This is a genomic window from Streptomyces sp. SudanB52_2052 (assembly GCF_964272415.1).
Taxonomy (GTDB): Bacteria; Actinomycetota; Actinomycetes; order Streptomycetales; family Streptomycetaceae; genus Streptomyces; species Streptomyces olindensis.
Map to the genome: position 1 here is coordinate 1,915,650 of NZ_OZ186796.1, position 112,224 is coordinate 2,027,873.

A 112,224-nucleotide genomic window follows, 5' to 3' on the forward strand; every position below is an offset into this window, starting at 1 on the left:
CCTGGTCCTGTGCGGCCGGCCACCGCTGGACCCCGGCGCCCCGGTGACGGTCATCGAGTACGACAACGAGGGCGGCGCCTACACGCTCGTCGCGCACGTCCTCGCCCAGGGCCACCGGCGGGTGCTGTTCCTCGGCGGCCGGGCGGACCACACCACGGCCCTGGGCCGCGAACGCGGCTACCTCGCGGCCCACCGGGCCCGCGGCCTCACCCCCGACCCGTCGCTCCTCCTGCACGGCGACTTCACGCGCGACGCGGGCCACCGCCTGATGCAGCAGGCCCTCAAGGACGGCCTGGAGTTCACGGCGGTGGTGGCCGCGACGGACATGGTCGCGGCGGGCGCCCTCACCGCCCTGCACGAGGCGGGCCTGACCGTGCCGGGCGACGTCTCGCTCGCCGGCTACGACGACATCCCCTTCGCCCGCGACCTGCACCCCGCCCTGACGACGGTCCACGTCCCCTACGAGGAACTGGGCCGCCTCGCCGTCCGCACGGCCCTGGAGCACACGCCGGGGGCGGCGGACGAGCATCTGCTGCTGGGCACGCATGTGGTGGTGCGGGACTCGGTGGGTCCGCCGCCGACCCACGAACGTCCGTAGGGTCAGGGGGAGGCATGAGCACCCTCGTGGCCCAGGCCATCGGCACCGGGCGGCTGGATCTGCTGCCGCTGCGCGTCGAGCATGCCGAGGAGATGGCCGCCGTGCTGTCCGATCCGGCCCTGCACACCTTCATCGGCGGCACTCCGGACACCCCGCAAGCCCTGCGCTCGCGCTACCGGCGGATGACCGAAGGTTCTCCCGATCCGGCCGTGTCCTGGCTGAACTGGGTGATCCGGCTCCGCGACGAAGCCTGCCTGACAGGCACCGTCCAGGCCACGGTCAGCCGCTCCGCCCACCACGCCATGGCCGAGATCGCCTGGGTGGTGGGGCCCCCGTGGCAGGGCAGAGGCATCGCCACCGAAGCGGCCCGAGGACTCGTCGACTGGCTCGGCCGGCAGGCGGTGCACACCGTCATCGCCCACATCCATCCCGAACACCGGGCATCCGCCGCCGTCGCCACCGCTGCCGGGCTGTCCCCCACCGACGCATGGCACGAAGGCGAGATCCGATGGCGCCGGAGCATCGGACGATGACGTCGGGATTCACGCGGTGGATCGAGGCTCAGGGATCCACGTCCTCGATCGAGCTGGGTCCCAGCTGGGACGCGGAGGTGAATTCCGGCAGCGTGGCGGGCTGGTCGAAGAGGAAGAAGCTCTGGTTCATGCCGAGGGTGAACTCCAGGTAGGCACCCGTGGTGGCGTCGAAGCCGTAGTAGGTGTTGCAGGTCCCGGCCCCGTTGCTGTAGGTGCCGTCCATTTCCGGGAGCGGGACGTTGACCATGCCGTTGCTGCTCGATTTCGTCTTCGACGGTGGTGTACCCAGCGAACAGTACGAGACGGGGAGGCCCTTCAGAACGAAGTAGCCGTACTCACCCTTGGCGTTCTGGAGGTAGACATAACTGAGTTTGCCCTTCGAGCTGGCCTTACCCCAGGTCTTGATCCACTGGTTGATGGTCTCTCGCGTCGTCGAGTACTCGGGGATCTCTATCGGCTGGTTCGCCACCAGTTTGTCGTAGCCCTTCTCCTTGGCCCTCGTCTCCGCCGCCTGTGAGGAGTCGTCTTCGCAGGCGGCGGCAGTGAAGCCGAGCACCAGAGCGGCGGCGACGGCAAGCGCGGTCCGGGTGAGGCGTTTCATGACCCTTCTCCTCTTCGTCACGGCGCACACGTGGTGGTCATGTCGTTCACGTCCAACCGCGGCGGCAGGTCCTTGTCCTTGAAGGCGCTCCGGTGCTCCTGTGCGGCTTTGGCGTTGTATTCGTTGACCGCTTCGATCCGGGACGACTTCAGGGCGGTGAGGGAGGTGCCGATCTGAGCCCGCCTGGATTCGGAGGCCGTCTTGTTCTCCTCTTCCAGAGTCCTGATGGTCCCTTCTTTGGACTGCACCGTGGAGCAGAGTCCGAAGAACTCCTCGTACGTGGCGATCCGGAACGCACCCGAACCCTCGGTGCGGTCGCGCTTGTCGACTTCGCCGCGGAACGGGGCGGTCAGCCAGCTGACGCCACCGACGACGAGAGTGATGATCAGGCCGACGGTGACCAGGGCGGCGATACCGCCGATGACCCAGATTCCCGCCCTGACCTCTTCCCGGGTCGTGCTCATGGCCCTTCCTTTCGCGTCCGTCACTCAGCGGCGGCCCGCACTTCACGCCGAAGACGGGCAGGACTGGATGGTGGACAGCTCACCCGGGCACGCTACAAAGCCGCCCTCGGGACCCCTCCCGAAAAGCGGCCTGCGTCGTCAGTGCCGGCGGAGTGCCCCGGAGCGGCGGAGTCTCCGTACGGCTGACCGCAGTTCCGTACTGCGGGTGGGCGAATCGTCGGCAGCCGCCGATGCGGGTGTGGCTTCCGGGGAGGTGACGGCGGCGTCGGTCGCCCAGAGGGCGAGTTCGCGGTCACGGGGGCCGTACGCCGTGTAGGCCAGGCCGTTCTCGGCGTCCGGTGCGCGGTCTCCGAAGACGCGCACGGGGTGGGCCGCGTCCCAGCGTTCCCAGCCCGGGTCGCCGTCCGTGGCGAAGCGCACCCAGGCGGCGTGCATCTCGTCGGCCAGCTCCTGCGGCGCGCCCTCCCCGGCGAGCTTCCGGGACTCCGGGACGTCCCCGGTGTCGAAGACGAAACCGAGTTCCAGCGCGTGGCAGGCGCCGAGGCCGGGGAGGTTGGAGGGCCAGGCGAACTCGTAGACGTACGACGGTTCCGTACGGGCGTCGGCCAGGTGGTGCAGGGGGATGCGGAGCAGGTGGTCGGTGACGAGCTGGCCGACGATCTCCGCCGTGCTCGCCTCGGGGTGCAGGGCGCGGTAGCCGCGCGGGACCTCGCTGCCGCAGTGGCAGCGGGCCATGGCACCGGCCAGGGCGACGGCTCCGAGGCGGTCCACGCGGTCCAGGAGACCGCCCGGGACCAGCCAGAGCCGGTACTCGTCGCGGGTCCAGCCCATCAGCAGTTCCACGCCCGGGGCGGCGCCCTCGACGAGGGCTTCCAGGGGGTCGCGCGGGACGACATCGCCGTCGACGACGATGCCGAAGGCGGGGCCGCCGACCACCGGGCTGCTGAGCCTGCCCACCTCGGCCTGGGTGTGCAGCAGCAGGTCGCGGTCGACGGCCGCGAAGGCCTCGGCGGTGGCGGGGATCTTCAGCCGGGAGGCCATACGGCGGACCATCCGCCGTACCTTGGCCCGCTCGGACGCCTCGGGCGGCCCGCTCTGCAGGACCGCCCGCCGGACCAGCCCCCGCGTCTGCGGCGCGGCGAGGAGGGCGCCGATGCTGATCGCCCCGGCGGACTGGCCGAAGAGGGTGATGCGGCCGGGGTCGCCGCCGAAGGCCTCGATGGCCTCGTGCACCCAGGTCAGGGCGGCGATCTGGTCACGCAGGCCGGGGTTCGGGGGTGTGTCCGGGAACAGTCCGTAGCCTTCGACTCCCAGCCGGTAGTTGACCGAGACGCAGACGACGCCGTCGCGGGCGAAGGTGTGGCCGTCGTAGACGGGGACGGCGGACGAGCCCCTGGTCAGGGCGCCGCCGTGCAGCCAGACGAGGACGGGGAGGCGGGCCGCGGGGTCCGGGTCGGGGGTCCAGACGTTGAGGTTGAGGCAGTCGTCGCCGGGCACGACCGGGTCGGACAGGTAGTGGGCGAAGGCGTCGGAGTACGGGGGCTTCGGCGGGGTGGGGCCGAAGGCGCCGGCGTCGAGGACGCCGTCCCAGGGTGGGAGGGATACGGGCGGGCGGAAGCGGCGGGGGCCGAAAGGGGGTGCCGCGTACGGGATGCCGCGGAAGACCGCGACCCCCCGCTCGTACCGGCCGCGTACGGCCCCGTACGGGCTCTTGACCACGGGATCCGTCTGGCCTGCCGTCATACCGCCCACCAGCCCTTCGCCGCGCTCGTGCACCGGAAACACCAGAGCATCACATCGCTCCTCGGTATTCCGGTGCACGGGCCGGCTTGACCGCTATTTGGCGGACTCTTGGGCTGCGGACACGCTATTTGGCGTACATCAGCGTGCCGAAGCCGAGCTGGTCGAAGCCGCCGCTGGTGGTGCCGTAGTCGCCTCCTCCGCCCTCGGGGGCGACGGAGAAGCACATCTGGGCGATGTACTTGTCGTCGAGGAGCAGACGCCGCCCGTAGTGGTAGTGGAGCATCGCCCAGACCGGGCGGACCTGGCCGCGGGAGACGGAGCTGATCGCGGTGTGCGACTGCTGGGAGCAGTTCTGGCCGCTGCCCCAGGTGTAGGTGGTGAAGGGCACGTTCATGTTCAGGTTGTACTTGGCGACGTACTGGGCGGCCTTCATGAAGCGGCGGCCGTCGTAGGAGTAGAGGTCGTCTCCCTGGTTCCAGGCCATCTCGCAGATCGCGCCCATCTGGCCCATGCCCATCATGGTGTGGCCCTGGTCGCGGCCGGACTCCTGCCACTGGCCGAGGTCGTAGCCCTCGACGCCCGGGTACAGGAACGGGACGGCGTGCTGGATGGAACCGTTTCCTGCGCCGGTCTTGAAGTAGTTCACCGCCTGGTCGTACTTGGCGCCGTCGTCGCACAGGATCCCGATGGCCATGATCGAGGCCATGTTGCACAGGTCCCAGTTGGCCCAGTAGTTGGTGATGCAGGCGTCGTTGTGGCCGGTGAGGAACTGGTTGTTCATCGGGTAGAACACGTTCAGCATCATCTGCTTGAACCTGTTCAGGTCGAAGCCGGCGTAGCCGCGCATGAGCTCGGCGGCGTTGGCGAACTGCCAGCCGTAGATCCCCGCGGCGAGGAACCGGTCGGCGTTGCCCTGGATGGACGTGAGCGTGTTCGCCCAGGCGTTGAGGATGCGCACGGCGCAGTCCCCGTTGGCGGCGGTGCCGGCGACCTGCCAGCGCAGGGCGTTCTGGTAGGCGGCGGCGATGTCGTTGTAGAGGAGCGTGTAGTTCTCGGGGTAGCCCGATCCGCGGTAGACGACGGACTGCGGCCTGGCGGTCCAGGTGGACTGTGAGTGGGAGTTGGCGGTCAGTCTGTTCCAGCCGGAGAGCCAGGGGTCGTCGCCCGCGGCGACCCTGACCTTGGCGCGGTTGATGTCGCCCCAGTTGTGGAGCATGCCGGGGTGGGTGAAGGTGGCGGGTGCGGCGTCGGCCGTGGTGGCGGTGGTGCCGAGGGCGAGGCCCGCGGTGAGGCCGCCGGCGGTCTTGAGCAGACCGCGGCGGCTCACGTGGCCGCCCTCGTGGTGCGTGTGGGGGGACGTGCGGCTCATGCTGTGTCTCCGATCCGTGGAGTACTACATGGGGGTGATGCTCACCTCGTCGAACTCGGTGGTGCTGTGGGTCAGGGGGCTGCGGGAGCAGACCACGAGGCCCACGTAGTAGGGGGCGTCACCGAAGCCGGGGATGTCTCCCGCGGCGAGGGGGGTCCAGGTGGCGCCGTCGTCGGTCGAGGCGGATGCGGTGAAGCGCGTCCCGGTGCGCTTCAGCCGCAGCAGGCAGCCGGCGGTGACCGCCGCGTTGCCCGTGAAGGTGGACCGTCCGGCGACGGTCGGGCGCAGCATCAGCTGGGCGCTGGTGCCGCCGGTGACGATCGCCCCGGCCGCCTGGTCGAACGGCGACAGGGACTTGGCCATGAGCAGGCCGACCCGGTCGCCGGCGGCTCCGGCGCGGGAGAGCAGGCGGGCGGTGACCTCGCAGTCACCGCTGACGGGCCGTCGGACGAACTGGCCCGTCATGCCCTGGTTGTTGACGGTGAGGTCGGTCCCGGCGCCCCGCACCACGAAGGTCCCGTCCTGGTGGGCGGTGCTGCCGGGGGTGCGGACGGCGACCACGCCGAGGGTGCCGTAGGCGCGGTCGTCGAGGACGACGTCGCCCAGGTCGCCGTAGGTCCAGGGCGCGGGCGGCGGGGTGCCGACCGTGAGGGTGAGGGTGGCGGTGGCGTCTCCGGCGGCGTTGCCCGCCGTGGTGGTGACCTCGAACTCGCCCGTCTCGGTGGGCGTTCCGGAGATCAGGCCGGTGCGCCGGTCGACGCGCAGGCCGTCGGGCAGCCCGTCCGCGGTGAACCGCACGGGTTCGTGCGTCGCCCGCAGGAGGTGCTTGAAGGGCACGCCTTTGTTGGCGAACGCCACGGTGGGGGAGGTGAGTTGTGGCTGCGACGGCATCGGCGTCGTCGCCGCGGCGGACGGCGACAGGGGGCCGCGTCCGGCGACGTTGGTCTTGGCGACGGCGTAGTGGTACGTCGTGCCGGGGGTGCCGGTGGCGTCGGCGTACCGGATGCGGGTGCCGAAGCCGACCGGGCCGACGCCGGTGGCGATGGTCTCGTACGGGCCGTCGGCGGCGGTGGCGCGCAGCACCTTGTAGCGGGCGGCGAGGTCCGGGTCGGTCCAGGCCAGTTCGACCGCGTCCGCTCCGGCGGCGGCCCGCAGGTCGCCGGTGGCGCGGGCGGGGCGCGGCACGGTCCAGATCTCGCCGGCGGTGCGGGAGACCACGCTGACGTTGTCGAAGGCGCCCGTGCCGGTCTCGGCGTACTCCTCGTCGACGCCGAGGCAGGAGGTGAGGGTGAGGCCGACGTACGCCGTGGCGCCGAGGTCGACGTCGGTGGAGCCGACCTCGGTCCAGCGGATGCCGTCCGGGGAGATGGCGCCGGTGCAGCGGTCGCCCCGGCGGGTCACGCGCACCCAGTACGGCATGCGCAGCCGGTAGCCGTCGCCCGCGCCCTCGACGTAGGGGGCCTTGAGCGGGGTCGCCGACTCGGGCAGCGCGCCGAGGGAGGAGATCGGGAAGGCGGCGCCGGTGGTGATCGCCTGTTGCTGGGAGGGCGGCACGGGTGTGCTGCCGGTCCCCCTGACCCGCTCCCCCGTCCTGGCCCGTACGGACCAGACACCGCTCCAGGTGTGCAGCGGCAGGCCCTGGATCAGCATGGCGGCGTGGGCGGCGTCCGCGTCCAGGCCGGCCCGTACGGTGACGCCGATCCTGGAGTACTGGGAGCTGAGCGGATACACGATCCGCGCGGTGATCGTGCCGTCGCCGCGCAGCGGCAGGTAGGCCAGGCGGTGGGTGTCGGCGGTGCCGGAGGCCTCCAGCAGGAACCGTTCGCCGTCGAAGACCGCCGAGCCGGGGATCCGGACGTCCCCGACGTCCCGCGTCGCCCAGGGCTCGGGCAGGCCGGGGACCGCCGCCGCCCACGGTGAAGGGGCGCTGCGGCCCCGGGAGTTGGCGGCGGTGACCCGGTAGTAGGCCGTCTTGCCGGGGTGGGCGTCGCGGTCGGTGTACGCCGGGTCGGCGAGACCGGTCGCGATCTCCTCGTACGGCCCGTCGGCGCCGGCGGCCCGCAGGACGGTGTACGACTCGGCCCACGCCGAGGGCAGCCAGGCCAGGGTGACGGACTTGTCGGTGCCGACCGCCGTGACACCGGCCGGGGGCGTGGGCACGGCCGGGGCGGGGGCCTTGGTGCCGGCGAAGGTGAGGGTGCCCCAGCTGGGCAGGTCGTCGTTGCTGCCCTCGACGACCCGGGTTCCGCCGGTGCCGCGGAAGACGGCTGCCTTGGTGTAGGGGGTGTCGAGTCCGCGGACGCCGGCGTAGTGCGCGTACGCCATCTCGTAGATGGGCGGCAGGTTGCCGCGCCCCACGGCCGAGACGGTCCTCTTGATGTACTTGCCGGTGCGGTCGAGGTCCGGGACGAAGGGGACGTCGCCGCCGAGGTTGTAGCGGGCGGCGTACTCGACGTTCTTCAGCAGCCGGTCGCCGTCGAAGGCGTACAGGTCGACGCCCTGGTTCCAGGCGACCTGCGCGGCGTCGGCGAGCAGGCCGACCGCGAGCTGTTCGTGGCCCTGGTCGCGGCCGGACTCCTGACCCTGGCCGGCGTCGGTGACGATGCGGTGGCGGACGCTGCCGTTGCCCGCGCCCGCGGCCGCGAAGCGGAGCGCGTCCTCGAAGAGGGTGGGCTCCTCGCAGAACACGCCGATGGCCAGGATCGACTGGACGGACGTCAGGTCCCAGTTGCCGTTGGCGTAGAGCATGTAGCCGGAGATGGCCGGGTACCAGACGCGCAGGAACGACTCCTCGCAGCGGGCGATGTCCTCCCTCGCCCAGCCGTCGTAGCCGCTGTGCCGGAGCAGTTCGGCGGCGTTGACGAACTTGAAGACCTGGAGTCCGGCGCCGAGCGGCCCGTCCGCTCCGGTGACGGTCTTCAGGGAGGCCGACCAGGCGTTGAGGATGTCCCGGGACTTGTCGGCGTACGCCCGCTCGCCCGTGACGCACCACATCAGCGCGGTCTGGTAGGCGGCGGCCGAGTCGGCGACGGCCTGGTTCTGGAAGTTGGTGGGGCCGCGACCCCAGGAGGTGATCTGGCCGGTGTTCTGGATGGCGTAGGTCGCCTTGGAGCGCGCGTGGGCGGCCAGGGCGAGGAAACCGTCGTGAACAGGCGATTCCTTCGCGGCGACGGCGGCCTTCATCCGGGCCAGGTCGTCGGCGCTGTGCAGCAGCCCGGGGTGGGTGAAGGCGCGCAGACCGGTGGGGTCCTGGGCGGCGGCCCGGGCGGTGCCGGACGCGAGCAGTCCGCTCGCGCCCGACACCATCAGCAGGGCGGCCGCGCCGCCGAGGAAGCCCCGGCGGCTCGGTGCGGGAGTCGTTCTCATGGGCGTTGCTCTCAGGGGGTCGGCGCTCATGACGCGGCGGCCGCCGCGGCCTCGGCGGTGGTGAGGAACTTCAGGTTCGTCACGTGCTCGTTGACGAACATGGGCACGCCGTCCGAGGCCAGATACCACCTCGGCTTGCCCGTGCTGTCGGCGATCACCCTGCCGTTGACGCGGAGGTTCTCGAAGGTGACGTCCTTGATCGCGTGCTCCGCGTCGAGGCCGGCGATGATCGAGAGGTCGGCGTTCTTGCCGTTGTAGGTGAGGTCCTTGATGTAGACGGACTCGATGCCGCGGCCTGCCGACGTGTTGTACTTCGGGTTGTACTCGACCCGCATGTGGATGAGCTGGCCCCAGCGGAAGTCCTCCACGCGGATGTCGTCGAACCTGACGTCCCGGACGAGGTTGCTGTCGCCGACCATGAAGGCGATGGCGCCCTGGTAGGTCACCTGCGGCTCGCGGTGGTCGAGGATGTCGATGTTCTCGTAACGCAGGTTCTCCAGCACCTCCGGGGTGTCGGAATTGCCGTGCACACCGATGTTGATCGGGTGGGCGACGTCGGCCCAGAGGGAGCAGTTCTTGACGGTGATGTTGCGGGTGTCGCCGTAGAAGTCCCAGCGGTGGGTGTAGAGAGCGACGGAGTCGTCGGAGGTGCGCAGGAAGCAGCCGTCGATCGTGACGTTCTCGGAGCAGTAGAGCTGGATGCCGTCACCCCAGCCCTGGTGGCTGAAGGCGCGCAGGTTCTTGATGGTGAGGTTCTGGGACTCGGCGACCCTGATGTTCTCGTAGCGGGGGTTGAGGATGGTGACGCCGTCGATGGTCACGTTCTCGCACTTGCGGATGAACATCGCGCCGACTGGGGAGTTGTAGAGCACGCCGCGGCCGGTCAGCCGGGAGTTCTCCACGTTCTCGAAGATCACGTTGGAGGTGAGGACGGCACCGGGCGCCAGATAGACGGTGGTGTTGCTGGGCACACGCAGCGTCCGGTCCGGGTGGGTGTGCAGGCCCGGCCCGAAGTACATGACGTGCTTGTCGCCCTCGGCGGGCGGGTTCTGCTCGATCGGGTTCGCGAACAGGTGCAGGCAGTCGAAGATCTTGTCGTCGATCTGGACGACGAGGTTGCGGGGCCGGTCCAGGGTGAAGCGCGCGGTGCTGCCGAGCACCTCGGGCTTGATGCCGTACGAGTCCGGGCGGATGCGGACCTTCTCACCGCCGCCCGGGTTGTACGTGACCTCGACCTCGACGGTGCCGGAGAAGTCGAAGGCGGCCCAGGAGGAGTTCTGGGCGCGGTTGCTGCCGGTGACGGGGTCGATCAGGGCGAGCTTGGCCAGGTGGACGCCGAGCTTCTGCCAGGTGCCGCCGAGCGGCCGGACCTTGACGGTGAAGGAGTTGTTGACAGGCACCTGCGGAAGGGGCGGGTGGACGACCACGCTGTCGCCGGTGGTGCCGGTCTCATCCGCCGCGGCGGCCTGCGCGGTGCCCGCGATGCTGCCGGCCAAGCCGGCGGCGGCGATGACACCGGCGGCCTGGAGGGTGGTTCTGCGTGACAGGGGCGTGTTCATGCGTAACTCCTTGCAAAAGGTTCGGTAAGAGGGGCTACTTCAGTCCGGTCGTGGACATCCCGGCGACGAAGCCGCGCTGGGCGATCAGGAAGATCAGCAGGATCGGCACGACGTACATCACGGAGGCGGCGGCCTGGAGGTTTGCGACGGGCGTGCCGGCCGAGGTGACGTACGTGGTCATCACGGCCACGGCGAGGGTGGACCTGTCGGTGGAGAGCAGCAGTTGGGGGGCGATGTAGTCGCCCCAGGACCAGGTGAAGGCGATGACGAAGCTCGCGGAGAGCACGGGCCAGGACTGCGGCAGGAAGATCCGCCAGAAGATCGTGCCGTAGCCGCAGCCGTCGACGATGGCGGCCTCCTCCAGCTCCCGGGGCAGCCCGGCGAAGAACTGCCGGAAGAGGAAGACCAGGTAGGGGGCGGCGGCCAGCCCCCACAGCACCCACGGCCAGTACGTGTCGACCATGCCGAGCTTGGCGAAGATCAGGTACGTCGGCAGCAGGGTGATCATCTGGGGCAGCATCATCGAGCCGATGAGGATGCCGAACAGCGTCTTCTTGCCGGGGGCGTCCAGCCGGGCGAAGCCGAAGCCGACCCAGGCCGAGCTGAGGGTGACGAGCGTGGCGTAGATGAGCGCGATGATCAGGGAGTTGCGGGCGTAGCCGAGGAAGTCGATCAGGTGGAAGGCGTCGGCGAAGTTGTGCCACTGGAAGTCGGTGGGCAGCCAGTGCACGGGCGAGGCGGCCAGTTCCGCCGGGGTCTTCAGGCCGCTGAGGACGAGCCAGCCGAAGGGGCCGACGAACAGCCCGGTGATGACGACGAGGACCGTGTAGAGGACCAGGCGGTGGACGCGGATCCGCACCCGGGGCGCGGAGTCGGGGAGCGGACTGGTGGCGGTCACTTCTTCGCCTCCGGGTCGACGTTGTAGAACACCACGCCGGACGTGAACCTGAAGATGAGCCCGGTGGCGATCAGGATCAGCACGAAGAGCACCCACAGCAGCGCGGAGGCGTAGCCGTAGCGGCCGAGCGCGAAGTACTGCGAGAACACGTGCATCATGTAGAGGTAGTTGGACTGCGGCAGCGCGGTGACGCCGGCCGTGGTGCCGTCGGGGGTGAGCAGCAGCGGCATGATGGTCTGCACGGACGCGATCACGCCGGTGACGGTCTGGAAGAGCAGCACCGGCGACAGCAGCGGCACGGTGATGCTGCGGAAGGTCCGCCAGGCGCTCGCCCCGTCGATCCGGGCGGCCTCGTGCAGCTCGCGGGGCACGTCCTGGAGCCCCGCCAGCGAGATGATCATGACGTTTCCGGCGGCCCACAGCACGCTCATCAGCAGCACGTAGCGGGCGTAGGGGTCGGCGAGCCAGCCGAGCGCGTCGAAGCCGAAGAGGGTGATGACGCCGTTGGCGGCACCGGAGTTCTGGTCGAAGAGCGCCTTGAAGGTGAGGCCGACGCCCACCGGCGGCACCACGGCCGGGAGATAGAGCAGCGTGCGGAACAGCCCGCGTGCCTTGACCGGCCGGTTGACCAGCACGGCGAGCGCGAGCCCGGCGACGATCGACAGCGGTACGGAGGTGAGGGCGAACAGGCCCGTGCGGCCCAGGGAGTTCCAGGTCTGCGGGTCGGCGAACAGCTCGGTGTAGTTGCCGAGGCCGACGTACCGCCAGTGCGGGGAGATGCCGTCGTACGTGGTGAAGCTCAGCCACAGCGCGTACGCCATCGGAACGACGGTCAGCAGCAGGAAACCGATGATCCAGGGCGAGGTGAACAGGTAGAAAGCGCGGTGCCTGCGCCCCGTCATGGAGATCCGGGGCCGCCGGTCCGGAGTGGCGCGCCCACTGCTCGCGGCCGGGCCGGTCCTGTCCGCGACGGATATCTGGTCGACCGTCATCCCACCTGCTCCTTACCGCGCTCGAGCTGCTCGTTCATCAGCGAGTTCAGGCGGCCCGCCAGCGTGTCGACGGACATCCGGCCGTTCATCGCGGCCGGGGCCTCCTGGTTGAACAGGGCGTAGAGCGAGTCCGCCGTCGCGTAGGGGGTGTAGGCGATCACCGAGAAGTGCTCCAGCTCGGCGTTCTGCACCTTCAGCACCCGCTTCTGGTAGTCCTCCTGGGCGGGCATCAGCGGGCGCAGCGACTTCAGGCTGGGGATGCCCCAGCCGCTGGAGGCGCGGGCCTTGGCGGGGCCCTCGCCGAAGAACCACTCGAAGACCCGCCAGGCGGCGTCCTTGTTCCGCGCCTTCTTCGGCATCCACAGGCCGGTGCCGGCCTGGCAGGGGCTGACCCGTCGGCCGCTCTCGAAGACCGGGGCCGGGGCGAGGCGGGCGTGCGGCGCCAGCTTCTTGTCGGCGTTGATCAGGCCGCCGAGCCAGTAGCCGGAGTTGGACATGGCCATGCGGTTGGCCTGGAAGGTGGGGCCGTCCCAGGTGTTGGGATCCGGCTGGACGATGCTCGGGCCGACCCTGCTGCGGCCGTACTCGATGTACCAGGCCAGGGCCTTGCGGGCTTCGGGGGTGGTGAAGTCGATGCGTGAGAAGTCGTCGTTGAAGAGGCTGCCGCCGGCGGCGGCCGTCAGGCTCGCCAGGAGGTTGGGGGTCGAGACGCCGTTGTAGCTGCCGCCGAAGACGGTCGTCTGGCCGTTCTTGCGCCGGGTGAGCCGCTTGGCGTTCTCCAGCCACTCCTCGTAGGTGACGGGCTCGGTCTCCGGCGGGTAGCCGACTCCGGCCTCGTCGAAGAGCGCGGTGTTGTACCAGAACATGGAGTCCTGGGAGAAGTCCTTGGCCATGCCGAAGCGGGGGCCCTCGCCCTGGGTGCGGCCGTCGTAGCGCCACAGGTCGTTGACCGGGTCGAGGTCGTCGGCCCTGAGGACCGTGCTCCGGGCGAAGTAGGGGTCGAGATCCTCCATCACGTCGCGCGCCGCGAAGTAGGGCGCGTCCGTGGCGCCGACGCCGCGGACCAGGTCGGGCGGGGCGCCGTTCGTCATCATGCCGATGAGCTTGGTGATGTCGTACCGCACCGTGACGATCTTGACGCCGATGTCCTTCTGGGCCTGCCGGACCAGTTCCGGGGAGAGGTCGTCGGGCTTGACCATCAACGTGACGGTCTCCCCGCCGCCGCTGACGCCGCTGGAGACCTGCATCGCGCAACCGCTCAGCGACGCCGCGCCCGTGGCGGCGCCGGCTGCCGAGAGGGCGAGGAATCGGCGGCGGCTCAGGGAAGCACCAGCACGTGGGTGCATGAACGCACCACCTCCTGCTCTGCTGTTCGAAATACCGGCTCCGTGCCGGAGCGCCGACCACAAGGCGGCTTGGCAACCGGTTGTTGTGCGTGGGGCAGAGCTTCTTCCGGTCAGCATGGCGCGTCAAGAGCCTCGGCGAACTTTCGAAAAGACTGTGCAACCTCGACGTCATGCGCCGGGTGTCCGGAAACGCCTGGTTTCGTCCGTCGCGATCAGGTCGCCGGAGTGGCAGCCGGACCGCCGCGAACAAGGGCGGAGCCCACGTCCGGTCGGCAACACATTTGGGAACCGGTTGCCGACCCGGCCATCCGGGCAGTGATACCCCGGAAAGGACACTCAGCGGGTCGACTCCGGACCGCCGAAACGTCAGTAATCGATTTCCAGAAACAGGACTGGCAGCGGCCTCAGTCTGCGTCCAGGCCTGCGGTGTCCTGGCGACCGGCCCATCACCCCCACCGCGCCACTCTGGCCCGCCTTCTCCCGCCACTGCCCGCTCCTTCCGAGGTCGTTGCCCCGATCCGGCGGCTTCGGCGACCTCCCCGGCCCTGGCGATTGACCGCCGCTTCCCGGCGGATCTACGGTAGAAGGCGCTTTCTGAAACAGTTTCCGTCCACAGCTCCAGGAGAGTCATGCCCAGCCCCCAGCTGCCGCGGGCCGTGTTCGCGATGGACCCGGTGCACCTCCCGCTGCTCTTTCCTCCGCCGCTGATGGAGCGGTTGAGGCGCACGGCCGACATCGACCCCGGGTTGGTGGTGCGGGACTTCGCCGATCCGGCCGCGGCCGCCACCCTGGCCTCCGCCGAGATGCTGATCACCGGCTGGGGCTGCCCCCATCTGGACGCCGGCGTCCTCGCGGCGGCCCCGAAGCTCGGCGCCGTCCTGCACGCGGCCGGGTCCGTCCGCTCCCTGGTCGGCGAGGCCCTGTGGGAACGCGGGGTCACCGTCTCCAGCGCGGTGACGGGCAACGCCCTGCCGGTCGCCGAGTACACGCTCGCGATGATCCTGCTGGTGGGCAAGGACACCTTCGACCACCGCGAGCGCTTCCGCCGCACCCACGCCTACCCGGGCCCCGCCGAGACCGCGGCGACCGGGAACCTCCGCCGCCGCGTCGGCGTCATCGGCGCCTCGCGCGTGGGCCGCAGGCTGCTGGAGCTGCTGCGGCCGTTCGACCTCACCGTCCTGCTGCACGACCCCTACGTCAGCCCCGCCGAAGCCGCCGCCCTCGGCGCCGAGTCGCTGTCGCTGGAGGACCTGCTCGGACACAGCGACATCGTGAGCCTGCACGCCCCCGACATCCCCGAGACCCACCACATGCTCGACCGCGACCGGCTCGCCCTGGTCCGGGACGGCGGCGTGCTCATCAACACCGCCCGCGGCGCGCTGGTCGACCACGAGGCGCTCACCGACGAGCTGGTCTCCGGCCGGCTCAGCGCGGTCCTCGACGTCACCGACCCGGAGCCGCTGCCCGCGGGATCGCCGCTCTACCACCTGCCCAACGTGTTCCTCACCCCGCACATCGCCGGGTCCCTCGGCAACGAACTGGAGCGGCTCGGCCGCATCGTCGTGGAGGAACTGGAGCGCCTGGTGGCGGGCCTGCAGCCGGAGCACGAGGTGCGGCACGCGGACCTCGCTCGGGTGGCGTGACCCGTCGGCGGGCGGGTCGTCCGGCCCGTCGGCATGCCCCGTCGGCCCCGGCGGCTGGCCGGCGCCTCGGACCGTTGTCCACAGGCCCTCCGGCCTGGAGTGACGATGGGATACGGTTTCCGCACCGGCGCGGGCGCGGCCCCAGCAGCCGGCGCCGCGGGACGGGGCACGTCCGGACCGCGGAGGACCGGTGCGCGACCGGACCGGACGACGCGGCCGAACCGGACTGCGGCGGACGGTTCGTGACCGGACCGGACGACGCGACAACCGGACGGCGCGACGGAACCGGACCGCGCATCGGGTCGGGCCGCGACGGCCGGACGCGAGGCCCGGACCGTGTCCGTCGGCAGTTCGTCGGCAGTTCGTCGACGGACCGCCGGCCGCAACGGACCGGGGGCCCGCCATCGGGCCGGACCGCCGGCGACCGGACCACGACGGGCCGGGCCACTACCGTGAAGGAGCCGCAAGGGTGAGTCAGCGCAAGGCGACGAACGACGCCGGCCGGGCGACCATCCGCGACGTCGCGGAGCGCGCGGGCGTCTCCGTGGCCAGCGTCTCGCGGGTGCTGTCCGGCAACTACCCGGTGTCGGAGGAGCTCCGCCGCCGGGTGATGAAGGTGGTCCGGGACCTGGACTACGTCACCAACGCCCATGCCCGTTCGCTGGCCGGCGGCGGCACACCGACGGTGGCGATCCTCATCAACAACATCACCGGCGCCGCGTTCGCGCACGTCGCGAAGGGCGTCGAGGGCGCCGCCACACTGCGCGGCTGGCTCTCCCTGGTCGGCACGACCGGCGACGACCCGGAGCGGGAGCTCGCCCTGGTCAACCTCATGCGCCAGCAGGGCGTGGCCGCGGTGATCCTGCTCGGCGGCGCCTACGACTACGACGAGTACCAGCTGCGCATGGCCCGCTTCGCCCGCTCCCTGGACGCGGCCGGCTCGCACCTGGTCCTGGTGGGCAGGCCGCCGCTGGAGGGCGACGTCCCGGCGACGACCGTGGACTACGACAACGAGGGCGGCGCCTACGCGATGGCCAGCCATCTGCTCTCGGCCGGCCACCGACGCGTCCTCGTCCTGCCCGGGCACGCCGAACTGACCACCGCGCAGGGCCGGTTGCGCGGCGCCCAGCGGGCCTTCGAGGCGTACGGGGTGCCGTTCGACCCGGGGCTGGTGCGGCACGGGCACTACGACTACGAGCACGGCTACGAGGCCGTCGAGACGGCGCTGCACGAGACGCCGGACTTCACGGCGGTGCTCGCCGGGACGGACGTCGTCGCCGCGGGCGCCATGCAGGCCCTGCGCGCGGCGGGCCTGCGGGTGCCGGAGGACGTCTCGATCGTCGGCTACGACGACATCCCGCTGGCCTCCCAGCTCACACCCCAACTGACCACGGTGCACGTGCCGTACGAGGAGATGGGCCGCGTGGCGCTGCGGGCGGTGGCCGACCGGCGCGAGGGCGGCGCGGGCCGCCGCAAGAGCGCGGACGGCGACCATCTGGTGCTGGGCACCCATGTCGTGGTCCGCAACTCGGTCCGACCACCGGCTCAGCGCGGATAACGCGTAGAGGTCGTTACGTAACCGGTTTCCGGGAACTTTGCCGCCTGTTCGAGGGCTCGCCGCCACGTCCGCCGACCTCCGCGCCGACGTCTTAGACACCGTCGTTGACCTGCACATATGGGCAGTCCGTCCGCTGACCCGTCGCGCCCTGAGCGGATAACCCGGCGGACAATCCGCCGAAACAAATTGCTGCGCACCTCTTGCTAAGAGCCGAGCTGCCCGCCTACCGTCCCAGCAACCGCTTACTACAGCTTCTGCTTCCGCTTGGCCGAACCCCCCGCAACCGCGAGCCGACGGTTTCCGGCCGCCGTTCCTGGCCAGCACCACCGAGCCGCCGCCGTCCTCTCGTTCTGAGAACGCCCTATTCCGAAGGATCACGGTCAGATGAACTTCACCAGCCCCCGGAGAAGGTTCGCCTCCGCCGCTGTCGCGGGTATCGCGCTGACAGGCCTGCTCTCCGCCTGCGGCGGATCCGACTCGGGTGACGACGCCGCCGCGAAGTCGGGCCCGGTCACCCTCCCCTTCTGGGGCTGGGCCAACGGCCAGGAGGCGGTCGTCAAGGCGTTCAACGCCTCGCACCAGGACGTCCAGCTGAAGTACACCAAGGTCACCGACCAGCTGACCATGCAGAAGCAGCTGACCAACGCGGTGAAGGCGGGCAACGCCCCCTGCCTGGTGCAGAACACCGCCGAGTACGTCACCAGCTGGGTCTCGCAGGGCGCGCTCGCCGACATCACGCGTTACGTCGAGGGCGAGAAGGACAAGTTCAACACCGGCTCCTGGGCGAGCGCGCAGGTGCAGGGGAAGATGTACGGCGTACCGACCAGCTCGGCACCCCAGTTCACGATCTACCGCACGGACATCTTCAAGAAGTACGGTCTGAAGCCCCCGGCCACCTGGGACGACTTCATCGCCGCGGGCAAGGAGCTGAAGAAGCACGGCATCAAGATCACCAACTACGCCGGTGAGGACCCGAGCACCCTGGAGGTGCTCGCCATGCAGGCCGGGGCGCACTGGTACGAGATCGACGGCGACGCCTGGAAGGTGAACTTCCAGGACGAGGGCACGCTGCAGGCCGCGAAGGTGATCCAGGAGATCATCGACAACGACCTGAACGCCAAGCTGTCCTTCGCCGACTACGCGGCCGTGCAGCGCAGCTTCGACACCGGCGCGACCGCGACCCGGCAGATCTCCACCTGGCAGATGGCCGGCATGGTGCAGAACTTCACCAAGTCCTTCGGCGACTGGGCCCTGGCCCCGTGGCCGACTTACAAGGGCGAGGCGCCCAAGACGCCGGCGGGCACCAACCTGACCGGCAGCGTGACCCTGGTGACCGAGCAGTGCAAGAACAAGGAGCAGGCGGCCCAGGCGGCGCTGTGGATGTCGACGAACCAGGACGCGGTCAAGACGATGGCGAGCCCGGAGACCGGCAACGGCGTGATGCCGGCGCTGAAGGACAGCGAATCGTACGTGGGTGAGTCGATCTCGCAGAAGCTGCTCGGCAAGAACTACGAGCCCGCGCAGAAGGTCGTGACCGACAGCCTGGGCACCGTCACCACCGACTGGACCTTCGGCCCCAACTGGACCGCGATGTTCACCGAGTTGCAGGCGGGCTGGGCCAAGGTCGTCAGCAAGGAGCAGAAGGTCACCGACCTGCTCGCGCACATGCAGGAGTGGACGGTCAAGGACCTGAAGTCCCGCGGTATCAGCGTCAAGGGCTGAGGCATTCGATGATTCGCTCCATGCGCTGGAAGGGTGCCGCGTTCACGGTGCCCTTCCAGCTCGGCTTCGTCTTTCTCTATCTGCTCCCCATCGGCTACGCCGTCTACGAGTCGCTGTACACGGAGAAGCAGTCCGGGCTGGGGCTCGGCGGTGCCACGACCGAGTTCGTCGGGCTCGACAACTACACCCAGGGGCTGACGGACTCTGCGTTCATGAACTCCATCCTGCGGGTGGTGCTCTTCGCCTGTGTCCAGATCCCGTTCATGCTGCTGATCAGCCTGGTGCTGGCACTTTTCCTGGACGCGCTGACCTCCCGGGCGGCGAGCCGGTTCCGGATCCTGCTGCTGGTGCCGTACATGATCCCCGGCGTGGTGGCGGCGATCGTGTGGGTGAACCTCTACAGCCCGGACGTCGGCCCGCTCACCCCGATCGGCGACGCGCTCGGCTTCGACTGGAACTTCTTCGCGCCGTCGATGGTGTGGCCGTCCATCGGCAACCTGCTGACCTGGCACGGCATCGGCTACAACATGGTGATCATCTACTCGGCGCTGCAGGGCGTGCCCCGCGAGCTGTTCGAGGCGGCCCGGCTGGACGGCGCGTCCGAGCTGCGGATCGCGCGCAGCATCAAGATCCCGTACGTGCGCGGGGCGCTGGTGCTGACGGGGCTGCTGTCGATCATCCAGATGCTGCAGATCTTCAACGAGCCGGCGCTGTTCCGGAACATCACCCCGCAGACGGTCAGTGACAGCTTCACCCCGATCATGATCATCTACAACCAGGCGTTCAACGCGGGCAACTACAACTACGCGGCCGCGCTGTCCGTGCTGCTGGCGTTGATCCTCGGCGTGGCCTCCTTCCTCTTCTACCGGCTCACCTCGAAGGAGGCCGACTGATGGTGCTGACCGAGCACACCACCGAGCGGCCCCCCGTCCGCAGCGTCCGGCGCCTGACCCACCCGGACGCGGCCTCCCGCGGGCGGGGCGGTCAGCGCTTCCTCCTCGTCGGGCTGGTCCTGGCCAGCGTCTACAGCCTGTTCCCGGTGTGGTGGCTGATCGTCGCCGCGACGAAGGACCGCACGGCGCTCTACCAGAGCAACGGCCTGTGGTTCTCCGGCTGGCACCTGTGGGACAACCTGGAGCAGGTCTTCACCTACCAGGACGGCATCTTCCTGCGGTGGACGGCCAACTCGTTCCTGTACGCGGGGGTCGGCTCGCTGGGCGGCACTTTGATCGCGCTCGCAACCGGTTACGGCCTGGCGCGCTTCGACTTCCCCGGCCGGAACGTCATCTTCGCGTGCGTCGTCGGCTCGTTCCTGATCCCGATCGCGCTGCTCACGCTGCCGCTGTACCTGCTGTTCTCCGCGCTCGGCATGGTCGACACCCCGTGGGCGATGCTGATCCCCTGCCTGATCAACCCGTTCAGCGTGTACCTGGCCAAGGTGTACACCGAGGCGACGATCCCCTACGAGCTGCTGGAGGCGGCCCGCATCGACGGCGCCGGCGAGCTGCGGATCTTCTTCAGCATCGTGCTGCGGATGATGACGACGGGCGGCGCGACGGTGTTCCTGCTGGCGTTCGTCAACACCTGGAACGCCTTCTTCCTGCCGCTGACCGTGCTGCGCGGCAAGGAGAACTGGACGCTCAACCTGGGCCTGTACAACTGGACCGGCACCCGCCTGGAGTCCGGCATCGACCTGACGGGCCTGGTGCTGACCGGCGCGCTGCTCTCCATCGTGCCGATGGCGATCATGATGGTCGCGATGCGCCGCTACTGGCGGACGGGTGTGACGCTCGGCGCCCTCAAGTGACCTCCCGGCCCGCCCAGTGACCTCCTGGCCCGCCCAGTGACCTTCTCGCCCGCCCAGTGACCTCCTTGCCCGCTCCGACTCCCGGGGGCCGCGGGTGATCCTGACTCCCCGCGGCCCCCGGGTGCCGTGCCCACCTCCCCTGGAGTCCTCGCGTGACCGTCCTGCGCAACCCCGTCCTCCGCGGCTTCGCCCCCGACCCTTCCCTGATCCGGGTCGGCGACTGGTACTACGTGGCGACCAGTTCCTTCGAGTGGTTCCCGACGATCCCGCTGCACCGCTCCCGGGACCTGGCCCACTGGGAGTACGCGGGGCACGTCCAGAGGGCCGTCCCCGGGAACTCGCTGGCCGGGGTGCCCGACTCGGGCGGCGTCTGGGCGCCGGCGCTGAGCTGGGACGGGGAGCGGTTCTGGGTGACGTACACCGTCGTGCGCTCGGTCGGCACGCCGTACTTCGACCTGGACACGTACGTCTCCACGGCCGACGCCGTCGGCGGCGAGTGGAGCGCGCCGCGCCGGGTCCCGAGCCACGGCTTCGACCCGGCCCTGTTCCACGAGGACGGGCGGCTGTGGCTGCTGAACCTGCAGAACGACCACCGGCCGGGCGGCGAGCGGTTCGCCGGGATCGTCGTCACCGAGCTGGACCGGGACACGCTGGAGCCGGTAGGGGACACGCGTCTGCTGCTCCAGCACGACCGGCTCGTCGAGGGGCCGAAGCTGCTGCGGCGCGAGGGCTGGTACTACCTGGTGCTCGCGGAGGGCGGCACGGGCTGGGAGCACGGGGTGCGGGTGGCCCGCGCCAAGGAGCTGACCGGGCCGTACGAACTCGACGCACTGCCGCTGCTGACGACCCGGGACGACCCGGGCCTGCCGCTGCAGAAGGCCGGGCACGGCGAGCTGGTCGAGACGCCGGACGGGCAGTGGCTGCTCGGCCATCTGACGGCCCGTCCGCTGCACACCGCGCGGGGCCGCCGCTGCACGCTCGGCCGGGAGACCGCGATCCAGGCCGTGACCTGGGACGCGGACGGCTGGCCCCGGCTGCGGCACGGGGGTTGGCATCCGGCCGTCGAGGTCGACGTACCGACGACTCCGCATCCCCTGCCGCCCGCGGACCGGCCGACGCGCCACCTGCCGCCCGGGGACCAGCCGACGCATCCCCTGCCGCCCGCGGACCGGCCGGCGCACCACCTGCCGCCCGCGGGCCGACCGGCGGGTCTGTCCTGGCCGTGGAGCACCCTGCGCGAGCCGCCGGACCCGTCCTGGGCCGACACGACGGTCCGCCCCGGCTGGATCCGGTTGCGCGGTCGGCACGGCCCTGAGTCCCGGTGGGCGGCGAGCCTGCTGGCCCAGCGCGTCACCGAGCACCGCGCGGAGGCCGAAGTGACCGTCGAGACGCGGCCGGTCACCTTCACGCAGGCCGCCGGTCTGGTGCTGTGGTACAACCCCGAGGCGTACCTGAGTCTGGACCTGACGTGGGCGGAGCCCTGGGGCGAGCCGCAGCGCGGCCAGCAGTGGCGGGGCCCGGCGGGCGGGGGCGGCCGTACGGTGCTCAGTCTCGTGGAGCGGGACGAGGAGGGACTGCGGCAGGTCGCGGTCGTGGACGTGGCGGCGGACGCGCCGGTGACGCTCGGAGTGACGGTCGAGGGCGCCGACGCCCGGTTCTGGTACCTGCGAGACGGGGCGCGCACGGCCGTCGGACCGGCGCTGGACTTCAGCCGGCTCTCCGACGACCACGGCTCCCGGCTGCGGTTCACCGGCGCCATGGCGGGCGTCCACGCGCGGGACCTCGTCGACGCGGCGTTCACGGCGGACTTCACGGGTTTCCGGCTGGTCTGCACACCCGACTGAGCCCGTTGTTCGGGGTTTCGAAAGTTTTGACCGGCGCGAACCCGTGAATTCATCTGTCTTCCCGCCGTCCTGCGCCCCACCTACAGTAGGAAGCGCTTTCTGTCCGGTCGGGTTTCACGCCGCCGCGGGAGGCGCTGGTCGAAACTTTCCACGGCCCTCGGGCGGGCCGGAGAGGTGGGTTCTTCGATGGTCCGTACGGCGAGTGCGAGCGTGGCGGCCGGTCCGACGCTGGCGGTCGTGGCCCGTGAGGCGGGGGTGTCGGTGCCGACCGCGTCGAAGGTGGTCAACGGCCGGGAGGACGTGGCGCCCGAGACGCGCCGCCGGGTCACCGAGGCGCTCGACCGGCTCGGTTACGTCCGCAGACCCCGCTTCGACGCGGCCAAGGCGCCCCGGCTGGTGGACCTGGTCGTGCACTCGCTGGAGAGCTCCTGGTCGGGCGCGGTGCTGCACGGCGTGGAGGAGGCGGCGCACGACGCGGGCCTGGAGGTCGTGGTGTCGGCGGCGCTGACCCGCTCCCGGGTGGGCCGCCCGGAGCGCGGCTGGCTGGACAAGCTGGTCGCGCGGGGGTCCTCCGGGGTGCTGTTCAACCTGGCCGAGCTGAGCGAGTCGCAGTACGCCTGGCTGGAGCAGCACCGCATCCCGTTCGTGATGATCGACCCCGTGCAGGAACCGCCGGAGGGCGTGGCGTCGGTGGGCGCGGCGAACTGGCAGGGCGGCCTGACGGCCACCGAGCATCTGCTGTCGCTGGGCCATGAGCGCGTCGCCGTCATCGCCGGCCCCCGGCGCACGATGTGCAGCAGCGCGCGGGTCGCCGGGTACCGCTCGGCGCTCGCGGCGGCCGGGATCCGCAACCGCGCCGAGTACGTCCGGCACGCGGGCTTCGACGAGAGCCTGGCCCACCGCCGCATGCTGGAGCTCCTCGACCTGCCCGAGCCGCCGACGGCCGTGTTCGTCTGCTCTGACCGGATGGCGCTGGGGGTGTACCAGGCCCTGGCCGAGCGGGGGTTGCGGGTGCCGGACGACCTGAGCGTGGTGGGCTTCGACGACCTCCCCGAGGCCCGCTGGGCCTCCCCCGGCCTGACCACCGTCCGCCAGCCGCTGTCCGAGATGGCCGCGACGGCCCTGCGGTCGCTGCTGCGCATGATGGACGGCCATCACCCGGAGAGCACGCGCACGGAGTTGTCGACGCGGCTGGTGGAACGGGCGAGCACGGCGCCGCCGCGCAGGTAGGACCGGGCCATGGGCCCGCGCGGGCGCGGACGGTCCGACGGCACGGTGAACCGGCGTCCCGCGGCCCGTCCGGCCCTCGACGCCCGTGGCCGTGTCGTGGCCTTCGACGGGGACCGGCTGGATTTCCAGGGCGAGGGCCGCTTCGGCAACCGGCAGGCGTTCGTCACACCCGTGCGCTGACGGGACCCGCGTCCGGAATGCGCGCACGGGGGCGGGACCCGCGTCCCGGAATGCGCGTACGGGGCGGGGAGTTGGCTGGAGTGTCCGGGTCGCCGCCGGTGGGGCGGCGACCGTCTTCCGTGAAAGGACTGCCCGGTCATGACGCGCGACCAGCGCACGATCACCAACCCGGCCACCCTGCACGACCCCACGCCGTTCGGCTACAGCCACGCCGTGTCGGCCCCTGGTGAAACCGTCCACATCGGCGGCCAGTACGCCTCCGACGCCACGGGCACGCCGGTGCCGGGCGACTTCGCCGCGCAGGTGGAACTCGCCTTCGACCGGCTGCGGTCGGCGCTGGAGGGCGTCGGGCTCGGCTACGAGCACGTCGTACGCCTCGGCACGTTCATCGTCGACCACGACCTCGACAAACTGCGGATCCTGGGCAAGGCCCTGCACGCCCGCTTCGGGGACCGCCTCCCGGCGCAGACCCTCAGCGGTGTCGCGTCCCTGGCCCTCCCGGGCATGCTGTTCGAGGTCGACGCGGTCGCGGTACGGCCTGCCGGTCCGGCCACGGCCTGAGGGCCGGCGGCCGGTGAGGGCGCGGCGGTCCCTCGGGCGGTGACCGGCGGTCGCTCGGAAGCGGCCTCACACCCCTGGTGCGCACCGCGCGCCCTCCGGCCCGGGGAACTGGCCGGAACGGGTCGGCGTCGAACGATGCGGCGGGGCGGGCCGGGGCCCAGGGGTGGGCAGTTGGGGGACGACCATGACACGCTGGCGGCCGCTTCCGGACATACTGCCGAGGGAGGCGCGGCACCTGGTCGAGCAGCTGCGGGCGCTGAAGGACCGCACGGGTCTGAGCCTGGCCGAGCTGGCGCGGCGGACGGCGTACAGCAAGTCGTCGTGGCAGCGGTACCTCAGCGGGGCCAAGCAGCCGCCGAGAGGGGCGGTGCAGGCGCTGTGCCGGGTGGCGGGGGCGGACCAGGCGCGGCTGCTGGCGCTGTGGGACATGGCCGACCAGACGTGGCCGCGCGGCCTGCCGGATCCGGCCGGGCAGGCGGTGGACGCCGCGGCCCGCCCCGCCGCCGAGTACCGGCGCTGGCGTGCGGCGGCGCTGGTCTCCTTCGCCGTCATCGCCGTGCTGCTGGCCGGGCTGCTGTGGGCGCTGCCCGCGAGGAGCGGGTGACCGCGACGGCCACCCGCTCCCGATGAACCTCGGCGTTCTCAGCCGACCGTGCGGTAGTGCGCGTACTTCCAGGGCCCGACGTACTTGAGCTTCACCTGGTACTTGCCGCTCACGCGCTTGAAGTTGACGTTCCGGGCGATGCCCTTGTACTGGACGATGTTGCCCGGGAGGAGCTGCAGCCGGGTCTGGGCGAAGTCCCAGCTCTCGCTGACGACGGTGCCGTCCGTCTCGGGCAGGTTGTGCCGGCTCTGCCACCACTGCGTGGCCGACTCCGTCTCCGGCCCGAACGACCCGTCGATCTGGCTCTTCTTGAAGGGCCGCCACTCCCCCTCGTCGTCCTCCCACAGGGCGCCGTCCGCCCACAGGACGGTCTCCCACAGGGCGATGGCGTTGCCCCGGGAGTACGCCTCCACGCCGAGGTTCTCCTCGTCCTCCCAGTCGTTGGCCACGGCACCGGTGCCGTCGATCCCGAAGTACGCGGGGGCGGCGTTCGCGGACGGTGCCAGGGCGATGCCGGTGCCCCCGGCCCCCAGCAGCGCGGCCGTCACCATCGCCATGGCCCGATTGCGCATGTTCATGCGGACTTCCTCTCCGAACCGCCGTCCCCCGCGGGTCGCCCCTGGGGCGGCTCGTCTCGTCTGGCTCGGCACAGCCTCACGGCCCGGCGGCGGCCACGGCGAGCCCTGCCGCCGTACACGGACCGCCCAGGGACGGCTCAGGCCCGGGCCACCGACGTCCCAGCCGCGGACGGGTCGCGCCGGGCCCGTGTGGGCCGGGGTGGGCCGGGAGGCCGTGCGCGTCCGCCGGCCGTCACGAGGTCCTGGGGCGGTAGTGCAGGGGCAGCGGGAGCGCGGCCGCCCAGAGGATGCCGCCCAGGAGGTGCGCCCGGAACGCCGGGTCCGCGTAGGCCTCGGGGGCGTGGCCGAGGGCCGTGTAGAAGACTCGGCCCTCGGCGTGGTCGCGGCACCAGACCAGGGGGTGGTCGGCGCCCATGCCGCCGCCCTCGTAGGAGGACTCGTCGGCGGTGGCCAGGACGCGGACCGTGCCACGCGGGTTGGTGCGGAAGTCGTACCACTCGTCGGTGAAGTCCCAGACGGCGGGCAGGTGCCGGGTCGCCGGATGGTCGTGGTCCTCGACGACGGCCCGGCCGGGCTGGTGGAGGGGGTGCCGGGCGAACCACGTGCCCAGCAACTCGCCGTAGTACGGCCATTCGTACTCCGTGCAGGCCGCCGCGTGCACGCCGACGAAGCCGCCGCCCGACTCCACGTACGCGGCGAGCCGCTCCCGGCCGGCCGGGGTGAGGACCTCGCCGCTGGTGGAGAGGAACACCACCGCCGCGTACCCGCCGAGGGGCTGCTCCAGGGCCGCCGGGTCCTCGGTGGCGTGGACGTCGAAGTCGCCGAGGGTGCGCAGGGCGGTGACGCCGGCCGGGATGGACTCGTGCCGGTAGCCGGTGGTGCGGGTGTAGACGAGCAGTCGTGGTGCCATGGCATCCGACCCTAGGAGACCGCGGGCCGCCCCGGAGGACCCTCCGGTGACCGAAAAATTTCGGTCACCGCCCCCTGGGGCGGCGCCTTGGAGACGGCGGCCTCCGGGTGAGGGTCAGCGCTGTTCCATCAGCCGCTTGAGCGCGGCGAGATCGGCGGACACCGCCTCCGCGTCACGGCGGAACTCCTCGTCGCTCATCCACGGCTGCCGGCGCAGCGTGAACACCACCTCGCAGCCGGAGCCGTCGGCGAGCACCCGCATCGGGTTGTGCACGGTCTGCCCCGAGGGCAGCGTGACGTCGTGGTCGAGCACGCCGAACTCGTTCCTGGGCGTGAACGTGATCTCGACCCTCCCCATCGGTGACTCCCCCACCCACCGGTCGCCCACCCGCTCGACGGAGCGGGCCAGCCCGGGAGCCCAGCCGGGGACGTTGACGGGGTCCGAGACGTGGTCGTACACCTCCTGGGCCGGGCGGTGGACGGAGATGGCCAGATGCCGTGAGGTCCGTGTCGTGGTCGTCATGGCGGCGACGCTACGAGGCGGGACGGGAGGCGGTCTTGAACGGATCGGACACCCGCGGCCGGTGTCCGATTCCTTCAAGACCGGCCCTCGGGGGCCTGCCTACGGTGGGCCCATGACCGCACGATTCGATGCCATCGGCCTGGTCGTCTCCGACATGGCCGCCTCCGTCGCCTTCTACCGCCGGCTCGGGTTCGCCTTCCCTGAGGGCGCCGAGCACCAGCCGCACACCGAGGCCGGACTGCCCGGCGGGCTGCGGCTGATGCTCGACACCGAGGAGACCGTCCGGTCCTTCCTGCCCGCGTGGCAGCCGCCCTCGGGCGGGGGCCGGACCTCGCTGGCCCTGCGCTGTGACGGGCCGGAGGAGGTGGACGCCCTGTACGAGGAACTGGTCGGCTCCGGTTGCCACGGCGAGCTCAAGCCCTGGGACGCCTTCTGGGGGCAGCGGTACGCCGTGGTGCTCGACCCGGACGGCAACGGGGTGGACCTGTTCGCGCCGCTAACCGCCGCGGCCGAGTAGCTCCCCCAGCGGCAGGCCCGCCAACTCCCGCACGTCGCGGGCGAGGTGGGCCTGGTCGGCGTAACCGGCCCGCGCGGCCGTGTCCGCGAAGGGCATGCCGTCGCGGGCCAGCGCGAGGGCGCGGCGCAGCCGCAGGATGCGGGCCAGGGTCTTGGGGCCGTAGCCGAAGGCGGCCAGCGCACGGCGGTGCAACTGGCGGGCGCCGAGGCCGAGTTCGTCGGCGGTCGCGGCGACGGGGCGGCCCGCGGCGAGGGCGCTGACGACCTGTCGCAGCAGCGGGTCGGGGGGCTCGGTACCGGCCGCCCGTCGCAGGGCCAGGTCCTCCAGGCCGTTCGCCGGGTCCGGGGCGGCGTTCACGCGGGCGGTCAGGCGCCGTACCTCCGCGGTCGGCCACAGGTCGGCGAGTTCGACCCGGCGGTCGCGCAGTTCGTGCGCCGGTACGCCGAGCAGCGCCGGCGCCGTGCCCGGGTAGAAGCGGACGCCGGACCAGGGGCCGTCCCCGCCGTCCGTCAGGTGGGCCCGCGTGTCGGGTCCGGCGACCAGCAGCCGCCCGTCGTGCCACAGCAGGTCCATGCAGCCGTCGGGCAGCACCCGCCCCACCCCGGACGGCTCCGGGGTGTTGGTCCACACCACCGCCCCGGCGAGCCGCGACGCCCGCTCCGCATACACAGGTGCCAGGCTACGCCGCCGGTGCGCGGACGCCCTCCTACGCCGTCCTCCCCCGGTACTCGACGGGGCTCACCCCGTAGACCCGCTTGAACGCCGTGGACAGGGCGAACGCGCTGCCGTAGCCCACTCTGCGGGCCACCGCTTCGAGGGTGTCGTCGGAGCCGCGCAGACGGTCGGCGGCGAGGGCGAGGCGCCAGCCGGTGAGGTACGTCATCGGGGGCTCGCCCACCAGGGCGGTGAAGCGGCGGGCCAGCGCGGCCCGGGACACCCCGGCCTTCGCGGCGAGCGCGGCGACCGTCCACGGGTGGGCCGGGTCGTCCTGGAGCAGGCGCAGGACGCCGCCCACGACCGGGTCGGCCTGTGCCCGGTACCAGGCCGGCGCCTCCGCCTCCGGGCGGGCGAACCAGGCCCGCAGCGCGGCGATGACCAGCAGGTCGAGCAGCCGGTCCAGGACGACCTCCTGGCCCGGCTCGTCCCGGACGATCTCCTCGGAGACGTACGGCGTGAGCGGGCAGTCCCACACCTCGGGGGTGAGCGTGAGCAGCGGCGGCAGGGCGTCCAGCAGCCGCCCGCCGATCTCGCCCCGCATCGGGTACGTGCCGATGAGCAGCACCGTCGCGCCGTCGGGCCGGTCGCCCCAGGTGCGCACGCCCAGGTCCATGGAGCCGTTCAGGGGCCGCCCGTCGGGGTAGCGGCACTCCTGGTCCGGCAGGATCAGCGCCTGCGGTGCCGTGCCGGGGGCGTCGGCGCAGGTGTACGGGTCGGGGCCGCGGGCGATCGCGAGGTCGCCGGCGCGCAGCCGCGTGGGTTCGCCCCTGTCGGGCAGGACCCAGGCGTCGCCGCGGACCACGAGCATCACGGTGAGCGGGGCCCGGTCCTCCACGCGGACCGCCCAGGGCGGATCGAAGCAGGCCCTGATCATGAACGCGCCGCGCGCGCGAGGGCCTTCCAGCAGGCCTGCGAGAGCGTCCATGGGGCCAGCGTAGACGCGGTCGTATGGGAATGAGCCGTTCGGCGATGGTTCCGTGCCGCGCACGGCAGTTGACTCGACGGCATGACGAACACGACAGAGAACACGACACGGAACACAGCACGGGGCACGACACCGGACACGCGGCGGATGACGGTCGTGGTGACGGGCGCCTCCGGCCGTACGGGCAGCCGGGTGGCGCGGGCCGCGGAGGCCGCCGGGCTCACGGTGCGGGCGGCGTCGCGGGCGACCGGTTTCGACTGGTGGGACGGCTCGACCTGGGCCGACACCCTGCGCGGCGCCGACGCTGCCTACCTGGCCCACCCCATGGACGTCGGCGCTCCGGGCGCCGCCGAGGTGATCGGCGCGGTCGCGCGGGAGGCGGTCGGGCTCGGCGTGCGGCGGCTGGTGCTGCTGTCCGCGCGGGGCGAGGACCAGGCCCTGGTCACCGAGGAGGCGCTGCACGCCTCGGGCGCCGACTGGACGGTCGTCCGGGCCGCCTGGTTCGCGCAGAACTTCAGCGAGGGACCGCTGGTGGCGGAGCTGCGGGAGCGCGGCGAGCTGGTGTTCCCGGCCGACGGGGTGCGCGAGCCGTTCCTCGACGTGCGGGACATCGCGGACGTGGTGGTGACCGCGCTGACGGCCGGCGACCGGTACGCGGGACGCACGCTCGCCCTCTCCGGGCCGCGGCTGCTGACCTTCGCGGAGGCCGTCGCGGAGATCGCCTCGGCGACGGGGCGCCCGCTGCGGTACCGGGCGGTGTCGACGCGGGACTACGGCGAGGCGCTGGCCGGTTTCGGGGTGCCCGGGGAGGAGGTCGCGGCCCTCACCGCGATCTTCGACACGCTCCTCGACGGCCGCAACGCGCACCTGTCCGACGGGGTGCGGGAGGTCCTGGGCCGTGCGCCCCGGGACTTCGGGGACTTCGTCCGGGAGGAGGCGGCGGCCGGCACCTGGACGGCGTGAGACCGGCGCCGGTCACTTCTCGGCGGGCGGCTGCCCCTCCCCGTTGCCGTGGCCGCTCTTCGCGTGGGTGGGCTTGGTGTGGGTGCGCAGCCGGGCCGTGACGTCCTCCGGGGGCAGGAAGCGGGACCAGCGTTCCGGGAACTCCGAGGGCATGTCGGGGTCGGCCTCGCCCCGGGCGGCGGCCCGGGCCACGTACTCAGCGACCTGCGCCTGCCGCAGCCGCTCGTTGGCCTCGCGGGCCGCGGCCGTGGCGGCGGCCGGCCACACCCGGTCGATGGCGGCGTTGACCGCGGCCCCCACGAGCACGGCGAACGCGGACACGCCGATCCACAGCAGCACGGCGACGGGCGCCGCGAGGGAGCCGTAGATCGTCGGGCCCTCGACCGTGCTGGTCAGGTAGATCCGCAGCAGGAAGCTGCCCAGCACCCACATGCCGAGGGCGACGAGCGCGCCGGGCACGTCCTCGATCCACGGGGAGCGGACGGGGACGGACACGTGGTAGAGCGTCGTCAGGAAGGCGATCGACAGGAGGATCACGACCGGCCAGTAGAGGACCTGCACGACGGTCGTCGACCAGGGCACGATCCGCACCACCGCGTCCGGCCCGGCCACCATCAGCGGCAGGGCGACGGAACCGATCAGCAGGGCGACGATGAACAGCAGGAAGGCCAGCAGACGGGTCTTGACGATGCCGCGGACGCCGTCGAGGCCGTACATCACGGTGATGGTGTCGATGAAGACGTTCACCGCGCGGGAGCCGGACCACAGGGCGAACAGGAAGCCGATGGAGATGACGTCGGGCCGGCCGCCCTTCATGACGTCGTGCAGGATCGGCTCGGCCATCTCCTTGACGCCCCGGTCGGACAGCACGGTGCGGGAGGCCTCCAGGATGTTGGTCTGGAGGCTCTGGATGGTGTCGGCGCCGGTCCAGGCGTCGACGTAGCCGAGCAGTCCGATCATGCTCAGCAGCAGCGGCGGCACCGACAGCAGCGTGAAGAACGCGGCCTCGGCGGCCAGGCCCAGGATGCGGTACTCGATGCAGGAGTTGACGGTGTCCTTGAGCAACAGCCAGGCGGTCCTGCGCTTGGAGACGTTCCGGTAGAGCGCACGCGCCCGGTGGAGGCGCCCGGAGGGTGTGTCGGGGGTTTCACTTGCTGGCTGCACCCCCTAACGGTATCCGTCGCGCCTGGCCCCACTCACCCACAGGCCGCCTCCGCGGCGCCCGGCCCGGTTCGCTGGTGACCGGGGGTGTACCGCGGGGTAGGTTCGCAGCATGGCTGGCAGCACCCACTCCGTGACGAACCAGGTCCCACCGCTGGTCGGGTACGACGTCTTCTCCGCCGACCGGGCCCTGGCCGCCGCGGTCGAACGGCACCTGGAGCCGGAGCTGCGCGAGGAGGTGCTCGGCGAGCTGTCGGCCCTCGGGCGGACCTCCGGCTCGGCCCAGGTGCAGGAGTGGGGGGCGCAGGCGAACGAGAACCCGCCCCGGCTGCGCACGCACGACCGGTACGGTCACCGCGTCGACGAGGTGGAGTTCCACCCGGCCTGGCACCGGCTGCTCGGCAAGGGCGTCTCGGCCGGTATGACCGCGGCCTGGGGAAGGCCCGCTGGGCATCTGCGGCGGGCCGCCGCCTTCGTGGTGTGGACGCAGGTCGAGGCCGGCAACGGCTGCCCGCTGTCGATGACGCACGCGGCGGTGCCCGCCCTGCGCGCGGAGGCCGACCTGGCCGCCGAGTGGGAGCCGCGGCTGACGTCCATGGTCTACGACCGTGAGCTGAGGCCCGCGCACCTCAAGGCCGGGGCGCTGTTCGGGATGGGCATGACGGAGAAGCAGGGAGGCAGCGACGTACGGGCGAACACCACGTCCGCGCGGCCCCTCGCCGAGGACGGGGCGTACGAGCTGACCGGGCACAAGTGGTTCTGCTCGGCGCCGATGTCCGACGGTTTCCTGGTGCTGGCGCAGGCCCCGGAAGGGCTGACCTGCTTCCTGGTGCCGCGGGTGCTCCCGGACGGCACGCGCAACGTGTTCCTGATCCAGCGGCTCAAGGACAAGCTCGGCAACCGGTCGAACGCCTCCGCCGAGGTGGAGTTCGACGGGACCTGGGCGCGCCGGGTCGGCGAGGAGGGGCGCGGGGTGCGCACCATCATCGAGATGGTCGCGGCGACCCGGCTGGACTGCGTGCTGGGCTCGGCGGGGCTGATGCGCCAGGCCGTGGCGCAGGCGGTACATCACTGCGCGTACCGCGAGGCCTTCGGCGGGAAGCTCGTCGACAAGCCGCTGATGCGCAACGTCCTCGCCGATCTGGCGCTGGAGTCGGAGGCGGCGACGACGCTGGCGCTGCGGCTCGCGGCGGCGTACGACGACGGCGGCGAGCAGGAGCGGGCGCTGCTGCGGATCGCGGTGCCGGCCGCCAAGTACTGGGTGACCAAGCGGTGTCCGGCGGTCGCGGTGGAGGCGGCGGAGTGCCTGGGCGGCAACGGGTACGTCGAGGAGTCGGGGATGCCCCGGCTGGTGCGCGAGTCGCCGCTGAACTCGATCTGGGAGGGCGCGGGCAACGTCCAGGCGCTCGACGTGCTGCGGGCGTTGCAGCGGGAGCCGGGGGCGCTGGACGCGTACCTGAGGGAGGTCGGGCAGGCGCGCGGCGCCGATCACCGGCTCGACGGTGCCATCAAGAACCTGCTGACCGAACTGGCCGATCTGGAGGGCGTGGAGGGCCGGGCGCGGCGGCTCGCGGAGCGGCTCGCGCTGGTGCTCCAGGGGTCGCTGCTCGTCAGGTTCGCGCCACCGCAGGTCGCCGACGCGTTCTGCGCGGCCCGGCTGGGCGGCGACGGGGGCGCGGTCTTCGGGACGCTGCCGCACACGCTGGACCTGGCGTCGGTGGTGGAGCGGGCCCGGCCGGTGTCCTGATCCGGGTACGCGGGAGCGGGGGTGGTGCTGCGCCGACACGGCACCACCCCCGCAGCACTGGCCCGTTCGAGCCACTGAACGCCGCTCGGGACGGCGCCGCTCAAGTTTCGGCCACAGCCGGGCCGTCCACCAGGGTTGCAGGGGGTTGCAACTTGCTGCCGACTGTGGGCGGACTGGGGCGCGCCCCACCGGGCAGGCGGCACTATGAGACACACAGTCAGAAACCAGTCGGGGGGCGCATGCGCATGGACGTCACGCACCTGGCCGCCGTGGACACCACGCGTGCGGCCCGGGTCCTCAGCGAGGTCCGTTCCGCCCGGCTCTCCGGGCAGCCCGCTCCGGTGCCGCCGCGCCCCGTGATCGAGCAGTCCTGGGAGCGCATGCTGCGCAGCGGCGTCGACCCGGACCACGACTTCCGGGCGGATCTGCTCTCCCGCGAGGAGGTGCAGCGGCGGCGCGAGACGTCGGCGCTGCGCCATGTGCTGCCGGTGCTGCGGGAGGGGCTGCTGGCGGCGGCGGACGTCGCCCACCACATCATGGTCGTGGCCGACGAGGAGGGCCGGGTGCTGTGGCGCGAGGGCAGCGCGCCGGTGCTGCGCAAGGCCGACGGGCTCGGGTTCGAACTCGGCGCGGACTGGCGTGAGGACGTCGTCGGCACGAACGGCGTGGGCACCCCCGCGGTGGTGCGCCGGCCCGTGCAGGTCTTCGCCTCCGAGCACTTCGTGCGCTCCCAGGCCGGCTGGACGTGCGCGGGCGCTCCCCTGACGGATCCGCGGGACGGGCGGCTGCTCGGCGTGGTCGACGTGAGCGGCCCGCTGGAGACGATGCATCCGGCCACGCTCGCCTGGGTCGACTCGGTCGCCAAGCTGGCCGAGGCCCGGCTGCGGGAGATGCACCTGGAGTCGCTGGAGCGGCTGCGCGCGGTGGCGGCGCCGGTGCTGGCCCGCCTCGGCGGGCGCGCCCTGGTCGTCGACCCGGTCGGCTGGACCGCCGCGGTCGCCGGGATGCCGTATGTGCGGCGCGTCGCCCTGCCGAAGTCGCCGTCGGCGGGCCTGAGATGGCTGCCGGGGCTCGGGCTGTGCTCGCTGGAGCCGCTGGCCGGGGGCTGGCTGGTGCGGGCCGCCGCCGACGAGCCCGCGCCGCGCCGGGCGACCAGGATCGTGCTGGACCTCAGACGGGCGCGCCGCTGGTCCGTGACGGTCTCCGGCGGGGCGGGTTCCTGGGCGCGGGAACTGAGCCCGCGGCACGCCGAGTTGCTGTACCTCCTCGCCCTCCACCCCACCGGGCGCAGCGCGGCGGGTCTGGCCGGGGACCTGTTCGGCGACCCCGCCCGCACGGTGACCGTGCGCGCCGAGATGTCACGGGTCCGGCGGTATCTGGGAGCGCTCTTGGAGCACCGGCCGTACCGGTTCGCCGAGGACGCGGAGGTCGAGGTGCTGCTCCCGGACGACCCGCGCGATCTGCTGCCCCACTCGACGGCACCGGCGGTGGCCCGGCAGCGCACGTCCGCACCGGCGCCCTGACCGCCCTCGGAGCCACTCCGCGGGGTGCGTCTTTCGCATATTTGCGGGGTCTTCGTCCGCCGCCCCGCCCACCTGCCGTAGCATCCCCCTACGGGCCACCCCACCTGCTCCTCCGTCAACGTACGGACCAACAGGCGCAGTTGACCCGCCTCGGGAGGACGGTATGAAGCATCGCGGCAGACACCGGCGGCGCAGGGCGCTGCGCGCGACCCTGGCCGGGACGGCCCTCGCGCTCACCGCCGCCGCCACTGCGATCAGCGCCTCGCAGGCCACCGTCGCCGACGCCGAGGGGGCGCTGCAGCCGATCGGCGTGTCCACCGCGGCCGGGCGGCTGCCGCTGGCCGAGCACCGGGTGCCCGAGCGGTGGCTGGACCGGCTGGCCTCGGAGATGGGCCGGCCCGTCGGCGTGGCCACGGTGCTGGACGACGCCGACCGCCCGCTGCGGAACGTGGCCGGCTGCTCGACCGCCGAGAAGCGCACCCTGCCGGTCGAACCGGCGGCCACGCGCGCGTACTGCTTCGACGCGGCCGACACCCGGGGCTGGCGGCCCGGCGCGGTCACCACCTCGGGCGACGCGGACGACGACGGCCGCTGGGGCGAGCACCGCGTGATCCTGTCCGGCTGGACCCGCGGCGGCGTCGGGGGCGGCTCGATGGACGGCCCGGCCCCCGAACAGGGCCTGGCCAAGGTCGCCTTCGTCGACGCGGACGACTCCGCCCGGCTCCGCTACGACTGGGCCCTGCTGGCCGTCCCGGTGGACGGCGGGCGGGACTACCGGGGGCTGGTGTCCCCGCTGTCCGGCATGGTCTGGTACCAGGACAAGCTGCTGGTGACGACCCGCGAGGACGACCGGGACGCGCTGTACGTGTACGACATGGACCGCATCCAGCGCGCCACCGTCGAGTCCGACGCGGTCGGCCGGGTGCGCGGCGGCTGGGCGGCGCACGGCTCCCGGTACGTGCTGCCCGCCGTGGGTTCCTACACCCTGCCCGGCGGCGCCGGCGTGCCCCGCCCGGCGGCCGTCTCCCTGGACCGCAGCACCTCCCCCGACAGCCTGGTCGCGAGCGAGTGGGTGCCCGCCGACGCCGACCGGCGCACCCGGCTGTGGCGCTACGCGCTGAGCCGGGACCCGGCGAGGTCCGGTCTGCTCGCCACCGGCTCCGGTGGGCGCGCGAATCCGGTCGAGGCGTACGAGACGGGGACGGCCGACGTCCGGGGCGTGCTGGCGTACCGCTCGGGCTGGTACCTCGACCGCGCCCCGGGCAGCCCGGACGGGCACGGGACGTTGTGGCGCCAGGACGCCGGGAGCGCGCGGGCGACGGAGTGCGGGACCGACGAGACCCGCCACTGCTGGAGCGGCGGGTCCGGTTCGCTGTCCCACGGGTCCGGTTCCCTGTCGTACTGGGAGGAGACCGGGGAGGTCTGGTCCCAGTCCGGGCGGATGCTGTTCGCGCTGCCGTTGGCCTCGATCGACAGGGCGCTGGGCTGACGGGCACCGGCCCGGAGCAGCCGATCGACAGAGGCGCCGGGCCGACCGACGGCGGTCCGGACCGACCGATCGACATGGCGCCCGGCCGACCGACAGCGCACCGGACCGACCGATCGACATGGCGCCCGGCCGACCGACAGCGCACCGGACCGACCGATCGACACGGCGCCCGGCCGACCGACAGCGCACCGGACCGACCGATCGACACGGCGCCCGGCCGACCGACAGCGCACCGGACCGACCGATCGACACGGCGCCCGGCCGACCGACAGCGCACCGGACCGACCGATCGACACGGCGCCGGGCCGGCCGGCGGCGGACCGGACCGATCGACAGACCGGCGGGCCGGATGATTGTCTGACCCGCATGACCACCATCGCCGTGACCACCTGGTCCCTGGAGCAGACCGCGCCGACCGACCTGCTGCCGGCCGCCGCGCCGGAAGGGGACGTCCGGATCGTCCGCTCCGAGGTGCCCTCGCCCGAGTTCAGCCGGTTCCTGTACGCGTCGGTGGGCGGCGACATCCGCTGGACGGACCGGCTCGCCTGGTCGTACACCCGCTGGCTGGAGCATCTGCAGCGGCCGGGTGTGGAGACGTGGGTGGCGTACGACCGGGGCACGCCCGCCGGGTACGTGGAGCTGGAGGCGCAGGACGACGCGGTCGTGGAGATCGTCTACTTCGGGCTGCTCCCCGCCTTCCGGGGCCGCCGCATCGGCGGGCACCTGCTGTCGTACGGCACGGCCCGGGCCTGGGACCTCGCCGACCGCTGGGCGGGACTGACCCCGACGAAGCGGGTCTGGCTGCACACGTGCAGCAAGGACGGCGAGCACGCGATGGACAACTACCAGCGCCGGGGCTTCAAGCTGTTCGACACCAAGGTCGAGGAGGAGCCGGAGGCCCCCGCTCCGGGGCCGTGGCCTGGGGCGTTCCCTGTCTGACCTGGCCGGACACCCCTGAGCGGGCCGATGTGACCAAGGACACCCTTGTCTTGCTCTGCGAGACAAGGGTGTCCGCATCTTGGACGAAGCTGGACTGTGTCCAGATCGCCGTGACACGCTTCCGTCATGTCTGGAACTGGAATCGCCTTGGTGAGTCGACGGCACGTCGACCTCGGCCGCATGTCCAGCGCCATCTGTCCGGCGCACTGAGAGCACTCAGCACGCGCCCGACATCCCCCTTTCTTCGTCTCGTTCCTGCGCAATGACGCGCACGTATGCCCATGCGCCCGCACGCGCAGGTCAGAGCCGCTTTCCCGCCTGTCCCGAAGGACGTATCAACCATGGCCGCCACCCCGCAGAAGCCTGCCGCCGCGACTCCCCGCCGCAAGGTGAGCCGTCACCGCGGTGAGGGCCAGTGGGCCGCGGGACACTTCACCCCGCTGAACGGCAACGAGCAGTTCAAGAAGGACGACGACGGTCTCAATGTGCGGACACGCATTGAGACGATCTACTCCAAGCGGGGCTTCGACTCGATCGACCCGAACGACCTGCGCGGCCGGATGCGCTGGTGGGGCCTGTACACCCAGCGCAAGCCCGGGATCGACGGCGGCAAGACGGCGATCCTGGAGCCGGAGGAGCTGGACGACGAGTACTTCATGCTGCGCGTCCGCATCGACGGCGGGGCCCTGACCACCCGGCAGCTGCGGGTCGTCGGCGAGATCTCGCAGGAGTTCGCGCGCGGCACGGCCGACATCACCGACCGGCAGAACGTCCAGTATCACTGGATCCGGATCGAGGACGTGCCCGAGATCTGGAACCGGCTGGAGGGCGTCGGCCTCTCCACCACCGAGGCCTGCGGTGACACGCCCCGTGTGGTCATCGGCTCGCCGGTCGCGGGCATCGCCGAGGACGAGATCGTCGACGGCACCCCCGCCATCGAGGAGATCAACCGGCGGTTCATCGGCAGCAAGGAGTTCTCCAACCTGCCGCGCAAGTTCAAGACGGCGATCTCCGGCTCCCCGCTCCTCGACGTCGCGCACGAGATCAACGACGTCGCCTTCGTGGGCGTCGTCCACCCCGAGCACGGCCCCGGCTTCGACCTGTGGGTCGGCGGCGGGCTGTCCACCAACCCGAAGATCGGCGTCCGGCTCGGCGCCTGGGTGCCGCTGGACGAGGTCCCGGACGTCTGGGCGGGCGTGATCGGCATCTTCCGCGACTACGGCTACCGGCGCCTGCGCACCCGCGCCCGCCTGAAGTTCCTGGTCGCCGACTGGGGCGCGGAGAAGTTCCGCCAGGTGCTGGAGGACGAGTACCTCAAGCGCAAGCTGGTCGACGGCCCCGCGCCCGCCCAGCCGCTCCAGCGCTGGCGCGACCACATCGGTGTCCACCGGCAGAAGGACGGCCGCTTCTACGTCGGGTTCGCCCCGCGCGTCGGCCGGGTGGACGGCACGACCCTGACGAAGATCGCCGACCTCGCCGAGGCGCACGGCTCGGGCCGCGTCCGGACCACCGTCGAGCAGAAGATGATCATCCTCGACGTCGAGGAGGCGCAGGTCGACTCCCTCGTCGAGTCCCTGGAGGCGCTGGACCTCACGGCCAAGCCCTCCCCGTTCCGGCGCGGCACCATGGCCTGCACCGGCATCGAGTACTGCAAGCTGGCCATCGTCGAGACCAAGGCGCGCGGCTCCCAGCTGATCGACGAGCTGGAGCGCCGCATCCCGGACTTCGACGAGCCGATCACCATCAACATCAACGGCTGCCCGAACGCCTGCGCCCGTATCCAGGTCGCGGACATCGGTCTCAAGGGCCAGCTGGTCCTGAACGACCAGGGCGAGCAGGTCGAGGGCTACCAGGTGCACCTCGGCGGCGCCCTCGGTCTGGAGGCCGGCTTCGGCCGCAAGGTGCGCGGCCTGAAGGTCACCTCGGACGAGCTGCCGGACTACGTCGAGCGCGTCCTGAAGCGTTTCCAGGCCGAGCGCGAGGACGGCGAGCGGTTCGCCACCTGGGCCGCCCGTGCCGACGAGGAGGCCCTGTCGTGAGCGAGCGAGCGGCCCCCTTCTACTGCCCCTACTGCGGCGACGAGGACCTGCGGCCCAGCGAGGAGGGGCACGGCGCGTGGGAATGCGCGGCGTGCAGTCGGGCCTTTCAGCTGAAGTTCCTGGGGCTGCTGGCCCAGGGAGTGAAGCGATCCGAGACCGGAGGGGCACAGATATGACGACGGTTCAGGAAGAGCGCACCACCGACGAACTGAAGGCGCTCGCCGAGCAGGCCGGCCGCGACCTGGAGGACGCCTCCGCGCTGGAGATCCTCCAGTGGGCCGCCGAGACGTTCGGCAAGCGCTTCTGCGTGACCTCCTCGATGGAGGACGCGGTCGTCGCCCATCTCGCCTCCCGGGCGATGCCCGGCGTCGACGTCGTCTTCCTCGACACCGGCTACCACTTCGAGGAGACCATCGGCACGCGTGACGCGGTGGACGCCGTGATGGACGTCAACGTCATCACGCTCACCCCGCGCCAGACGGTCGCCGAGCAGGACGCCGAGTACGGCCCGAAGCTGCACGACCGCAACCCCGACCTGTGCTGCAAGCTCCGCAAGGTCCAGCCGCTGGAGGAGGGCCTGAAGGACTACCAGGCCTGGGCGACCGGTCTGCGCCGCGACGAGTCCCCGACCCGGGCGAACACCCCGGTGGTCGGCTGGGACGAGAAGCGGCGGAAGGTCAAGATCTCGCCCATCGCCCGCTGGACCCAGGACGACGTGGACGCCTACGTCACCGAGCACGGCGTGCTGACGAACCCGCTGCTGATGGACGGCTACGCCTCCGTCGGCTGCGCCCCCTGCACCCGGCGGGTGCTGGAGGGCGAGGACGCGCGCGCCGGCCGCTGGGCGGGCCGCAGCAAGACCGAGTGCGGGCTGCACGGATGACGACGACTCAAACGCCCCAGACGATTCAGGAGACCGACGTGACGACCGGAGCCACCGTCTGGCTCACGGGTCTGCCGAGCGCCGGCAAGACCACCATCGCCCACGAGCTGGCCGGCCGACTCCGCGCCGAGGGCCACCGCGTCGAGGTGCTCGACGGCGACGAGATCCGCGAGTTCCTCTCGGCGGGCCTCGGCTTCAGCCGCGAGGACCGGCACACCAACGTGCAGCGCATCGGCTTCGTCGCCGAACTGCTCGCCCGCAACGGCGTGCTCGCCCTCGTCCCGGTCATCGCGCCCTACCAGGACAGCCGGGAGGCGGTGCGCAAGCGCCACCAGGCGAACGGCACGGCGTACGTCGAGGTGCACGTGGCGACCCCGGTCGAGGTGTGCAGCGAGCGGGACGTGAAGGGCCTCTACGCCAAGCAGGCCGCGGGCGAGCTCACGGGGCTCACCGGCGTCGACGACCCGTACGAGGAGCCCGCGTCGCCCGATCTGCGCATCGAGTCGCAGAACCAGACCGTGCAGGAGTCCGCGGCGTCGGTGTACGCCCTGCTCAGCGAAAGGGGACTGGCATGACGACGACCGTCGCTGCGGTCGAGGAGGGCACGGACAGCCCGTACGCCCTCTCCCACCTCGACGCCCTCGAGTCCGAGGCGGTGCACATCTTCCGCGAGGTGGCGGGCGAGTTCGAGCGGCCGGTGATCCTGTTCTCCGGCGGCAAGGACTCCATCGTCATGCTGCACCTGGCACTGAAGGCCTTCCGGCCGGCGTCGGTGCCGTTCTCCCTGCTGCACGTGGACACCGGGCACAACTTCCCCGAGGTCCTCGACTACCGGGACCGCACGGTCGCCCGGCACGGGCTGCGGCTGCACGTCGCCTCCGTGCAGGACTACATCGACCGCGGTGTGCTCAAGGAGCGCCCGGACGGCACCCGCAACCCGCTGCAGACGCTGCCGCTGACCGAGAAGATCCAGGCGGAGAAGTTCGACGCCGTCTTCGGCGGCGGGCGCCGCGACGAGGAGAAGGCCCGGGCCAAGGAGCGGGTGTTCTCCCTGCGCGACGAGTTCTCCCAGTGGGACCCGCGCCGCCAGCGCCCCGAGCTGTGGAACCTGTACAACGGCCGGCACGCGCCCGGCGAGCACGTGCGCGTGTTCCCGCTGTCCAACTGGACCGAGCTGGACGTGTGGCAGTACATCGCCCGCGAGGGCATCGAGCTGCCGGAGATCTACTACGCGCACGAGCGCGAGGTGTTCCGGCGCGGCGGCATGTGGCTCACCGCCGGTGAGTGGGGCGGGCCGAAGGACGGCGAGACCGTCGAGAAGCGGCTGGTGCGCTACCGCACCGTCGGTGACATGTCCTGCACCGGCGCGGTGGACTCCGACGCCGACACGATCGAGAAGGTGATCGTGGAGATCGCCGCCTCCCGCCTCACCGAGCGCGGCGCCACCCGCGCCGACGACAAGATGTCCGAGGCCGCGATGGAAGACCGCAAGCGCGAGGGGTACTTCTAGAGATGAGCACGATCACGACCGAGGAACTCTCGGCCACCACCCTGCTGCGGTTCGCCACCGCCGGTTCCGTCGACGACGGCAAGTCCACCCTGGTGGGCCGGCTGCTGCACGACTCCAAGTCGGTCCTCACCGACCAGCTGGAGGCCGTGGAGCGCGCCTCCGCGAGCCGGGGCCAGGAGGCGCCGGACCTCGCGCTGCTGACGGACGGCCTGCGCGCCGAGCGGGAGCAGGGCATCACCATCGACGTGGCGTACCGCTACTTCGCCACGCCCCGGCGGCGGTTCATCCTCGCCGACACCCCCGGACACGTGCAGTACACGCGGAACATGGTCACCGGCGCCTCCACCGCCGAGCTGACGGTGATCCTGGTCGACGCCCGCAACGGCGTCGTCGAGCAGACCCGCCGGCACGCCGCCATCGCCGCCCTGCTGCGCGTGCCGCACGTGGTCCTCGCGGTCAACAAGATGGACCTCGTCGGCTACGAGGAGAAGGTGTTCGCGGCCATCGCCGAGGAGTTCACGGCGTACGCGACCGAGCTGGGCGTCCCGGAGGTCACCGCGATCCCGATCTCGGCGCTGGTCGGCGACAACGTGGTGGACCCGTCCTCGCACATGGACTGGTACGGCGGCCCGACCGTGCTGGAGCACCTGGAGACGGTGCCGGTCAGCCACGACCTGAGCCACTGCCACGCCCGGCTGCCGGTGCAGTACGTGATCCGGCCGCAGAGCGCGGAGCACCCGGACTACCGGGGCTACGCCGGCCAGATCGCCGCCGGCTCCTTCCACGTGGGCGAGGAGGTCACGGTGCTGCCGTCCGGCCGCACCTCGAAGATCTCCGGCATCGACCTGCTGGGCGAGCCGGTCGACGTCGCCTGGACGACGCAGTCGGTCACCCTCCTGCTGGAGGACGACATCGACATCTCGCGCGGCGACCTGATCGTGCCGAGCAAGGACGCCCCGGCGACCACGCAGGACATCGAGGCGACGGTCTGCCACGTCGCGGACGCGCCGCTGACCGTCGGCCACCGGGTGCTGCTCAAGCACGGCACGCGCACGGTCAAGGCGATCGTCAAGGACATCCCGTCCCGGCTCACGCTCGACGACCTGTCCCTGCACCCGCACCCGGGACAGCTCGTCGCCAACGACATCGGCCGGGTGAAGGTCCGTACCGCCGAGCCGCTGCCGGTCGACTCCTACGCCGACTCGCGGCGCACCGGCTCGTTCATCCTGATCGACCCGAACGACGGCACCACCCTGACCGCGGGCATGGTCGGCGAGTCCTTCGCCGCCCCGGAGCCCGTCAAGGACGAGGCCGACGACGACGGGTGGGACTTCTGACATGAGTGCCCCCGACTTCTACTCCATGTTCGCGAAGGAGGGCGGCCGCGTCGGCAGCGGTGCGCTCGGCAGCGGGCAGGGCGGAGTGGCGCGATGTGTGCGCTGACGTACGCGCACTGCCCGCGCGCCCGCACCCCCCACCGCCGTAGACGAAAACCCGCCGACCACCCGGCCACGACCTGATCGGACCGTGACCGCCGGGCCTCCGAGAGGAACACCTCCCGTGCCTGCATCACCCGCCCTCCGCCGCGGCCTCGCGGTCCTGGCCGCGCTGCCCCTGCTCGCGCTGGCCGCCTGCGGCTACGGCTCCCAGGCCAAGGACGACGGCACCGCCGAGGTCGCCGCCGGGGCGAAGAAGATCCAGGGCCTCGACACCGTCAAGATCGGCTACTTCGGGAACCTCACCCACGGCACGGCGCTGGTGGGCATGGAGAAGGGCTTCTTCCAGAAGGCCCTGGGCGCCACCAAGGTCGAGCCGGCCGTCTTCAACGCCGGCCCCTCGGAGATCGAGGCGCTCAACTCCGGCTCCATCGACATCGGCTGGATCGGCCCGTCCCCGGCGATCAACGGCTACGTCAAGTCGGGCGGCAAGAACCTGCGCATCATCGGCGGTTCGGCCTCCGGCGGCGTGAAGCTCGTGGTCAACCCGGACAAGATCAGGTCCCTGAAGGACGTCAGGGGCAAGCGGATCGCGACCCCGCAGCTCGGCAACACGCAGGACGTGGCGTTCCTCAACTGGGCCGCGGAACAGGGCTGGAAGGTCGACCCGCAGAGCGGCAAGGGCGACGTCACGGTCGTCCGCAGCGACAACAAGGTCACCCCGGACGCCTTCAAGGCCGGGTCGATCGACGGCGCGTGGGTGCCGGAGCCGACCGCCTCGAAGCTGGTCGCCGAGGGCGGCAAGGTACTGCTCGACGAGTCGACGCTGTGGCCGGACAAGAAGTTCGTGATCACCAACGTCATCGTGCGGCAGGAGTTCCTGAAGAAGTACCCGAAGGTCGTCGAGGCCGTGCTGAAGGGCTCGGTCGAGACCAACAAGTGGATCAACGCCAACCCGGACGCGGCGAAGGAAGCGGCGAACAAGCTGCTGGAGCAGGAGACCGGCAAGGCGCTGCCCGCCGATGTGCTGGACCCGGCGTGGAAGTCGATCCGGTTCACCGACGACCCGCTGGCCTCCACCCTCAACACCGAGGCCGAGCACGCCGTGAAGGCCGGACTGCTGGAGCAGCCGGACCTGAAGGGCATCTACGACCTCGCCCCCCTGAACAAGGTCCTCAAGGCCGAGGGCGAGCCCACGGTCGACGACGCCGGTCTCGGCGCCCGGTAAGCCCGCATCCCGATCAGTTCCCAGGAGGTGACGACCATGGCCACGACCCTCGCCAAGGCCGCCGACGGCACCGAGGCGGCCACGCACGCCGCCCGGATCGAACACGTCTCGAAGTCGTTCGCGGGCCCCGCCGGGCAGCAGCTCGTTCTGGACGACATCACTCTCGATGTCGCGCCCGGCGAGTTCGTCACCCTGCTGGGTGCCTCGGGCTGCGGCAAGTCCACGCTGCTCAACCTGGTGGCGGGCCTGGACCGGCCGACCGCCGGCGAGATCACCACGGACGGCCGCCCGGCGCTGATGTTCCAGGAGCACGCCCTGTTCCCGTGGCTGACCGCGGGCAAGAACATCGAACTCGCCCTGAAGCTCAGGGGCGTGCCGAAGGCCGAGCGCCGCGGCCGGGCGGAGGAGCTGCTGGAGCTCGTCCGTCTGAAGGGCGCGTACGGCAAGCGGGTGCACGAGCTGTCCGGCGGTATGCGCCAGCGCGTCGCCCTGGCGCGGGCGCTCGCCCAGGAGAGCCGGCTGCTGCTGATGGACGAGCCGTTCGCGGCGCTCGACGCCATCACACGGGACGTGCTGCACGACGAGCTGACCCGCATCTGGCGCGAGACGCAGCTGTCCGTCCTGTTCGTCACGCACAACGTGCGCGAGGCGGTCCGGCTGGCGCAGCGCGTGGTGCTGCTGTCCTCCCGTCCGGGGCGCATCGCGCGCGAGTGGACCGTCGACATCCCGCATCCGCGCCGCATCGAGGACACCGCCGTCGCGGAACTGTCCGTCGCGATCACCGAAGAACTGCGTGGGGAGATCCGCCGTCATGGCCAGCACTGATTCGACGACCGTCGCCAAGGACGGCAGCGATCTCGCCGGACTGGAGGCGGGCCTCGACGCGCTGGAGACGCGGCAGACGAGCCGGACCCCGCTCCGGCAGACCTTCACCCAGAAGATCCTGCCGCCCGTCCTCGCCGTCGCGCTGGTGCTGGCGGTCTGGCAGGCGCTCGTCTCGTTCAAGGTCGTCGACGACCCGACCAAGCTGCCCGCGCCCTCCGCGGTGTGGGACGTCGTCCACACCGCGTGGCTCCAGGGCGAGCTGCTCGGCTACATCTGGACCAGCGTCTCGCGCGGCCTGCTCGGCTTCTGCTTCGCGCTGCTGATCGGCACGCCGCTGGGCCTGATCGTGGCCCGGGTGAAGTTCGTCCGCGCGGCGATCGGCCCGATCCTGTCGGGGCTGCAGTCGCTGCCGTCGGTCGCCTGGGTGCCGCCCGCGGTGATCTGGCTGGGCCTGAACAACTCGATGATGTACGCGGTGATCCTGCTCGGCGCGGTCCCGTCGATCGCCAACGGCCTGGTGTCGGGCGTCGACCAGGTGCCGCCGCTGTTCCTGCGCGCCGGCCGCACGCTGGGCGCCACGGGCCTGAAGGGCACCTGGCACATCGTGCTCCCCGCCGCGCTGCCCGGTTACGTGGCGGGCCTGAAGCAGGGCTGGGCCTTCTCCTGGCGCTCCCTGATGGCCGCCGAGATCATCGCGTCCTTCCCCGACCTCGGCGTCGGCCTCGGCCAGTTGCTGGAGAACGGCCGCAACGCCAGCGACATGGCGATGGTCTTCGAGGCGATCCTGCTGATCCTGATCGTCGGCATCGCGATCGACCTGCTGATCTTCAGCCCGCTGGAGCGGTGGGTGCTGCGCAGCCGCGGACTGCTGGTGAAGTGACCCATGACCGACAGGCCTGTCCTCCTCGTCATCGCCCACGGCAGCCGTGACCCGCGGCACGCCGCGACGGTGCACGCCCTGGTGCGCCGGGTGCGCGCGATGCGCCCCGGTCTCCGGGTGGAGACCGGCTTCCTGGACTTCAACGTGCCGTCCGTGCAGGGCGTGCTGGAGTCCCTGGCGGTGCAAGGCGTCCGTGACGTGGTCGCCCTCCCCCTCCTGCTCACCCGGGCGTTCCACGCGAAGCGGACATCCCGGCGGTCCTCGCGGACGCGCCCCCGCAGCTGAGGATCCGCCAGGCGGAGGTCCTGGGCCCGTCCCCGCTGCTGCTGGCGGCGCTGGAACGGCGCCTGTACGAGGCGGGCCTGACGCCCGCCGACAAGTCCTCGACCGGGGTCGTCCTGGCCTCGGCGGGGTCCACCGACCCGGAGGCGATCGCAGTGATCGCAGATATCGCGCGGGAGTGGCGGCACACCGGTTGGTGCGCCGTGCGACCTGCGTTCGCCTCCGCATCCCTTCCCCGCACGGAGGACGCCGTCCGTGAACTCCGCGCCCTCGGCTGCTCCCGCGTGGCCGTCGCGCCCTACGTCCTCGCCCCCGGCTTCCTCCCGGACCGCATCGCGCGGGGCGCGGCGGAGGCGGACGTCCTGGCGGATGTGCTGGGGGCGGCGCCGGAGGTGGCGCGGGTGCTGCTGGAGCGGTACGAGGCGGCCGGCGTACCGGCGTTGGCGGCCGTGAGCGCCTGACGCACGGCACCTTCGAACCCCGACGCGGTCACGCGGCCGGCTCCTCGTCCGGTTCCGGTTGGAGGGCGAAGGAGTACGGGGCCCAGGGGCCGGTGACCTTCACGCGGAGGCCGGGGACGCCCTGGGCTGCCGCGAGCAGGCCCGTGCGGAAGGCGTCCACGCGGTCCCTGGGGACCAGGTAGGCGTCGTTGCCGACGTTGGTGCCGGGGGCGGAGCCCGCCAGGCTGCCGCGTTCGGGGGTGTGGGCGACGCGGTCGACGGAGAGGGCGGCGGCGGTCTCGGTGAGGCGGGCGGCGGCCTGGGCGACCGTACGCCAGGCTTCCTCGTTCCGGCGTTGTCTGCGGCGGCGGATCGACAGGTAGGCGCGGCCCACACCAAGGCCGGTGGCCGGGTCCGGTGCGGTCTCTGTGCCGGGTGCGGGCGGGGTGATGTCCGGGGTGGCGTAGATCTTGACGCCGAGTTCCACATGGCCGGTGAGGCGGTCGAGCAGGGAGAGGAAGTACCCGCGCCGGGTGTCGAGGGCCCGGCGGGCGCTGATTTCGTCGGGGTAGACGGTGGCGAGGCGCAGGGGCAGGACGGCGGCGCCGGAGGCGACCAGCGCGGCCACCACGGCGTGGTGGGAGCGGACCGTGGACTCCAGCCAGTCGAGGTCGTGGAGGTGGGCCTCGAGGGGCGCCTCGTCGTAGTCGGCGGCCGGGACGTGGCCGACGGCGAAGGCGAGTGGCGATGTGGTCGTGGCCGGGTCCACCAGGTGGACGGGCTCTCCGGCGATCCCGCGCAGGGACGCCACCGCCGCGTCGGCCTCGGGGGTGCGGCGCAGGACGGCGTAGGCGTAGACGAGGTCGACCGTCACGGTGCGATTCCTCTCGCGAGACTGCGTTCTCGTGCCGTCCGTAGGTACGGGGACGGTGACCGGAGCGTTCAGGGAGGGGTTGACCTTGCCCCTGGGGCAGGGGCGAGCGTCTCGCCCATGGACGACGACCGGTATCTGAGGCAGACGCCGTACAGCGATCCCGGCCGCCTCGACACGAGGGGGCTGCCCCGCGAGCCGCGCCGGCTGGCGGCGATGGTGCGGGGCCTGATCATCCACCGCGGGGAGGGCGGACTCCTGGGATACACCATCCCCGAGGAGCGGCTGCACCATGACGCCGAGTCCCGCTACGTCACGGAGATCCTGCGGATCCTGCGGGAGCGCGGGGACGGCCCGCTGACCGAAGAGCGGGCGCCCGAGGGGCGGTTCGTGGGGACGTGCCGGGACTTCTCGCTGCTGCTGTGCTCGCTGCTGCGGGCCACGGGGACGCCCGCGCGGCTGCGCTGCGGTTTCGCCACGTACCTGGCCGACGGCTGGTACGAGGACCACTGGGTCACCGAGTACCGCGCCTGCGACGGGAGGTGGCGGCTGGCCGACGCGCAGGTCCACGCGGGGTACGACGTGCCGTTCGACCCGATGGACGTGGAGCGGGACGCCTTCCTGGTGGCCGGTGACGCCTGGCGGGCGTGCCGTGCGGGGCGGGCGGATCCCATGGACTTCGGACTGAGCGGCGTCGACCGGTTGAGGGGGCTGTGGTTCGTGTGGGGCAACGTGGTGCGCGACCTGGCCGCCGTGAACGGCGTCGAGCTGCTGCCGTGGGACGGCTGGGGCCCCGAGTTCCTCGGCCGGGCGCCCCTCACCGCGGACGACCTCCGGGCGGCGGACGCCGTCGCCGCGTCCGGTCCGCGGCGGCTCACGGGGCACGCGCGCCTGTCCGTGCCGGCCGAGATCACCTCGTACTCGCCGTACCTCGGGGACCGGGTGGTCAGGCTGCGGGCGCCGTCATCTCCGCCAGCTTGACCACCGTGTTCCAGTTGCGGGTCGTGGCGATCACGCCCTTGGTGACGCGCGGCTTGGACAGTTGCTCGGCCAGCTTGGAGCGGCCGAGGCCGTTCGGGGCGTACAGGTACAGGGCGCGGTCGCCGAGGCGGAACTCCTCGGGCAGAAAGGCCGCCTGGTCGATCGCCGCGAAGCGTTCGGGGGTGACGGGCGCGGAGAGGTAGGTGACGTGGAGTTGCCTGGGTTCCAGGTCGGCGGCCGGGAACGGGCACGCTTCGACGATCGACTCCAGGTAGGCGTGGTCGCGCACGATCACGTCGACGCCGAAGCCGAAGTGCTGCTCGACGGCGTGCGTGATCTCGGCGGCCAGGGACTCCTCGTCGCCGTGGTCCGAGGAGAAGACGGCCTGCCCGCTCTGGAGGTAGGTGCGTACGTCGCCGTAGCGGAGGTCCGTCAGGAGCGTGCGCAGAGCGGCCATGGGGACCTTTCTGCTGCCGCCCACGTTGATCCCGCGCAGCAGGGCCGCGTATGTGGTCGTCATCCGCTCACCCTAAGGCGGCCGTCGTGCCCCGTGGGGGTGGGCACGACGGCCGTGGGCGGGTGCCCGGGCCCGTAAATTACTCACCGGTCACCGCGGGGCACAACCGTCTGCCCAGGATCCACACACCGGGGGCACTCCCGCCGCGTGAAAGGGCCCGTTGGTTGCCGGGGCAACCAACGGGCCCTTTCACGCACGGTCCCGGTCGTTCACCCGGCGGGCCGGCGCACGTGCAGCACGTCCTCGTCACAGCGCAGGATCTCCAGCTCCCGGTCGGGGGCGGCGCCTTCGAAGGTGAGCGCCAGGTGACGGTCCGACACGAGGCGCCAGCGGCCGGGCACGGCGTCGGGGGCGTCACCGCGTCCGATCGGATGGTCGACGAAGGTGCCGTCCGGCCGGAACTCCATGCCGCGGCGCCCGCGCGCCGGCGGGAACGGGAAGCCGTCCGGCCGGTACACGCGCACGTCCTCGTGGTCCTCCTCGTAGGAGTGGATCCATTCGCGGAACAGATCCGGCGGGGGCTCTCGCATGACCCGGCACCTCACTCGCCAAACCAGCCAAATTGCCGGTCTTGTACCAGCATGACTAGGATTATCAGTGTATGGGTTCGGAGGGAACGGGCAACCGGCCACTCCGCCCGGCGTCGCCCGGCCCTCGTGGCGCGTCTCATGACGCGCAGTTCCGCAGCCGCGTCGCGCGGCACTCCCCAGCTCCCCCGAGGGGCCGTCATGTCCGATGCGCAGTCCTATCTCCGCGCCACCTCCGCCGACTACAGCCGCTGGTGCGGCGCCATGGAAGTCGACCGCAGACTCCTCACCCTGAACCCCGAGTACGCCGAGAACCGGGCCCAGATCGAGAACACCGCCTTCGCCTACGAGCAACTGGAGCACGTCACCGGACGGCAGAGCCTCGTCGACATCCCCGTCGTCGTGCACGTCGTGCACAACACCCCCGAGCAGAACGTGAGCGCGGCCCAGATCCACAGTCAGATCGAGGTGCTCAACCAGGACTTCCGGGCGAACAATCCGGACGTCAACAAGGTGCCCGGGGTCTGGCAGGAGCTGGTGGCCGACGCGCGCCTGCAGTTCCACCTCGCCCGCACCGACCCGCTGGGACGCCCCACGGACGGCATCACGCGCACCGAGACCTCGGTGACCGAATGGGGCACGGACGACCTCGTCAAGTTCAGCCTGAGCGGCGGCCACGACGCCTGGCCCGCCGACACCTACCTGAACATCTGGGTCTGCCGGCTGCGCCGGGGGCTGCTGGGCTACGCCCAGTTCCCGGGCGGCGCCGCCTCCACGGACGGAGTGGTCGTCACCCCGACCGCCTTCGGCACCACCGGAACCGCCGCCGCGCCGTTCGACGGCGGTCGCACGACCGTGCACGAGGTCGGGCACTGGCTGAACCTGCGGCACATCTGGGGCGACGACCAGGAGGGGTGCAGCGGCAGCGACTTCGTGGCGGACACCCCCAACCAGGCGGGGCCGAACCTCGGTTCACCCGACTTCCCCCACGTGACGTGCGGCAACGGGCCGAACGGCGACATGTTCATGAACTACATGGACTACACCGACGACGCCGCGATGTTCATGTTCACCAAGGGCCAGTCGGCGCGCATGGACGCCACGCTCGACAACGCCCGTCTGACCCTGACCCGCCAGGCCGTCGCGGTGTGACGACGGCCCGGCGCGGGGACCGCTAAGAGAGCCTGTCGGCCTCGCCCCGGCGGGCGGGGAGTTCGGCCTCGATGAGGTCGGCCGCGCGCCGGGTGCCGCCCTCCTCGGCCATCTCCGCCTGGATCTCCTTCAGGCGGCGGGCCACCTCCGGGTCTCCGACGAGGGCGAGAGCCGCCTCGCGCAGGGCCTCGGCGGTCGCCTCCCGCGTGGAAAGCACCCGGGCGACACCGAGGCCCTGGAGCATGTCCGCGTTGCCGAACTGGTCGGCGGCCTGCGGTACGGCGATCATCGGCGTGGCCGTGGCCAGGCCCTCCTGGCTGCCGCCCGCGCCGGCGTGCGTGACGAACAGGTCGGCCTGTTTCAGGACGGCCTGCTGCGGCACCCAGGAGCGCACGTCGACATGGGCCGGGACGTCGCCGAGTTCGGCCGGGTCGACGTGCTTGCCGACCGAGAGCACCAGGTGCCAGCCGGGCAGGTCGCCGAAGGCCCTGACGCACTCCCGGTAGAAGCCGGGCTGCTTGGTGAAGGCGGACCCGAGCGAGACGAGCGCGACCTTCTCGGCACCGGCCGGCCGCCGCCAGTCGCCCTCGGCGGCGCGGTCGCCCTGGCAGGTGCCGACGAAGGAGTACACGCCATCGTCGACCCGGTCCGCGTTGGGCTGGAGCGCCCTGGGGATCAGGACGATGGAGCGGTCGGGCCGGCCCCCGAACGCGTCGGGGTGCAGGGTGATCCCGTTCTCCTCCAGCCAGGCGTGGAAGCGGGCGTAGTAGGCGCGGCCGCGCTCGGTCTTCCTCGGCTCCTCCCACAGGGGCTCGGCGACCTCCTCCTCGTACCCCTCCCAGGCGACCATGGCCGGTGAGAGGGAGATCGCGGGCACGCCCCAGCGGTGGGCGAGGACACGGCCCGGGTAGGAGGCGATGTCGTGCAGCACGAGGTCCGGCTCGTCGCCCTGGTACGCCTCGATGAGCTGCGGGAGGGCCTGGATCGCGTCGTCGAGGAACGGCTCCACGTTGTCCAGCAGCGTGCTCCCCCACGCCTCCGGGTCGTCGTCGGGCGAGGGCAGCGTCGAGGTCCAGGGCTTCGCCTCCGCCCCGGTCTCCGCCACCTTGTCGACGAAGACCGGCGGGATCGCGTAGGTCACCCGGTGACCACGGGCGACGAGCTCGCGGATCACCTCGAGGCTCGGGTTCACATGGCCGTGGGCGGCGATGGAGAACATGGCGATGTGCGCGCGACTGGTCATACGCAGACCCTACGCGAGACGAGACGTCTCGTGCAACTTGTGTGGGCCCTACGAGGTCAGCGCCTCGTGCAGCCGCAGCCACTGCCCCGGGGCCACCTCGCCGACCAGCACACCCGGGTCCAGGCGCGCGGCCCGGAACGCGGCGTCCACCCGCCGCCTCGGATGAGCCCTGCGCAGCGACGCGTTCAGCGAACCGCCGACCCCGCTGAAGCCCAGCTCGACCAGATGCCGCCAGCTCCGGTACGCCGAGGCGTCCAGCAGCGGCGTCCGGCGCCGTTCTATGCGCAGCACCCCGGCGTCCACGCGCGGCACGGGCCGGAAGCCGCGCCGCCCGACCCGGCCGAGCAGCCGCCACTCGTAGCGGGGCCAGCTGCGGACCGTCAGCAGGGTCCAGCCGCCGAAGTCCCCGGTGCGTTTGCGGGCGTACTCGAGCTGGGTGAGGAGGGTGGCGTCGGTGAGGGCGGGCGCCCGCAGGCACCAGTCCACGACGGCCGCGGTCCGGGAGAAGGGCACGTTCCCGGCGACCGAGAAGGGCACGCGCGGCGGGCGCGCCGCCAGGAAGTCCCCGGCGATGACGCGGACCTGGGGCGCGCCGGAGAAGCGGGCGCGCAGGACGGGGACGAGCCGCGGGTCGATCTCGTAGGCGCGCAGCTCCCGACAGCGCGGGGCCAGCGGCGCGGTCAACGCGCCCTTGCCCGCGCCGACTTCGAGCATCAGGGGCACCGGCCCGGCCTGCGGGACGGCGAGCCGGGCGAAACGTTCGGCGAGGGCGCGGTCGGCGAGGAAGTTCTGCGAGAGCGCGCGGGAGGTAGGGGTGGGGCGGGCCATGGCCTGCGGTCCTTTGTCTTCCGTGAGGTGGAGAAGGGCAGCCGAGGGCCCTGACCGGAAGACAGAGGGGAAGACGAGGTGAGACGCCGGGCTCGAGGCTCAGCGGGCGTGGCACCCCGGGCCGGTCAGGGCTCCGGGGCCGCGGCGCGTCCTTGCGGCGCGCGGGCAGCCCCGGACGTGACCGGAGATGTAGATCGCGTTGATACCCACGGGCAGCACGCTAGGCGCCGCCCTCGACGCCGGGCAACGGGTTTTCGCGGGGTCAGCGCTGGTAGCGGGCGAGGACCAGGTTGCCGTCCTCCTCCAGCCGTTCGCGCAGGTCCCGCAGACCGATGGCTCCGCTGTAGTACTCCTGGAGGGCGGGCGTCGCCACTTTGTCCTTCCACTCGGGGTAGCCCCGGACCGTCTGGGCGGGCGCCGGTCGCAGATGCTCCGCGAGGGCGGTGCCGGTCGCCCAGCCGTGCCGCGCGGTGTGCAGGGCGGGGTCCTTCAGCGCCTGGGTTCCGGTGGGCAGCATCCAGTCGCCGAGGGCGAGTCGGACCATGTTCGATGGTCTGAGGAGGAAGTCGATGAAGGCCGCGGCCTCCTTCTTGTGCGGGCTGTCCTCGGCGATGGAGAGGGTCTGCGGGCTGACGCCCTGCGCCGGGCCGCCGGAACCCGCCGGGGCGGGCAGCACCTGCCACTCGAAGCCCTTCGGGGCCTGCTGCACGATCTGCTGGCGGTAGGAGAAGCCGAGCGGGACCATCGCGTATCTGCCGCCGAAGAACCCGGGCAGGGTGTCGGAGCCGCCGCTGCCCAGGGTGGTGGGCGCGGCGCTGCGGTCGGTGCCCACCTGGTCGTGGATGGTGCGCGGCACCACCTGGTCGGCCGCCTCGAACCGGACCGTCACCTTGCCGTCCGCGCCGCGGTGGAAGAGCCGCCCGCCCGCCGACAGGGAGAGGTTGAGGGTGGCGGAGACCGGTTCCTTCAGGGGCCAGGCGACGCCGTACTTCCCCGGGCCGCTGAGGCGTTCGGTGATCCGGCGGAACTCGCTCCAGCTCCAGGGCCGGTCCGGTGTCGGGATCCGTACGCCGGACTCCCGGAGCCATCGCGCGTTGGCGATCAGCACGCGCGGCTCCTGGAGGAACGGCACGCCGTGGACGCCGTCCCCGAAGGTGGTCGTCTCCCAACTGCGCCGCGGGATGTCCGCCTTGAGGCGAGCGGGCAGCAGGTCGGTGAGATCGGCGAGGTAGCCGCCGTAGGCGAAGTCCGCGAGGTCGTCGGAGGCGTCGTGGATGATGTCGGGTGCCTCGCCGCCCTCGAAGGCGGTGAGGAGCTGGTCGTGGACGCTGTCCCAGCTGCCCTGGACGTACTCGACGCGGACGTCCGGGTGGGTGGCGTTCCACTCCGCCACCAGTTCCCTGGTGACCGCGACGGACTCCTCCTGCCAGGCCAGGGACTGGAAGCGCAGGGTGACCGGGCCGTCGTCGCGGCTGCCGCCGGAGGAGCAGCCGGCGAGGAGGAGCAGGAGGACCAGGGCCAGCAGACGGGCGCGCATCAGCTCTTCACCGCCCCGGTGAGCATGCCGCCCGTGATGCGCCGCTGGATGAGCGCGAAGACGACCAGCGAGGGCAGGGTGGCGAGGAACGCGGCCGCCGCGAGGGGGCCGAGGTCGGCGACGCCCTCGGCGCCGATGAAGTGGGTGAGCACCACGGGAAGGGTCTGTTTCTCCGGTGTCTTGAGCAGCACGAGCGCGAAGAAGAACTCGTTCCACGCGGTGATGAAGGCGAACAGCCCGGTCGCCACGATGCCCGGCGCGAGCAGCGGCGCGGTCACCGACACCAGCGTCCGCACCCGGCCGGCCCCGTCGACCGCGGCGGCTTCCTCGAGCTCGCGCGGCACGGCCCGTACGTACCCGGCGAGCATCCACAGCGCGAACGGCAGGGCCCACACCACGTACACCAGGACCAGCCCCGGCAAAGAGTTGATCATCCTGAGGTTCTTCAGCACGAGGAACATTGGGATGATCAGCAGCACGAACGGGAACGCCTGGCTGACCACTACCCAGCCCGTCACCGCCTTGGCGAGCCGGGTGCGGCGGCGGGCGACGACGTAGGCCATCGGCGTCGCGACGAGCACGGCGATCAGGGCCGCCGCGAGCGCGGCCAGCAGGGAGTTGAGGGCCGCGTGCAGCAGCGGCTGCTCGTCGAAGGCCTGCCGGAAGTTGGCGAGGGTGGGGTCCTCGGGGATCCACGTCGGATGCAGGCTGCCCAGCTCGCGCGGCGGCTTGAACGCGGTGGAGACCAGCCAGAGGAACGGGAAGGCGAGGAAGACGAGATAGGCGAGCAGCGCGGTGTACTGGCCGACGCGGGCCGGGGTGCTGGTCCTCACGCGTCGTCACCTCCCTTCAGGCGGCCGGCGAGGAAGACGGCCAGGGCGATCGAGATCACGGCCACCATCACGCAGCCCATCGCCGCCGCGTAGCCGAACTGCCCGTAGCGGAAGGCCTCTTCGTAGGCGAAGAGCATGGGCAGGCGCGTCCGGCCGCCGGGGCCGCCGTTGGTGAGCACGTAGACCAGGGCGAAGGAGTTGAAGTTCCAGATGAGGTTGAGCGCGGTGATGGCGAGGGCGATGGGTCTCAGGGCGGGCCAGGTGACCGTGCGGAAGCGGCGCCAGGCGCCCGCGCCGTCGACCGCGGCGGCCTCGTGGAGTTCGCGCGGGGTGTTCTGCAGCCCGGCGAGCAGCGCGACCGTCGTCTGGGGCATGCCCGCCCAGACGCCGACGAGGATCACGGCGGGCAGTGCGGTCGCCAGCCCGCTGAGCCAGTCCCGGCCGCTGCCCAGGCCCAGGTCGCGGAGGGTCTCGTTGAGGATGCCCGCGTCGGGGTTGTAGACGAGCCGCCACATGATGCCGACGACGACCTCGGGCATGGCCCACGGGATGATCGCCAGGGCGCGGGCCGCCCAGCGCAGCCGCAGGTCCTGGTTGAGCAGCAGGGCGAGGCCGAGGGCGAGCAGGAACTGCGGCACGGTCACGCCGACCGCCCACACCAGCCCGACCCGGAACGACTCCCAGAACAGCGTGTCGTGCAGCAGGTCCCGGAAGTTGAGGCCGCCGATCCACCGGGTGGGCTCGGTGCGGCCCGACTGGGCGTCGGTGAAGGCCAGCAGGATGCCGTAGAGCAGCGGGCCGACGCTGAGCACGAGGATGGGGATCAGGGCGGGCAGCACCAGGAACCAGGCGCCGTGGTCGAGGGCCTGCCGGGGCCGGTCCCTGTCGGGTTTGCGTCCCGCCGGTTTCCTCGGTGGCGGAGCCTCGGTCACCAATGTCACGGAATCAGCCCCTTTGCGCGGTCGGCCGGCCACGTCATGCTCGTGAAGGGGGTGTGCCTCGTCAAGGCACCGCGCACGCGCCGCGACCTGTGCCGATGCGACACTGACCGGCGGATGGCCGGAACACGACGGCACGGGCCGGGGAGGACGGAGGCGGACGATGGACGAGGCACGGGCGCGGGACGTACTGGCGGCGGCGGGGGTACTGCCCGGTGCCGCCCGCGAGGCACGGCTGCTCGCCCTGGGCGAGAACGCGGTGTTCGCCGCCGGTGGCCTGGTCGTGAAGGTGGGCCGCGACGCCGAACTCCTCGACCGGGCGCGGCGCGAGCTGGACATCGCGGGCTGGCTCGCCGAGGCCGGGGTGCCGGCGGTGCGGGCGGCCGAGGGCGAGGCACGGCTGGTGGACGGGCATCCCGTGACGGTGTGGCACCGGCTGCCCGATGCCGTACGGCCCGCCGAGCCGCGGGATTTGGCCGAACTGCTACGGGTCGTGCACGCCACTCCTCTTCCCCCCTTCGAACTGCCGCCCCGCGATCTGCTGGGCGGTGTGGAGCGCTGGCTGCGGCTCGCGGGCGACGCGATCGATCCCGCGGACGCGGCGTATCTGCGCGCGCGGCGGGACGGGTTCGCCGCGCAGGCCGCCGCGCTGACACCACATCTGCCGCCGGGGCCGATCCATGGCGACGCGCTGCCGCGCAATGTGCACGTCGGGCCGGACGGGCCGGTGCTGGTCGATTTGGAGACCGTCTCCTCGGACCTGCGTGAGCACGATCTGGTGGTGATGGCCCTCTCCCACGACCGGTACGGGCTCCCGGACGAGGCGTACGCGTCCTTCACCGAGACCTACGGGTGGGACGTACGGGTGTGGGAGGGGTGCTCGGTGCTGCGCGGGGCGCGGGAGACGGCCAGCTGTGCCTGGGTGGCCCAGCACGCGCCGGGCAACCCGAAGGCGCTGGCCGAGTTCGAGCGGCGGGTGACGTCCTTGCGGGACGGGGACGAGTCGGTGCGCTGGTATCCGTTCTGAGGGCCGGAAAGCCCCTCTCAGACCGGCTCGTCGGCCCACTCGCGCAGCGGCCAGGCCCCGTCGACCAGGGCCGTCGCGTCGCCCTTGCCGCGCAGGAAGCTCTGGAAGTCCGCCGCCCACTGCGCGTACCACTCGATCTGGCGGCGGTGCAGGGCCGCCGGGCCGAGGGAGGCGATCTTGGGGTGGCGGTCGGCTATCGCGGAGGCCAGGCGGGCCGCCGCGAGGGCGTCGGCCATGGCGTCGTGGGCGGACTCCAGGACCACGCCGTACTCCGCGCAGACCGCTTCGAGGTTGCGTTTGCCGCGGCGGTAGCGGTCGACCCAGCGGTCGATGGTGTACGGGTCGATGACCGGGGCCGGGTCCACGCCGCCCAGGCGGTCGCGCAGGGACGGCAGGCCGTACCTGCGCAACTCGGCGGAGAGGAGGGTGAGGTCGAAGGCCGCGTTGTAGGCGACGACCGGTACGCCCGTCTTCCAGTAGGAGGTGAGGACGTCGGCGAGGGCGTCCGCCACGTGGTCGGCCGGCCTGCCCTCGGCCGTCGCCCGCTCGTTGCTGATGCCGTGCACCGCCACCGCGTCCTCGGGGATCGGCACCCCGGGGTCGGCCAGCCACTCCCGGCGCCCTATCGGCCTGCCGTCCCTGACCTCGATCACGGCGCCCGTGACGATGCGCGCCTCGCGCGGATCGGTGCCCGTCGTCTCCAGGTCGAAGCCGATCAGCAGCTCCCGGTGCCAGCCCATGGGCGGGCCCCCCTTCTTGTGGTGCGTTCCCCCAGTGGTCTCCACCCTCGCATGCACCACTGACAATCAGAGGATCGCGTTCCGCTCAGCCGCGACAACGGCCGCGGAAGCACCGGATGACCGGGCACAGTTCACGACACCGGCCGCGAATCCGCCCACATCACCTCGAACTCCTCGCGATAGGTGGGAAAGAGTCCGCTTTCATCGACCTCGCCCGACTTGACCACCTTGCCGCCGTTGCGCAGCACGAACACCGGCGCCTCCATCCCGCGCGTCCGGCGCAGGTAGTTCTGCACGACCGCGATGCCGTCCGCCCCGTCACCGTCGACCAGATAGGCCGTGAAGCGGGGGGTCTCGTCGAAGACCTGGATCTCGAAGGCGCCCGGGTCGCGCAGCCGGGCCCGCACCCGGCGCATGTGCAGGATGTTCATCTCGACGGCGCGGCTGAGCTCGCCGCGCTTGATGCCCAACTCCCGCTCGCGCCGTTTGACCGCGCTGGAAGCCGGGTTGAGGAACAGCAGCCGCACCCGGCAGCCCGACTCGGCCAGCCGCACCAGGCGGCGGCCGGAGAAGTTCTGCACGAGCAGGTTGAGGCCGATGCCGATGGCGTCGAGGCGCCGGGCGCCGCCGAAGATGTCCTCGGCCGGGAACTGCCGCATCAGCCGCACCCGGTCCGGGTGGACGGCGACCACGTCGGCGTACCGGTCGCCCACCAGGTCCTCGACCGCGTCGACGGGCAGCCGTCGCGCGGACGGTACGTCACCGCCCGCGCCGAGCATCTCCAGCAGCCGGGCCGAGGCCCGCTCGGCCTGGTTCAGCACGGCCTCGGACAGGGCCCGGTTGCGGGAGACCACGTTCCGGGTGACCTCCAGCTCGTCCAAGGCGAGTTCGACGTCGCGGCGGTCGTCGAAGTAGGGCTCGAAGCAGGGCCAGTGCTGCACCATCAGCTCGCGCAGCTGCGGCAGGGTGAGGAAGGACAGGACGTTGTCGTCGGCCGGGTCGAGCAGATAACCCTTGCGGCGGCTGACCTCGCGGACCGCGACCGCGCGCTGCACCCACTCCTGCCCGGCGGGTCCGGCGGCGGCCACCACCCAGTCGTCGCCGTGGACGGGTTCGTAGACGGGGCGCAGTACGGCCGCCACGACCGCGCGCAGCCGCTGCTCGACGAGGTTCAGCCAGATGTAGGCCCGGCCGGCCCGCTGGGCGCGGGTGCGCACCTCGCGCCAGGCGTCGGCGTCCCAGTCCAGTTCCGGACCGATCGAGCCCGACGCGTCCATCGGCCGTGCCAGGGACACGGCACGGTCGGGACGTCTGTGGAGTTCCCCTCGTGACCCTCGTCACCAGGGGGCAGCTCCAGCCCTCCCGAGCCCACCCGCGCACCGCCTTCCGCTCCCCTGAGCACTCCCCTTGTCAACGATCAAGGAAGGGTACTCCGGGAGCGGTCGGCGGTGCAGCCGGATGGGCAGGGTCAATCTCAACGGCGCGGCTGCCAGTGCCCGTTCTGCCAGCCGAGCTCGGCCGGAGTGAGCGGATTCATAGCGGTGACGTCGCGCGGGGCGATGGAGAATCCCTGCCAGTGCACGGGCATGGGCTGCTGGTCCTCGTCCCGGGCTATGTGATGGAAGCCGATGTTCATCCAGACCACGGGGTGCTTGAGGGTCTGTCCGTTCACCCACCTGTCGACGGAGGTGCCGGCTCCGCGCCCGCAGTCGCCGGGGTTGTTGCTGGCGAACAGCTCGCACTTGTCGTACTGGGTGAAGTACAGGTCGTGCTTGGTGTAGCCGCGGCCCGGGTACTTGGTGGACGGCCCGGGGACGATCTCGTAGGAGCGGGCGTGCCCGTCCTTGTTCTTGCCGGCCGCGCTGACCACGCGCCACCAGCGGTAGTTCCGGCTGTCCCCGGCGAGCTCCTTGGTGATCTTGGTGCGGGTGGTCTTCGTGGTGGGGGCCCGCTGCCCCCGGGTGGGCGCGGTGACGGTGGAGTCGTACTGCTCGACGCTGTTCCTCGTGGAGCCGTCCAGAGCGAAGTCGAGCCGCCAGAAGGCGTTGTGGCTGTGGCTGGTGGCCTTGGCCTTCGCCCCCTTGCCGATCGGCCAGCCGCGGCCGTCACCGGCGTCGTAGTCGTCCCAGGACAGGCTGCCGGTGGCGCCGACGTTCATGGTGATGGTGCCGTCGTCCTGGAAGCGCCACTCGGTCATGTACTCGTACCAGCCGACCTGGTTCACGGTGTAGACGAGGAGGTCCTTGCCGGCGGCCTGGTAGACCTTGTTCGCGGTGTCGCCCTGCATGCGGTAGGCGTGGCCGCGGGAACGAGTGGTGGTGCACAGGCCCTTGATGGTCGGGGTCTCGTTGACGGAGTCGGGGACCTTGACCGTCTTGATGGTGCCGCCGGGGCACTCGCCGGGTGCCAGGTTCATCAGGCCCTGGGCGAAGTCGAAGCCGGTGAGGTCGTCGTACTCGACGGTGCCGTCGTCGTAGGGGACGTGGATCTGGCCGAGCCGGGCGCTGTTGAGGATCTTGATCTGCCTGGGTTCGCCCTTGGGCCGGTAGGAGATGTCCTCCAGGACGAGGCCGGCCTTGCCGTCGTAGCGCCAGCACATCCGCCAGGTCGTGCCGGTGGAGAGCTTCTGTTCGATGCGGTGGGCGGCGCCGCAGTAGGGCGTGGCCGCCGCGGGGGCGGTTTGCGGCCGGGCGGTGGCCGGACCGGCGCCGGCCGTGGCGCCGGCGGCGAGCGCGGCCACGGTCAGGGCCACGGCCGCCCGGGTGCGGGTCGTGCTGGTGCTGTTCACGCGCATGACGAGGTGACTCCCTGACAGGAGGAGCGAGCGAGGTGGACGGGTGAGCGAAGGAGGGATGTCAGTCGAGGCGGGCGACCTTGCGGGCGCTCAGATCGATCACCAGCGACCTCGCGTCGACCCACGGCCCGTTCTTGATCTTCGGGAACAGCCGCACGCAGCGGTGCTCGCCGCAGCGGTCGAGCGCGGCGGGTTGGGCGCCCGGCGCGGCCCGGTAGACGGCGCCGCTGAGCCGCAGCTGGTCCGGGGAGGTGAGGTCCTCGCCGGTGGCGTCCCGGTAGTCGGCCTTCAGGCCCGTGCCCAGCGGGTCGGCGATCAGGAGTGCGGCCGCCTCGGCCTTCTCGGCACGACTGAGGGGCGGCTGGACACCGCGCTGGGTGCCGGTCCGCACCACCTCGCCGGTGTCGAGGTCGACGGTCCGGGTGACGAGGGTGTCGTCCCGGTAGTCGTAGAACGTCACGTCGGCGCGCCGGGGCGCGTCCGGGTCGCCGACCTCGTCGGACTCCGGTTCGGCGAGGTCGACGCCGAGGCGCTGCGGGCCGCGTTCCCCGTCGACGCTCTCGCCGCTCCGGAAGAGCTGGGGGCTGAGGGCGATCCTCTCGGCCCGCGCCAGCTCGTCGTCGGTGAGCGGGTCACGGCCCTCGCCCTTCTCCCCCTCGGCCGGTGCCTGCTCGACGACTCCCGGCGCCACGGCCCGGCCCGGCGCCGCCGCCCCGCCGGGCGCGTCCTCCTGTCGGACGGACCGCGCCGCCCCGGTCCCCGTGTCGTCCGCGCCCGCCGTGCCAGGCAGGGTGATCCCGACCATCACGGCGGTCCCGGCCAACGCGATGGCCGTACCGGCCACCACCTTGCCCAGGTGGCGGTGCACTATGTTGCGCACATCTTCCCCCTACTCCCCCAACAGCCCCGGGAGTACGTGTTTGCCCCACAGGTTCGGCATACCGCGTATGCACTGGTCACTCGGTAAGAGGGAGATAAGTCATAGGAGGTTCCCTCACTTTCGGGGAGACTCGGGGCCCAGGCGTCCCCACCGGCGCCGCACACCTGAAAGAGTCGTATCCATGCAGGTCTGGCCTGGAGAGGCGTATCCACTCGGCGCCACGTACGACGGCGCCGGCACAAACTTCGCGGTCTTCACGGAGGCCGCGGACCGAGTAGAGCTGTGTCTGCTGCACGACGACGGCTCGGAGACGGCGATCGAGCTCCGGGAGAGCGACGCGTTCGTGCGGCACGCGTACGTGCCGGGCATCATGCCGGGGCAGCGCTACGGGTTCCGGGTGCACGGCCCGTACGCCCCGGAGCGGGGGCTGCGCTGCAACTCGGCGAAGCTGCTGCTCGACCCGTACGCGCGTGCGATCAGCGGCTCGATCAACTGGGGCGAGGAGGTCTACGGCTACCACTTCGACGATCCCGGCCGGCGCAACGATCTCGACTCGGCGCCGCACACGATGACCTCGGTCGTGGTCAACCCCTACTTCGACTGGGGCGACGACCGGCGCCCGCGCACCGAGTACCACCACACGGTGATCTACGAGGCCCACGTCAAGGGCCTCACGATGCGCCACCCGGGGCTGCCGGAGGAGCTGCGCGGCACCTACGCGGCCCTCGCGCACCCGGCGATCATCGAGCACCTCACCGAGCTCGGGGTCACCGCCCTGGAGCTGATGCCCGTCCACCAGTTCGTGAACGATCACCGCCTGGTCGACATGGGCCTGAACAACTACTGGGGCTACAACACGATCGGCTTCTTCGCCCCGCACAACGCCTACGCGTCCTGGGGCGACCGGGGCCAGCAGGTGCTGGAGTTCAAGTCGGCGGTGAAGGCGCTGCACGAGGCCGGGATCGAGGTGATCCTCGACGTGGTCTACAACCACACGGCCGAGGGCAACCACCTGGGCCCGACGCTGTCCTTCAAGGGCCTGGACAACCCGCGCTACTACCGGCTGACCGACGACCCCCGCTACTACATGGACACGACAGGGACCGGGAACTCCCTGCTCATGCGCTCCCCGCACGTGCTCCAGCTGATCATGGACTCGCTGCGGTACTGGGTCACGGACATGCACGTGGACGGCTTCCGCTTCGACCTGGCGGCGACGCTGGCCCGGCAGTTCCACGAGGTGGACCGGCTGTCGTCGTTCTTCGACCTGGTGCAGCAGGACCCGGTGGTCTCCCAGGTGAAGCTGATCGCCGAGCCGTGGGACGTGGGCGAGGGCGGCTACCAGGTGGGGAACTTCCCGCCGCTGTGGACGGAGTGGAACGGCAAGTACCGGGACACCGTGCGGGACCTGTGGCGGGGCGAGCAGCGCACCCTCGCGGAGTTCGCCTCGCGGCTGACCGGCTCCTCCGACCTGTACCAGGACGACGGGCGCCGCCCGCTGGCCTCCATCAACTTCGTGACCTGCCACGACGGCTTCACGCTGCACGACCTGGTGGCCTACAACGACAAGCACAACGAGGCCAACGGCGAGGACAACCGGGACGGCGAGAGCCACAACCGGTCCTGGAACTGCGGGGTCGAGGGCGACACCGACGACCCGGACGTGCTGCGGCTGCGGGCCCGGCAGATGCGGAACTTCATCGCGACGCTGATGCTGTCCCAGGGCGTGCCCATGATCAGCCACGGCGACGAGTTCGCCCGCACCCAGCGCGGCAACAACAACGCCTACTGCCAGGACAACGAACTGGCCTGGGTGGAGTGGCCGGAGGACGGCGAGGACGGCGGGGACTCCGAGGGGGGCCTGAGCGGGGAGCTGCTGGCCTTCACGCGCGCGATGGTGTGGCTGCGCAGGAACCACCCCGTCTTCCGCAGGCGGCGCTTCTTCCACGGGCGCCCCGTGGAGGGCACCCACGACGACCTGTCCGACATCGCCTGGTTCACCCCGGAGGGCCGGGAGATGACCCAGCGGGACTGGGACTCGGCGCAGGCCTCGGCGCTGACGGTGTTCCTCAACGGCAACGCGATCTCCGAGCCGGACGCGCGCGGGGAGCGCATCACCGACGACTCGTTCCTGCTGATGTTCAACGCCTCGCCCAAGCCGCTGGAGTTCGTGGTGCCGGTCGACCACGGGCGGCAGTGGGAGGTCGTGGTCGACACGGCGCTCCCGGAGGGCGTGCCGACGGACACCGGCCCGAAGGTGCAGGCCGGGGACCGGCTCACCCTGACGGACCGGAGCCTGACGGTGCTCCAGCGGCCCGTGTAGCCACCCGGCGGTCCGTAGGGGGTGTCCGCCCAGGGGCCGTGCCGCCGCCGCGTCGTCCGGAAAGAGCCACTCGTCCGGGCGACGCGCGGCGCACCTGGCGCGGGGGATGACACGAACGGCGGCGGGGCGGGTACGTACGTCTCCATGACACCTGAGCGACCTGACCCGGTGGTGCCCACGGCCACGTACCGGCTGCAGCTGCAGCCCGAGTTCCCGTTCGGAGCAGCCGCGGCCGTCGTGCCGTACCTGGCCTCGCTCGGCGTCTCGCACCTGCACCTGTCCCCCGTCCTGGAGGCCGTGCCGGGCTCGACGCACGGCTACGACGTCGTCGACCACGCGCGCGTGCGCGAGGAGCTGGGCGGCGAGGAGGGGCTGCGGGCGCTGGCGCGCACCGCGCGCGAGCACGGGCTCGGCCTGGTGGTGGACATCGTCCCGAACCACATGGCCATGGCCCCGCGCCACAACCGCGCCCTGTGGGAGGTGCTGCGCGAGGGGTCGAAGTCGCCGTACGCGCGCTGGTTCGACATCGACTGGGAGGCCCAGGACGGCCAGCTGCTGCTGCCGGTCCTGGGCGGGCCGCTGGGCGACGTGCTCGACGAGCTGCGCGTCGACGGTGACGTGCTGCGCTACCACGACCACGTCTTCCCGCTGCGCGAGGGCACCGAGGACCTGCCGCTGCCGCATCTGCTGGACGCGCAGTGGTACCGGCCCGTGTGGTGGCGGCTGGCCCGCACCGAGCTCAACTACCGGCGCTTCTTCAGCATCTCCGAGCTCATCGGGGTGCGGGTGGAGGACCCCCAGGTCTTCGAGGCCACCCACGACAAGATCCTCCAGCTGCTGCACGAGGGCGTGATCGACGGGCTGCGCATCGACCACCCGGACGGGCTCGCCGACCCCGACGGCTACCTCACGCGGCTGCACGAGGCGACGGGCGGCCGCTGGACGGTCGTGGAGAAGATCCTGGCCGACGGCGAGCACCTGCCGGCCTCCTGGCCCGTCGCGGGCACCACCGGCTACGACGCCCTGCGGCACGTGGACGGGGTCTTCACCGACCCGGCCGGGTTCGGGGAGCTGCTGGGCCAGTACCGGCGCTTCGCGGCCCCCCAGACGGACCGGGGCGGGCAGTGGGAGGCGACGGTGCGGCGGGCGGCGTACAAGGTCCTCACGCACGAGCTGGCGACCGAGACGGACCGCCTGGTGCGGGTGGCGGCCCGGTTGTGCGCGGCCTCGCCGGAGCCGGCGCTGCGCGACCGGGCGCCCTGGGCGCTGCGCACCGCGCTCCAGGAGCTGCTGGTGCGCATGGAGGTCTACCGGCCCTACGAGTCCGTCGACGCGGCGGCCGTGGTCACCGAGGAGGCCGCGGCCGAGGCCCGGCTCGCCTTCGCGGTGCCGGAGGAGGCCGGCGCGGTGGACGTCGTACGGGACCTGGTGCTGGGGCGGTACGGCGACGGGCCCGCGCAGGTGGAGTTCCGGACGCGGTTCGCGCAGACGTCGTCGGCGCTGCGGGCAAAGTCCGTGGAGGACACGGCGTTCTACCGCTATGTGCCGCTGCTGTCGGCCACCGAGGTGGGCGGCAACCCGGGGAGTCCCGCCCTGTCGCCGGAGGAGTTCCACGCGTACTGCGCGCGCGTGCAGCGCGACTGGCCGGTGTCCGGGACGGTGGCCTCGACGCACGACACCAAGCGCAGTGCGGACGTCCGGGCGGCGCTGCACGTGCTGGCGGAGTGCCCGGACCGCTGGGCGGACGTGCTCACCGAGGTGACGCGCACCGGCGAGGGCGTGCCGGACGCGCAACTCGCGTGGGCGGCCTGGCAGACGGTGTTCGGGCTCGGCCCGGCGTCCGGGGCGCCCGAGCGGGTGCAGGGGGCGCTGCTGAAGCACGTGCGCGAGGCGGGCCTGTACACGAGCTGGACCGAGCAGGAGCCGCCGTACGAGGAGGCGGTGGCGCGGTTCGTGGCGGCCGGGCCGTGCGGGGCGCCCGGTGAGCGGATCGCCGCCTTCCGGGACTCGCTGGAGCCGTACGTCCGGGCCAACGTGCTGGGCACGGCCCTGGTCCAGCTGACGATGCCGGGCGTCCCGGACGTCTACCAGGGGACGGAGGCCGAGTACCGGGCGCTGGTCGACCCGGACAACCGGCGGGCGGTCGGCTTCCCGCCCGAGGAGTCCGGGGGCGGCTCCGGGGACAAGGTGGCGGTGACGCGGGCGGCGCTGGGGCTGCGGGCACGACGGCCCGAGGCCTTCGGCGACACCGCGACCTACACGGCGCTGCCGGCGGAGGGTGCGGCGGCCCGGCACTGCCTGGCGTTCGCCCGGTCCGGGGAGGTGGTGACGGCCGTGACACGCCTGTCGCTGCGGCTCGCCGCGGCGGGGGGCTGGCGGGACACCCGGCTGCCGCTGCCGCCGGGGCGGTGGGCCGACGTGCTGGAGCCGGGCCGGGAGTTCACGGGGCACGCGCGCGTGGCGGAGCTGTTCGCGACCCTCCCCGTGGCACTGCTGGAGAAGGTGGGCGACTGAACTCAGGCGACCGCCGCCGGGCCGTCCTGGGAGCAGTCCTCGTACGCCCTCAGAGGGAGGGCCGGACGCGGCCACGCCGACCGCAGCAGGTCCACGAACGCCTCCGCCGCGCCCGTCGGGGGGACGCGCGAGAAGACCGTCAGCGTGCGCCGCCACCCCGGGTCGGGGGTGAGCACGACGCACCCCTCGCCGACCGCCTCCCGGACGAGGGGCGCGGGCGCGGCACAGACGCCGACGCCCGCCGCGGCCATCCGTACCGCCGTCGAGGTGTGCTCGGTGAACACGGCGGTGCGCGGGGTGAAACCGGCGCGGCCGCACGCCCAGTCGAGGAAACGCTCGCCGTGGACGACGGGCTCCATGGCGCAGCGCACCCAGGGACGGTCGGCCAGCTCCGGCAGCGTCACCGTCGTACGGCCCGCGAAGCGGTCGTCGAAGGGCACCACGAGGACGATGTCCTCCTCGCCGACCTGCACGACGGTGCCCGGCCAGTCGGCGGGTGCCGGGCCGACGGCGAGGTCGGCGGTGCCGCGCTCGACCTGCTCCTGAAGCGCCTGCGAGGTGGAGTACTCGTGGAGGTGCAGCAGCACGCGCGGGTGGGCGGCGCGCCAGCGGGCGAAGACGTCCGGGAGGACGCCGACCGCCACGGAGTGCACGGCGGCGACATGGAGTTCGCCGCCCTCCGCACCGGCGGCGGCCCGGGCCGCGCGGCGGGCCTGGGCGGCGCTGCGCACGGCCAGCTCGGCGTGCGGCCGGAACGCGCGTCCCATGGGGGTCAGGCGCACGCCGCGCGGCAGGCGCTCCAGGAGCGCGCCGCCCACCGACCGCTCCAGGGCCTTGATCTGGTGGGACAGCGCGGGCTGCGAGACGTGCAGGACCTGCGCCGCGCGGGTGAAGGACGCCTCCTCCAGGACCGTCAGGAAGTACTCCATCTGCCGCAGGCTCAACGCCCCTCCCCCATAAACGTCCTGCATCGGTTCCACAAGAACATTGCCTTGGACTCATGGCAAGGGCCGGGCGGAGGCTGAGGGCATGGACTCACCCGACGTCATCGTCATCGGCGGCGGCACCGGCGGCTACAGCACCGCCCTGCGCGCCGCGGCCCTCGGCCTGCGGGTCGTGCTCGTCGAGCGCGACAAGATCGGCGGGACGTGTCTGCACCGCGGCTGCATCCCCAGCAAGGCGATGCTGCACGCGGCCGGGCTCGTCGACTCCATCGCCGAGGCGCGCGAACGCTGGGGTGTGAAGGCGACACTGGACGCCGTGGACTGGCCGGCGCTGGTGGCCACCCGCGACGACATCGTGGCCCGCAACCACCGGGGGGTGGAGGCGCATCTCGCGCACGCGGGCGTGCGGGTGATCGCGGGGAGTGCCCGGCTGACGGGCCCGCGGTCCGTGCGCGTGGAGGGCGTGCACGGCGAACCCGGCGTGCGGGAGTTCGCCGCGCGCCGCGGGCTGGTGCTCGCAACGGGCTCACGACCGCGCACGCTCCCGGGGCTCCGCCCGGACGGCCGGCGCGTGGTGACGAGCGACGACGCCCTCTTCGCGCCCGGGCTCCCGGCGTCCGTGCTGGTGCTCGGCGGGGGCGCGATCGGCGTGGAGTACGCCTCCTTCCACCGCTCCCTGGGCGCCGAGGTCACCCTCGTGGAGGCCGCGGACCGGATCGTGCCGCTGGAGGACGTCGAGGTGAGCCGTCATCTGGCCCGCGGTCTGAAGAAGCGCGGCGTCGACGTCCGGGCCGGCGCGCGGCTGCTGGACGCCGAGGTCCTCGACGACGGGGTGCGCGCACGCGTGCGCACGGCCCGCGGCGAGACGCTCACGGTCGTGGCCGAGCGGCTGCTGGTGGCGGTCGGGCGGGCCCCGGTCACCGACGGCCTGGACGTGACCGCCGCGGGTCTCGCCACGGACGAGCGCGGTTACGTCGTGCCGGTCGACTGGGACCGGCTGGAGACGGCCGTGCCCGGGATCCACGTCGTGGGCGACCTGCTGCCGCCGCCGTCGCTCGGACTGGCCCACGCCTCGTTCGCGGAAGGGCTGCTGGTGGCCGAGACGCTGGCCGGTGTGCCCTCCGCGCCGGTGGACTACGCGGCGGTGCCCCGCGTCACGTACTCCTCGCCGCAGACCGCGGCCGTGGGGCTGACCGAGGCCGAGGCACGCGCGCGTGGGCACGAGGTGGTGACCAACAGCATGCCGCTGACCGCCGTGGCGAAGGGCATGGTGCACGGGCGGGGCGGCATGGTGAAGGTCGTGGCCGAGGCCGGCGGCGGACGCGTGCTGGGCGTGCACCTGGTGGGCCCGCACGTGTCGGAGATGATCGCCGAGAGCCAGCTGGTCGTCGGCTGGGACGCCGAGCCGTCCGACGTGGCCCGGCACGTCCACCCGCACCCCACCCTGTCCGAGGCGGTCGGCGAGGCGTTCCTGACCCTGGCGGGACGGGGGCTGCACCAGCAGTAGGCACGTCGTACCGGTCGCGTCGTACCGGTGACGGAGCCCGCGTCGCCCGGGCCCGTGCTTCCGGGCGCCCCCTGGAGCCTCCCCCATCGCGCCCTTGACACCGCACCATGGCCATGGGGTACTGCGATTGCGAACTCGGGCGGATGTGACGGGGGTGAGTGTCCTGCCGGAGCTGCGCTACCCGACGGTGACCGAACTGGTCTCAGCTGCCCGGGCGTTGGCCGCCCACCGCCCCGGTGTGTCCACCCTGCGGCAGGTGGGTTCCTCGCGGGCGGGCAGACCTTTGCACCTGCTGTCCGTGGGCCGGGCCCGCCGCGCCGTGCTCGTGGTCGCCGGAGCCCACGCCAACGAGCCGACCGGCTCCTGCACGTTGCTCGCGCTCGCCCGGCGGGTTCTGGAGCAGCGGGAGCTGCGTGACGGCATCTCCTGGCACTTCCTGCTGTGCGCGGACCCCGACGGGGCGAGCCTGCACGTGACGCCGGCGCCGCGCAGCCTCTTCGACTACCACCTCGGCTTCTTCCGCCCCGCCGGCCCCGAGCAGCCGGAGTGGGCCCCGTCCCTGCTGCCGCCGGACCGGCTGCCGCCCGAGACCAGGGCCCTGACGGGCGTCATCGACGAGCTGCGCCCCTACCTCCAGGTGACCCTGCACGGCACGGATCTGGGCGGCAGCTGGGTGCAGTTGACGAAGGACGTGCCCGGGCTCGCCGAGCCGTTCGCCAAGTCCGCGGCCGAGCTGCACATCCCGGTGGAGACCGGCGCGTCGGACGCCGCGGGCTGGCCCGCGTCCGGGCCCGGCGTGCACGTGATGCCGGCCCCGGAGGCCGGACCGGCGTACCCGAGCCTGCCGGACGACGCGCGGCACAGCACCTGGTACCACGCCCACCGGTACGGCGGGCTGACCGCGGTGGTCGAGGTGCCGATGTGGGCGAGCGACCTCGTGGACGACCCGGCCCCGCACCCTGCCCCGGCGGCGGCGATCGGCCGGCTCGCGCGCCGGCTGCAGCGCGACGCGCTGGAGGTGACGCGCGTGCTCGACGGGGCGCTGCCCCGGCTGGCGGACCTGGACGGGCCGTTGCTGCGGGCCGCCCGGTGGGGGCTGGAGCTGGTGCCGGGATTGGCCGCCGACCTGGTCCACACCCCGCCCGCCGACCGCACCCGGGCGTACGTGGGCAGTGTGGACGCGTTCGCGCGGCGGGTGCCGCTGCGGGCGGCGGCCATGCTGCGGCGGGTGCTGCGCGGGACCGACGACCGGGCGGCGGGACAGCTGGAGGAACTCGTCGCGACCTGGAGCGATGCTTTCGCGGAACGTTTCCGCGCCCGCTGGGTGCCGTTGCAGCACCAGGTCGAGCACCAGTCCCGCACGGTGGTCGCGGCGGCGCTGCACGCGCGCGAGGAAGCCGACTAGACAGACCCTGTCAGGGCGTCAGTCCGGCCGCGTCGGCACCGCCGCCCCGGACGGCCACTCCGGGCTCCGCCGGGCCGGAGCCCGCGCGCGGGTGCCGCCCGGCCAGCTCGAACGCGCAGAGCACCACGCGCGCCTGGTACTCCGCCTGGCGGGCCACCGGGATCCAACGGGCCCCGCAGCCGTCGCGGTAGTCGGCGCACCACTCGTCGATCAGCAGGTCCAGCTCCGGCAGGGCCCCGGCCGGGTCGCGGCCGGCGGCCCGCACGAGCTGGTGCAGCAGTCCCGCGGTGCGCAGCACCAGCCGTCGCCCGGAGATGCGCAGCGCGGCCAGGTGGGCGCTGCTCAGGGGCGGGAGGGGATGGGCCGTCCCGTCGCCGGTGTCCGGGTCCCAGGCGTCGGCAAGGCCGGGGCAGACCAGTAAATAGTCGTCGACCGGGGCGAGCAGCCGCGCCGCGTCGGGTACGCCGGCGAGGTGCGGCCGGACCCGGGCCAACACCTGCCGCAGGAGGGCCGTGTCGTGGCGCAGGGCGCGGCTGACGGCCCGCAGCGCCCCGTCCCGGTCCGTGGGCGGGGAGCCGTCCGACACGGCCGCCACGCCCCACATGGGCGCCTCGACGACCGCGGTGACGGTGCCGTGCCGGTGCGGGTGGAACCACGTCGACTCGACGGCGGCCTCGGTGATGGCCGCGGCCAGGTCGGCCCGGCGCGGCGGCGGAATCCGGTAGACGGCGGGTCCGAGGCCGGGCCAGTACAGGGCGTCGTAGGCGCCGAGTTCGCGGGGGATGGCGAGCCGGGCGGCGATGTGGGCGAGGCGCCGGTCGAGGCCGGGCAGGTCGTGGGTGAGCTCGACGAAGCCGCCGCCGACGTCGACGCCGTGCAGGGAGCACTGGAGGAAGGGCCGCAGTTCATCCTGGACGTCGAGGAGGGCGCGGGTCTCCGGCAGGGCGGCCGCGGCCGCGCCGTCGGGCAGCCACTCGGGCTGTTCCAGGAAGCCGGGCCGGAAGAAGTTCCGGAAGTACCGGCCGAGGGTGTAGGGGCCGGTCAGCCAGCCCTCGTTGCGGCGCGACCCGTCCGGGTCGAGGCACAGCAGCAGGTTCCAGGTGGCGTCGGCGCCCTCGGTGAGCCGCGGGTCGGCCAGGGCCCGCTCGGCCAGGCGCAGCACGGTGGCACCGCCCACCGGCTCGTTGGCGTGGGGGCCGGCGACGACGAGGGCCTGGCGGCTGCCGTGGCCGACGGAGAGCAGCCACATCGGCGTGCCCGCGCGGGAGGTGCCGACCCGGCGCAGCCGGGCGTCCCGGGGACGGCGGGCGACGAGGGCGGCGGCCCGGGCGTCCAGTTCGTCGACGGTCGGGTAGCGCAGGAGGGGCGGCAGGGCACACCTCCCCCATGCGATGCCGTCGGTTCACCAGGTGTAGATGGCGTACGCACAGTCAGTCACGACTTCAGGGGTACGTCAACACCATGGAGGGCAAAGCCATTTGAGCCACGCCCCGGTCATCGACAACTGGTAATCCCCAGGCCAGAGCTGAGGCCGGGCTCGGTTTCCGGTCAGCCGACGGACAGCCGGAAGGTCATCCGGCCGACAGCCGGAACGTCAGCCCGCCGACAGCCGGAACGTGATCCGCCCGAAGCCCACCTGGTCGCCCTCGCGGACGACCGCGGCGCCGACGACACGCCGTCCGTTGACCGTCGTGCCGTTGGTGGAGCCGAGGTCCCGCAGGACCCACATGCCGCCCTGGTGGCGCAGTTCGGCGTGGACACGGGAGACCGTCTCGTGGTTCAGGCGCAGTCCGCTGGCGGGGTCGCGGCCTATGCGCAGCGGATGGCCGTGCGCCGGGTGGGGCAGCAGCAGCTTGGGCAGCTTCTCGGCCTGCCAGGCCCTGCGCAGCCGTACGGTGAACCCGGAGACCGCCTCGACGGTGCCGAACACCATGCGGGAGAGCCGGCTCTCCGTGGGCAGGTCGGCGGTGAGCACCGCCAGCTCGTCCGGGCGGCGGGCGGCGAGCGCCAGTTCCATGCGGCGGACGAACGTGTCGTGGGACAGGCGGCCCACGGCGACGCCGTCACGGAGCACCTTCAGCGCCCTGTCGCGCTCCGCGTCGGAGAGCCGCGCGGGGTACGTGTTGAACTCGAAGGACGACGTCACGCTCGTGATTGTCGGGCAGCGCGGCCGGGCTGTCCAGGAAACGGGAAAACGCCCGCCACGCGCGCGTACCCGGTGAGACCCGCCGCAAAAGGGTGGATGCACCGGCGGATTGATCTCGTTTGACGCACCATGGACGGGCTACATCACGGTGAGCAGACGAAGGGGAACCGTCCGTGCAGTTCGAGGTGTGGGCACCGCAGGCCGGCCGAGTGACGCTCCAGTGCGACGGCGTCACGCGCGCGTTGGAGCGCGATCCGGAACGGGTGGGGTGGTGGCGGGGCGAGGCCGAGGCGCGCGACGGGTCCCGGTACGGCTTCGCGCTCGACGACGGTCCCGTGCTGCCCGATCCGCGCTCGCGCCGGCAGCCGGACGGTCCGGACGGGCTGAGCGCGGTCGTCGACCACGAGCGGTACGCGTGGCGGGCGGATTGGCGGGGCCGGCCGCTGGCCGGGGCGGTGCTGTACGAGCTGCACGTGGGGACGTACACGTCCGAGGGCACCCTGGACGCGGCGGCCGAGCGGCTCGGCCATCTCGCCGAACTGGGCGTGACGCACGTGGAGCTGATGCCGCTGTGCCCCTTCCCGGGCACGCACGGCTGGGGCTACGAGGGCGTCTCCCTGTGGGCGGTGCACGAGCCGTACGGCGGGCCGGAGGCGCTGAAACGCTTCGCCGACCGGGCCCACGAACTCGGCCTGGGCGTGGTGCTCGACGTGGTGCACAACCACTTCGGCCCGTCCGGCAACTACCTGCCCCTCTTCGGCCCGTACCTCACCGACACGCACCACACGCCCTGGGGCGCCGCGGTCAACCTGGACGCGCCCGGCTCGGACGAGGTGCGCGCATACCTGATCGGCAGCGCCCTGGCGTGGCTGCGGGACTACCGGCTCGACGGGCTGCGCCTGGACGCCGTGCACGCGCTGGCGGACACGCGCGCGTGCCACTTCCTGGAAGAGTTGTCGGCGGCCGTGGACGCCCTGGCCGCGGAGGTGGACCGGCCGCTGTTCCTGGTCGCCGAGTCGGACCTGAACGACCCGCGGCTCATCACCGCCCGCGCCGACGGGGGCCTCGGGCTGCACGCGCAGTGGAACGACGACTTCCACCATGCTCTGCACACCACGCTGACGGGCGAGTCGCAGGGCTACTACGCCGACTTCGCGCGCGCTCCCCTCGCCGGGCTCGCCAAGACCCTGACGGGCGGCTACTTCCACGACGGCTCGTACTCGAGCTTCCGTCAACGGCACCACGGACGCCCGCTGGACCGCACGCGCGTGGCCGGGCACCGGCTGCTCGGCTACAGCCAGACCCACGACCAGGTCGGCAACCGCGCCCAGGGAGACCGGCTTTCGGCCCTGGTCTCCCCGGGGCTGCTCGCCTGCGCGGCCACGCTGGTCCTGACGGCGCCGTTCACGCCGATGCTGTTCATGGGCGAGGAGTGGGCGGCGGGCACGCCCTGGCAGTTCTTCACCGACCACACCGACCCGGAGCTGGCGGACGCCGTACGGCGGGGCAGGCGGCGGGAGTTCGCCGCGCACGGCTGGAAGGAGGAGGACGTGCCCGACCCGCAGGACCCGGCGACCCGGGACCGCTCCTGCCTCGACTGGTCCGAGCCGGAACGCGAGCCCCACGCGCGCGTGCTGGCCTGGTACCGGCGGCTCCTCGCCCTGCGCCACGAACAGGCCGACCTGACGGATCCGGACCTCGCCGACACCAAGGTGGCCTACGACGAGGAGCACCGTTGGATCGCCTTCCGGCGCGGGGACGTCCTGGTGGCGGTGAACCTGGCCCCGGAGCCGGCCGCGCTGTCGCTCGGCGTGCCCCACGCGCGCGTACTGGCCGCGTGGGAGCCCGTCGAGACCCCCGGGGACGACGGGGTGCTGCACCTGCCCGGGGAGTCGGGCGTGGTGCTGATCCAGGACTGAGCGGTCAGCCGAGCTTCCCTTCCCGCGCCTCGATCACGGGCGTGAGAAGCCCGGGCCTCGCGAGGAACGCGGCCGCGGCGGGGCGCTTCAGGGGCGGAGGACAGTCGCACGGCATCCCGCCGCCCGGCCCGCTACAGGGCGTCGTCGGTGTCCCTCAGGTCCGTCACCCGTTCCAGCAGGATCGGCTCCCAGGCGCGGCGCAGCCGGGTCCTCCGCAGGGTGGCGTCCTTGCCGGTGGCGAGGGCATCGGCGAGGTGGACGACGGTGTCGCAGCGGGCGAGCCACAGGCCGCGCAGGCAGGGGCGGGCGCCGTAGCCGGCGAGGGTGGCGGCGCGTACGGCGGCGGGTGAGCCGACGGCGAGGGCGAGGCCCGCGATGTCCTCGGCCGGGTCACCGACGACCGCGCCCGCCCAGCCCAGGACGCCGCGTACCCGCCCGTCGGCGCTGACGACGAGGTGCCCGCCGGTGAGGGCGTGGTGGGTGAGGACCGCCGAGCCGGCCTGGGCAGCGAGCTGGGCCGCGCCGGGCGGGGTGAGCTGGTTCAGGCGGACGGGGTCGAACTCGTCGGCCTCGGCGAGGCGTTCGGCGGCGCGTACGGCGGCCCGGCGCAGCGCCTCCAGGGACCGCGGCGCGACGCGGGGCACGCCGAGGGTCTCGGCCTGCCGGACCGGTACCTCGCGCAGTCCCGTGAGCAGTCCGGCGAGGTCGGCCTCGCCGAGGGCGGACACGTCGTGCTCCTCGCCCGAGCCGCCCGGCACCTTGGTGTCCAGCGTGTAGCTCAGCCCGGCCGCCCACTCGCCGTGGGCCACGCTGGCCGGCACCGCCACCGGGACGTGCGGGCGGACGAGGTCGCGCAGGCGCAGTTCGCGGCGCTGGCGTGCGGTGGCCTCGCGGTCGGGGGCGAGGCGCAGCACGTGGCGGGTGCCGACCCACCAGGTGGCGGGTTCGGTGCCCTCGGTGGCGGGCCGGACGTCGGGGCCGCTGTTCTTCGCGGTCGCCCGGCCGCCCGCGCCGCCCTCGTTGTTCCTGCCGTCCTTGCCGTCCGTTCCGTCCGTGCCGTCTTTCAGCAGGGAACGGACCAGTCGGCGGACGGTGTCCTCGGTGGGTGTGGGTGCCTGGGTCATGGTCGCGCCGTTGCCGTTCGGGAGGCGTGGTGGGGACATCGGTGGCGTCACTCCACTATGACCAGCTCGCGGGTGGTGGTGTTCAGGCGTCGCCCGCCGTCCTCGGTGACGGTCACGATGTCCTCGATGCGCACGCCGAACCGGCCGGGCAGGTAGATGCCGGGTTCCACGGAGAAGCACATGCCGGGCACGAGGGGCCGTTCCTCGCCCTCGATCATGTACGGCGGCTCGTGGGTGGTGACGCCGATGCCGTGCCCGGTGCGGTGGATGAAGTACTCGCCGTACCCGACGTCCGCGATGACCGCGCGGGCGGCCCGGTCGACGTCCTGGCAGGCGGCGCCCGGCCGCACGGCGCGGAAACCGGCCTCCTGGGCGGCGCGCACGACGTCGTGGACGCGGCGTTCCTCGTCAGTGGGTTCGCCGACGTGGACCGTGCGGGAGGTGTCGGAGCCGTAGCCGTCCTTCAGGCCGCCGAAGTCGAGGACGACCATGTCGCCGCGCTCGATGACGCGGTCGCCGGCCTCGTGGTGCGGGTCGGCGCCGTGCGGTCCCGAGGCGACGATGGTGAAGTCGACCTGTTCGTGGCCGTGCCGGCGCAGCAGCCGGTCGAGGTCCGCGGCCACGTCGGACTCCCGACGGCCGGCGAAGGGGACGTTCCGGATCTCCTCGAAGGTGGCGTCGGCGGCGGCTCCCGCGGCCGTCATGAGCTCCAGCTCGGCCGCGTCCTTCACGGCGCGCAGCATGGGCAGGGCCTCGGTGAGCGAGGCGTAGGAACTGCCGGGCAGGGCCTGTCGCAGAGCCAGCAGGTGCAGGGCCCAGGCGTTGTCGCTGATGCCGAACCGGCCCCGGGCGTCGAGGAGCGCGGCGGTCGCGGCGTAGGGATCCTTGCCGTCGGTCCAGTCGCGCAGGGTCAGCGCGGGCGCCCCGGCCGCCTGCCGCGCGTCCGGGGCCTCCAGGGCGGGGACGACGAGGACGGGGTCCTGCCCGGCGGCGAGGACCAGCAGAGTGAGCCGCTCGGTGACCGCCGGGGGCGTGTAGCCGGTGAGCCACACCAGGTCGGGGCCCGGGGCCACGAGCAGGCCCGCGAGACCGGCCTCGGCGGCCGCCCGCGCCGCACGCTCCATGCGGGCCCGGTAGACGTCTGCGGTGAAGGACGCGGCCGTGCTCGAGGTCATCCGGGCCTCCCAGGACGGACGAAGGGGCTACGGGCAGCATCCTGCCCGGACGGAGGGGGCGGCGCGAGCCGTCTGCGGGCATCACCCGCGCGTCTCCGCGGGCGGCGGAGGATTGCCCCCACACAAAGGCTAATGCTTAGATTCCCGTTATCCATTAGATCCTCGACCGAGGGAGCGTCGGGCCGTGCTCGTACTCGCACACATCAGCGATCTGCATCTGGACGGGAGCGCGCGGGCGACGCAGCGCGCCGAGCGGGTGCGCGACCGGCTGTGGGAGCTGCCGGGGCAGGTGGACGCGCTGCTGGTGACGGGCGACATCGCGGACCACGGCACGGAACCGGAGTACGAGGAGGCCGCCCGCATCCTGGGGCTGCGCGAGGGCGACGCCCCGTTCCCGGTGCTGACCTGCCCGGGCAACCACGACAGCCGCGCCCCCTACCGCAAGGGACTGCTGGGGCTGCCGGGAGCCGAGGGGCCGGTCAACAGGGTGCAGATCTTCGACGACGGTGCCGTGCTGATGTGCGACTCCAGCGTCCCGGGCAGCGACGACGGGGAGCTGGACGAGGAGACGTACGACTGGATCGAGGCGACCCTCGACGAACTCGACGGCAGCCTTCCGGCCCTGCTCGCCTTCCACCATCCGCCGCTGGCGCTGCACCACCCGCTGCCCGACTCCTGCCGACTGCGGGATCCCGGCCGGCTGGCCGGCCTGCTGGACCGCCGGCCCGAGATCGCCGGGCTGGTCACCGGCCACGCGCACTCCCCCGCCGCCACCTCGTTCGCGGGCCGGCCGCTGGTCGTCGGGCCCGGTGTGACCTGGACGCTGCGGCTGCCCTGGGAGGGCGAGCGGGTCGCGGACCGGGACGCGCCGCCCGGGTTCGCCTTCCACGTCCTGGACGACGCCGGGCGGCTCACCAGCCACTTCCGCGTGGTCACGTGACGACGGCGGGGACGACCGTCAGCTGCTGGTAGCCGCCGCTGCGGTGGCGCACCGTCAGTTTGACCTCGCGGCCGGGACGCGCGTCGGCGACGGCGCGCACCAGGTCCGCGGCCGTGTCGATCCGGGTCGTGCCGAAGGCGAGGAGGATGTCGCCGCGCACCAGGCCCGCCTGCTGTGCCGGGCCGGGGACGTGCAGCCCGACGACCAGGGCCCCGGGCTTGCGGGCGTCCATGACCTGCACGCCGAGGGTCACGGCGGCGGGCGCGGACGGCACGGCGGACGGTGAGGGTCCGGCGGGCGACGGCGTGGTGCGCGCTCGCGGGTCGAGGACCCCGCCCGGGCCGATCACCGTGGCGCCCATCGCGCCGAGGCCGACCCCGGACAGCACCAGGACCGCGCCGACGAACCCGGCGAGCAGCACGTTGAGAAGCCGCCGCCCGCGCCGCCGGGCGGCGTGCGGTCGCGGTCGTACGGGGCGGGTCGTCGTCGGCGCCGCCCCGTCGGGCTCCTGGCCCGGCATCGGCTTGGGTCGCAGCGCGGTCTGTTCCATGGCTCGCCTCCAGGTCGTGCACGATCGCCTCCGTCGGATGCGGAACGATCACGGCTGGTGCTCTACCCGGCCCGTCGGCGCCCGATGAGCCACGAACGAGTGAGACTGACCTGGGGCGGATGCCGATGCGGGGGCCCGGAAGACAGGCGTGGCTCGTACCGCACCCGGCGCCACGGGTGCGGTACGAGCGTCCTGCTCGGAAGGGCCGGTCCGCCGGTCAGCCCGGGTGGCCCTCCCCGTGCCCGCCGTGGGCCCCTCCGTGGTCGAACTTCAGCACCTGGGCGGGCATCACGACGAAGGGCCGCATCATGCCCATGTCCTCGTGCTCCAGCAGGTGGCAGTGGTACATGAACCGGCCGTGCGCGCCGTCGAACTTCCCCATGACGCGCAGCATCTGGTTCCCGGGCACCCGGAAGACGTCCTTCCAGCCGAGCTCGTTGGGCGCGAGGGGCAGGGGTGTGCCGGCGTCGTACCGGATCGGCGTGCGCGTGCCGCCCACCTCCGGGTCGAAGCCCGACACGTCGTACGCGTCGCGGCCGAGGAGCTGGAAGTCGGCCAGGTGGATGTGCATGGGGTGGACGATGGGCGCGAGGTTGAGGAAGCTCCACTGCTCGTGGCTGCCCTCGGCGAGGGTGTAGCCGAGGGCGTCGTTGAACGTCCGTGCCGTGCGCCGGTAGGTGCGGGTCTTGTCGTCCGGGCCGGTGATCTGGATGATCCCGTCCGTCGGCACCTGGATGTCGCCCGGGTGCTTGACCTCCGTCATCTCCCACATCTCCGGGTGCCCGCCGGCGCCCTTGGTGGTGGGCGGGGTGAGGACGACCAGGCGGTGGCCGTGCCCGATGTCATGGCTGAGGCGGCGGAAGGAGCCGGACAGCACCGTGGGCAGCTCGAAGGTGTCCGGCTCGCACAACTCGCCGATCCGGAACTCCATGACGGCCGGATACGGCACGTCGCCCTGCGGGTCCGGCACGCCCGGCGGCTGGTTGCGGCCCTTGTTGACCAGGCGCAGCGTCCGGCCCGCCAGGCCCCGGAAGTCGGCCAGCAGGTCGAAGCGTTCGGCCGGGGCCGCGGTCAGGGTCGGCAGCGCCGCGTCGAAGTCGAGCGGGACGGGGCGTGGCAGCAGCCCGCCGTCGCTGCCGATCTGGTGGAGGACGCCCGGGACCGGGGTGTTCTCCTCGTCGACGAGGACGAGGTCGTAGATGCGCGCGTTGGAGGCGTTGACCAGCCGGAACCGGTACCAGCCGGCGTCGATGTCGGCGTACGGCCAGATGCGGCCGTTGACCGTGGTGTACGGGCCGGTGAACGGAAGGGAGACCGGCTTGCCCGTCTCCGGGTTCCGGTCCTGGACGATGACCGTCTTGTGCAGCAGCCGGCCGTTGAGGCGGCCGTCCTCGTCGGTGTCGAGGTTGCGGTCGGCGAGCAGCAGCGGGATCTCCCGCTCCCCGGACGGGAGGTGGAGGGCGTCCTCCTCCTCGTCGCGCACGAGGTAGGTGCCGTACAGGCCCGCCATCACGTTCCACCGCGTGATGTTCATGGCGTGGTCGTGGTACCACCACTGCACCGCCTGGTGGTCGTTCGGGTACTCGGAGAGCTGGGCGTCGCCGAAGGCGACCGCGTTGTCGGCCCAGCCGTCGTTGCCGCCGCCCGTCTGCGCGCCGTGCAGGTGGGTGACGGACCATGCGGGCAGGGCGGCGACGTCCTTGTTCGGTTCGACTCCGTCGCGCCCGGGCTCGGTACTGGACTGCGGGCGGCCGTCCCGGCGCAGCTTCACCTCGACGGAGGTGACCGGGTACTCGCTGTCCTTCGGGATGCGGTTGGTCCACGCGATGCGCACGCGCTGCCCGCGCCGGACCTCGATGGTCGGGCCCGGCACCTGGCCTTCGTAGCCCCACATCAGGGTCGGCGGGAGCTGCGGGTGCAGGCGCACCCAGGCCGGGCGCAGGGCGATCTCGGTTTCGCGCAGGACGTCGCCGGAGGCGGGGCGCAGGACGGGCGGGACGGGCAGCGGCGCGACGTACGGCGTCAGTTCGGCCGGTGCGGGTGCCTGTGCTCGCGGCTCCGTGAGATCGGCGGGCCTTTCGATGATGTCGGTCACAGTGGTTCCCCCGTGTGGTGCGGTGTCTTCTTCCTCACCCTGGAAGACCCCCGGCTCGCCGCCGGGGGTTCCGTCCTGTCCCGTTCCGGGATGATCTGGCTGGATAGTGCCGTCTCAGCCGAGCGCGGGAACGGGGACGGCCGGCGGGCGGTCGGGGAGGAAGCCGTGGGCGCGCCGGGACAGCCACGCGTCCTTGTAGCGGTCCACCTCGCGGTGCCAGTTCAGGATGCCGGACAGCCAGTTCCGCAGGTCCGCCACGTAGGTCCCCATGGCGGCGCGCGCCTCCTGCGTGAGCTGGAAGTCGTCGTACAGGATGGGCAGTTCGTGCTCGACGACGTGCTCGAACTGCCGCATGCGCTGGCTCATCAGGTCGTGCACGATGCCGAGGCCGGTCGGGTAGTCGCAGCCGAAGAAGTTCTGCACGACGAGGATCGCGTTGTGGATCTCGCCCTCGAACTCGATCTCCTTCTGGTACGAGAAGACGTCGTTGAGCAGGCAGGCGAAGTCCATCGCGGCGTTCTCCAGCGACCGGACCGGGCCGCTGCGGTAGACCTCCGGCGGGATGGCCGGGCCGTGGCCCAGCCGGCACAGACTCAGAGTGAGGTCGGAGCCGAAGGTGGCCCGGCGCATCTCCAGGTAGTCGACCGGATCGGGGATGCGGTTCTGGAGCTGGTTGGACAGCTCCCACACCCAGCTCTCGGTCATGACGTTGATGGCGTCCTTGAGGGTGCGCCGCGCCGCGGGTGTCATCTCCGCGGTGGTCCGCGCCCACAGGTCGATCAGGGCGCGCTCCATGGCGTTGACCGGGACCGGCGGTTCGCCGCCGTCGACCGGCATGCAGTCGGACAGGCGGGCGGTCGTCAGCCGGGCGGCGGCCAGGTCGCGGCGGTGGCCGTAGACCAGCGGGTAGTAGTCGTCACCGTAGGTGCCCCAGGCGAGCCACTGGGAGCTGAGGTCGAGGGCCTCGGGGGTGGCGTCCGGGTCGAGGCCCGCCGCACAGAGCGGGAGGTCGTAGGCCCGGAGCTTGTCCGCGTCCCAGACGCCCTCGGCGAGGATGCCCGTCCGGGTCACCCAGTCGGTGAGGTTGCGGCGGGAGGTGTCGAGGTGCGGGCTGAGCTCCAGCGGGAACGGCATGCGGATGTCGGGGATCCGCGCAGGTCCGACCTTCTGGTACGGCACGTGTGTGTAGGAGCGCAACCGCTCGGCGCCGACCGAGGCGAGCAGGGCGCGGACGTCGGTGCCGGAGGTGCCCAGGCCGGTGAAGCCCGGCCAGGGGTTGCCCCCGCGCGCGGCGTTCTCGTTCATGTAGCGGCTGGAGCGCAGATGCCACTCGTGGCCGCCGGACTGCCAGTCCTGCAGTCCCTTGGTGTACGCCGCCACGGCCGCGACCTCGTCCGGCCGCAGTCCCTTCTCCAGGGCGAGCGCGGGCACCTCGGTGAACGCCGTGTGCTCGAACTGGTGGAGGCGGGAGGTGAGGACGTCGTTGACGATGTCGGCGGCCTCCTGGGTCGTGCAGCCGAAGAAGGTCTCCACGACGAGCACGCCGTTGCTGTTCTCGCCCTCCTCCTCGACCTCGCGCTGGTAGGAGAACAGGTCGTTGCGCAGGTGCACGGCGTCGGAGAACGTCTCCATCAGCACCCTGAGCGGCCTGGATCCGGCGACGGAGGCGGGGACTTCGGCCGTCGCGTACTCCACGAGCCCCGCGGACCAGGGGGCGCCGCCGACCTTGCGGCGCATCTCGATGTACTCGACGGGGTTGGCGATCCGCCCCTCGTTGATGTTGGACAGCTCCCACATCGACTCGTTCAGCAGGTGCTCGGTGGCCACGGCGAAGCGGCGGCGCCAGCCCTCGGACATCGAGGGCACCGTACGCGCCCACAGGTCGGCGAGGCCCGCCTCGACCGGGTTCTCCGGCTCCGGCACGGGGGTCGCGAGGTCCAGCGGCATGAACAGAGTCAGCCGGTCCAGGTGGGCCTTGCCGGCGGCGCGGTCCCGGCTGCGCTTGTACATCTCCAGGAAGTGGTCGTCGAAGAAGAAGACCCACACGTACCAGTCGGTGATGAGGGAGAGGGCGGGACCGTCGCAGTCGGGGTGGGTGTAGGCGCAGAGCAGGCCGTAGTCGTGCGCGTCGAGGTCGGCCTGCTCCCAGACGCCGGATCCCTCCAGCATGCCCATCTCGCGCGCCCACTCCGTCGAGTGCGCCCGGGCCTCGTCGACATGGGGGTTCAGCCGCGCGGGGTGCGGCATGTAGAAGTGCGGGAGTTCGAACGGCTGCGTCATGGCCGGGGCCCTACCCGGCGCCCCGCGTGGCCATCCACGACCCAGGACATGATCACACCATCGCGTGAATCGAGGGTGAAGTCGGGAGTTCTGCCGGGACCTTGTGGCGTTCATCTCTACGCGCGCAGACTTACGCCCACGCCTTGGCAGCTCCTGTCCCTCTCGTTCACCGGAGTCCACCATGAAGCAGCACTCCCGAGCCCTGCCGCGCCGGGTCGCGCTCACCTCGCTCGCGGGGGCGGCGCTGGCCGGTGCGACCGCTCTGAACGCCTCGGCGGCCGAACGGCACGGGCGCACCGTGCGGTTCGCCACGTTCAACGCGTCCCTGAACCGCTCCACCCAGGGCGCCCTGCTGCGGGACCTGTCCACGCCGGACGACGCGCAGGCGCGCAACGCCGCCGAGACGATCCAGCGGGTCGACCCGGACGTGCTGCTGATCAACGAGTTCGACCACGACGACCAGGGCGCGGCGGTCCGTCTGTTCCTGCGGAACTACCTCGCCGTCGGGCACAACGGGGCGCGTCCGGTGCGCTATCCGTACCGCTTCACCGCCCCGGTGAACACGGGCGTCGCCACGGGCGTGGACCTCGACGGCAGGAACGGGGCCGTGACGACGCCCGGTTCGGACGCCTACGGGCAGGACGCCTTCGGGTACGGCTGGTTCCCCGGCCAGTACGGCATGGTCGTGCTGTCGAAGCACCCGATCGACACGCGCGCGGTGCGCACCTTCCAGCACTTCCTGTGGAAGGACATGCCGGGCAACGTCATGCCCGAGGGCTACTACAGCGACGAGGCCCGGGCGATCCTGCGGCTGTCGTCCAAGAGCCACTGGGACGTGCCGGTGCGGATCGGCCGTGAGACGGTGCACTTCCTGGTGTCGCACCCGACCCCGCCCACGTTCGACGGCCCCGAGGACCGCAACGGCCGCCGCAACCACGACGAGATCCGCCTGTGGGCCGACTACATCGGCGGACGGCGGCGCGGCGCCTACCTGTACGACGACCGTGGCCGGCGCGGCGGGCTGCGGCCCGGGGCGCGGTTCGTGATCGCGGGCGACCTGAACGCCGATCCGCACGACGGCGACAGCTACGACCACGCCGTGCGGCAGCTGCTGGAGCACCCTGCGGTGCACCCCGCCGCCACACCCCCGGCGAGCGCGGGCGGCGTGGCGGCGGCCGAGCTCCAGGGCGGCGCGAACACCTCGCACCGAGGCGACCCGGCGTACGACACCGCCGACTTCGGCGACACGGCCCCCGGCAACCTGCGCGTCGACCACGTCATCCCGTCCCGGGGGCTGATACCGGGCGCGAACGGCGTGTTCTGGCCGGCGCCGGGCGATCCGCTGTACCGGCTGGTCGGCGACGGCAGGACGGTTCCTACGTCGGACCACCGCCTGGTGTGGCAGGACGTGCGGGTGGTCTGACCTAGGGTGTGCCCCCCTAGGGCGTCCGCACCTGGATCAGCGCGTGGGTGCCGCTGGTGCGCCAGCGCTGGTCCTCGGCCGCGACCAGTTCCGCCTCGGTACGGCGGTCGAGGCCGGTGATCACGTCGGACTTCAGGGTGCGCAGGGCGGCGACCGGGCCGGGGAAGTACGCGGTGACGTCCGGGAAGGGCGTGGTCGGGGCCCAGAGCCGGTCGCCCACCAGGCGGCGGTAGTTGAGGTCGCCCTTGACGATCGTGAGCGTGGCCGAGGCGAACTCGTCGCGCAGATCGCGGGGCATGTCCGCGTACGGCAGCGGGGCGGCGGAGAAGGGGTGGGCGCGCAGGGTGAGGCGGCCGTCGGCGAAGGCGGACCACAGCTGCCGCCCGTACGCGGCGGCCGCTCCCCCGGCGCCGGTCAGCCGGCGCAGCGCGTCGACGACGTCGGCGGTCGTGGCGTCGGAGACGTAGTAGGGGTAGGGCTTGACGTGCAGGACGGCCTGTCCGATGCGGCCGCTGGCCAGGAGGTGGGCGATGAGGAGCAGATCGGGGACGAGTTCGCGGCCGGCGTTGTCCGCGACGAGGCACAGCGTGCCCGGGCTTCGACCCGTGGTGTCGAGGAGTGACCAGAGCCGGTCGCCGTCGTCGGCCACCAGGCCGGGGGCGGCGTCCGCGTCCCGGGCGCCTTCGGCGGAGAGCCGGAAGCCGAGGTCGGCGCGGTTGCCCCAGAGGGAGCCGTGCAGCAGGGCCTGTTCCTGTTCGGCGGCGGGCCGGCCGGCGAGGTCGTCGAGCGCGGCCAGTTCCTCGTCGGTCTCGGCGGAGTCGAGTTCGGCCAGCTTGAAGGGGCGGAAGGGGTCGATGCCCTGCCAGGGGCCGGGGCCGAAGTAGCCGACGGCCTGGAGCAGTCGGCGGTAGAACCAGCTCTCGGCCCACAGCCACGGCACGTCGAACCAGGACCGGCCGGTGTGGGCGCGCAGTCCCCAGGTCTCCCAGTGGTCCCGGTCGTGCGCGTCGGCGGGGAGCGGTTCGATCTCGCCCTTGGTGCAGTTCGCCAGCAGCTCGTCGAGCGCGCGGTGCTGTCCGGGTTCGTACGGGAAGGCCTCACGGACCTGCCGGATGATCGCGGGGTGCCGCTCGGCCAGCACGCTGTGGGGGAAGGAGCCCGGCCGGTTGCCGAGGAGCACGGGCGCGGAGGGGGTGTCGGGCATGTGCCTCACCGTAACGCGCGCTCGCAGCGGCACCGTGAGCCCGTCACGGCACCGTGAGCCCGTCACGGCACCTGGAGTCCGGTGCGGCACCGCGCGCCCGGCGCGGCACCGCGCGTGCCCCGCACGGCATCGCGCGCCGCGTCCCTCGCACCGGCCGCCGCCGAGCCCTCGGCGCCTGCCCGCGGTCACACCGGCGCGATCTCCCGCTCCAGGCGGGCGGCCAGGCTGAGGTAGCGGGCGCGGCGGGTCACCGGGACCAGGCCGCGGATGAGTATGTTCCACATCTCGGCCGTCCGGCGGGGCTGGCGCGCGACCGGCTCGCGGGAGCGTCCGACGACGCGGGTGCCGACGAAGAAACAGACCAGGGAGTGGGCCACGACGTCGATGTCGATGTCCGGGTGGACGTCGGACTCCTTGACCGCGCCGACGAGCCGGGCCGTGACGATGTCCAGCCACTCCGTGAACGGATGGCTCAGCGGCGGCCGGGGCCGGATACCGCCGGTGGCGAGCCGCAGGCCGGCCCGCAGCACCGGGTCCTCGACGGACATGCGGGTGATGCCGAACGTGAGGCGCATCAGCGCCTCCAGGGACGTGTGGCCGCGGTTGTCCGTCTCCGTCGCCAGCCGGCGGGCGGTGTGCGACTGGAGTTCGAGGATCGCGTGGGCGAGGTCCTCCTTCGCCGCGAAGTGGAAGTAGAGGGCGCCCTTGGTGACTTGGGCGTGCTCCACGATGTCGCTGAGACTGGTCGATTCGTAGCCGCGACGGTCGAACAGGTCAGCGGCGGCCGTGATGATCGTCGAGCGGGTCTGCTCGGCTCGCAACTGCCTCGCCATCGACTGAACTCTCCCGGGACGGAAATGAACGGGTCATGCCGTTTGTTTTTACCCCCCGTACACGATAACTCACCCTGAGACGGCGCTCACCACACCAGTGTGCCGGAGTGCGGGTGCACATCCGGCAAAACAAGCGCAACTGGTGAAAGAAAACAGCGCGTTCGGTATCTAACTGTGGGGGTTGTGCGGGCAGACGTAAAGGCGGGCCGGCCGGTGCCCCATCCGCACCGGCCGGCCCGCCCGTTCGCGGCCTGCCTCGTTCAGCGTTCCCGAGAGAGGATCAGAAGGCCCGGAAGGCTCAGAAGGTGAGCTTCCAGCTGTTGAGCGTGCCCGTGTCCTGCGCCGCGGTGTCCTGGACGCGCAGCTTCCAGGTGCCGTTGGCGACCTCGCTGGAGGCGTTCACGGTGTAGGTGGTGTTCACGTTGTCGGCGGAGTCCGACGCGGCGGACTTCAGGCGGTACGTCGAACCGTCCGGCGCGACCAGGTCGATGACGAGGTCGCCGCGGTAGGTGTGGGTGATGTCCACGCCGACCTGGAGGGCCGAAGGGGCGTTGCCGGTGCGGCCGGTGACGCTGATCGGCGACTCGATCGCGGAGCCGTTGTCCGGGATGGCCACGGCGGTGGTGCTGGAGAACGTCGCGCCGGTCGGCGTACCGCCCTTGACGGCCTGGACCGTCTTGGCGGCGTCCGCGAGGCCGGCGCCGCAACCGCCGGAGCAGGTGCCGGGCAGCGGACGGGCGTTGGCCTTGATGGCCGACTCGATCTGCGCCGGGGTGAGGGCCGAGTTGGCCGACTTCATCAGGGCGGCGAGGCCCGCGACGTGCGGGGTGGCCATGCTGGTGCCCTGGTAGTAGGCGTAGTTCTCGCTCGACGGCGTCTTGGTGCCGGAGTTCAGCGTGGACAGGATGCCGTTGGCGGTGGAGGTGCGCGTCTCACCGCCGGGGGCGGAGATGTCGACGATCGAGCCGTAGTTGGAGTACGAGGCCCGGCTGCCGGCGCGGTTGGTCGCGGCGACGGTGATGACGTTGCTGCAGTTCGCCGGGGAGGAGCTGGAGGCGTTCGTGTTCTCGTTGCCGGCCGCGACGACGACCGAGGTGCCGCGGTTCACGGCGCCGTTGATGGCGCTCTGGGTGGCGGTGGAGCAGGCGCCGCCCCCGCCGAGGCTCATGTTGATGACCTTGGCGACGTTGGTGTTGGCGGGCACGCCGGAGACGGTGCCGCCGGACGCCCAGGTGATGGCGTCGATGATGTCGGAGTCGTAGCCGCCGCACTTGCCGAGGACGCGGATCGGGGAGATCTTCGCGCCGTAGGCGATGCCGGCGACGCCCTTGCCGTTGTGGGTGGCGGCGGCGATCGTGCCGGCGACGTGCGTGCCGTGCCAGGAGGAGTTGGACGCCGGGATGCCCGCGCCGCACTCATTGGCGTTGTACCAGTCGCCCGGGTCGGCCGGGTTGCTGTCGCGGCCGTTGCCGTCGACGGAGACGGCCGTGTCGGAGATGAAGTCGTAGCCGCCGACGATGTTCGCGGCCAGGTCGGAGTGGGCGACGTAGCCGGTGTCGATGACGGCGACGGTGACGCCGGTGCCGGTGGTGGTGTCCCAGGCGGCCGGGACGTTCATGCCCGCGGTGGACTCGAACAGGTCCCACTGCTTGCTGTACTCGGTGTCGTTCGGGGTGACGGCCGTCGGCTTGTTCAGGCGGTCCGGAACGACGTAGGCGACCTGCGGGTCGGCCTGGTACGCGGCGACCACATCGGCGACGGACGCCCGGCTGGGGTCGGCGCCCAGGTCGACGAGGGCGGCACCGGTGCCGAGGCGGCGCTGGAAGTCGACGTCCTCGCCGGTCTTCTCGGCCTTGGACGCGGCGTCGGCGGCGGCGGCCTTGTTGGACTTGGCTTCGGTGGCGCCCGACTTGTAGCCGACGATGAGCCGCTCGGCCGTGGTGCCGGGGGCGGCCTCGGTCTGCGCGGCCGGGACGGCGGCGGGGCTGGGCGCGGACTCCTGGGCGACGGCGACCGAGGCGGGGGCGGCGGTCAGCAGGGCGACGGAGACGGCGGCGACGGATATCAGCTTCCGTCTGAGCTCTGGGGAGGTACGCACGGTCGTTGCCTTTCGTGGCCGGACTCCGGGCTGGGCGGAGCGGCGGTGGAGTCGCTTCGTCGTCGAAGCGGAGGGGGGTGGTTCGAAAAGCGAAGAGCGACGCGATGGCCGGCCAGGCGCGAGTGGGGAGCGGACCGTTCGGGGTTACCTGTGGGTCAGCTGTGCTCGAACGATAGGCAAAGGGAAGGTCATCGGGATACGGGGGAAACCCTCGATCCGGCCGGATCCGCACCCTCTGTGGCGGGCCGTCGAGCGTGAATGGCCCCTTTTCGAACGGCTCGTGGCGAGGTGAACGCGCCGGGCCGGTTTCCCGTACTGCATGACCGACTGCTCACATCCCGGCCGAGGAGACACAGAGGCATGCCTCGTACGACCGCACACCGCACCGCGCTGGCGGCCGCCCTGGTGACTCCGCTGCTGCTGCCGCTGTGGGCGGCGGGCCCGGCGCGGGCGCACGGCGCGCCGACGGATCCGGTGAGCCGGGTGGTGGCCTGCTCCCCCAAGGGCGGTGACCGCGCCGGCTCGGCCGCGTGCCGCGCGGCCGTGGCCGCGAACGGCGCGCCCTTCACGGCGTGGGACAACCTGCGGGTGGCGAACGTGGACGGCCGGGACCGGCAGACGATCCCCGACGGCCGGTTGTGCAGCGGCGGCCTGCCCGCCTACCGGGGCCTCGACCTGGCCCGCGCCGACTGGCCGGCGACCGAGGTGGCGCCCGGCGCGAGACTGACCCTGCGGTACGTCTCGACGATCCCGCACACGGGCACGTTCCGGATGTACCTGACGAAGCCGGGTTATGAACCGGCCGGGCCGCTGACCTGGGCCGATCTGCCCGAGGAGCCGTTCGCGGAGGTGACGGACCCGGCCCTGACGGACGGCGCGTACCGCATGGAGGCGACCCTGCCGTCCGACCGCACAGGGCGGCACGTGCTGTACACGGTGTGGCAGAACAGCAGTACGCCGGACACCTATTACTCGTGCTCGGACGTGGTCTTCCCGGACCGGGAGGCCGAGAAGACCACGGAGAAGACAGAGAAGGCAGAGGAGTTGGAGAAAACAGAGGAGCCGGAGAGGGCAGCGGAGACGGAGAAGTCGGAGGGGACGGAAGACACGAAGGGCGCGGTCGCCCTTCCGTCGCCGCCGGCCTCCGCGCCCGGTCGCCCGGCCTCCGGCCCGTCCACGCCCATGCTGGCGGGCGGCGCCGCTGCGGTGCTGGTGCTCACCGGCGGCGCCGCCCTGGCCGTCCGTCTGCGACGGCGCTGAACCAGCGCGTGGGTGCGGTCAGTTGACGGTGACGGTGAGGCCGCCCTTCGTCACCGGGGCGTACGTGGCGGTGAAGAAGGCGTTGCTGAAGCACAGCGACGAACCGGACACCTTGGTGAACTGCTGGTTGGTGAAGGAGATGCTGTTGTCGGCGTTGTTCGCCGTGCCGGTGAGGCCGGGGGCCTGGTAGACGCAGGTGATCGTGCCGAGCAGGGTGCGCAGCTTGACCGTGGACTGGACGGTGGAACCGGGGGCCGGGGTCACGGAGACGGTGCCGTCGGAGGACACGCTCGTGGTGTAGGGCAGGTTGTCGACGGTGATGCCGCTGACGCCGAGGACCCCCACGACGTTGGTGGTGCAGCCGGTGGTGTCGAAGCTGTGCGAGGTGAGGGACTCGGTGGCGGTGCCGGGCGCGGCCGGGTTGTCGGTGACGGTGGCGGCGAACGCCGACTTGGTGCAGGAGATGCCGCTGGTGCCGGTCGCGCTGGAGTAGAAGGTGGCGGCGGTGCCGCTCGCCAGGGACGCGTCGAGGACGTCGCCGACCGCGACGGCGGCGCCGTCGGCGGTGGTCAGGACGGGGGTGTCGGCCGCCGAGGCGGGGGCGGCGAGCCCCAGGGCGGCGACGGCGGTGAGGGCGAGGAGGGTGCGCGTGCGCATGCGGGTGTACCTCTTCTCTGAAGCGGGGGGTGAGGGTGGCGGACGCGCGTCGGCGTCCACCGTGGCCGGCCCGTCCCGCCTTCTCCGTACGGGACGGGCCGGCAACGGCGGGCCGGTGACCGGCCGGAGGCGGACACGGGGACAGGCCTCCGGCCGGGCCGGGCGGGGGGTGGCCGGCGGCACGACTGCCGTGCCGTGGGATTCGGACGCGGGCGGTGGAAAGCCCGTGCGGACGCATCGGATGGAGAGAAGCCCGTGCGGGACGGGCGGTCCGGGACACGCGGACGGCGCCGCGCGGCGGATCCGGCGCCACGGATCCGGTGGGACGAGGAGAGTTGTAGACCTCGGCATCCGTCAACGTCAAGGTTCCGCAAGGGAGTTGTGCGGGCGGTGAGCCTTTCCGGGTGGCGGAGGCTCACATGCGGCGCACAACCGACACTCTTTGTTCACACTTCTCTTGACCCTTCATGTAACCCCCGGTAACTTCCAGAACGGCTGCCGCTGCGTCACGAGAAAACCCTTGCAACCGCCGGGAGTTGCGGGGCGACGTACGCACGCGGTCGATGTCCGCGCCAGGGCAACGTGCCACCCCGATCCGCACTCATATGCACCTGGAGCAGACATGACCTCCTCCGCCGAGCACACCCCCGAAAGACCGGAAGGCCCCGCCGCCACGGACGTCGGCGACGTCCCCGCGCGGCGCGGGCGGGTCCGGGCGCGCCGGGCCGCGGTGATGGCGGTGCCGGCCGCCGCGGTCGCCGCGGGCCTCGCGATCCTCACCGCCGAGGGGGCGCTGGGCGTGCAGTTCGCCATCTCGGGCATGCCGTTCACGGTCACCGCGACCGAGCTGAACGGCACCGGGTTCGCGCAGTTCGGCGCCCTGGACGAGATGGCCGAGGGCAGCCCCAACGCGGGCGACACCGGCGGTCAGGTGCTGGTCGTCACGTCCGTGATCAAGAACGCGACGCTCACCAAGCTGTGCCAGAGCGTGGACCTGGGCGGCACGAATCTGGTCATCCGGGCGGGAGAGGGCTCGCAGAAGGTCACCGCCAGCGATCTGACGACCGACTCGACCCAGCTGTCCGGCGACGCGGCGTTCAACAACATCGAGATCGGCAACGACGCGAGCACTCTCGACAAGGCCGGGCCGCTGGGCCGCGGCCCGAAGGGCGTCTTCAGCCAGCAGTCCGACACCGTGCACATCGCCAATCTGCGGCAGACCAACTACGCCACGACCGCTGGTGTGTTCAAGCTGCCCGGGCTGAAACTGGGCTTCAGCGGGTCGGGTTGCTGATGCCCGGCCGCCCACGCGGGAACCTCCGGCCCGCCTTCCGGCGGTGGCGGGCCGGCCGGCCGTTCTGGGGCGGGCTGCTGCTCGCCCTGGGCGGCGCCGAGATCCTGCTCACCCTGAAGGCGTCCCTGGACGTCATCCTGCACGTCGGCATGCAGGGGCTGGCCGGCTATCTGCTCCCCGCCGTGATGCTGCTGTGCGGGCTGCTGGTCCTCTTCAACCCCACCCAGCGCCTGTTCTACTCGGTCATCGGGGTGCTGGTCTCCCTGGGCACCTGGCTGACGTCCAACCTGGGCGGCTTCTTCGTCGGCCTGCTCCTGGGCGTGGTCGGCAGCTGCCTCGCCTTCGGCTGGCTCCCGGACCAGGAACCGCGCGTCAGCCGCCGCCGGCGCCGGAAGGCGGCCCGGGCGGCGAAGACCGCGATCCCGGCACAGCCCTAGTCGGCATCCACGGGCGCCGCGGTCCGGGCCTGGGCCTGTGTCCCGGGTGCCGCGTCCGCGGCGCTCTCCTCCTTCAGCGCCTTGGCCTCGCTCTTGAGGATCCGCATCGAGCGGCCGAGCGAACGTGCCGTGTCCGGCAGTTTCTTCGAGCCGAACAGGACGATCACGACGATCGCCACGATCAGCAGGTGCCAGGGCTCCAGTCCGTTGCGCAGCACGTCATGCTCTCCCTCGCCTCGACAGTTGCTACATTGCGCAACTGTACAACCCCCGGGTGAAAGGCGAGCAGACGCCGATGACGGTGACCAGCAACCGCAGGACACAGCCGCCGCGGCACCGGAGCGGGGGTGCGGGCCGGGGCAGCCGGGCCGCACCCCGCGACCGCGGGCGCCGGCGCGGTCGCCGCCGCGGCGTGCGCACCGCGCTGCTGGTCTGCCTGGCGCTGCTGGTGCTCCTCGCGGGCGGCGCCGGCTGGCTGTACCTGAAACTGGACGGCGACATCAGCACGTTCGACTCCGGCGGCCTGTCCGACGACCGCCCCGAGGCCGGCTCGTCGACCGGCGAGAACGTCCTGGTGATCGGCTCCGACACCCGCACCGGCGGCAACGAGGCCCTCGGCGGTGGCGACAAGGACGACGTCGGCCGCTCCGACACGGCGTTCCTGCTCCACGTCTACGCGGACCACCGACACGCCATCGCCGTTTCCATCCCCCGCGACACCCTGGTCACCATCCCGCCCTGCCGGCTGCCCGACGGCAGTTGGACGAAGGCCCAGCCGGACACCATGTTCAACGCCGCGTACTCGGTCGGCCAGACCGCCAAGGGCAACCCCGCCTGCACCCAGAACACGGTCGAGCAGCTCACCGGGCTGCGCGTCGACCACACCGTGGTCGTCGACTTCAAGGGCTTCGCCCGGCTGACGGACGTGGTGGGCGGCGTGAAGGTGTGTCTGCCGCAGGACGTCTACGAGAACGATCTCAACCCGCACCTCACGGCTCCGGGCAAGCTGCTGTTCCACAAGGGCGAGCAGACGGTGTCGGGCCAGAAGGCCCTGGACTACGTGCGGATCCGGCACGGCATCGGCGACGGGTCCGACATCGGCCGGATCAAGCGCCAGCAGGCGTTCGTGGCGAGCCTGTTGAAGGAGGTGAAGAGCAAGGGCCTCACCCCGACGAACCTGCTGCCGCTGGCCGAGGCCGCCACGCAGTCGCTCACCGTCGACCCCGGCCTCGGCTCCGCCGACAAGCTGATCTCCTTCGCGATGTCCCTGAAGGACATCGACCTGCACAACACCGAGTTCGTCACCGTGCCCTGGCGCTACGAGGGGTCCCGGGTGGCGCTCGTGCAGCCGGACGCCGACGCGCTGTGGGCGGCGCTCCGGGCCGACCGCACGATCGACGGCAAGGACGCCGGCGGGAGGAAGACCGACGAGAAGAAGAGCGGCGAGAAGAAAACCGGAGCGTCTAATTCCGGCACGCCTTCCGCCTCTCCCGCGCCGGTCTCCGGTGACGGCATCGACGTCGCCGTCTACAACGGCACGTCGGTCCCGGGCCTGGCCGCCCGGGCCGCCGCCGCCCTCACCGCGGACGGCTTCACCGTCACGGGGACGGCGACGGCGTCCGCCCAGGACCACACCACCACGCTGGTCGAGTACGGCCCCGGCCTGGAGGACGAGGCCCGGACCGTGGCCCGGGCCTTCCCCGGCGCCGAGCTCCAGTCGGTGACCGGCAGCGGCGTCAGTGTCGTCCTGGGACAGGCGTACGCCGACACATCGGCCGGCGCGTCGGCCTCCCCGGCCCCGACCGCCGTGCCGTCCCGGGTCGCCGACGGAGCCCGTTCCGCGGCCGACAACCCCTGCTCGAACCTCACCTACGGCTGACGTGCCGGTACCCGGCCCGGGCCGCGGCCAGGGCCAGGGCGTACAGCCCCGGGACCAGCGCCAGCAGCAGGTAGTACGCGGGAGGCAGGGCCGTCATGCCGAGGGCACCGCCGAGGGGGCTCGGCGGGAGCAGCAGTCCGACGGCGGCGAGTCCGGCCGCCGCCAGGGCGACCGGGCCCGGCGCGCGGCCACCCCCGGCGGGCCGGCCGGTGCGCAGCAGCAGCATCACCACGGCCTGGGTGAGCAGGTTCTCGGTGAACCACGCGGAGTGGAACACGGCCTCGTCGAGGGCGTCGGGGCCGTGCAGCGCGAGGGCGAGGACGGCGAAGGTGGCGAGGTCGGCGACCGCGTTGAGCACGCCGAAGGCGATGACGAACCGGAGGAAGGAGCGCGGCCGCAGCCCGGCCGGGCCGCGCAGCGCCGCCGCGCCGGGTCGGTCGTGGGCGAAGGCGAGCTGGGCCGCGTCGAAGCACAGGTTCTGCGCGAGGACCTGGGCCGGGAGCATCGGCAGGAAGGGCAGGAGCAGGCCCGCGGCGAGCATGGCGACGACGTTGCCCAGGTTCGAGGAGAGCGTGACGCGCAGGTAGGAGGCGATGTTGCCGCTCGCGTGCCGGCCGGAGGTGATGGCGTGGCCGATGGCCGTGAGGTCCTTCTCGGCGAGCACGACGTCGGCGCTGTCCCGGGCCACGCCGACGGCGGAGCGGGGCGCTATGCCCACGTCGGCCGTGCGCAGCGCGGCCACGTCGTTCACGCCGTCGCCGAGGAAGCCGACGGTGTGCCCGGCGGCGCGCAGGGCGGCGACGACGCGGGCCTTGTCCTCCGGGGTGCAGCGGGCGACGACGGTCGCCGCGCCGGCGTCGTCCGGTTGTCCGGCGGTCCGTACCTCGCCCGGGTCCAGGCCCAGTTCCCGGCAGGCCCGGGCCGCCGTGGCCGGGTGGTCGCCGGTGAGGACCTTCACGGTGACGCCGCGGTCGGCCAGGCCGCGCAGGGCCTCGGCGGCGGTCGGGGCGAGGGCGTCCCGGAAGGTCACCAGCCCCTGGAAGTCGAGGCCCCGGGGATCGGTCGGCGCACCCGGGCCGGCGGGGCGGTCGGCGGTGGCGACGGCGAGCACCCGCAGCCCGGCGTCCGCCTCCCGGGCGGCGAGCGACAGCAGCCGGTCGTGCTCGCCGGGCGGCGTCGCGCAGCGCTCCAGGACGGCCTCGACGGCGCCGGTGACGACGACGGTGTGCCGCCCGAGCTCGCCTCGGACCACCGCCGTGGCGATCCGCCGTACGGGGTCGAAGGGCACGGCGTCCACGCCGTCGTACTCCTCGCCCACCGGCCCGGCCGCCTCCAGCAGGGCCTCGTCGAGGGCGTCCGGGGTCGGCAGTTCGGCGAGCTGGAGGGTCCACCAGGCGCCGACGGCGGCCCGGCGCAGCACCTCCGGGTCGTCCCGGCCGGCCGGGTCGAGGGACCGTTCGACGACCGGCCGGTCCTGGGTGAGGGTGCCGGTCTTGTCGACGCACAGCACGTCGACGGCGCCCAGGTCGTGCAACGCGGGCAGCCGCTTGACGATCACGCCCTGGGTGCGGGCGAGGGAGGCGGCGCCCCGGGCCAGACAGGTCGTGACGATCACGGGGAGCATCTCGGGCGTCAGCCCGACGGCGACCGCGACGGCGAAGGGCAGGGTCTCCAGGCCGCGGTCGCGCAGCGTGGCGTTGGCCATGAGCACCAGCGGCGGCGTCAGCAGCATGAACCGGATCAGCACCCAGGAGATCCCGTGCACCGACCGGTCGAAGGCGCCGCCCTCCCGGCGGGCGTCCGGCACCCGGTGGGCGGCGGCGAAGCGGGTTGCGGCGCCGGTCGCGACCACGACGGCGGTCGCGCTGCCCGAGGCGACGGTGCTGCCCTGGAAGCAGAGGTGGGACTCGTCGGCGGCGCCGGGGTCGGCCGCCGTCTTCCCCACCGGCGCCGACTCCCCCGTGATTGCCCCCTGGTGGACCGTGAGCCCGCGCGCCCGGAGCAGGCGGACGTCGGCCGGGACCAGGTCGCCGGGGCCGAGGCGGAGGACGTCGCCGGGCACCAGCTCGGCGACCGGCACCTCCCGGGGTTCCGGCGGGTCCTGGGCGTCGGCGCGGCGCAGCACGGTGGCGGTGCCGGCGACCAGTTCGCGCAGGGCGGCCAGGGAGCGGTCGGCCGCGTGCTCCCCGCCGGCGCGCAGCACGCAGCTGACCGCGACCAGGGCGAGGATCACCACGGCCGTGCCCCAGGAGGCGACGGCGGCGGACACCAGGCCGAGGCAGAGCAGGACGGCGGTGAAGGGGTCGCGCAGGGCCCGTACGCACCGGCGGGGCCAGGTCGGCGTCCGCGCCTCCGGCAGTGTGTTCTCGCCGCCGGCGGCCAGCCGGGACGCGGCCTCCGTGTCGGTCAGCCCCCGCGGGCCCGACTCCAGCCGCCGCAGCACTCCCAGGGTGGTCTCAGAGGCCATGGAGGCGGCGGGGCGCCGGTGCGGCGCGGTCGGCGAGCCGGCCGACCAGGAGCCGTACGACGTCGACGATGTCCGGGTCGTCGACGTAGTACACCTGGCGGCGGCCCTCGCGGCGGGAGCGGACGAGCCCCGCCAGTTTCAGCTTGGTGAGGTGCTGGCTGACGGCGGGCAGCGCGCCGCCGACCCGCTCCGCGAGCCCGGTGACGTCGCTCTCGCCCTGGGCCAGCGCCCAGACGATGTGCAGCCGGGCGGGCGAGGCCAGCAGCCCGAAGGCCGCGGCCGCCCGGGCGAGCACGTCGGCGGACGGGTCCTCGAAGCCACTGCCGGCTGCCGCCACCGTCGCCGCCCTCCTGTCGCCGCGCCCTGTCGTCCCGTGAGCCGCACCAGTCTAGGCGGGCCCCGCAGCCCACCGGAGGAAGCGGTTCCCCCCCCGGGGACAGGAGAGCATCGGGAGGCCCGGATGCCGGAGCAGCGTATCGACACCGAGCGCGCGCACTCGGCGCGGATCTCGCCGCGGAGGCGGGGATACGCCAGTTCCTCGGCACCGCCGACTTCGCCCCGGACTGGGCCGGGTGGCCCGGGAGTACGCCGCGCGCGGCATGCCGATGCGGCCGCGCACCCATGCGGAGGCCGCACGGTTCTTCGAGGGGCTCGACGTTGCGGAGCCCGGCGTGGTGCAGGTCCACAAGTGGCGTCCGAACCGCACGGACGGTATGGAAAGCGCAGGCCAGACCATCCGCGACGAGGACATCGCGATGTACGGGGCGGTGGCGCGCAAGCCGTAAGCGGAACCTCGCCGTTCGGCCGGTCGGACAGATCATCACGATGCGGCAGCATCAACTCACGGCATGTGGCCGCTCACTTGACGACCGGTGGTCACACACGGTTGGCTCCGGGCCAGCGAGAGTCATCCGGCCGGCGCCCATCCCGCGGCCCGCCCGCGCTCTCCTCCTGCTCTTGCTCGGCCGCACAGCGAGGTCCGCCCCTCATGAACACTCCTCCCCCGCCGCACGCCGCCGGGAGACTCGCCCGTCTCGCGGCCCTGGCGTCCGCCGTGTGCCTGCTCGTGTCCGGCTGCTCCGTCCTCGGCACGACCGGGGACGACGCGGACCCCGCGGGCGGGTCCGGCGCCGGGATGAAGGTCGCCCTCATCACGCACGGCGGCAAGGGCGACGCGTTCTGGGACCTGGTGCGCCGGGGTGCCGAGGCGGCGGCCGCCAAGGACGGCATCGACCTGACGTACGCCAGCGACGCCGACCCGCTCGCGCAGGCCGATCTGGTGCGGGACGCGGTCCACGACAAGGTCGACGGCATCGCCGTGACGCTGGCCAAGCCGGCGGCGATGCGCGGCCCCGTCGCCCAGGCCAAGGCCGCCGGCATACCCGTCGTCGGGCTCAACTCCGGCATCGACGCCTGGCGGCCGACAGGGCTGCTGGAGTACTTCGGGCAGGACGAGTCCGTCGCGGGCCGGGCCGTCGGCGACAAGCTGGACGGCCTCCGGGCCAAGCACGCCCTGTGCGTGGTGCACGAGCGGGGCAACGTGGCGCTGGAGGCCCGCTGCGCCGGGGTGCGCAAGTCGTTCGGCGGCGAAACCGACAACCTGTACGTGGACGGCAGCGACATGAACGCGGTGACCGCCACGATCGCGTCCCGGCTGCGGCAGGACTCGAGCATCGACGAGGTCGTCACCCTGGGCGCCCAGTACGGGCTCAGCGCCGTCAAGGCGGTGCGGCAGGCCGGCAGCAGGGCCAAGGTCGCCACCTTCGACCTCAACAAGGACGTGGTCGAGGCGGTCCGGCGCGGCGAGGTGCAGTTCGCCGTGGACCAGCAGCCGTATCTGCAGGGCTACCTGGCGGTGGACGCCCTGTGGCTGTACCGGACCAACGGCAACATCAGCGGCGGCGGGGTGTCGCCCGTGCTCACCGGTCCGGCCTTCGTGACCCGGTCGAACGTGTCCGCGGTGGCACGGTTCGCCGCCGCGGGGACCCGGTGACCGGGTCCTTCCTGTGACGGTGTCGCCAAAGATTCGGTCAGGCCCGGCCCGTACGTCCACTTGTACGGATAACATCCTGCGCATCCCATGTGCCGCGCCCGGCACGCCACCCCTCCCGCGCCCGTCCCCCCGCCCGCACGACCGTTCCGCTTCCCCGTTCCTCGCTCCCCGCTGATCGCCCTAGGACGACGATGTCTCGACGGACAGGTGCCCGGCGCCGTCTCGGTTCCATTCGCCTCTCCCTGGTCCTCCTGGCCCTGGTGCCCAGCGTCACCCTCGCCGCGATGTGGGGCGTGACGACCATCCAGATGTTCTCGGAGGGGCTGCGGCTGCGTGACCAGACGGAGCTGAGCCGGTCGACCGGTGCCATGGGCACCGACGCCACGCTCGCGCTGCAGCGGGAGCGCAGCCTGTCGGCGGCCTGGCTGGCCTCGCCGCACGGCTCCCGGGCCGCGCTCGACGCGCAGCGCGAGGAGACCGACAAGGCCGTCGCGAAGCTGGTCGGGCAGGCGGACGCGATCGAGAAGGCGCCCTCGCGCATCTCCGACCGGCTGTACTCGGTGCTGGGCTCGGTGGGCAGCCTGGAGTACTACCGGGACCAGGTCGACCAGCCCACCGACATCACCCCCCAGCAGGCCCTGGACCAGTACTCCTCGATCATCGACGACCAGATCCACGCCTTCCAGGAGCTGTCCCAGGTCGACGACGGCGACCTCACCTCGCAGGCCGGCCCGCTGGTCGGGCTGGAGCACGCGGCGGAGCTGGTCTCCCGGGAGGACGCGCAGCTGACGCTGGCCTGGCCGACGGGGCATCTGGACGACCAGGCCTGGACGCAGTTCACCGAGCTGGTGAACACGCGGCGCTGGCTGGTCCAGGACCAGGTCGTGCCGCAGCTGACCGGCAGTGCCAAGGCGCAGACCGAGCGGATCCTGGCGAGCCGGGAGTGGCAGACGCTGCAGTCCATCGAGGACCAGGTGCTGGCGGCCCGGAACTCCAGTGCCGACGCGGACCGGATCGCCCTGCCGGACACGCAGAAGCGGTGGAACGCCGCCATGGACACGCTGTCCGAGCAGTACGCGGGCCTCATCCAGGAGCAGACGAACGGACTGCTGGAACGCAGCGCCGACAAGGCCGACGGCCTGCTGCTCAAGGCGGCGCTGCTGAGCGCCGGCGGGCTGCTCGCGCTGCTGCTGTGCGTCGGCATGTCCTGGCGGATCACCCGCTCGCTGTCCCGGCGGCTGCGCGGCCTGCGCCGGGCCGCCGTCAGCCTCGCGCAGGAGCGGCTGCCCGACGTGGTGGCCCGGCTGGAGCGGGGCGAGACGGTCGACCCGGAGTCGGCGACGGCGCCGCTGGACTACGGGCACGACGAACTCGGGCAGGTGGCGCAGGCGTTCAACACCGCCCAGCGCACGGCCGTGCACACCGCGGTCGAACTCGCCGACACCCGGCGCGGCTTCCAGAAGATCATCCTGGGCATCGCGCGGCAGAGCCAGAACCTGGTCAACCTCCAGCTGAGCAAGCTCGACACGCTGGAGCGCGAGCACACCGACCCGGACATCCTCAAGGGCCTCTACGAACTGGACTCCACGGCCAGCCAGTTGCGCCGCTACGAGGAGAACCTCGTCATCGTCAGCGGCGAACGGCCCGGCCGCAGCTGGACCGAGCCGGTCGCGCTGATCGACATCCTGCGCGGCGCGGTCGGCGAGGTCGCCGAGTACCAGCGGGTGGAGGTGCACACCGAGGAGGAGGTGTACGTCGCCCCGCCCGCGGTGGCCGACGTCATCCACCTGCTGGCCGAGCTCATCGACAACGCGACGACGTACTCCCCCGCCCCGAGCCCCGTCAGCGTGCGGGCCGGGATGGTGGCCAAGGGCCTGGCCGTCGAGGTCGAGGACCGGGGCCTGGGGATGTCGGAGGAGGACTACACGTCCTTCAACGAACAGCTGGCGGTGCCCCCGCAGTTCGACGTGGTGGCACTCGCCGACGACCTGCGTCTCGGCATGTTCGTGATCGCCCAGCTGGCCCACCGGCACGGCATCGCCGTCACCCTGCGCTCGTCGCCGTACGGCGGGACCACGGCGATCGTGCTGATCCCGCACGAGATCGTGGTCCGGGAGGTCCCGGACTCCAGTGCGCCGACGGCGCGGAACACGGAACCCATGACAGACACCGACGCCCCGCGGGACACGGCCGCCGCCGCGGAGGCCGGCGCGGCGTCCCCCCGCGAGCCCCGGCCGCTCGTCACGGCCCGGACGGCCTCCGCCGCCGCGCCCGCCGCCCGCACGGTCATCCCCCGCCGCGACGGCCTCGCCCCGCTCCCCCGCCGGGTGCCGCAGACCAGCCTGGTGGAGGAGCTGCGCGAGGAGGCCGCGCCCGCGGGCGACGACGGCTCCCTCGACGACTTCACCGCGGAAGCCGCCGCCTCCTCCCTGGCCGGCTTCCAGCGCGGCACGCTCCGGGCCCGTGACGACGACGGCGAGCCGCCGTCCGCTCCGGAGACGGCCGCACCACCCCGGCAGGCCGCCGCCGATCCCGTCCCCTCGACTCCGCCCGCCGACCGCTGACGAAGGACACCGCAATGACACGCCCCATCCCCGCCACGCACACCCAGCTCGACCAGCTGCTGACCGGACTCGTGGAGCGGGTCGCCGACGTGAACCAGGCCGTGGTGCTCTCCGAGGACGGCCTGGTGGTCAGCAAGTCCACCGGGTTCCTGCGCGACGACGCCGAGCGGCTCGCGGCGACCGCGTCCGGGCTGATGAGCCTCAGCAAGGGCGTCAGCATGGACTTCCGGGGCGGTCCGGTGCGCCAGGCGCTCATCGAGATGGCCAACAGCTACCTGATCCTGACCTCCGCCGGTCCGGGCGCCCATCTGGTCGTGCTGACCGGGCCGGGCGCGGACGTCGGCGTGGTGGCGTACCAGATGAACATGCTGGTGAAGAAGATCGGCGAGCACCTCAGCGCGGCACCGCGGGGCGTGGCCGGACCCGTCGTCGACCCCGGCGTGTGAGGTGGGCGGAGGCGATTCGGCGGGCCGGCTCGTACGGCCGTTCGCACTGACCGGGGGCCGGACCCGGCCCAGCCGTGCCGACTTCACGCTCATCGCGACGGTGACCGCGGTCGATCCGCCGCCCGACACGGCGACCCGGCCGCAGCCCGAGCACACCCGGATCCTCCGGTTGTGCGCCGAGCCGGTCGCCGTGGCGGAGCTGGCCGCCCGGCTCGACCTCCCGGTGAGTGTGGTCGTCATCCTGCTCTGCGACCTGCTGGAGGCGGGCCGGATCACCGTCCGCCCGCCCCGCCCCGTCTCCCGTACCGCTCCGGACCTGGACCTGCTGCAGAAAGTGAGGGACGGCCTTGGCCGGCTCTGACCCCGCCACTGACGCGCACACGGCACCCGACACGGTCAAGATCCTCATCGCCGGGGGCTTCGGCGTCGGCAAGACCACCCTGGTCGGGTCGGTCAGCGAGATCGTCCCGCTGCGCACCGAGGAACCCCTGACCATGGCCGGTCTGGGCGTCGACGACCTCGACGGCATCGAGGAGAAGCGGGCCACCACCGTGGCCCTGGACTTCGGCCGCATCACCATCAGCCAGGACCTGGTGCTCTACCTGTTCGGTACGCCGGGGCAGCAGCGGTTCTGGTTCATGTGGAACGACCTGGCCCTCGGCGCGCTCGGCGCGGTGGTCCTGGTCGACGTCCGCAGACCCGAGTCGAGCTTCGCCGCGATCGACTTCTTCGAACGCCGGGGCATCCCGTTCGTCGTGGGCGTCAACGGCTTCCACGGCGAGCACCCCTACCCGCCCGAGGACATCCGGGAGGCGCTCGCCGTGCCGGAGCACGTGAAGGTGCTGCTGTGCGACGCGCGGGACCGGGAGTCGTGCCGGGACGTGCTGATCGCACTGATCGACCAGTTGATCGCGTCGGCGGTGCAGGCCTGAGCCGAGGCGGGCTCAGCTCCGGGCGGGTGCGGCCCCGGTCCGGTCGATGTACGGCACGGGGCGGCCCGTGAAGGCGTCCAGGACGACGCGGTCGCCGACCGGCCCGGCCAGCCTCACCGTCACGTTCTTCCCGCGCAGCTCGGTCGTGCAGGGACCGTCCTGGACGCCCGTCACGGCGGCGGACAACACGACACTGCCCTTCGTCTCCAGCACGTCCACCACGGGGCCGTCGTCGCAGGATCCGTGGTGGGCCACGACGGTGAGGGACCGGCCGTCCCCGGCGACCCCGGTCAGGCCGCCGAGCGGCGCCAGCACGTCGGTGGGCACGTCCTGCCCGAGCGGCCCGATCGGTGGCGCGGGAGGCCGGGAGGGGTTCACCGCGGCGCGTGCGAGCGGGCTGTCGTAGCCCTCCAGCGTGAACAGCCAGGCGGGGACGGTCGCCGGGCCGCGGCTGGTGGCCACGGTCATCTCGCCCCGCCTCGCCCCGGTCACGGTCAGGCGCGGTCCGGGGCTGTCGGCGCGGTCCAGGGTCCGGTAGGCCTGCTCGGCGTCCATGAGGGGCATGGTGAGCGAGGCCCCGCCCGGCCAGGTCACCCGTCCGTTGCCGCGAGGGGCGGCGGGGAGCTTCGTCCGCAGGTCGAAGTTGCCGATCTCGTAGGCGCGCCGGTCGGCATCGTCGCGGAGGAGGCCGGTCCCGGGCAGCTGGACGACCGGTGCCACGGGGTGGTAGCCCTCGCGCCACTTCGCGGCCGCCCGCGAGCCGTCCCAGGCGTCGGCGACCTGCTGGGCGCGCTGGCCGGTGCGCGGGGCCGGTTCCGGTTCGGTGTCGCCGGCCTCCGCCGAGCCGCACCCCGCGGCGGCAGCGGCTCCGGCGGCGGACAGGGCGAGGACGAGGAGGAGGCGGGCCGTGCGGGTCATGTCGGTGCGCATGACGCTCCCAGGGGTTCGCGGTGACCGGGGATGGTTCCGTCCCTGTGACGCCCCACCCCCGGCCCGCGTTCGGTCCCCTCCGGAGCCGGCCGGGCCCGTTACCGCATCGTGACGGGCGGCGCGGTCAGGCCAGACCCGCCGACTTCAGCCACGTCTTGGCCACGTCCAGCGGGTCCTTCTTCTCCAGCTGCACCTGCGCGTCCAGCTCCAGGAGCGTCTTCGTGTCCAGCTTGGCGGAGACTGCGTCGAGGGCGTCGACGCCTTCCTTGGACAGGCCGCTCTTGTGGACCAGCGGGGTCACGTTGGCGAACCCGAAGAGGTTCTCGGGGTCCTTCAGGACGACGAACTTCTCCTTCACGATGGTCGGGTCCGTGGTGAAGATGTCCGCGGCCTGCACGGTGTTCCGGGTCAGCGCCGCCTGGGTCAGCGGGCCGCCCGCGTCGAGCGCCTTGAAGGACTTGAACTCCAGGCCGTACACGGACTTCAGGCCCTCCAGGCCCTGGTGCCGGGTCTGGAACTCGGGCGAACCGCCGATCACCAGGTCCGGGGCGGCCTCCTTGAGGTCCGCGAGCGTGGAGGAGGACGTCAGCTTGTACTTCTTCGCCGTCTGGGCGTTGACGGTGACCGAGTCCTTGTCCTCGGCGGGCGAGGACTGAAGGATCGTCAGCTTCTTGTCGAGCTTGGCCTTGACGGCCTCGTTCACCGCCTCGGCGGACTTCTGCTCGGCCTTGGGGTCCAGGTAGGCGAGCAGCGAGCCGTTGTACTCCGGCAGCACGGTGACGGTGCCGTTCTTCATCAGGCCGTAGGTGGTCTCGCGGCTGCCGATGTTGTGCTTGTAGGTGACCTTGATGCCCTTGGCCTTGAGGGCCTCGCCGTAGATGTCGGCGAGCAGGGTGCTCTCGGCGAAGTTGTTGGAGCCGACGACGACGGTGCCGGCCTTCGCCTTCTCGCCGGCCAGGGGGTTGTCGGAGGTGTCGCCGGACGAACAGCCCGCGAGCAGCGCCGCAGCGGCGGTGAGCGCGACGGCCGCCGCGCCGGTGTGCCTCGTTCTGGACCAGCTGCTCTTCGCGGTAGAAGTCATCCACCGATCCAATCCAGCCGCTTTACGGTCAGTCAAGAGCAGCCTGGTCACGGTTTCTTGCAGAGGTCGTGGGGGTGTCAGCGGCGGCGCACCCCCGGCGACACGGCCAGGCGGCCCGCCGCCCAGAACACGGCCAGCGTGACGAGTGCCAGGACGGCGACCAGCGTGGCGCCGCCGACGACCTTCTCGTAGTCGCGCTGGTAGAGCCCGTCGACGATGTACCGGCCGAGGCCGCCGAGACTGACGTACGCGGCGATGGTGGCGGTCGACACGATCTGGATGGCCGCCGAGCGCAGGCCGCTGAGGATCAGCGGCAGGGCGACGGGCAGTTCGACCTGGAAGAGGATCCGCGACTCCCGCATGCCCATGCCGCGGGCGGCGTCGACCGGGGCGGGGTCGACGGAGCGGACCGCCTCGTAGGTGGTCACCAGGATCGGCGGGACGGCGAGGATGACCAGCGGGATCATCACGGGCAGCAGGCCGAAGCCCATGAGGATGACGATGAGCACCAGCAGACCGAAACTGGGCAGCGCGCGGGCGGCGGTGGCGATGAACGCGAGGGCGTTGCCGCCCCGCCCGGTGTGCCCGGTCAGCAGGCCGACGGGCAGGCCGATCGCGGCGGCGAGCGCCAGCGCCAGCAGCGAGTACCGGACGTGTTCCAGGAGGCGTTGTGGGATGCCGTCGTAGCCGTGCCAGTGGGCGCTGTCGCTGAAGAAGGCGTTGACGAAGTTCAGTACGTTCACCGGATCACGTCCTCGGGCACGGGCCGTTGCCGCGCGGCCGTCCTCGGGCGCCTGCCGTTCGGCATCCAGGGGGTCAGCGCGACGCGGAGCAGGACCAGCAGGGCGTCGCACACGATGGCCAGGGCGGCCGTGGTGAGCACGGAGTTGACGGCCAGTTCGGGGCGGTCGTACTTCTGCGCGGCGGCGAGCAGGTTGCCGAGCGCGCCCTGGTTGCCGATCAGGGCGCCGACGCTGACCAGCGAGATGCTGGAGGCGGTGGCGACCCGCAGCCCGGCCATGATGGCGGGCACGGCGATCGGCAACTGCACCTGGAGATAGCGGCGTACGGGCCCGAAGCCCATGGCGGTGGCGGCGGCCAGGGTCTCCTGCGGCACCGAGCGCACCCCGTCGACGATGGCCGGGACGAGCACCACGAGGCTGTACACGGCCAGCGGGATCATCACGGTCAGCTCGGTCTGGCCGGTGTAGTCGATGAGGACGACGAAGAAGGCCAGCGACGGGATGGCGTAGAGGACGGTGGTGGCGCCGAGCACGGGCGGGTACAGCCAGCGGAACCGGACGCACAGCTGGGCGAGCGGCAGCGCGAGCAGCAGCCCGGCCAGGACCGGCAGCAGCGCCTCGCGCAGATGCAGCCCGATCAGGCCGAGCCAGCTGTGCTGGAGGTCGCTCGGGATGTCGAAGGAACCGTCGAGGAAGCCGTTCACGACGAGACCTTGGCCTCGTCGGCGTGGTCGGCGGCGTGGGCGCTGCGGATCGCCTCCCCGATGGTCTGCTGCGAGACCACTCCGGTCACCCGCCCGTCGGCGTCCACGGCGACGGCCCAGCCGGTCGGGGAGAGCACGGCGCAGTCGAGGGCGGCCCGCAGCGAGTCGGTGCCCGGCACGAACGGCCGCCCGTGCGGCAGGAGTTCGCCTGGCCGGATGGCACCGGCCGTGAGGTCGCGGGGCGCGCCCCAGCCGAGCGGGCGGCCGTCCGCGTCGGTGACCAGGAGGTGGTCCGCGGCGGGGGCGGCGATCTGCTCGGCGGTGGCGTCGAGCGGGATCACCGGCGCGGTCGTCAACTCCAGCCGCGCGGACGGGAAGAACGACAGCCGCCGGATGCCGCGGTCGGCGCCGAGGAAGTCCTCGACGAAGGCGTCGGCGGGGCTGGAGAGCAGCTCGGCGGGCGGCGCGTACTGGGCGAGGTGCCCGCCGGTGCGCATCACGGCGACCATGGTGCCGAGCTTGATGGCCTCGTCGATGTCGTGGGTGACGAAGACGATGGTCTTGCCCAGCTCGTCCTGGATGCGCAGCAGTTCGTCCTGGAGGCCCTTGCGGACCACGGGGTCGACGGCGGAGAACGGCTCGTCCATGAGCAGCACCGGCGGGTCGGCGGCGAGCGCCCGGGCCACGCCGACGCGCTGCTGCTGGCCGCCGGAGAGCTGGTACGGGTACCGCTTGGCGAGCGCGGCGTCCAGGCCCACCCGCTCCATCAGCTCGGCCGCCCGGGCGCGGGCCTTCTGCTTGCCCCAGCCGAGCATGCGGGGCACGGTCGCGATGTTGTCGACGATGGTGCGGTGCTGGAAGAGGCCGGCGTTCTGGATGACGTAACCCATGGAGCGGCGCAGGGTGGTGACGGGCTGTCGCTGGATGTCCGCGCCGTCGAGGAGGATCGTTCCCTCGGTGGGTTCGACCATCCGGTTGATCATGCGCAGGGTGGTCGTCTTGCCGCAGCCCGACGGTCCGACGAGGACGGTGATCGAGCGGTCGGGTATCTCCAGCGAGAGCCGGTCGACCGCCACCGTGCCGTCCGGGTACCGCTTGGTGACTGATTCCATCCGTATCAAGACGCCGGAGCCCTTCGGGTTGGCGGAGACTTTTGGCCATGGTCGTACGGGCTGTCGCCGGTCGAGTCTAGAGGGCCGCCGTCACCGGTCCGCAGGGCCCACACCGTTCCACGGCAGGCACACGGTGAACACGGTCGTGCCCGGCTCGCTGTTCAGGTCGATCCGGCCGCCGTGGGCGCGGACCAGCGAGTGGGCGACCGCGAGGCCCAGGCCGCTGCCGCCGCGGTCGCGGCTGCGGGCCTTGTCGACGCGGTAGAAGCGGTCGAAGACGCGGTCCCGGTCGTCGGCCGGGATGCCCGGCCCCGTGTCGGTGACCCGCACCTCGGCCGTGCCGGGCGTGACGCACACCTCGACGGACACCTTCGTACCGGCGGGGGTGTGCACGGCGGCGTTGGTCAGGAGGTTGTCGACGACCTGGCGGATGCGGAGCGGGTCCATGCGCAGCCGCACGGGAGGGCCCGTCCGCACGGTCAGCGGGTGGTCGGGGCGGCCGGCGCGGAAGGCGTCGGCGGCCTGGCCCACCAGGTCCGTCAGGTCGGCGTCCTCCAGCCGCAGCGGGGTCTCCACCTCGGCCGCGTCGAGCCGGGCGAGCAGCAGCAGGTCGTCGAGGAGGACGCCCATCCGGGCGGCTTCGGCGCGCAGCCGGGCCAGGTGCCGTTCGCGTTCCTCGGGGGCGTTGGCGGCGGCGTACTGGAAGAGGTCGGCGTAGCCGCGCACCGACATCAGGGGGGTGCGCAGTTCGTGCGAGGCGTCGGCGACGAACCGGCGCAGCCGCTGCTCGGCCTCCGCGCGCACGGCCAGGGAGTCGTCGATGTGCTCCAGCATGGTGTTGAAGGCGGTCCGCAGCTCGTCCACCTCCGGCCCGCCGTCCCGGCCGTCGGCGCGCAGCGGCAGCCGGGCCGCGGACTCGGTCAGGTCGTGCGAGGCGATGCCGTGGGCGGTGGTGGCCATGTCGCTGAGCGGTTTCAGGCCGCGGCGCAGCATCCGCCGGCCGAAGACGACCAGGGCGAGCAGCGCGAGCGCGAAGGTGACGACCTGGATGGTGATCAGCTGCCCGACCGTGTCCTCGATGTCCTCCATGGGCGCGGCGCTGACCAGGACCACCCCGGGCTCCACCTCGCAGGCGCGCAGCCGGTAGGTGCCGGCGCCCCTGAGGTGCTCGGTGCGCAGCAGCTCGGTGTGCGCGGCGGTCTGCGCCGAGGCGAGCGCGGTGAAGTCGTCGACGTCCTTGGGCAGGTCGGCCGGGTCCTCGGGCCTGCGCAGCTCGGGCCCGCCGTCCTTGACGTCGTACACGGCGTAGAACCAGCTGTAGTACTTCTTGCCCGAGAGGGTGCCGTAGTCGGCGATGCTCTTGGACTGGGCGATCTGGGCCTGGGCGAGCTGCGTGTCGAGCTGGGCCGACAGGTAGTCGCGCATGTACGTGGTCAGGGCCCCGCCGACCACGGCGAACACGACCAGCGACAGGGCGCCGAGGCCCAGGGCCAGCCGGGTGCCCAGGCGCATCCTGCGGTAGCTCCGCCTCAGCCGGGCGATCACTCGGAGGCCTGTCGCAACACGTACCCGAACCCGCGCACGGTGTGGATCAGCGGGGCGGCGCCGTCGTCGGTCTCGTCGAGCTTGCGGCGCAGCCGGCTGACGACCAGCTCGACGACGTTGGAGCGGCCGCCGAAGCCGTACTCCCACACGTGGTCGAGGATCTGCGCCTTGGTGAGCACGGTGGGCGACTTGCGCATCAGGTAGCGCAGCACCTCGTACTCGGTCGGGGTCAGCGACAGCAGCCGCTCGCCGCGCCGCACCTCGCGGGTGTCCTCGTCCATCGTGAGGTCGCCGACCTGGAGCACGGACCGCTGGAAGGACGGGCCGGCGCTGCGTCGCAGCACGGTCCGCAGCCGGGCCATCAGCTCCTCCACGGCGAACGGCTTGACCAGGTAGTCGTCGCCGCCCCGGGTGAGGCCGGCGACCCGGTCGGCGACGCCGTCGCGGGCGGTGAGGAACACCACCGGCACCATCGTGCCCGAGGCGCGCAGCCGGTCCAGGACGCCGAAGCCGTCCACGCCGGGCAGCATCAGGTCGAGCACCACGATGTCCGGGTGGAACTCGGCGGCCCGCTCGAGCGCGTCCTCGCCGGTGTACGCGGTGACCGCCTCCCAGCCCTCGTAGCGGGCGACGGTCGCGACGAGGTCGGCGATGGGCGGGTCGTCGTCGACGACGAGCAGTCGTACTTTCTCCACCCGCTCATAGTGCTTCACCTGTGCTGCCTCCCCCTAGCCGTCCGCCCCTTCGCTGCGGGATCGATAAACACTTGAAAGTTGAGCGACAGTATTCCGACAGCTCCCCGAGGCCAAGCTCGGTATCCCAGGATCCGATCAAGGAGCTGCCGACCGTGACGACCCTCCGACAACCTCCCACGGCGACCCGCCCGGGCGTGCGGCCCAGAGTGGTGGGCCGCACCGGCCTGTACGCGGTGCTGCTCGCCAACGCGGTCGTGGTGACCGTCTTCTTCCTCCAGGCCGGTTTCGCCTCGAACGCGCTGATCGTGCTGGGCCGGCTGACCGGGCTGTTCGGGGCGCTGCTCATGGCGTTCCAGCTGCTGCTGGTGGCGCGGCTGCCGTGGTTCGACCGGCGGATCGGCATGGACCGGCTGACGTCCTGGCACCGCTGGACGGGGTTCTCGGTGCTCTGGCTGCTGCTGGCGCACGCCGTGTTCATCGTGTTCGGCTACGCGCAGGCCTCGTCCCTGGACCCGGTGAACCAGCTGGTGGACCTCGCCGAGACGGTCGAGGGTGTGCTGCGGGCGATCGTCGCGCTGGCCATCATCATCGTGGTGGGCGCGGTGTCGGCCCGCTACGCCCGGCGCCGGCTGGCCTACGAGACCTGGCACTTCATCCACCTGTACACCTACGTGGCGGTGGTGCTGGCGTTCACGCACCAGGTCGCGGCGGGCACGACGTTCGCCTCGTCGGCGGCGGCGGAGGCGTACTGGTACGGCGTGTGGGGCGTGGCCCTCGCCTCGGTGTTCACGGGCCGGCTGGTGCTGCCGCTGTGGCGGAACATGCGCCACCGGCTGCGGGTGACGGCCGTCGTCCCCGAGAACGACGACGTCGTCTCGATCCACATCACGGGCCGCGCCCTGGACCGGCTGCCCGCCCGGGCCGGCCAGTTCTTCCTGTGGCGGTTCCTGACGAAGGACCGCTGGTGGCAGGCGAACCCGTTCTCCCTGTCCGCCGCCCCCGACGGCCGCACGCTCCGGCTGACCGCCAAGCGGGCGGGCGACGGCAGCGCGGCCCTGCGGCACCTGAAGGTCGGCACGCGCGTCTTCGCCGAGGGCCCCTACGGCGCCTTCACCACCCTGCACCGCACCCGCCCGGACGCCCTGCTCATCGCCGGCGGCGTCGGTGTCACCCCGATCCGGGCCCTGCTGGAGGAACTGCACGGCCACGCGGTCGTGATCTACCGGGTGTCGACGGACCGGGACGCGGTCCTCTACGACGAGCTGCGCGATCTCGCCGTCGCCAAGGGCGCCGAACTGCACCTGGTCACCGGCCCGCCCGTGCCCGACCGACTGGCCCCGGGGGAGCTGGCGCGCCTGGTGCCGGACATCGCCGAGCGGGACGTCTACCTGTGCGGTCCGCCGCCGATGATGAACGCGGTGCTCGGCAGCCTGCGCGAGCTGGGCGTGCCCAAGCCGCAGGTCCACTTCGAACGCTTCAGCCTGGCCGGATGACGAGGAGACTGTCGTGAAGCGAGCCATACCCGTCCTCGTCCTCAGCGTCGCGGGCCTGATCCCGGTCTGGCGCTACGCCCCCTCGACCGACACCGGGTCGTCGTCGACCACCACGGAGACCGCGGCGCCGGCCGCGACGCCGTCGGTGTCGTCGTCCGCGGGGTCCGGTGGCACGACGTCCACGGTCGTGTCGGGGGCCACGATCGACACGGAGAAGGGGCCGGTGCAGGTCGAGGTCACCTTCGAGGGGGACAGGATCGCCTCGGTGCGGATGCTGCGGCAGCCGAACCATCCGCAGACCACGGCCGCCGTGCCGAAGCTGATCGAGGAGACGCTGCGGGCGCAGAGCGCCGACATCGACACGGTGTCCGGCGCCACGATCACCAGCGACGGCTACAAGGAGTCGCTCCAGGCCGCCCTCGACGCGAAGGGCTGACGGATGCGGCGCGTCGAGCACGTCATGGGGTTCCCGGTGTCGGTGCGGATCGACGAGGAGGACTTCCCCGAGGCGCCGGTGGACGACCTGTTCGCGTGGCTGCGGGAGGTCGACGCGCGGTTCAGTCCGTTCCGGGCGGACAGCGAGGTGTCGCGGCTGGACCGCGGGGAGGTGTCGGCTCCGAGCCCGGAACTCCGCGAGGTCCTGGACCTGTGCGAGGAGTACCGGGTCGCGAGCGGGGGCGCGTTCGACGTGCGGCTGCCCGGCCGGGGCCTGGACCCGTGTGCTGTGGTGAAGGGCTGGTCGGTGCAGCGGGGCGCGGAGCTGCTGTCGGCCGCGGGGGCACGGCGTTTCTGCCTCAACGCCGGCGGCGACGTGGTCGCCGCCGGCGGCCCCTGGCGCGTCGGCGTCCGCCACCCGGAGCACGCCGACCGGCTGTGCGCGGTCCTGGACCTCACGGACCGGGCCGTCGCCACGTCCGCCCGCTACGAACGCGGCGACCACATCATCGACGCCCGCACCGGCCGCCCGGCGACCGGCCTCCTCAGCATGACCGTCGTGGCCCCGACCCTGACCGAGGCCGACTCGACCGCCACGGCGGCGTTCGCCCTCGGCACGGACGGCGTGCGGTGGGCGGCGGCCCGGGAGCACTGCGAGGTGTTCGCGGTGGACACGGAGCGGCGGGTCCTGCGGAGCGCGGGGTTTCCGGTGGTGGGGGTGGAGGCGGCGTAGGCCGTGAGGGGTGGCGGGGGTGGGCGGTGGCGGGCGTGGGCCGTGGTATTCGGCCGTGTCGTTCTCCCGCCCCTGGCGCTTTTTCTCGCGGACACCGGGCCGTCACACCGGGCGGGCACGTTTCCGCCGTCCCCTTGCCTCGCCCCGCATCCGTCCGCCCTGTCCCCGGGCGCGACGCGGAAGGACGACGTACGCCGTGTCCCAGCTCCAGCTCGAAACACTCCCCGCACCGCTCCCCGCCGCCCCCTGCCCCACCGCCCCGCGGCGCTCCCCCGCCGCCCGCCTCGTCCGGCCGGCCCTGGTCCTGCTCCCGCTGCTGCTGATCGGCGTGTGGGCCCTGGTCGACCGGCGGGCCGCGTACGACGGGGCCGCGCGGCTGGCCTCCGCCGACCCCTGGTGGCTGCTCGCCGCGTTCCTCTTCACCTGCCTGACGTGGGTGGCCGCCGCCTGCGTCCGGCAGGGCGCCCTGCCGGAGCGGCTGCCGCCGGGCCTGCTGGTGGCCTCGCAGTTCGCCGCCGGTGCCGCGAACCAGGTGCTGCCGGCGGGCCTCGGCGCGCACGCCGTGACGCTGCGCTTCCTGCAGCGCCGCGGCATCGCCCTCCCCCGGGCCACCGCGTCGATCGCCCTGTACTCGCTGGTCAAGCCCGTCGCCAGGACGCTGGTGCTGCTGGTGTTCCTGGTGGCGTTCCCGGACGTCCTGCGGCTCGGCGCGCTCGTCCCCGACGACGGCACGCTGCTCCTGGCGGCGGGCGGTGCCGTGCTCGCGCTCGTCGCGGGCGCCGTGCTCCTGGTGACCGTGCGGGCACTGCGCCGCCCCGTTCTCGGCTTCCTGCGCACCGCGCTGACCGACGCCCGCGAGCTGCACACCCGCCCCGGCCGCGTGCTCGCCCTGTGGGGCGGAGCGGCCGCCACTCCGCTGCTCCAGGGCAGTGTGATCGCCACGGTCGGCTTCTCGCTGGGGCTGCCGCTGTCCTGGACGCAGGTGATCCTCGCGCTGATGGTGGCCGGCACCGCGGCCGGGGCCGTGCCCGCGCCGGGCGGCATCGGCCCCGTGGACGCGGCGCTGGTCTTCACCATGGCCGCGTTCGGGGCGCCCGTGGCCACGGCCACGGCGACCGTCATCGGCTACCGCGTCCTGACGGTGTGGCTCCCTCTGCTGCCGGGCGCCCTCGTGCTGTCGGCCCTCCTGCACCGCAAGGTGCTCTGAGTCAGCCCTCGGGCAGCGACTCCAGGAAGTCCGCCGGCGGCACGAAGAAGAGGCTGCCGGTGACGGCCCGCGAGTAGTCCAGCAGCGGGTCGGGGCCCGAACCGGGCCCGCCCAGGAACATCTTGCGCAGCATCGTC

General features: G+C 72.5%; 99 protein-coding genes and 5 pseudogenes (2 of these 104 running past the window's edge). 54 read left to right on the top strand and 50 right to left on the bottom strand.

The annotated features are described in order from the left end of the window. Positions 1-598, top strand: the 3' portion of a protein-coding gene (locus tag ACSUPV_RS08490; protein WP_382615456.1) for a LacI family DNA-binding transcriptional regulator. 470 nt of this gene lie to the left of the window's left edge; the window shows 598 of its 1,068 coding nt (coding positions 471-1,068); its start codon lies off the left edge, out of view; the stop codon is at positions 596-598. 14 nt (positions 599-612) lie between these two features. Continuing rightward, positions 613-1,131: a GNAT family N-acetyltransferase gene (locus tag ACSUPV_RS08495; protein WP_436947235.1), complete on the top strand. Its 519-nt coding sequence runs from the start codon at positions 613-615 to the stop codon at positions 1,129-1,131. Positions 1,132-1,159: 28 nt separating this feature from the next. Here ACSUPV_RS08495 and ACSUPV_RS08500 read toward each other — a convergent pair whose 3' ends face one another. Together ACSUPV_RS08500 and ACSUPV_RS08505 are read right to left on the bottom strand one after the other, a co-directional pair. Beyond that, positions 1,160-1,732 carry a hypothetical protein gene (locus ACSUPV_RS08500; RefSeq protein WP_382615454.1) on the bottom strand — a complete coding sequence of 191 codons (573 nt, stop codon included), beginning with the start codon at positions 1,730-1,732 and terminating at the stop codon, positions 1,160-1,162. 17 nt (positions 1,733-1,749) lie between these two features. Then, complete coding sequence (locus tag ACSUPV_RS08505; protein ID WP_382615452.1) at positions 1,750-2,196, bottom strand: hypothetical protein; 447 nt, start codon at positions 2,194-2,196, stop codon at positions 1,750-1,752. Between the two features lie 152 nt (positions 2,197-2,348). Between ACSUPV_RS08505 and ACSUPV_RS08510 the strand changes: the two genes are divergently transcribed. Next, positions 2,349-2,453 (top strand): hypothetical protein, encoded by a 105-nt coding sequence (locus tag ACSUPV_RS08510; protein ID WP_382615531.1) that lies wholly within the window; start codon positions 2,349-2,351, stop codon positions 2,451-2,453. 142 nt (positions 2,454-2,595) lie between these two features. Here ACSUPV_RS08510 and ACSUPV_RS08515 read toward each other — a convergent pair. The 7 genes and pseudogenes from ACSUPV_RS08515 to ACSUPV_RS08545 form a co-directional block, all read right to left on the bottom strand. Next, positions 2,596-3,939 (bottom strand): annotated as a pseudogene (locus tag ACSUPV_RS08515) (carboxylesterase/lipase family protein); the annotation flags it as partial. Positions 3,940-4,063: 124 nt separating this feature from the next. Beyond that, positions 4,064-5,308: an alginate lyase family protein gene (locus tag ACSUPV_RS08520; RefSeq protein WP_436947236.1), complete on the bottom strand. Its 1,245-nt coding sequence runs from the start codon at positions 5,306-5,308 to the stop codon at positions 4,064-4,066. 24 nt (positions 5,309-5,332) lie between these two features. Further along, positions 5,333-8,674 (bottom strand): alginate lyase family protein, encoded by a 3,342-nt coding sequence (locus ACSUPV_RS08525; RefSeq protein WP_436947237.1) that lies wholly within the window; start codon positions 8,672-8,674, stop codon positions 5,333-5,335. 26 nt (positions 8,675-8,700) lie between these two features. Then, a complete protein-coding gene (locus ACSUPV_RS08530) occupies positions 8,701-10,233 on the bottom strand; it encodes a glycosyl hydrolase family 28 protein (RefSeq protein ID WP_037759145.1) in 1,533 nt (510 codons plus the stop codon). 34 nt (positions 10,234-10,267) lie between these two features. Further along, positions 10,268-11,131, bottom strand: a complete 864-nt coding sequence (locus tag ACSUPV_RS08535) for a carbohydrate ABC transporter permease (protein ID WP_436947238.1) — start codon at positions 11,129-11,131, stop codon at positions 10,268-10,270. Further along, positions 11,128-12,123, bottom strand: a complete 996-nt coding sequence (locus tag ACSUPV_RS08540) for a carbohydrate ABC transporter permease (RefSeq protein WP_359789080.1) — start codon at positions 12,121-12,123, stop codon at positions 11,128-11,130. Before ACSUPV_RS08540 ends, ACSUPV_RS08535 begins: the two co-directional genes overlap by 4 nt. Further along, entirely contained in the window at positions 12,120-13,469 is a 1,350-nt protein-coding gene (locus ACSUPV_RS08545) for an extracellular solute-binding protein (protein ID WP_436947239.1), read from the bottom strand. The genes ACSUPV_RS08540 and ACSUPV_RS08545 overlap by 4 nt, the downstream gene beginning before the upstream one ends. Positions 13,470-14,098: 629 nt before the next feature. Between ACSUPV_RS08545 and ACSUPV_RS08550 the strand changes: the two genes are divergently transcribed. The 10 genes from ACSUPV_RS08550 to ACSUPV_RS08595 all read left to right on the top strand — a co-directional run bounded on the left by ACSUPV_RS08550 (position 14,099) and on the right by ACSUPV_RS08595 (position 24,618). Beyond that, on the top strand, positions 14,099-15,112 hold the full coding sequence (locus tag ACSUPV_RS08550; RefSeq protein ID WP_359789074.1) for a hydroxyacid dehydrogenase: 1,014 nt from the start codon (positions 14,099-14,101) through the stop codon (positions 15,110-15,112). 469 nt (positions 15,113-15,581) lie between these two features. Next, on the top strand, positions 15,582-16,670 hold the full coding sequence (locus tag ACSUPV_RS08555; protein ID WP_031119424.1) for a LacI family DNA-binding transcriptional regulator: 1,089 nt from the start codon (positions 15,582-15,584) through the stop codon (positions 16,668-16,670). Positions 16,671-17,054: 384 nt separating this feature from the next. After that, positions 17,055-18,392 carry an ABC transporter substrate-binding protein gene (locus tag ACSUPV_RS08560; protein WP_031119425.1) on the top strand — a complete coding sequence of 446 codons (1,338 nt, stop codon included), beginning with the start codon at positions 17,055-17,057 and terminating at the stop codon, positions 18,390-18,392. A gap of 8 nt (positions 18,393-18,400) precedes the next feature. Continuing rightward, complete coding sequence (locus ACSUPV_RS08565; protein ID WP_031119426.1) at positions 18,401-19,285, top strand: carbohydrate ABC transporter permease; 885 nt, start codon at positions 18,401-18,403, stop codon at positions 19,283-19,285. Then, positions 19,285-20,199, top strand: coding sequence for a carbohydrate ABC transporter permease (locus ACSUPV_RS08570; protein WP_436947240.1), 915 nt, complete (start codon positions 19,285-19,287; stop codon positions 20,197-20,199). Before ACSUPV_RS08565 ends, ACSUPV_RS08570 begins: the two co-directional genes overlap by 1 nt. 152 nt (positions 20,200-20,351) lie before the next feature. Continuing rightward, the gene (locus ACSUPV_RS08575) at positions 20,352-22,043 is read left to right on the top strand and encodes a family 43 glycosylhydrolase (protein WP_436947241.1); all 1,692 of its coding nucleotides are present in this window, start codon (positions 20,352-20,354) and stop codon (positions 22,041-22,043) included. A gap of 186 nt (positions 22,044-22,229) precedes the next feature. Beyond that, a complete protein-coding gene (locus ACSUPV_RS08580; protein ID WP_031119430.1) occupies positions 22,230-23,273 on the top strand; it encodes a LacI family DNA-binding transcriptional regulator in 1,044 nt (347 codons plus the stop codon). Between the two features lie 9 nt (positions 23,274-23,282). Beyond that, a complete protein-coding gene (locus ACSUPV_RS08585; protein ID WP_436947242.1) occupies positions 23,283-23,453 on the top strand; it encodes a hypothetical protein in 171 nt (56 codons plus the stop codon). A 138-nt stretch (positions 23,454-23,591) separates the two neighbouring features. Next, positions 23,592-24,014 carry a RidA family protein gene (locus tag ACSUPV_RS08590; RefSeq protein ID WP_031119431.1) on the top strand — a complete coding sequence of 141 codons (423 nt, stop codon included), beginning with the start codon at positions 23,592-23,594 and terminating at the stop codon, positions 24,012-24,014. Positions 24,015-24,198: 184 nt separating this feature from the next. After that, positions 24,199-24,618, top strand: a complete 420-nt coding sequence (locus tag ACSUPV_RS08595; protein ID WP_037759135.1) for a helix-turn-helix domain-containing protein — start codon at positions 24,199-24,201, stop codon at positions 24,616-24,618. Positions 24,619-24,656: 38 nt separating this feature from the next. Here ACSUPV_RS08595 and ACSUPV_RS08600 read toward each other — a convergent pair whose 3' ends face one another. From ACSUPV_RS08600 to ACSUPV_RS08610, 3 genes are all read right to left on the bottom strand, one after another. After that, positions 24,657-25,196, bottom strand: a complete 540-nt coding sequence (locus ACSUPV_RS08600; RefSeq protein WP_031119433.1) for a peptidoglycan-binding domain-containing protein — start codon at positions 25,194-25,196, stop codon at positions 24,657-24,659. Positions 25,197-25,428: 232 nt separating this feature from the next. Further along, on the bottom strand, positions 25,429-26,106 hold the full coding sequence (locus ACSUPV_RS08605) for a ThuA domain-containing protein (protein ID WP_436947243.1): 678 nt from the start codon (positions 26,104-26,106) through the stop codon (positions 25,429-25,431). Positions 26,107-26,220: 114 nt separating this feature from the next. Continuing rightward, positions 26,221-26,628 carry an SRPBCC family protein gene (locus ACSUPV_RS08610; protein ID WP_031119435.1) on the bottom strand — a complete coding sequence of 136 codons (408 nt, stop codon included), beginning with the start codon at positions 26,626-26,628 and terminating at the stop codon, positions 26,221-26,223. A 112-nt stretch (positions 26,629-26,740) separates the two neighbouring features. Here ACSUPV_RS08610 and ACSUPV_RS08615 point away from each other — a divergent pair, with 112 nt between their 5' ends. Then, positions 26,741-27,145, top strand: a complete 405-nt coding sequence (locus tag ACSUPV_RS08615; RefSeq protein ID WP_031119436.1) for a VOC family protein — start codon at positions 26,741-26,743, stop codon at positions 27,143-27,145. Here the strand turns inward: ACSUPV_RS08615 and ACSUPV_RS08620 are convergent. Together ACSUPV_RS08620 and ACSUPV_RS08625 are read right to left on the bottom strand one after the other, a co-directional pair. After that, complete coding sequence (locus ACSUPV_RS08620) at positions 27,125-27,814, bottom strand: helix-turn-helix domain-containing protein (RefSeq protein WP_037759125.1); 690 nt, start codon at positions 27,812-27,814, stop codon at positions 27,125-27,127. The genes ACSUPV_RS08615 and ACSUPV_RS08620 overlap by 21 nt on opposite strands. Positions 27,815-27,851: 37 nt before the next feature. After that, positions 27,852-28,787, bottom strand: coding sequence for an AraC family transcriptional regulator (locus ACSUPV_RS08625; protein WP_359789052.1), 936 nt, complete (start codon positions 28,785-28,787; stop codon positions 27,852-27,854). An 81-nt stretch (positions 28,788-28,868) separates the two neighbouring features. Between ACSUPV_RS08625 and ACSUPV_RS08630 the strand changes: the two genes are divergently transcribed. After that, positions 28,869-29,750: an NmrA family NAD(P)-binding protein gene (locus tag ACSUPV_RS08630; RefSeq protein WP_436947244.1), complete on the top strand. Its 882-nt coding sequence runs from the start codon at positions 28,869-28,871 to the stop codon at positions 29,748-29,750. A gap of 12 nt (positions 29,751-29,762) precedes the next feature. Here the strand turns inward: ACSUPV_RS08630 and ACSUPV_RS08635 are convergent, their stop codons facing one another. Next, complete coding sequence (locus ACSUPV_RS08635) at positions 29,763-30,914, bottom strand: YihY/virulence factor BrkB family protein (protein WP_078650680.1); 1,152 nt, start codon at positions 30,912-30,914, stop codon at positions 29,763-29,765. Positions 30,915-31,023: 109 nt separating this feature from the next. Between ACSUPV_RS08635 and ACSUPV_RS08640 the strand changes: the two genes are divergently transcribed. The 15 genes and pseudogenes from ACSUPV_RS08640 (at position 31,024) to ACSUPV_RS08710 (ending at position 46,153) form a co-directional block, all read left to right on the top strand. Then, entirely contained in the window at positions 31,024-32,658 is a 1,635-nt protein-coding gene (locus ACSUPV_RS08640) for an acyl-CoA dehydrogenase family protein (protein ID WP_037759116.1), read from the top strand. Positions 32,659-32,903: 245 nt separating this feature from the next. After that, positions 32,904-34,181, top strand: a complete 1,278-nt coding sequence (locus tag ACSUPV_RS08645; RefSeq protein WP_037759259.1) for a GAF domain-containing protein — start codon at positions 32,904-32,906, stop codon at positions 34,179-34,181. A gap of 163 nt (positions 34,182-34,344) precedes the next feature. Continuing rightward, entirely contained in the window at positions 34,345-35,670 is a 1,326-nt protein-coding gene (locus ACSUPV_RS08650) for a hypothetical protein (protein ID WP_436947245.1), read from the top strand. A gap of 366 nt (positions 35,671-36,036) precedes the next feature. After that, on the top strand, positions 36,037-36,609 hold the full coding sequence (locus ACSUPV_RS08655; protein WP_031119447.1) for a GNAT family N-acetyltransferase: 573 nt from the start codon (positions 36,037-36,039) through the stop codon (positions 36,607-36,609). 126 nt (positions 36,610-36,735) lie between these two features. Further along, a complete protein-coding gene (locus ACSUPV_RS08660) occupies positions 36,736-36,819 on the top strand; it encodes a putative leader peptide (RefSeq protein ID WP_311241247.1) in 84 nt (27 codons plus the stop codon). A gap of 131 nt (positions 36,820-36,950) precedes the next feature. After that, entirely contained in the window at positions 36,951-38,648 is a 1,698-nt protein-coding gene (locus tag ACSUPV_RS08665) for a nitrite/sulfite reductase (protein ID WP_031119448.1), read from the top strand. After that, positions 38,645-38,824 carry a hypothetical protein gene (locus ACSUPV_RS08670; RefSeq protein WP_037759109.1) on the top strand — a complete coding sequence of 60 codons (180 nt, stop codon included), beginning with the start codon at positions 38,645-38,647 and terminating at the stop codon, positions 38,822-38,824. Before ACSUPV_RS08665 ends, ACSUPV_RS08670 begins: the two co-directional genes overlap by 4 nt. Next, entirely contained in the window at positions 38,821-39,531 is a 711-nt protein-coding gene (locus ACSUPV_RS08675) for a phosphoadenylyl-sulfate reductase (RefSeq protein ID WP_031119450.1), read from the top strand. Before ACSUPV_RS08670 ends, ACSUPV_RS08675 begins: the two co-directional genes overlap by 4 nt. Next, positions 39,528-40,106 carry an adenylyl-sulfate kinase gene (cysC, locus tag ACSUPV_RS08680; protein WP_078650679.1) on the top strand — a complete coding sequence of 193 codons (579 nt, stop codon included), beginning with the start codon at positions 39,528-39,530 and terminating at the stop codon, positions 40,104-40,106. The genes ACSUPV_RS08675 and cysC overlap by 4 nt, the downstream gene beginning before the upstream one ends. Then, positions 40,103-41,041 (top strand): sulfate adenylyltransferase subunit CysD, encoded by a 939-nt coding sequence (gene cysD, locus ACSUPV_RS08685; protein ID WP_031119452.1) that lies wholly within the window; start codon positions 40,103-40,105, stop codon positions 41,039-41,041. The genes cysC and cysD overlap by 4 nt, the downstream gene beginning before the upstream one ends. A 2-nt stretch (positions 41,042-41,043) precedes the next feature. Next, entirely contained in the window at positions 41,044-42,378 is a 1,335-nt protein-coding gene (locus ACSUPV_RS08690) for a sulfate adenylyltransferase subunit 1 (protein ID WP_031119453.1), read from the top strand. A gap of 223 nt (positions 42,379-42,601) precedes the next feature. After that, a complete protein-coding gene (locus ACSUPV_RS08695) occupies positions 42,602-43,705 on the top strand; it encodes an ABC transporter substrate-binding protein (RefSeq protein WP_037759107.1) in 1,104 nt (367 codons plus the stop codon). A gap of 36 nt (positions 43,706-43,741) precedes the next feature. Beyond that, a complete protein-coding gene (locus tag ACSUPV_RS08700) occupies positions 43,742-44,530 on the top strand; it encodes an ABC transporter ATP-binding protein (RefSeq protein WP_037759105.1) in 789 nt (262 codons plus the stop codon). Further along, entirely contained in the window at positions 44,517-45,410 is an 894-nt protein-coding gene (locus tag ACSUPV_RS08705) for an ABC transporter permease (RefSeq protein ID WP_436947246.1), read from the top strand. Before ACSUPV_RS08700 ends, ACSUPV_RS08705 begins: the two co-directional genes overlap by 14 nt. Before the next feature lie 3 nt (positions 45,411-45,413). Next, positions 45,414-46,153: pseudogene (locus ACSUPV_RS08710) on the top strand (sirohydrochlorin chelatase). Between the two features lie 28 nt (positions 46,154-46,181). Here ACSUPV_RS08710 and ACSUPV_RS08715 read toward each other — a convergent pair. Next, entirely contained in the window at positions 46,182-47,006 is an 825-nt protein-coding gene (locus tag ACSUPV_RS08715; protein ID WP_382615423.1) for a GvpL/GvpF family gas vesicle protein, read from the bottom strand. Positions 47,007-47,123: 117 nt separating this feature from the next. On the opposite strand from ACSUPV_RS08715, the gene ACSUPV_RS08720 reads away from it, so the two are divergent. Then, positions 47,124-47,984 carry a transglutaminase-like domain-containing protein gene (locus ACSUPV_RS08720; protein ID WP_359789030.1) on the top strand — a complete coding sequence of 287 codons (861 nt, stop codon included), beginning with the start codon at positions 47,124-47,126 and terminating at the stop codon, positions 47,982-47,984. Here ACSUPV_RS08720 and ACSUPV_RS08725 read toward each other — a convergent pair. Further along, positions 47,950-48,504 carry a DUF1697 domain-containing protein gene (locus tag ACSUPV_RS08725; RefSeq protein WP_436947247.1) on the bottom strand — a complete coding sequence of 185 codons (555 nt, stop codon included), beginning with the start codon at positions 48,502-48,504 and terminating at the stop codon, positions 47,950-47,952. The two genes, ACSUPV_RS08720 and ACSUPV_RS08725, sit on opposite strands and share 35 nt — an antisense overlap. A 206-nt stretch (positions 48,505-48,710) precedes the next feature. After that, positions 48,711-49,031: a hypothetical protein gene (locus ACSUPV_RS08730; RefSeq protein WP_051648444.1), complete on the bottom strand. Its 321-nt coding sequence runs from the start codon at positions 49,029-49,031 to the stop codon at positions 48,711-48,713. A gap of 198 nt (positions 49,032-49,229) precedes the next feature. On the opposite strand from ACSUPV_RS08730, the gene ACSUPV_RS08735 reads away from it, so the two are divergent. Next, positions 49,230-50,180 (top strand): zinc metalloprotease, encoded by a 951-nt coding sequence (locus ACSUPV_RS08735; RefSeq protein ID WP_037759093.1) that lies wholly within the window; start codon positions 49,230-49,232, stop codon positions 50,178-50,180. 22 nt (positions 50,181-50,202) lie between these two features. On the opposite strand, the gene mgt is transcribed toward ACSUPV_RS08735, so the two are convergent. The 5 genes from mgt to ACSUPV_RS08760 all read right to left on the bottom strand — a co-directional run bounded on the left by mgt (position 50,203) and on the right by ACSUPV_RS08760 (position 55,562). After that, entirely contained in the window at positions 50,203-51,423 is a 1,221-nt protein-coding gene (gene mgt, locus ACSUPV_RS08740; RefSeq protein WP_436947248.1) for a macrolide-inactivating glycosyltransferase, read from the bottom strand. Positions 51,424-51,471: 48 nt separating this feature from the next. Beyond that, entirely contained in the window at positions 51,472-52,251 is a 780-nt protein-coding gene (gene erm, locus ACSUPV_RS08745) for an ErmE/ErmH/ErmO/ErmR family 23S rRNA (adenine(2058)-N(6))-methyltransferase (RefSeq protein WP_037759087.1), read from the bottom strand. A 262-nt stretch (positions 52,252-52,513) separates the two neighbouring features. Then, a complete protein-coding gene (locus ACSUPV_RS08750) occupies positions 52,514-53,788 on the bottom strand; it encodes an ABC transporter substrate-binding protein (RefSeq protein ID WP_031119469.1) in 1,275 nt (424 codons plus the stop codon). Next, positions 53,788-54,621 carry a carbohydrate ABC transporter permease gene (locus tag ACSUPV_RS08755; RefSeq protein WP_031119470.1) on the bottom strand — a complete coding sequence of 278 codons (834 nt, stop codon included), beginning with the start codon at positions 54,619-54,621 and terminating at the stop codon, positions 53,788-53,790. The genes ACSUPV_RS08750 and ACSUPV_RS08755 overlap by 1 nt, the downstream gene beginning before the upstream one ends. Next, complete coding sequence (locus tag ACSUPV_RS08760; RefSeq protein ID WP_037759084.1) at positions 54,618-55,562, bottom strand: carbohydrate ABC transporter permease; 945 nt, start codon at positions 55,560-55,562, stop codon at positions 54,618-54,620. The genes ACSUPV_RS08755 and ACSUPV_RS08760 overlap by 4 nt, the downstream gene beginning before the upstream one ends. A gap of 160 nt (positions 55,563-55,722) precedes the next feature. On the opposite strand from ACSUPV_RS08760, the gene ACSUPV_RS08765 reads away from it, so the two are divergent. Then, positions 55,723-56,586 carry a phosphotransferase enzyme family protein gene (locus ACSUPV_RS08765; protein ID WP_436947249.1) on the top strand — a complete coding sequence of 288 codons (864 nt, stop codon included), beginning with the start codon at positions 55,723-55,725 and terminating at the stop codon, positions 56,584-56,586. 17 nt (positions 56,587-56,603) lie between these two features. Here the strand turns inward: ACSUPV_RS08765 and ACSUPV_RS08770 are convergent, their stop codons facing one another. The 4 genes and pseudogenes from ACSUPV_RS08770 to ACSUPV_RS08785 form a co-directional block, all read right to left on the bottom strand. Further along, a complete protein-coding gene (locus tag ACSUPV_RS08770) occupies positions 56,604-57,326 on the bottom strand; it encodes a 3'-5' exonuclease (RefSeq protein WP_031119474.1) in 723 nt (240 codons plus the stop codon). Between the two features lie 131 nt (positions 57,327-57,457). After that, a pseudogene (locus ACSUPV_RS08775) lies at positions 57,458-58,698 on the bottom strand (SAV2148 family HEPN domain-containing protein). 102 nt (positions 58,699-58,800) lie between these two features. Further along, a complete protein-coding gene (locus tag ACSUPV_RS08780; protein WP_436947250.1) occupies positions 58,801-60,120 on the bottom strand; it encodes a copper amine oxidase in 1,320 nt (439 codons plus the stop codon). Positions 60,121-60,181: 61 nt separating this feature from the next. Then, the gene (locus tag ACSUPV_RS08785; protein ID WP_436947251.1) at positions 60,182-61,000 is read right to left on the bottom strand and encodes a Tat pathway signal sequence domain protein; all 819 of its coding nucleotides are present in this window, start codon (positions 60,998-61,000) and stop codon (positions 60,182-60,184) included. A 181-nt stretch (positions 61,001-61,181) separates the two neighbouring features. On the opposite strand from ACSUPV_RS08785, the gene glgX reads away from it, so the two are divergent. Continuing rightward, positions 61,182-63,323, top strand: a complete 2,142-nt coding sequence (gene glgX, locus ACSUPV_RS08790) for a glycogen debranching protein GlgX (protein WP_031119479.1) — start codon at positions 61,182-61,184, stop codon at positions 63,321-63,323. 144 nt (positions 63,324-63,467) lie between these two features. Further along, positions 63,468-65,837 carry a malto-oligosyltrehalose synthase gene (treY, locus tag ACSUPV_RS08795; protein WP_436947252.1) on the top strand — a complete coding sequence of 790 codons (2,370 nt, stop codon included), beginning with the start codon at positions 63,468-63,470 and terminating at the stop codon, positions 65,835-65,837. A 2-nt stretch (positions 65,838-65,839) separates the two neighbouring features. Here the strand turns inward: treY and ACSUPV_RS08800 are convergent, their stop codons facing one another. Beyond that, entirely contained in the window at positions 65,840-66,781 is a 942-nt protein-coding gene (locus tag ACSUPV_RS08800; RefSeq protein WP_037759067.1) for a LysR family transcriptional regulator, read from the bottom strand. An 85-nt stretch (positions 66,782-66,866) separates the two neighbouring features. On the opposite strand from ACSUPV_RS08800, the gene lpdA reads away from it, so the two are divergent. Both lpdA and ACSUPV_RS08810 read left to right on the top strand, forming a co-directional pair. After that, positions 66,867-68,288, top strand: a complete 1,422-nt coding sequence (gene lpdA, locus ACSUPV_RS08805) for a dihydrolipoyl dehydrogenase (protein ID WP_436947253.1) — start codon at positions 66,867-66,869, stop codon at positions 68,286-68,288. A 154-nt stretch (positions 68,289-68,442) separates the two neighbouring features. Continuing rightward, positions 68,443-69,693 carry a M14 family zinc carboxypeptidase gene (locus ACSUPV_RS08810; RefSeq protein ID WP_031119483.1) on the top strand — a complete coding sequence of 417 codons (1,251 nt, stop codon included), beginning with the start codon at positions 68,443-68,445 and terminating at the stop codon, positions 69,691-69,693. An 18-nt stretch (positions 69,694-69,711) separates the two neighbouring features. Here the strand turns inward: ACSUPV_RS08810 and ACSUPV_RS08815 are convergent. Next, positions 69,712-71,065 (bottom strand): annotated as a pseudogene (locus tag ACSUPV_RS08815) (M14 family zinc carboxypeptidase). Positions 71,066-71,287: 222 nt separating this feature from the next. Beyond that, a complete protein-coding gene (locus ACSUPV_RS08820; protein WP_031119484.1) occupies positions 71,288-71,839 on the bottom strand; it encodes a DUF1707 and FHA domain-containing protein in 552 nt (183 codons plus the stop codon). A 173-nt stretch (positions 71,840-72,012) separates the two neighbouring features. On the opposite strand from ACSUPV_RS08820, the gene treZ reads away from it, so the two are divergent. Further along, positions 72,013-73,758, top strand: a complete 1,746-nt coding sequence (gene treZ, locus ACSUPV_RS08825) for a malto-oligosyltrehalose trehalohydrolase (RefSeq protein ID WP_436947254.1) — start codon at positions 72,013-72,015, stop codon at positions 73,756-73,758. Between the two features lie 131 nt (positions 73,759-73,889). Here treZ and ACSUPV_RS08830 read toward each other — a convergent pair whose 3' ends face one another. Further along, the gene (locus tag ACSUPV_RS08830; protein WP_037759253.1) at positions 73,890-74,882 is read right to left on the bottom strand and encodes an aminoglycoside phosphotransferase family protein; all 993 of its coding nucleotides are present in this window, start codon (positions 74,880-74,882) and stop codon (positions 73,890-73,892) included. A 47-nt stretch (positions 74,883-74,929) separates the two neighbouring features. Continuing rightward, complete coding sequence (locus tag ACSUPV_RS08835) at positions 74,930-76,057, bottom strand: aminopeptidase P family protein (protein ID WP_436947255.1); 1,128 nt, start codon at positions 76,055-76,057, stop codon at positions 74,930-74,932. 184 nt (positions 76,058-76,241) lie between these two features. On the opposite strand from ACSUPV_RS08835, the gene ACSUPV_RS08840 reads away from it, so the two are divergent. Continuing rightward, positions 76,242-76,997, top strand: coding sequence for a phosphodiesterase (locus ACSUPV_RS08840; RefSeq protein ID WP_031119488.1), 756 nt, complete (start codon positions 76,242-76,244; stop codon positions 76,995-76,997). Here ACSUPV_RS08840 and ACSUPV_RS08845 read toward each other — a convergent pair. The 3 genes from ACSUPV_RS08845 to cyc2 form a co-directional block, all read right to left on the bottom strand. Continuing rightward, the gene (locus ACSUPV_RS08845) at positions 76,990-77,547 is read right to left on the bottom strand and encodes a PDZ domain-containing protein (RefSeq protein WP_037759058.1); all 558 of its coding nucleotides are present in this window, start codon (positions 77,545-77,547) and stop codon (positions 76,990-76,992) included. The genes ACSUPV_RS08840 and ACSUPV_RS08845 overlap by 8 nt on opposite strands. Positions 77,548-77,764: 217 nt before the next feature. Next, a complete protein-coding gene (phsA, locus tag ACSUPV_RS08850; RefSeq protein ID WP_435850513.1) occupies positions 77,765-79,642 on the bottom strand; it encodes an O-aminophenol oxidase PhsA in 1,878 nt (625 codons plus the stop codon). Between the two features lie 114 nt (positions 79,643-79,756). Further along, positions 79,757-81,922, bottom strand: coding sequence for a germacradienol/geosmin synthase Cyc2 (gene cyc2, locus ACSUPV_RS08855; protein WP_436947256.1), 2,166 nt, complete (start codon positions 81,920-81,922; stop codon positions 79,757-79,759). Positions 81,923-82,103: 181 nt separating this feature from the next. Here cyc2 and ACSUPV_RS08860 point away from each other — a divergent pair, with 181 nt between their 5' ends. Further along, the gene (locus ACSUPV_RS08860; protein WP_037759052.1) at positions 82,104-83,345 is read left to right on the top strand and encodes an endonuclease/exonuclease/phosphatase family protein; all 1,242 of its coding nucleotides are present in this window, start codon (positions 82,104-82,106) and stop codon (positions 83,343-83,345) included. Positions 83,346-83,361: 16 nt separating this feature from the next. On the opposite strand, the gene ACSUPV_RS08865 is transcribed toward ACSUPV_RS08860, so the two are convergent. The 3 genes from ACSUPV_RS08865 to ACSUPV_RS08875 form a co-directional block, all read right to left on the bottom strand. Further along, entirely contained in the window at positions 83,362-84,549 is a 1,188-nt protein-coding gene (locus tag ACSUPV_RS08865; protein WP_037759051.1) for a damage-control phosphatase ARMT1 family protein, read from the bottom strand. 185 nt (positions 84,550-84,734) lie between these two features. After that, entirely contained in the window at positions 84,735-85,382 is a 648-nt protein-coding gene (locus tag ACSUPV_RS08870; RefSeq protein WP_037759049.1) for a ScbR family autoregulator-binding transcription factor, read from the bottom strand. Positions 85,383-85,680: 298 nt separating this feature from the next. Further along, entirely contained in the window at positions 85,681-87,480 is a 1,800-nt protein-coding gene (locus tag ACSUPV_RS08875; protein ID WP_436947257.1) for a S8 family peptidase, read from the bottom strand. Positions 87,481-87,840: 360 nt separating this feature from the next. Between ACSUPV_RS08875 and ACSUPV_RS08880 the strand changes: the two genes are divergently transcribed. After that, positions 87,841-88,740, top strand: coding sequence for a lytic polysaccharide monooxygenase (locus ACSUPV_RS08880; protein ID WP_436947258.1), 900 nt, complete (start codon positions 87,841-87,843; stop codon positions 88,738-88,740). Positions 88,741-88,758: 18 nt separating this feature from the next. Here the strand turns inward: ACSUPV_RS08880 and ACSUPV_RS08885 are convergent, their stop codons facing one another. Beyond that, positions 88,759-89,397, bottom strand: coding sequence for a hypothetical protein (locus ACSUPV_RS08885; RefSeq protein ID WP_037759045.1), 639 nt, complete (start codon positions 89,395-89,397; stop codon positions 88,759-88,761). Positions 89,398-90,019: 622 nt separating this feature from the next. On the opposite strand from ACSUPV_RS08885, the gene ACSUPV_RS08890 reads away from it, so the two are divergent. Next, positions 90,020-90,691: a DUF6230 family protein gene (locus ACSUPV_RS08890; RefSeq protein WP_037759044.1), complete on the top strand. Its 672-nt coding sequence runs from the start codon at positions 90,020-90,022 to the stop codon at positions 90,689-90,691. Next, a complete protein-coding gene (locus ACSUPV_RS08895; protein WP_037759042.1) occupies positions 90,691-91,128 on the top strand; it encodes a DUF6114 domain-containing protein in 438 nt (145 codons plus the stop codon). The genes ACSUPV_RS08890 and ACSUPV_RS08895 overlap by 1 nt, the downstream gene beginning before the upstream one ends. Here ACSUPV_RS08895 and tatA read toward each other — a convergent pair. Next, positions 91,125-91,346, bottom strand: coding sequence for a Sec-independent protein translocase subunit TatA (gene tatA / locus ACSUPV_RS08900; protein WP_031121228.1), 222 nt, complete (start codon positions 91,344-91,346; stop codon positions 91,125-91,127). The two genes, ACSUPV_RS08895 and tatA, sit on opposite strands and share 4 nt — an antisense overlap. Before the next feature lie 77 nt (positions 91,347-91,423). Between tatA and ACSUPV_RS08905 the strand changes: the two genes are divergently transcribed. Continuing rightward, the gene (locus ACSUPV_RS08905) at positions 91,424-93,007 is read left to right on the top strand and encodes an LCP family protein (protein WP_436947259.1); all 1,584 of its coding nucleotides are present in this window, start codon (positions 91,424-91,426) and stop codon (positions 93,005-93,007) included. Here the strand turns inward: ACSUPV_RS08905 and mgtA are convergent. Together mgtA and ACSUPV_RS08915 are read right to left on the bottom strand one after the other, a co-directional pair. Beyond that, positions 92,994-95,474: a magnesium-translocating P-type ATPase gene (mgtA, locus tag ACSUPV_RS08910; protein ID WP_436947260.1), complete on the bottom strand. Its 2,481-nt coding sequence runs from the start codon at positions 95,472-95,474 to the stop codon at positions 92,994-92,996. The genes ACSUPV_RS08905 and mgtA overlap by 14 nt on opposite strands. After that, complete coding sequence (locus ACSUPV_RS08915) at positions 95,464-95,811, bottom strand: ArsR/SmtB family transcription factor (RefSeq protein WP_037759037.1); 348 nt, start codon at positions 95,809-95,811, stop codon at positions 95,464-95,466. The genes mgtA and ACSUPV_RS08915 overlap by 11 nt, the downstream gene beginning before the upstream one ends. A gap of 200 nt (positions 95,812-96,011) precedes the next feature. On the opposite strand from ACSUPV_RS08915, the pseudogene ACSUPV_RS08920 reads away from it, so the two are divergent. The 6 genes and pseudogenes from ACSUPV_RS08920 to ACSUPV_RS08945 form a co-directional block, all read left to right on the top strand. Then, positions 96,012-96,259 (top strand): annotated as a pseudogene (locus ACSUPV_RS08920) (SAM-dependent methyltransferase); the annotation flags it as partial. Between the two features lie 203 nt (positions 96,260-96,462). After that, positions 96,463-97,467, top strand: a complete 1,005-nt coding sequence (locus tag ACSUPV_RS08925) for a substrate-binding domain-containing protein (protein WP_031121234.1) — start codon at positions 96,463-96,465, stop codon at positions 97,465-97,467. A 191-nt stretch (positions 97,468-97,658) separates the two neighbouring features. After that, positions 97,659-100,031: a sensor histidine kinase gene (locus ACSUPV_RS08930; protein ID WP_037759036.1), complete on the top strand. Its 2,373-nt coding sequence runs from the start codon at positions 97,659-97,661 to the stop codon at positions 100,029-100,031. 14 nt (positions 100,032-100,045) lie between these two features. Then, entirely contained in the window at positions 100,046-100,477 is a 432-nt protein-coding gene (locus ACSUPV_RS08935) for a roadblock/LC7 domain-containing protein (protein ID WP_010034179.1), read from the top strand. Between the two features lies 1 nt (position 100,478). Beyond that, positions 100,479-100,838 carry a DUF742 domain-containing protein gene (locus tag ACSUPV_RS08940; protein ID WP_031121236.1) on the top strand — a complete coding sequence of 120 codons (360 nt, stop codon included), beginning with the start codon at positions 100,479-100,481 and terminating at the stop codon, positions 100,836-100,838. Further along, entirely contained in the window at positions 100,825-101,409 is a 585-nt protein-coding gene (locus ACSUPV_RS08945) for a GTP-binding protein (protein ID WP_031121237.1), read from the top strand. Before ACSUPV_RS08940 ends, ACSUPV_RS08945 begins: the two co-directional genes overlap by 14 nt. Before the next feature lie 12 nt (positions 101,410-101,421). Here the strand turns inward: ACSUPV_RS08945 and ACSUPV_RS08950 are convergent, their stop codons facing one another. From ACSUPV_RS08950 to ACSUPV_RS08980, 7 genes are all read right to left on the bottom strand, one after another. Then, positions 101,422-102,339, bottom strand: coding sequence for a hypothetical protein (locus ACSUPV_RS08950; protein ID WP_436947261.1), 918 nt, complete (start codon positions 102,337-102,339; stop codon positions 101,422-101,424). 124 nt (positions 102,340-102,463) lie between these two features. Continuing rightward, positions 102,464-103,420, bottom strand: coding sequence for an ABC transporter substrate-binding protein (locus ACSUPV_RS08955; protein ID WP_031121239.1), 957 nt, complete (start codon positions 103,418-103,420; stop codon positions 102,464-102,466). 77 nt (positions 103,421-103,497) lie between these two features. Then, positions 103,498-104,163, bottom strand: coding sequence for an ABC transporter permease (locus tag ACSUPV_RS08960; RefSeq protein WP_031121240.1), 666 nt, complete (start codon positions 104,161-104,163; stop codon positions 103,498-103,500). Next, positions 104,160-104,867: an ABC transporter permease gene (locus ACSUPV_RS08965; RefSeq protein WP_031121241.1), complete on the bottom strand. Its 708-nt coding sequence runs from the start codon at positions 104,865-104,867 to the stop codon at positions 104,160-104,162. Before ACSUPV_RS08965 ends, ACSUPV_RS08960 begins: the two co-directional genes overlap by 4 nt. After that, entirely contained in the window at positions 104,864-105,988 is a 1,125-nt protein-coding gene (locus ACSUPV_RS08970) for an ABC transporter ATP-binding protein (RefSeq protein WP_359793512.1), read from the bottom strand. Before ACSUPV_RS08970 ends, ACSUPV_RS08965 begins: the two co-directional genes overlap by 4 nt. An 81-nt stretch (positions 105,989-106,069) precedes the next feature. After that, complete coding sequence (locus tag ACSUPV_RS08975; protein WP_436947262.1) at positions 106,070-107,524, bottom strand: sensor histidine kinase; 1,455 nt, start codon at positions 107,522-107,524, stop codon at positions 106,070-106,072. Next, positions 107,521-108,219, bottom strand: a complete 699-nt coding sequence (locus ACSUPV_RS08980) for a response regulator transcription factor (RefSeq protein WP_031121245.1) — start codon at positions 108,217-108,219, stop codon at positions 107,521-107,523. The genes ACSUPV_RS08975 and ACSUPV_RS08980 overlap by 4 nt, the downstream gene beginning before the upstream one ends. Before the next feature lie 152 nt (positions 108,220-108,371). On the opposite strand from ACSUPV_RS08980, the gene ACSUPV_RS08985 reads away from it, so the two are divergent. The 4 genes from ACSUPV_RS08985 to ACSUPV_RS09000 all read left to right on the top strand — a co-directional run bounded on the left by ACSUPV_RS08985 (position 108,372) and on the right by ACSUPV_RS09000 (position 112,087). Continuing rightward, the gene (locus ACSUPV_RS08985; protein WP_436947263.1) at positions 108,372-109,712 is read left to right on the top strand and encodes a ferredoxin reductase family protein; all 1,341 of its coding nucleotides are present in this window, start codon (positions 108,372-108,374) and stop codon (positions 109,710-109,712) included. A 13-nt stretch (positions 109,713-109,725) separates the two neighbouring features. Then, positions 109,726-110,148: an FMN-binding protein gene (locus ACSUPV_RS08990; protein WP_037759031.1), complete on the top strand. Its 423-nt coding sequence runs from the start codon at positions 109,726-109,728 to the stop codon at positions 110,146-110,148. 3 nt (positions 110,149-110,151) lie between these two features. Further along, complete coding sequence (locus ACSUPV_RS08995; RefSeq protein WP_037759030.1) at positions 110,152-110,880, top strand: FAD:protein FMN transferase; 729 nt, start codon at positions 110,152-110,154, stop codon at positions 110,878-110,880. 196 nt (positions 110,881-111,076) lie between these two features. Continuing rightward, the gene (locus tag ACSUPV_RS09000; RefSeq protein ID WP_436947264.1) at positions 111,077-112,087 is read left to right on the top strand and encodes a lysylphosphatidylglycerol synthase transmembrane domain-containing protein; all 1,011 of its coding nucleotides are present in this window, start codon (positions 111,077-111,079) and stop codon (positions 112,085-112,087) included. A 1-nt stretch (position 112,088) separates the two neighbouring features. Here ACSUPV_RS09000 and ACSUPV_RS09005 read toward each other — a convergent pair whose 3' ends face one another. Beyond that, positions 112,089-112,224, bottom strand: the final stretch of a protein-coding gene (locus tag ACSUPV_RS09005) for a Dyp-type peroxidase (RefSeq protein WP_436947265.1). Its footprint extends 803 nt past the window's final position; the window shows 136 of its 939 coding nt (coding positions 804-939); the start codon falls outside the window, past its right edge; it ends in the stop codon at positions 112,089-112,091.

What these genes read in the sequence shown, in the direction of transcription:
- ACSUPV_RS08580 (WP_031119430.1), top strand. Translation starts at nt 22,230, where the DNA reads ATGGTCCGTACGGCGAGTGCGAGCGTGGCGGCCGGTCCGACGCTGGCG.
- ACSUPV_RS08590 (WP_031119431.1), top strand. Translation starts at nt 23,592, where the DNA reads ATGACGCGCGACCAGCGCACGATCACCAACCCGGCCACCCTGCACGAC.
- ACSUPV_RS08530 (WP_037759145.1), bottom strand. Translation starts at nt 10,233, where the DNA reads ATGAACACGCCCCTGTCACGCAGAACCACCCTCCAGGCCGCCGGTGTC.
- ACSUPV_RS08880 (WP_436947258.1), top strand. Translation starts at nt 87,841, where the DNA reads ATGCCTCGTACGACCGCACACCGCACCGCGCTGGCGGCCGCCCTGGTG.
- ACSUPV_RS08700 (WP_037759105.1), top strand. Translation starts at nt 43,742, where the DNA reads ATGGCCACGACCCTCGCCAAGGCCGCCGACGGCACCGAGGCGGCCACG.
- ACSUPV_RS08905 (WP_436947259.1), top strand. Translation starts at nt 91,424, where the DNA reads ATGACGGTGACCAGCAACCGCAGGACACAGCCGCCGCGGCACCGGAGC.
- ACSUPV_RS08950 (WP_436947261.1), bottom strand. Translation starts at nt 102,339, where the DNA reads ATGCGCACCGACATGACCCGCACGGCCCGCCTCCTCCTCGTCCTCGCC.
- cysD (WP_031119452.1), top strand. Translation starts at nt 40,103, where the DNA reads ATGACGACGACCGTCGCTGCGGTCGAGGAGGGCACGGACAGCCCGTAC.
- ACSUPV_RS08730 (WP_051648444.1), bottom strand. Translation starts at nt 49,031, where the DNA reads ATGCGAGAGCCCCCGCCGGATCTGTTCCGCGAATGGATCCACTCCTAC.
- ACSUPV_RS08605 (WP_436947243.1), bottom strand. Translation starts at nt 26,106, where the DNA reads ATGGCACCACGACTGCTCGTCTACACCCGCACCACCGGCTACCGGCAC.
- ACSUPV_RS08885 (WP_037759045.1), bottom strand. Translation starts at nt 89,397, where the DNA reads ATGCGCACGCGCACCCTCCTCGCCCTCACCGCCGTCGCCGCCCTGGGG.
- ACSUPV_RS08500 (WP_382615454.1), bottom strand. Translation starts at nt 1,732, where the DNA reads ATGAAACGCCTCACCCGGACCGCGCTTGCCGTCGCCGCCGCTCTGGTG.
- ACSUPV_RS08860 (WP_037759052.1), top strand. Translation starts at nt 82,104, where the DNA reads ATGAAGCAGCACTCCCGAGCCCTGCCGCGCCGGGTCGCGCTCACCTCG.
- ACSUPV_RS08780 (WP_436947250.1), bottom strand. Translation starts at nt 60,120, where the DNA reads ATGCGCGTGAACAGCACCAGCACGACCCGCACCCGGGCGGCCGTGGCC.
- ACSUPV_RS08865 (WP_037759051.1), bottom strand. Translation starts at nt 84,549, where the DNA reads ATGCCCGACACCCCCTCCGCGCCCGTGCTCCTCGGCAACCGGCCGGGC.
- ACSUPV_RS08725 (WP_436947247.1), bottom strand. Translation starts at nt 48,504, where the DNA reads ATGACGACCACATACGCGGCCCTGCTGCGCGGGATCAACGTGGGCGGC.
- cysC (WP_078650679.1), top strand. Translation starts at nt 39,528, where the DNA reads ATGACGACGACTCAAACGCCCCAGACGATTCAGGAGACCGACGTGACG.
- cyc2 (WP_436947256.1), bottom strand. Translation starts at nt 81,922, where the DNA reads ATGACGCAGCCGTTCGAACTCCCGCACTTCTACATGCCGCACCCCGCG.
- ACSUPV_RS08595 (WP_037759135.1), top strand. Translation starts at nt 24,199, where the DNA reads ATGACACGCTGGCGGCCGCTTCCGGACATACTGCCGAGGGAGGCGCGG.
- ACSUPV_RS08690 (WP_031119453.1), top strand. Translation starts at nt 41,044, where the DNA reads ATGAGCACGATCACGACCGAGGAACTCTCGGCCACCACCCTGCTGCGG.
- ACSUPV_RS08660 (WP_311241247.1), top strand. Translation starts at nt 36,736, where the DNA reads ATGTCTGGAACTGGAATCGCCTTGGTGAGTCGACGGCACGTCGACCTC.
- ACSUPV_RS08830 (WP_037759253.1), bottom strand. Translation starts at nt 74,882, where the DNA reads ATGACCCAGGCACCCACACCCACCGAGGACACCGTCCGCCGACTGGTC.
- ACSUPV_RS08735 (WP_037759093.1), top strand. Translation starts at nt 49,230, where the DNA reads ATGTCCGATGCGCAGTCCTATCTCCGCGCCACCTCCGCCGACTACAGC.
- ACSUPV_RS08720 (WP_359789030.1), top strand. Translation starts at nt 47,124, where the DNA reads ATGGACGACGACCGGTATCTGAGGCAGACGCCGTACAGCGATCCCGGC.
- ACSUPV_RS08645 (WP_037759259.1), top strand. Translation starts at nt 32,904, where the DNA reads ATGGACGTCACGCACCTGGCCGCCGTGGACACCACGCGTGCGGCCCGG.
- ACSUPV_RS08870 (WP_037759049.1), bottom strand. Translation starts at nt 85,382, where the DNA reads ATGGCGAGGCAGTTGCGAGCCGAGCAGACCCGCTCGACGATCATCACG.
- ACSUPV_RS08600 (WP_031119433.1), bottom strand. Translation starts at nt 25,196, where the DNA reads ATGAACATGCGCAATCGGGCCATGGCGATGGTGACGGCCGCGCTGCTG.
- ACSUPV_RS08765 (WP_436947249.1), top strand. Translation starts at nt 55,723, where the DNA reads ATGGACGAGGCACGGGCGCGGGACGTACTGGCGGCGGCGGGGGTACTG.
- ACSUPV_RS08705 (WP_436947246.1), top strand. Translation starts at nt 44,517, where the DNA reads ATGGCCAGCACTGATTCGACGACCGTCGCCAAGGACGGCAGCGATCTC.
- ACSUPV_RS08570 (WP_436947240.1), top strand. Translation starts at nt 19,285, where the DNA reads ATGGTGCTGACCGAGCACACCACCGAGCGGCCCCCCGTCCGCAGCGTC.
- mgt (WP_436947248.1), bottom strand. Translation starts at nt 51,423, where the DNA reads ATGACCAGTCGCGCGCACATCGCCATGTTCTCCATCGCCGCCCACGGC.
- erm (WP_037759087.1), bottom strand. Translation starts at nt 52,251, where the DNA reads ATGGCCCGCCCCACCCCTACCTCCCGCGCGCTCTCGCAGAACTTCCTC.
- ACSUPV_RS08845 (WP_037759058.1), bottom strand. Translation starts at nt 77,547, where the DNA reads ATGGAACAGACCGCGCTGCGACCCAAGCCGATGCCGGGCCAGGAGCCC.
- ACSUPV_RS08750 (WP_031119469.1), bottom strand. Translation starts at nt 53,788, where the DNA reads ATGCGCGCCCGTCTGCTGGCCCTGGTCCTCCTGCTCCTCCTCGCCGGC.
- ACSUPV_RS08930 (WP_037759036.1), top strand. Translation starts at nt 97,659, where the DNA reads ATGTCTCGACGGACAGGTGCCCGGCGCCGTCTCGGTTCCATTCGCCTC.
- ACSUPV_RS08890 (WP_037759044.1), top strand. Translation starts at nt 90,020, where the DNA reads ATGACCTCCTCCGCCGAGCACACCCCCGAAAGACCGGAAGGCCCCGCC.
- ACSUPV_RS08630 (WP_436947244.1), top strand. Translation starts at nt 28,869, where the DNA reads ATGACGAACACGACAGAGAACACGACACGGAACACAGCACGGGGCACG.
- ACSUPV_RS08835 (WP_436947255.1), bottom strand. Translation starts at nt 76,057, where the DNA reads ATGACCTCGAGCACGGCCGCGTCCTTCACCGCAGACGTCTACCGGGCC.
- ACSUPV_RS08640 (WP_037759116.1), top strand. Translation starts at nt 31,024, where the DNA reads ATGGCTGGCAGCACCCACTCCGTGACGAACCAGGTCCCACCGCTGGTC.
- mgtA (WP_436947260.1), bottom strand. Translation starts at nt 95,474, where the DNA reads ATGGCCTCTGAGACCACCCTGGGAGTGCTGCGGCGGCTGGAGTCGGGC.
- ACSUPV_RS08610 (WP_031119435.1), bottom strand. Translation starts at nt 26,628, where the DNA reads ATGACGACCACGACACGGACCTCACGGCATCTGGCCATCTCCGTCCAC.
- ACSUPV_RS08650 (WP_436947245.1), top strand. Translation starts at nt 34,345, where the DNA reads ATGAAGCATCGCGGCAGACACCGGCGGCGCAGGGCGCTGCGCGCGACC.
- ACSUPV_RS08955 (WP_031121239.1), bottom strand. Translation starts at nt 103,420, where the DNA reads ATGACTTCTACCGCGAAGAGCAGCTGGTCCAGAACGAGGCACACCGGC.
- ACSUPV_RS08585 (WP_436947242.1), top strand. Translation starts at nt 23,283, where the DNA reads ATGGGCCCGCGCGGGCGCGGACGGTCCGACGGCACGGTGAACCGGCGT.
- ACSUPV_RS08770 (WP_031119474.1), bottom strand. Translation starts at nt 57,326, where the DNA reads ATGGGCTGGCACCGGGAGCTGCTGATCGGCTTCGACCTGGAGACGACG.
- lpdA (WP_436947253.1), top strand. Translation starts at nt 66,867, where the DNA reads ATGGACTCACCCGACGTCATCGTCATCGGCGGCGGCACCGGCGGCTAC.
- ACSUPV_RS08505 (WP_382615452.1), bottom strand. Translation starts at nt 2,196, where the DNA reads ATGAGCACGACCCGGGAAGAGGTCAGGGCGGGAATCTGGGTCATCGGC.
- ACSUPV_RS08935 (WP_010034179.1), top strand. Translation starts at nt 100,046, where the DNA reads ATGACACGCCCCATCCCCGCCACGCACACCCAGCTCGACCAGCTGCTG.
- ACSUPV_RS08895 (WP_037759042.1), top strand. Translation starts at nt 90,691, where the DNA reads ATGCCCGGCCGCCCACGCGGGAACCTCCGGCCCGCCTTCCGGCGGTGG.
- ACSUPV_RS08565 (WP_031119426.1), top strand. Translation starts at nt 18,401, where the DNA reads ATGATTCGCTCCATGCGCTGGAAGGGTGCCGCGTTCACGGTGCCCTTC.
- glgX (WP_031119479.1), top strand. Translation starts at nt 61,182, where the DNA reads ATGCAGGTCTGGCCTGGAGAGGCGTATCCACTCGGCGCCACGTACGAC.
- ACSUPV_RS08540 (WP_359789080.1), bottom strand. Translation starts at nt 12,123, where the DNA reads ATGACGGTCGACCAGATATCCGTCGCGGACAGGACCGGCCCGGCCGCG.
- ACSUPV_RS08545 (WP_436947239.1), bottom strand. Translation starts at nt 13,469, where the DNA reads ATGCACCCACGTGCTGGTGCTTCCCTGAGCCGCCGCCGATTCCTCGCC.
- ACSUPV_RS08655 (WP_031119447.1), top strand. Translation starts at nt 36,037, where the DNA reads ATGACCACCATCGCCGTGACCACCTGGTCCCTGGAGCAGACCGCGCCG.
- ACSUPV_RS08665 (WP_031119448.1), top strand. Translation starts at nt 36,951, where the DNA reads ATGGCCGCCACCCCGCAGAAGCCTGCCGCCGCGACTCCCCGCCGCAAG.
- ACSUPV_RS08550 (WP_359789074.1), top strand. Translation starts at nt 14,099, where the DNA reads ATGCCCAGCCCCCAGCTGCCGCGGGCCGTGTTCGCGATGGACCCGGTG.
- ACSUPV_RS08995 (WP_037759030.1), top strand. Translation starts at nt 110,152, where the DNA reads ATGCGGCGCGTCGAGCACGTCATGGGGTTCCCGGTGTCGGTGCGGATC.
- ACSUPV_RS08560 (WP_031119425.1), top strand. Translation starts at nt 17,055, where the DNA reads ATGAACTTCACCAGCCCCCGGAGAAGGTTCGCCTCCGCCGCTGTCGCG.
- ACSUPV_RS08615 (WP_031119436.1), top strand. Translation starts at nt 26,741, where the DNA reads ATGACCGCACGATTCGATGCCATCGGCCTGGTCGTCTCCGACATGGCC.
- ACSUPV_RS08495 (WP_436947235.1), top strand. Translation starts at nt 613, where the DNA reads ATGAGCACCCTCGTGGCCCAGGCCATCGGCACCGGGCGGCTGGATCTG.
- treY (WP_436947252.1), top strand. Translation starts at nt 63,468, where the DNA reads ATGACACCTGAGCGACCTGACCCGGTGGTGCCCACGGCCACGTACCGG.
- ACSUPV_RS08525 (WP_436947237.1), bottom strand. Translation starts at nt 8,674, where the DNA reads ATGAGAACGACTCCCGCACCGAGCCGCCGGGGCTTCCTCGGCGGCGCG.
- ACSUPV_RS08520 (WP_436947236.1), bottom strand. Translation starts at nt 5,308, where the DNA reads ATGAGCCGCACGTCCCCCCACACGCACCACGAGGGCGGCCACGTGAGC.
- ACSUPV_RS08625 (WP_359789052.1), bottom strand. Translation starts at nt 28,787, where the DNA reads ATGGACGCTCTCGCAGGCCTGCTGGAAGGCCCTCGCGCGCGCGGCGCG.
- ACSUPV_RS08925 (WP_031121234.1), top strand. Translation starts at nt 96,463, where the DNA reads ATGAACACTCCTCCCCCGCCGCACGCCGCCGGGAGACTCGCCCGTCTC.
- ACSUPV_RS08675 (WP_031119450.1), top strand. Translation starts at nt 38,821, where the DNA reads ATGACGACGGTTCAGGAAGAGCGCACCACCGACGAACTGAAGGCGCTC.